At 34.1% G+C, this 105,282-nt stretch carries 94 protein-coding genes, 3 tRNA genes and 6 pseudogenes (1 of these 103 cut by a window edge); 55 read left to right on the top strand and 48 right to left on the bottom strand.

Annotated features, from left to right (window positions below; all coding sequences use genetic code 11):
- The 8 genes from ACP7AQ_RS11085 to ACP7AQ_RS11120 form a co-directional block, all read left to right on the top strand.
- Positions 1-85, top strand: the 3' portion of a protein-coding gene (locus ACP7AQ_RS11085; protein WP_426095489.1) for a hypothetical protein. 200 nt of this gene lie to the left of the window's left edge; 85 of the gene's 285 nt are visible here — the last part of the coding sequence; the start codon falls outside the window, past its left edge; the stop codon is at positions 83-85.
- A 113-nt stretch (positions 86-198) separates the two neighbouring features.
- Positions 199-438, top strand: a complete 240-nt coding sequence (locus tag ACP7AQ_RS11090) for a hypothetical protein (RefSeq protein ID WP_426095490.1) — start codon at positions 199-201, stop codon at positions 436-438.
- A 4-nt stretch (positions 439-442) separates the two neighbouring features.
- Positions 443-751 carry a cation transporting ATPase C-terminal domain-containing protein gene (locus ACP7AQ_RS11095; RefSeq protein WP_426095491.1) on the top strand — a complete coding sequence of 103 codons (309 nt, stop codon included), beginning with the start codon at positions 443-445 and terminating at the stop codon, positions 749-751.
- A 464-nt stretch (positions 752-1,215) separates the two neighbouring features.
- On the top strand, positions 1,216-1,998 hold the full coding sequence (locus tag ACP7AQ_RS11100) for an MlaE family ABC transporter permease (protein ID WP_426095492.1): 783 nt from the start codon (positions 1,216-1,218) through the stop codon (positions 1,996-1,998).
- A gap of 5 nt (positions 1,999-2,003) precedes the next feature.
- On the top strand, positions 2,004-2,756 hold the full coding sequence (locus ACP7AQ_RS11105) for an ABC transporter ATP-binding protein (protein ID WP_426092536.1): 753 nt from the start codon (positions 2,004-2,006) through the stop codon (positions 2,754-2,756).
- 7 nt (positions 2,757-2,763) lie between these two features.
- Positions 2,764-3,756 (top strand): MlaD family protein, encoded by a 993-nt coding sequence (locus tag ACP7AQ_RS11110; RefSeq protein WP_426095493.1) that lies wholly within the window; start codon positions 2,764-2,766, stop codon positions 3,754-3,756.
- A 48-nt stretch (positions 3,757-3,804) separates the two neighbouring features.
- Positions 3,805-4,842 (top strand): pesticidal protein Cry7Aa, encoded by a 1,038-nt coding sequence (locus ACP7AQ_RS11115; protein WP_426095494.1) that lies wholly within the window; start codon positions 3,805-3,807, stop codon positions 4,840-4,842.
- A gap of 11 nt (positions 4,843-4,853) precedes the next feature.
- Positions 4,854-7,070, top strand: coding sequence for a glycosyltransferase (locus ACP7AQ_RS11120; RefSeq protein ID WP_426095495.1), 2,217 nt, complete (start codon positions 4,854-4,856; stop codon positions 7,068-7,070).
- An 85-nt stretch (positions 7,071-7,155) separates the two neighbouring features.
- Here ACP7AQ_RS11120 and ACP7AQ_RS11125 read toward each other — a convergent pair whose 3' ends face one another.
- Positions 7,156-8,280 carry a cysteine desulfurase family protein gene (locus ACP7AQ_RS11125; protein WP_426095496.1) on the bottom strand — a complete coding sequence of 375 codons (1,125 nt, stop codon included), beginning with the start codon at positions 8,278-8,280 and terminating at the stop codon, positions 7,156-7,158.
- Positions 8,281-8,297: 17 nt separating this feature from the next.
- A complete protein-coding gene (locus ACP7AQ_RS11130) occupies positions 8,298-9,218 on the bottom strand; it encodes an EamA family transporter (protein WP_426095497.1) in 921 nt (306 codons plus the stop codon).
- A gap of 204 nt (positions 9,219-9,422) precedes the next feature.
- Here ACP7AQ_RS11130 and ACP7AQ_RS11135 point away from each other — a divergent pair, with 204 nt between their 5' ends.
- Entirely contained in the window at positions 9,423-10,367 is a 945-nt protein-coding gene (locus ACP7AQ_RS11135) for a hypothetical protein (RefSeq protein ID WP_426064649.1), read from the top strand.
- Between the two features lie 139 nt (positions 10,368-10,506).
- On the opposite strand, the gene ACP7AQ_RS11140 is transcribed toward ACP7AQ_RS11135, so the two are convergent.
- Positions 10,507-11,058 carry a Smr/MutS family protein gene (locus tag ACP7AQ_RS11140; protein ID WP_426095498.1) on the bottom strand — a complete coding sequence of 184 codons (552 nt, stop codon included), beginning with the start codon at positions 11,056-11,058 and terminating at the stop codon, positions 10,507-10,509.
- On the bottom strand, positions 11,051-11,233 hold the full coding sequence (locus ACP7AQ_RS11145; protein ID WP_426095499.1) for a hypothetical protein: 183 nt from the start codon (positions 11,231-11,233) through the stop codon (positions 11,051-11,053). The genes ACP7AQ_RS11140 and ACP7AQ_RS11145 overlap by 8 nt, the downstream gene beginning before the upstream one ends.
- A 101-nt stretch (positions 11,234-11,334) precedes the next feature.
- On the opposite strand from ACP7AQ_RS11145, the gene ACP7AQ_RS11150 reads away from it, so the two are divergent.
- Positions 11,335-11,613 carry a DUF2752 domain-containing protein gene (locus ACP7AQ_RS11150; protein ID WP_426095500.1) on the top strand — a complete coding sequence of 93 codons (279 nt, stop codon included), beginning with the start codon at positions 11,335-11,337 and terminating at the stop codon, positions 11,611-11,613.
- Positions 11,614-11,696: 83 nt separating this feature from the next.
- On the opposite strand, the pseudogene ACP7AQ_RS11155 reads toward ACP7AQ_RS11150, so the two are convergent.
- Positions 11,697-11,954 (bottom strand): annotated as a pseudogene (locus ACP7AQ_RS11155) (DUF1003 domain-containing protein).
- A gap of 529 nt (positions 11,955-12,483) precedes the next feature.
- Between ACP7AQ_RS11155 and cysM the strand changes: the two are divergent.
- Complete coding sequence (cysM, locus tag ACP7AQ_RS11160; RefSeq protein WP_426095501.1) at positions 12,484-13,371, top strand: cysteine synthase CysM; 888 nt, start codon at positions 12,484-12,486, stop codon at positions 13,369-13,371.
- Between the two features lie 123 nt (positions 13,372-13,494).
- Positions 13,495-14,187, top strand: a complete 693-nt coding sequence (locus ACP7AQ_RS11165; RefSeq protein ID WP_426095502.1) for an SGNH/GDSL hydrolase family protein — start codon at positions 13,495-13,497, stop codon at positions 14,185-14,187.
- A gap of 84 nt (positions 14,188-14,271) precedes the next feature.
- On the opposite strand, the gene ACP7AQ_RS11170 is transcribed toward ACP7AQ_RS11165, so the two are convergent.
- Positions 14,272-14,682, bottom strand: a complete 411-nt coding sequence (locus ACP7AQ_RS11170; protein WP_426095503.1) for an OsmC family peroxiredoxin — start codon at positions 14,680-14,682, stop codon at positions 14,272-14,274.
- 132 nt (positions 14,683-14,814) lie between these two features.
- Between ACP7AQ_RS11170 and ACP7AQ_RS11175 the strand changes: the two genes are divergently transcribed.
- Positions 14,815-19,302 carry a T9SS type B sorting domain-containing protein gene (locus tag ACP7AQ_RS11175; RefSeq protein WP_426095504.1) on the top strand — a complete coding sequence of 1,496 codons (4,488 nt, stop codon included), beginning with the start codon at positions 14,815-14,817 and terminating at the stop codon, positions 19,300-19,302.
- Between the two features lie 191 nt (positions 19,303-19,493).
- Here ACP7AQ_RS11175 and typA read toward each other — a convergent pair whose 3' ends face one another.
- Entirely contained in the window at positions 19,494-21,290 is a 1,797-nt protein-coding gene (gene typA, locus ACP7AQ_RS11180; RefSeq protein ID WP_426064638.1) for a translational GTPase TypA, read from the bottom strand.
- Positions 21,291-21,462: 172 nt separating this feature from the next.
- On the opposite strand from typA, the gene ACP7AQ_RS11185 reads away from it, so the two are divergent.
- Together ACP7AQ_RS11185 and ACP7AQ_RS11190 are read left to right on the top strand one after the other, a co-directional pair.
- Positions 21,463-23,178 carry a PAS domain-containing sensor histidine kinase gene (locus ACP7AQ_RS11185; RefSeq protein WP_426095505.1) on the top strand — a complete coding sequence of 572 codons (1,716 nt, stop codon included), beginning with the start codon at positions 21,463-21,465 and terminating at the stop codon, positions 23,176-23,178.
- Positions 23,178-23,588, top strand: coding sequence for a response regulator (locus ACP7AQ_RS11190; RefSeq protein ID WP_426092521.1), 411 nt, complete (start codon positions 23,178-23,180; stop codon positions 23,586-23,588). Before ACP7AQ_RS11185 ends, ACP7AQ_RS11190 begins: the two co-directional genes overlap by 1 nt.
- Before the next feature lie 69 nt (positions 23,589-23,657).
- Here the strand turns inward: ACP7AQ_RS11190 and rpsT are convergent, their stop codons facing one another.
- From rpsT to proS, 5 genes are all read right to left on the bottom strand, one after another.
- Positions 23,658-23,909 (bottom strand): 30S ribosomal protein S20, encoded by a 252-nt coding sequence (rpsT, locus tag ACP7AQ_RS11195; RefSeq protein ID WP_091205143.1) that lies wholly within the window; start codon positions 23,907-23,909, stop codon positions 23,658-23,660.
- A 33-nt stretch (positions 23,910-23,942) separates the two neighbouring features.
- Positions 23,943-24,014: transfer RNA gene (locus ACP7AQ_RS11200), tRNA-Glu, on the bottom strand.
- Between the two features lie 41 nt (positions 24,015-24,055).
- A tRNA-Glu gene (locus tag ACP7AQ_RS11205) sits at positions 24,056-24,127 on the bottom strand.
- Between the two features lie 47 nt (positions 24,128-24,174).
- A tRNA-Glu gene (locus tag ACP7AQ_RS11210) sits at positions 24,175-24,246 on the bottom strand.
- Between the two features lie 78 nt (positions 24,247-24,324).
- Positions 24,325-25,803 carry a proline--tRNA ligase gene (gene proS, locus ACP7AQ_RS11215; RefSeq protein WP_426095506.1) on the bottom strand — a complete coding sequence of 493 codons (1,479 nt, stop codon included), beginning with the start codon at positions 25,801-25,803 and terminating at the stop codon, positions 24,325-24,327.
- Between the two features lie 100 nt (positions 25,804-25,903).
- Between proS and ACP7AQ_RS11220 the strand changes: the two genes are divergently transcribed.
- The 5 genes from ACP7AQ_RS11220 (at position 25,904) to ACP7AQ_RS11240 (ending at position 31,527) form a co-directional block, all read left to right on the top strand.
- Positions 25,904-26,920 (top strand): hypothetical protein, encoded by a 1,017-nt coding sequence (locus ACP7AQ_RS11220; protein ID WP_426095507.1) that lies wholly within the window; start codon positions 25,904-25,906, stop codon positions 26,918-26,920.
- A 47-nt stretch (positions 26,921-26,967) separates the two neighbouring features.
- Positions 26,968-28,548, top strand: a complete 1,581-nt coding sequence (locus ACP7AQ_RS11225; RefSeq protein WP_426095508.1) for an OmpP1/FadL family transporter — start codon at positions 26,968-26,970, stop codon at positions 28,546-28,548.
- A 215-nt stretch (positions 28,549-28,763) separates the two neighbouring features.
- The gene (gene rimO / locus ACP7AQ_RS11230; protein WP_426095509.1) at positions 28,764-30,077 is read left to right on the top strand and encodes a 30S ribosomal protein S12 methylthiotransferase RimO; all 1,314 of its coding nucleotides are present in this window, start codon (positions 28,764-28,766) and stop codon (positions 30,075-30,077) included.
- Positions 30,078-30,114: 37 nt separating this feature from the next.
- Complete coding sequence (locus tag ACP7AQ_RS11235; RefSeq protein ID WP_426095510.1) at positions 30,115-30,591, top strand: hypothetical protein; 477 nt, start codon at positions 30,115-30,117, stop codon at positions 30,589-30,591.
- A gap of 33 nt (positions 30,592-30,624) precedes the next feature.
- Positions 30,625-31,527: an N-acetylmuramoyl-L-alanine amidase gene (locus ACP7AQ_RS11240; RefSeq protein WP_426095511.1), complete on the top strand. Its 903-nt coding sequence runs from the start codon at positions 30,625-30,627 to the stop codon at positions 31,525-31,527.
- A 253-nt stretch (positions 31,528-31,780) separates the two neighbouring features.
- Here the strand turns inward: ACP7AQ_RS11240 and ACP7AQ_RS11245 are convergent, their stop codons facing one another.
- Positions 31,781-31,864, bottom strand: a complete 84-nt coding sequence (locus ACP7AQ_RS11245; RefSeq protein WP_426095556.1) for a hypothetical protein — start codon at positions 31,862-31,864, stop codon at positions 31,781-31,783.
- Positions 31,865-32,226: 362 nt separating this feature from the next.
- Positions 32,227-32,361 (bottom strand): annotated as a pseudogene (locus tag ACP7AQ_RS11250) (hypothetical protein); the annotation flags it as partial.
- A 342-nt stretch (positions 32,362-32,703) separates the two neighbouring features.
- Between ACP7AQ_RS11250 and ACP7AQ_RS11255 the strand changes: the two are divergent.
- The 4 genes from ACP7AQ_RS11255 (at position 32,704) to ACP7AQ_RS11270 (ending at position 38,216) form a co-directional block, all read left to right on the top strand.
- Positions 32,704-34,095 carry an alpha/beta hydrolase family protein gene (locus ACP7AQ_RS11255; RefSeq protein ID WP_426095512.1) on the top strand — a complete coding sequence of 464 codons (1,392 nt, stop codon included), beginning with the start codon at positions 32,704-32,706 and terminating at the stop codon, positions 34,093-34,095.
- A 30-nt stretch (positions 34,096-34,125) separates the two neighbouring features.
- Positions 34,126-34,632, top strand: coding sequence for an RNA polymerase sigma factor (locus tag ACP7AQ_RS11260; RefSeq protein WP_426095513.1), 507 nt, complete (start codon positions 34,126-34,128; stop codon positions 34,630-34,632).
- Positions 34,619-35,203, top strand: a complete 585-nt coding sequence (locus ACP7AQ_RS11265; RefSeq protein ID WP_426064621.1) for a hypothetical protein — start codon at positions 34,619-34,621, stop codon at positions 35,201-35,203. The genes ACP7AQ_RS11260 and ACP7AQ_RS11265 overlap by 14 nt, the downstream gene beginning before the upstream one ends.
- 859 nt (positions 35,204-36,062) lie before the next feature.
- Positions 36,063-38,216 (top strand): PAS domain S-box protein, encoded by a 2,154-nt coding sequence (locus ACP7AQ_RS11270; RefSeq protein WP_426095514.1) that lies wholly within the window; start codon positions 36,063-36,065, stop codon positions 38,214-38,216.
- A 23-nt stretch (positions 38,217-38,239) separates the two neighbouring features.
- On the opposite strand, the gene ACP7AQ_RS11275 is transcribed toward ACP7AQ_RS11270, so the two are convergent.
- On the bottom strand, positions 38,240-38,398 hold the full coding sequence (locus tag ACP7AQ_RS11275) for a hypothetical protein (protein ID WP_426095515.1): 159 nt from the start codon (positions 38,396-38,398) through the stop codon (positions 38,240-38,242).
- 689 nt (positions 38,399-39,087) lie between these two features.
- Here ACP7AQ_RS11275 and ACP7AQ_RS11280 point away from each other — a divergent pair.
- Positions 39,088-41,916, top strand: coding sequence for a M16 family metallopeptidase (locus ACP7AQ_RS11280; RefSeq protein ID WP_426095516.1), 2,829 nt, complete (start codon positions 39,088-39,090; stop codon positions 41,914-41,916).
- Between the two features lie 190 nt (positions 41,917-42,106).
- Here ACP7AQ_RS11280 and ACP7AQ_RS11285 read toward each other — a convergent pair whose 3' ends face one another.
- The 10 genes from ACP7AQ_RS11285 to ACP7AQ_RS11330 all read right to left on the bottom strand — a co-directional run bounded on the left by ACP7AQ_RS11285 (position 42,107) and on the right by ACP7AQ_RS11330 (position 52,340).
- Positions 42,107-42,466 carry a hypothetical protein gene (locus ACP7AQ_RS11285; protein WP_426064618.1) on the bottom strand — a complete coding sequence of 120 codons (360 nt, stop codon included), beginning with the start codon at positions 42,464-42,466 and terminating at the stop codon, positions 42,107-42,109.
- Positions 42,467-42,528: 62 nt separating this feature from the next.
- A complete protein-coding gene (locus ACP7AQ_RS11290) occupies positions 42,529-43,707 on the bottom strand; it encodes an AIR synthase related protein (protein ID WP_426095517.1) in 1,179 nt (392 codons plus the stop codon).
- Positions 43,708-43,943: 236 nt separating this feature from the next.
- Positions 43,944-45,437, bottom strand: coding sequence for a carboxypeptidase regulatory-like domain-containing protein (locus tag ACP7AQ_RS11295; protein WP_426095518.1), 1,494 nt, complete (start codon positions 45,435-45,437; stop codon positions 43,944-43,946).
- A gap of 75 nt (positions 45,438-45,512) precedes the next feature.
- Positions 45,513-46,871: a CsgG/HfaB family protein gene (locus tag ACP7AQ_RS11300; RefSeq protein ID WP_426095519.1), complete on the bottom strand. Its 1,359-nt coding sequence runs from the start codon at positions 46,869-46,871 to the stop codon at positions 45,513-45,515.
- Position 46,872: 1 nt separating this feature from the next.
- On the bottom strand, positions 46,873-47,274 hold the full coding sequence (locus ACP7AQ_RS11305) for a curli assembly protein CsgF (protein WP_426095520.1): 402 nt from the start codon (positions 47,272-47,274) through the stop codon (positions 46,873-46,875).
- 16 nt (positions 47,275-47,290) lie between these two features.
- Positions 47,291-47,620, bottom strand: coding sequence for a CsgE family curli-type amyloid fiber assembly protein (locus tag ACP7AQ_RS11310; RefSeq protein WP_426095557.1), 330 nt, complete (start codon positions 47,618-47,620; stop codon positions 47,291-47,293).
- Positions 47,617-48,021 carry a hypothetical protein gene (locus tag ACP7AQ_RS11315; RefSeq protein ID WP_426064613.1) on the bottom strand — a complete coding sequence of 135 codons (405 nt, stop codon included), beginning with the start codon at positions 48,019-48,021 and terminating at the stop codon, positions 47,617-47,619. The genes ACP7AQ_RS11310 and ACP7AQ_RS11315 overlap by 4 nt, the downstream gene beginning before the upstream one ends.
- 4 nt (positions 48,022-48,025) lie before the next feature.
- Positions 48,026-48,550 carry a hypothetical protein gene (locus ACP7AQ_RS11320; RefSeq protein ID WP_426095521.1) on the bottom strand — a complete coding sequence of 175 codons (525 nt, stop codon included), beginning with the start codon at positions 48,548-48,550 and terminating at the stop codon, positions 48,026-48,028.
- Between the two features lie 68 nt (positions 48,551-48,618).
- Positions 48,619-49,509: a hypothetical protein gene (locus tag ACP7AQ_RS11325; protein WP_426095522.1), complete on the bottom strand. Its 891-nt coding sequence runs from the start codon at positions 49,507-49,509 to the stop codon at positions 48,619-48,621.
- Positions 49,510-50,150: 641 nt separating this feature from the next.
- Positions 50,151-52,340 (bottom strand): glutamine synthetase III, encoded by a 2,190-nt coding sequence (locus tag ACP7AQ_RS11330; protein WP_426092502.1) that lies wholly within the window; start codon positions 52,338-52,340, stop codon positions 50,151-50,153.
- Positions 52,341-52,629: 289 nt separating this feature from the next.
- Between ACP7AQ_RS11330 and ACP7AQ_RS11335 the strand changes: the two genes are divergently transcribed.
- The gene (locus ACP7AQ_RS11335; protein WP_426064608.1) at positions 52,630-53,577 is read left to right on the top strand and encodes a TerC family protein; all 948 of its coding nucleotides are present in this window, start codon (positions 52,630-52,632) and stop codon (positions 53,575-53,577) included.
- A gap of 81 nt (positions 53,578-53,658) precedes the next feature.
- On the opposite strand, the gene ACP7AQ_RS11340 is transcribed toward ACP7AQ_RS11335, so the two are convergent.
- On the bottom strand, positions 53,659-54,159 hold the full coding sequence (locus ACP7AQ_RS11340; protein ID WP_426064606.1) for a hypothetical protein: 501 nt from the start codon (positions 54,157-54,159) through the stop codon (positions 53,659-53,661).
- 87 nt (positions 54,160-54,246) lie between these two features.
- On the opposite strand from ACP7AQ_RS11340, the gene ACP7AQ_RS11345 reads away from it, so the two are divergent.
- On the top strand, positions 54,247-54,819 hold the full coding sequence (locus ACP7AQ_RS11345; RefSeq protein ID WP_426092501.1) for a DUF1543 domain-containing protein: 573 nt from the start codon (positions 54,247-54,249) through the stop codon (positions 54,817-54,819).
- A 98-nt stretch (positions 54,820-54,917) separates the two neighbouring features.
- Here the strand turns inward: ACP7AQ_RS11345 and ACP7AQ_RS11350 are convergent, their stop codons facing one another.
- Both ACP7AQ_RS11350 and ACP7AQ_RS11355 read right to left on the bottom strand, forming a co-directional pair.
- Complete coding sequence (locus ACP7AQ_RS11350) at positions 54,918-55,784, bottom strand: alpha/beta hydrolase (protein WP_426095523.1); 867 nt, start codon at positions 55,782-55,784, stop codon at positions 54,918-54,920.
- Between the two features lie 409 nt (positions 55,785-56,193).
- Positions 56,194-59,646, bottom strand: coding sequence for a methylmalonyl-CoA mutase family protein (locus ACP7AQ_RS11355; RefSeq protein WP_426095524.1), 3,453 nt, complete (start codon positions 59,644-59,646; stop codon positions 56,194-56,196).
- Between the two features lie 285 nt (positions 59,647-59,931).
- Between ACP7AQ_RS11355 and ACP7AQ_RS11360 the strand changes: the two genes are divergently transcribed.
- Both ACP7AQ_RS11360 and purU read left to right on the top strand, forming a co-directional pair.
- Positions 59,932-60,639 carry a DUF4197 domain-containing protein gene (locus ACP7AQ_RS11360; RefSeq protein WP_426092498.1) on the top strand — a complete coding sequence of 236 codons (708 nt, stop codon included), beginning with the start codon at positions 59,932-59,934 and terminating at the stop codon, positions 60,637-60,639.
- A 120-nt stretch (positions 60,640-60,759) separates the two neighbouring features.
- Complete coding sequence (gene purU, locus ACP7AQ_RS11365) at positions 60,760-61,614, top strand: formyltetrahydrofolate deformylase (protein WP_426095525.1); 855 nt, start codon at positions 60,760-60,762, stop codon at positions 61,612-61,614.
- A gap of 106 nt (positions 61,615-61,720) precedes the next feature.
- Here the strand turns inward: purU and ACP7AQ_RS11370 are convergent, their stop codons facing one another.
- The 6 genes and pseudogenes from ACP7AQ_RS11370 to ACP7AQ_RS11395 form a co-directional block, all read right to left on the bottom strand.
- Positions 61,721-61,855 (bottom strand): hypothetical protein, encoded by a 135-nt coding sequence (locus ACP7AQ_RS11370; RefSeq protein ID WP_426095526.1) that lies wholly within the window; start codon positions 61,853-61,855, stop codon positions 61,721-61,723.
- A 111-nt stretch (positions 61,856-61,966) separates the two neighbouring features.
- Positions 61,967-62,329, bottom strand: a pseudogene (locus ACP7AQ_RS11375) (catalase).
- Positions 62,330-62,411: 82 nt separating this feature from the next.
- Positions 62,412-62,606, bottom strand: coding sequence for a catalase (locus ACP7AQ_RS11380; RefSeq protein WP_426095527.1), 195 nt, complete (start codon positions 62,604-62,606; stop codon positions 62,412-62,414).
- A gap of 167 nt (positions 62,607-62,773) precedes the next feature.
- A pseudogene (locus ACP7AQ_RS11385) lies at positions 62,774-62,848 on the bottom strand (hypothetical protein); the annotation flags it as partial.
- Between the two features lie 238 nt (positions 62,849-63,086).
- Positions 63,087-63,383 carry a DUF721 domain-containing protein gene (locus ACP7AQ_RS11390; protein WP_073355171.1) on the bottom strand — a complete coding sequence of 99 codons (297 nt, stop codon included), beginning with the start codon at positions 63,381-63,383 and terminating at the stop codon, positions 63,087-63,089.
- Positions 63,364-63,804 (bottom strand): lipocalin family protein, encoded by a 441-nt coding sequence (locus ACP7AQ_RS11395; protein WP_426095528.1) that lies wholly within the window; start codon positions 63,802-63,804, stop codon positions 63,364-63,366. The genes ACP7AQ_RS11390 and ACP7AQ_RS11395 overlap by 20 nt, the downstream gene beginning before the upstream one ends.
- Before the next feature lie 241 nt (positions 63,805-64,045).
- On the opposite strand from ACP7AQ_RS11395, the pseudogene ACP7AQ_RS11400 reads away from it, so the two are divergent.
- Positions 64,046-65,122 (top strand): annotated as a pseudogene (locus tag ACP7AQ_RS11400) (serine hydrolase domain-containing protein).
- Between the two features lie 187 nt (positions 65,123-65,309).
- On the opposite strand, the gene ftsY reads toward ACP7AQ_RS11400, so the two are convergent.
- From ftsY to ACP7AQ_RS11450, 10 genes are all read right to left on the bottom strand, one after another.
- The gene (ftsY, locus tag ACP7AQ_RS11405; RefSeq protein WP_426095529.1) at positions 65,310-66,290 is read right to left on the bottom strand and encodes a signal recognition particle-docking protein FtsY; all 981 of its coding nucleotides are present in this window, start codon (positions 66,288-66,290) and stop codon (positions 65,310-65,312) included.
- A 127-nt stretch (positions 66,291-66,417) separates the two neighbouring features.
- A complete protein-coding gene (locus ACP7AQ_RS11410; protein ID WP_091205215.1) occupies positions 66,418-66,570 on the bottom strand; it encodes a DUF4295 domain-containing protein in 153 nt (50 codons plus the stop codon).
- Positions 66,571-66,646: 76 nt separating this feature from the next.
- Entirely contained in the window at positions 66,647-66,829 is a 183-nt protein-coding gene (gene rpmG / locus ACP7AQ_RS11415; RefSeq protein ID WP_017495179.1) for a 50S ribosomal protein L33, read from the bottom strand.
- A gap of 27 nt (positions 66,830-66,856) precedes the next feature.
- Positions 66,857-67,093, bottom strand: a complete 237-nt coding sequence (gene rpmB, locus ACP7AQ_RS11420) for a 50S ribosomal protein L28 (RefSeq protein WP_024980263.1) — start codon at positions 67,091-67,093, stop codon at positions 66,857-66,859.
- Between the two features lie 72 nt (positions 67,094-67,165).
- Entirely contained in the window at positions 67,166-68,419 is a 1,254-nt protein-coding gene (locus ACP7AQ_RS11425; protein WP_426095530.1) for a CinA family nicotinamide mononucleotide deamidase-related protein, read from the bottom strand.
- A 225-nt stretch (positions 68,420-68,644) separates the two neighbouring features.
- Positions 68,645-68,989, bottom strand: coding sequence for an Hpt domain-containing protein (locus ACP7AQ_RS11430; protein WP_426064588.1), 345 nt, complete (start codon positions 68,987-68,989; stop codon positions 68,645-68,647).
- Entirely contained in the window at positions 68,989-69,600 is a 612-nt protein-coding gene (locus tag ACP7AQ_RS11435; RefSeq protein ID WP_426064587.1) for a fumarylacetoacetate hydrolase family protein, read from the bottom strand. The genes ACP7AQ_RS11430 and ACP7AQ_RS11435 overlap by 1 nt, the downstream gene beginning before the upstream one ends.
- 44 nt (positions 69,601-69,644) lie before the next feature.
- Complete coding sequence (locus ACP7AQ_RS11440) at positions 69,645-70,421, bottom strand: exonuclease domain-containing protein (RefSeq protein WP_426064585.1); 777 nt, start codon at positions 70,419-70,421, stop codon at positions 69,645-69,647.
- Between the two features lie 145 nt (positions 70,422-70,566).
- Complete coding sequence (locus ACP7AQ_RS11445) at positions 70,567-71,865, bottom strand: dihydrolipoamide acetyltransferase family protein (RefSeq protein ID WP_426092491.1); 1,299 nt, start codon at positions 71,863-71,865, stop codon at positions 70,567-70,569.
- Between the two features lie 84 nt (positions 71,866-71,949).
- Positions 71,950-73,149: a glycosyltransferase family 2 protein gene (locus tag ACP7AQ_RS11450; protein WP_426095531.1), complete on the bottom strand. Its 1,200-nt coding sequence runs from the start codon at positions 73,147-73,149 to the stop codon at positions 71,950-71,952.
- A gap of 249 nt (positions 73,150-73,398) precedes the next feature.
- On the opposite strand from ACP7AQ_RS11450, the gene ACP7AQ_RS11455 reads away from it, so the two are divergent.
- From ACP7AQ_RS11455 to ACP7AQ_RS11480, 6 genes are all read left to right on the top strand, one after another.
- Positions 73,399-74,367 (top strand): T9SS C-terminal target domain-containing protein, encoded by a 969-nt coding sequence (locus tag ACP7AQ_RS11455; protein WP_426095532.1) that lies wholly within the window; start codon positions 73,399-73,401, stop codon positions 74,365-74,367.
- A gap of 80 nt (positions 74,368-74,447) precedes the next feature.
- A complete protein-coding gene (locus ACP7AQ_RS11460; RefSeq protein WP_426095533.1) occupies positions 74,448-76,310 on the top strand; it encodes an ABC-F family ATP-binding cassette domain-containing protein in 1,863 nt (620 codons plus the stop codon).
- A 183-nt stretch (positions 76,311-76,493) separates the two neighbouring features.
- Positions 76,494-78,065 (top strand): carboxypeptidase-like regulatory domain-containing protein, encoded by a 1,572-nt coding sequence (locus ACP7AQ_RS11465; RefSeq protein ID WP_426095534.1) that lies wholly within the window; start codon positions 76,494-76,496, stop codon positions 78,063-78,065.
- A gap of 80 nt (positions 78,066-78,145) precedes the next feature.
- A complete protein-coding gene (locus tag ACP7AQ_RS11470; protein ID WP_426095535.1) occupies positions 78,146-78,598 on the top strand; it encodes a Gmad2 immunoglobulin-like domain-containing protein in 453 nt (150 codons plus the stop codon).
- 165 nt (positions 78,599-78,763) lie between these two features.
- Positions 78,764-79,066: a nucleotidyltransferase family protein gene (locus ACP7AQ_RS11475; protein WP_426064575.1), complete on the top strand. Its 303-nt coding sequence runs from the start codon at positions 78,764-78,766 to the stop codon at positions 79,064-79,066.
- On the top strand, positions 79,056-79,397 hold the full coding sequence (locus ACP7AQ_RS11480) for a DUF86 domain-containing protein (RefSeq protein WP_426095536.1): 342 nt from the start codon (positions 79,056-79,058) through the stop codon (positions 79,395-79,397). The genes ACP7AQ_RS11475 and ACP7AQ_RS11480 overlap by 11 nt, the downstream gene beginning before the upstream one ends.
- 80 nt (positions 79,398-79,477) lie before the next feature.
- Here the strand turns inward: ACP7AQ_RS11480 and ACP7AQ_RS11485 are convergent, their stop codons facing one another.
- Positions 79,478-81,025, bottom strand: a complete 1,548-nt coding sequence (locus tag ACP7AQ_RS11485) for an SDR family NAD(P)-dependent oxidoreductase (RefSeq protein WP_426095537.1) — start codon at positions 81,023-81,025, stop codon at positions 79,478-79,480.
- A 174-nt stretch (positions 81,026-81,199) separates the two neighbouring features.
- Here ACP7AQ_RS11485 and ACP7AQ_RS11490 point away from each other — a divergent pair, with 174 nt between their 5' ends.
- Positions 81,200-82,024, top strand: a complete 825-nt coding sequence (locus ACP7AQ_RS11490; RefSeq protein ID WP_426064572.1) for an O-methyltransferase — start codon at positions 81,200-81,202, stop codon at positions 82,022-82,024.
- 58 nt (positions 82,025-82,082) lie between these two features.
- On the opposite strand, the gene ACP7AQ_RS11495 is transcribed toward ACP7AQ_RS11490, so the two are convergent.
- A complete protein-coding gene (locus ACP7AQ_RS11495; protein WP_426095538.1) occupies positions 82,083-82,763 on the bottom strand; it encodes a hypothetical protein in 681 nt (226 codons plus the stop codon).
- A 371-nt stretch (positions 82,764-83,134) separates the two neighbouring features.
- Between ACP7AQ_RS11495 and ACP7AQ_RS11500 the strand changes: the two genes are divergently transcribed.
- The 10 genes and pseudogenes from ACP7AQ_RS11500 (at position 83,135) to amrB (ending at position 96,186) form a co-directional block, all read left to right on the top strand.
- On the top strand, positions 83,135-83,821 hold the full coding sequence (locus ACP7AQ_RS11500; protein ID WP_426064570.1) for an ABC transporter ATP-binding protein: 687 nt from the start codon (positions 83,135-83,137) through the stop codon (positions 83,819-83,821).
- Between the two features lie 154 nt (positions 83,822-83,975).
- Positions 83,976-84,833 carry an ATP-grasp domain-containing protein gene (locus tag ACP7AQ_RS11505; RefSeq protein WP_426064569.1) on the top strand — a complete coding sequence of 286 codons (858 nt, stop codon included), beginning with the start codon at positions 83,976-83,978 and terminating at the stop codon, positions 84,831-84,833.
- A gap of 37 nt (positions 84,834-84,870) precedes the next feature.
- Positions 84,871-85,440, top strand: coding sequence for a cob(I)yrinic acid a,c-diamide adenosyltransferase (locus ACP7AQ_RS11510; RefSeq protein ID WP_426092480.1), 570 nt, complete (start codon positions 84,871-84,873; stop codon positions 85,438-85,440).
- Between the two features lie 175 nt (positions 85,441-85,615).
- Positions 85,616-85,837 carry a DUF2795 domain-containing protein gene (locus ACP7AQ_RS11515; RefSeq protein ID WP_007138072.1) on the top strand — a complete coding sequence of 74 codons (222 nt, stop codon included), beginning with the start codon at positions 85,616-85,618 and terminating at the stop codon, positions 85,835-85,837.
- 85 nt (positions 85,838-85,922) lie between these two features.
- Positions 85,923-89,264, top strand: coding sequence for a preprotein translocase subunit SecA (gene secA, locus ACP7AQ_RS11520; protein ID WP_426095539.1), 3,342 nt, complete (start codon positions 85,923-85,925; stop codon positions 89,262-89,264).
- Between the two features lie 521 nt (positions 89,265-89,785).
- Positions 89,786-90,445, top strand: a complete 660-nt coding sequence (locus ACP7AQ_RS11525) for an SLATT domain-containing protein (RefSeq protein WP_426095540.1) — start codon at positions 89,786-89,788, stop codon at positions 90,443-90,445.
- Positions 90,446-90,690: 245 nt separating this feature from the next.
- Positions 90,691-91,833 (top strand): annotated as a pseudogene (locus ACP7AQ_RS11530) (DUF3800 domain-containing protein).
- Between the two features lie 164 nt (positions 91,834-91,997).
- A complete protein-coding gene (locus ACP7AQ_RS11535; RefSeq protein ID WP_426095541.1) occupies positions 91,998-93,218 on the top strand; it encodes an alpha/beta hydrolase-fold protein in 1,221 nt (406 codons plus the stop codon).
- Between the two features lie 924 nt (positions 93,219-94,142).
- Positions 94,143-94,568, top strand: coding sequence for a hypothetical protein (locus ACP7AQ_RS11540; RefSeq protein WP_426095542.1), 426 nt, complete (start codon positions 94,143-94,145; stop codon positions 94,566-94,568).
- Between the two features lie 541 nt (positions 94,569-95,109).
- Entirely contained in the window at positions 95,110-96,186 is a 1,077-nt protein-coding gene (gene amrB, locus ACP7AQ_RS11545; protein WP_426095543.1) for an AmmeMemoRadiSam system protein B, read from the top strand.
- A 359-nt stretch (positions 96,187-96,545) separates the two neighbouring features.
- Here amrB and ACP7AQ_RS11550 read toward each other — a convergent pair whose 3' ends face one another.
- The gene (locus ACP7AQ_RS11550) at positions 96,546-97,352 is read right to left on the bottom strand and encodes a haloacid dehalogenase type II (RefSeq protein ID WP_426095544.1); all 807 of its coding nucleotides are present in this window, start codon (positions 97,350-97,352) and stop codon (positions 96,546-96,548) included.
- A gap of 550 nt (positions 97,353-97,902) precedes the next feature.
- On the opposite strand from ACP7AQ_RS11550, the gene ACP7AQ_RS11555 reads away from it, so the two are divergent.
- From ACP7AQ_RS11555 to ACP7AQ_RS11580, 6 genes are all read left to right on the top strand, one after another.
- Positions 97,903-98,103, top strand: a complete 201-nt coding sequence (locus tag ACP7AQ_RS11555; protein WP_066077981.1) for a DUF4177 domain-containing protein — start codon at positions 97,903-97,905, stop codon at positions 98,101-98,103.
- A gap of 528 nt (positions 98,104-98,631) precedes the next feature.
- The gene (locus ACP7AQ_RS11560) at positions 98,632-98,856 is read left to right on the top strand and encodes a hypothetical protein (protein ID WP_426095545.1); all 225 of its coding nucleotides are present in this window, start codon (positions 98,632-98,634) and stop codon (positions 98,854-98,856) included.
- A 9-nt stretch (positions 98,857-98,865) separates the two neighbouring features.
- Entirely contained in the window at positions 98,866-99,666 is an 801-nt protein-coding gene (locus ACP7AQ_RS11565; protein ID WP_426064562.1) for a DUF3667 domain-containing protein, read from the top strand.
- Positions 99,667-99,878: 212 nt separating this feature from the next.
- On the top strand, positions 99,879-100,289 hold the full coding sequence (locus ACP7AQ_RS11570; protein ID WP_426095546.1) for a hypothetical protein: 411 nt from the start codon (positions 99,879-99,881) through the stop codon (positions 100,287-100,289).
- A 144-nt stretch (positions 100,290-100,433) separates the two neighbouring features.
- Positions 100,434-100,925, top strand: coding sequence for a hypothetical protein (locus ACP7AQ_RS11575; RefSeq protein WP_426092804.1), 492 nt, complete (start codon positions 100,434-100,436; stop codon positions 100,923-100,925).
- 3 nt (positions 100,926-100,928) lie between these two features.
- Complete coding sequence (locus ACP7AQ_RS11580) at positions 100,929-101,657, top strand: hypothetical protein (RefSeq protein ID WP_426095547.1); 729 nt, start codon at positions 100,929-100,931, stop codon at positions 101,655-101,657.
- 255 nt (positions 101,658-101,912) lie between these two features.
- Here the strand turns inward: ACP7AQ_RS11580 and ACP7AQ_RS11585 are convergent, their stop codons facing one another.
- Positions 101,913-102,590 (bottom strand): TrmH family RNA methyltransferase, encoded by a 678-nt coding sequence (locus ACP7AQ_RS11585; protein ID WP_426095548.1) that lies wholly within the window; start codon positions 102,588-102,590, stop codon positions 101,913-101,915.
- A gap of 217 nt (positions 102,591-102,807) precedes the next feature.
- Between ACP7AQ_RS11585 and ACP7AQ_RS11590 the strand changes: the two genes are divergently transcribed.
- Positions 102,808-103,503, top strand: a complete 696-nt coding sequence (locus tag ACP7AQ_RS11590; protein WP_426095549.1) for an SIR2 family NAD-dependent protein deacylase — start codon at positions 102,808-102,810, stop codon at positions 103,501-103,503.
- 115 nt (positions 103,504-103,618) lie between these two features.
- Positions 103,619-104,965, top strand: coding sequence for an adenylosuccinate lyase (gene purB, locus ACP7AQ_RS11595; protein WP_426095550.1), 1,347 nt, complete (start codon positions 103,619-103,621; stop codon positions 104,963-104,965).
- Positions 104,966-105,282: the final 317 nt, after the last annotated feature.

A 105,282-nucleotide genomic window follows, 5' to 3' on the forward strand; every position in this document is an offset into this window, starting at 1 on the left:
GAACTCCCAGAGGGAAATTACGTTATTGAAGACCAAAAGAATATGGGTTACAACTGCATTTTGGTTATTAATGACTGAGCGCTAGGATCTGTATTGGCAACTGGAATTCAAACGAAACTGGGCCATATTGCCAAAATGATCCAAACGGATGAAACCACAACGCCATTATAAAATAGAATCTCCACTTTTGGCAAACGATTGTTTATCGTAATACTCATTATTTGCACAATCATATTCGTAATCTGGTGGTTGCGGGGAGCATCTGTAATAATAATAATAATGTCGATAACTTCTATTTCCCTTGCTTTTGCCGCAATTCCGGAAACATTACCAGCATTAGTACCTATTGCATTGGCTTTTGGTGCTAAGAAAATAGCGAAAAACAACGCACTTATTAGCAAATTACCAGCCTTGGAAACAATGGGTTCCGTTACTTAAATTTGTGCAGATAAGACGGGAAGGCTTGTGCTATTCATTTTGCAAAAATGCACTGGCAAACTGTGGCTTTTACAGTGCTTTATTTTATTTACTTGGGCCGTATAATGGTAATTGGTTCCGGACGGGATTCTATTTTAAAATTATTTTTTTCTCTTACAAACCAATGGTTGACGCATTACTACTTACTGTTACATTGCAGTTTATTATTATTTACATGCCTTTTTTTAATGAAATTTTTAAGACGCAACCACTCACTTTTAATGAATTACTGCGGACCTTGGCAGTATCAACCATTATTTTAGGTGCAGGGTAATTAGAAAAATGGATTTAAAACACAAAAGATAAAGACAAGCAGCAACAAAAAAAATGAAAATACCATTGATTTGTTACTTGTAATTTAGCTACAGATTATTATAAATTAAATGGATTTCTCCAATTATGATAAATAAGACTCAATAACTGATAAATATTTTCGATTCATAATCATCTAAATTGTTTTACCGGACATCAGTAAATAATAGTATTATCCGATTAAATCATGGCTTTTTTGACCTTCATTATATCAAAAATCACATCTGTATTTGTAATTTTAAAATTGAAATTATTCGCCCGGATAAAAATAACGATTGCAAAAATGTCTCTATTTTTTAAAATCGTCATTTTCCCGACAAAACCCTCAATATTATAGGCAAACAACATCCTTAATAAATATGATAATCAGATAAATAACTATATATTTGAGTGGCTAATTTCTGTTGAAAACTAATTCATTTGCTTATGAATACTATTTCTAAAATAACTGAATTATTCAAAGCTGTTTTAATCGAAATTGGCGAACTCTCCTACTTTTCAGCGCGTTTTTTTCAAGAAACTTTTAAACGTCCTACGGAGTTGAAAGAGTTTTTACGGCAGTGTTTTAATATGGGAAATCGTTCCTTGCTTCTTGTTGCCGTTACGGGATTTATTATTGGTTTGGTGTTCACGCTGCAATCGCGTCCCACACTGCAGGAATTTGGCGCCGTTTCCTGGATTCCATCTATGGTTAGCATTTCACTGATCCGAGAAATCGGTCCTATTATAACGGCTCTGATTTGTGCAGGACGCATCGGATCAGGTATTGGCGCTGAATTAGGTTCGATGCGGGTTACAGAACAAATTGACGCCATGGAAGTTTCCGGTACTAATCCGTTCAAATATTTAGTGGTGACTCGTGTACTGGCTACGACTTTTATGTTGCCCGTTTTAGTTTTTTTTGGAGATGCTATCGCAATTTTCGGTTCTTTTCTTGTGGAAAATATTAAAGGAAGAGTTTCCTTTTTATTGTATTATAACCAAGTTTTTAATGCACTGGAATTTGGTGATTTAATTCCTGCAACCATCAAAACATTCTTTTTTGGTTTTGCGATCGGAATAGTTGGCTGTTTCAAAGGATATTATTGTAAGAAAGGGACAGCCGGTGTGGGTTTAGCAGCTAATTCGGCAGTAGTTTTTACGTCGATGTTGCTGTTTATTATCGACTTTATTGCTGTTTTTGTTACCGGTATATTTTATGATATATGATGATTATGACCGCCCCGAAACCAAATCTTAACCGAATTATAGAAATCAAAGACTTGCGTAAAAGCTATGGTGACAATCATGTTTTGGATGGTTTTAATATGGTGCTGAATGAAGGCGAAAATCTGGTGATTATGGGGAAATCAGGTTCTGGAAAATCAGTGATGATTAAATGTTTAATTGGGCTGGAACAGCCAGATAGCGGCTCTATCATTGTGATGGGAAAAGACATAACGCAACTCGATCGCGAGGAACTGGACGATTTACGGACTGAGGTTGGATTTCTTTTTCAGGGAAGCGCGCTCTATGATTCGATGACGGTCAGGGAAAATCTGGAATTCCCGTTGCGACGGCACAAAAAAAAGTTTGGAGTTATCAAAGACACCACACAATTAGTGATGGAAGCTTTGGAAAACGTGGGATTAGCGCACACGATTAATTTAATGCCTGAAGAGTTATCGGGTGGAATGAAACGTCGAATTGCTTTGGCCAGAACATTGATTCTGCAACCCAAAATAATTTTGTATGATGAACCTACGACGGGATTAGATCCCATTACTGCAAAAGAAATTTTGCTGTTGATGATGTCTATCCAACAAAAATACAATACTTCGGCAATTATCATTACCCATGATGTGGATTGCGCCAGAGTAATTTCGAACCGAATGATTTTATTGGTCGATGGCATCAATTATTCCGAAGGTACTTTTGATGAATTATCCCTTTCGAAAGATCAAAAAGTTCAAGCTTTCTTTAAATAAGAATAAAATGGAAAAAACGACATCACAAAAATTGCGTCTTGGACTTTTTGTAATAATCGGGTTGTTACTGTTTATACTCGCCGTGTATTTTATTGGCGATAAGCAACAAATGTTTGGTAAAACCAATAAATTATCTGCGGTTTTCAATAATGTCAGTGGCTTACAATTAGGAAACAACGTACGCTATTCCGGAATAAATGTGGGAACGGTTCGCGGTATAGCAATGATTAACGATACGGCGATCAGAGTCGATATGCTGATTGACAAAACCATTTTTCCACACATCAGGAAAAATGCAATTGCCACAATAGGCTCTGATGGTTTGGTAGGCAATATGATTATCAATATTATTCCCGGTAAAGAAATAGCCGCCTCAATAATACCAGGAGATGAGATTCGAACATTAAACCGCATTCGCACTGATGATATGCTGAATACACTTGGTAAAACCAATAAAAATGCAGCACTTTTGACGGCAGATTTACTTAAAATCACAAAAGAAATCAATCAGGGAACGGGCACTGTGGGTTTATTGATTAAAGATTCAATGTTAGCTAAAGATCTCAAATTAACAATGCTCTATCTGAAAATTACAGGAAAAGGAAGTTCGGAATCGATGATAAAACTAAACCGACTTATCTCTTCTTTAGAAAACAAAGACAATGTAATCGGTGTTTTAAAAGATACAGCTGTTGCCAATAATCTTAAAGCAATAGTACGCAATTTGAAGCAAACAGGCATTGAAATAGATAAAATAATAAGCAAAGTAGATACTACAATTGTGAATATAAAAGATGGAAAAGGAGCGATAAATTACCTTGCAAATGACCCGAAATTAGTTCATAAAATAGATTCCACTATGACTAATATTAATGATGCGAGTTTCCGTTTAAATGAAAATTTAGAAGCCTTGAAACACAATTTTTTATTTCGTGGCTATTTTAGAAAACAGGAAAAAGCCAAATTGAAAGAACAAAAAAAGGAAGAGCAACAAAAATAACTTTGGATATTACTTTGAATTTAGATTTACATAAAAGACGATTGCAACATGGTTACAATAGAAAAACTAGGAATAATTCTAAGTCCCACCAAGCACCAATTTGAAAATAATGGCGTGCTTAATCCTGGGATTTACCAGGAAGGAAATACAATTCATATTTTATACCGAGCAGTGGAACACGGAAATTATTCAACCATAGGTTATGCCAAGATGGATGGTCCTGTAAAGGTAATTGAACGCCACGAAAAACCCCTAATTACGCGTGATTTTGAATATGAAAAACACGGTGTGGAAGATGCCCGTGTTGTCAAAATTGAAGACACCTATTATATTACTTATACCGCCTATGATGGTGTCAATGCAATGGGAGCACTTGCCACTTCTAAAGATTTAATTCATTTTGAAAAACACGGTATCATAACGCCACATGTCAATTACCAAGAATATGAAAATTTTGTAAACTGTTGTGACCGTAATAAACTCAACCCAAAATACCATAAGTATTACAATCTTTTTGCTCAAATAGGATTAGTTGCAGATGAATTCAGGTTGCTCAGGGATAAAGACGTGGTGTTGTTTCCACGGAAAATAAATGGGAAATTTATGTTATTGCATCGAATTTGGCCCGGAATTCAAATTGTAGAATTTGAGGATTTCAAGGATTTAACCGAGTCTTTTTGGAAAGAATATCTTATAAATCTGGTGGATCACATTGTACTGGATCCAAAGGATGCATTTGAAGTGAATTACATTGGCGCAGGCGGTCCGCCCATTGAAACAGAATATGGTTGGTTACTTATTTATCATGGTGTACAAGAAACTGTCCAGGGAAAGATATATCATACCAAAGCCGCTTTATTACAATTGGATAATCCGAAAATTGAAATTGCGAGATTACCATTTCCGTTGTTTTCACCTACAAAACAATGGGAAATAGAAGGTGAAGTAAGCGATGTTGTTTTTCCAACGGGACATGCGTTATTTGGAAACGACTTATACATTTATTACGGCGTGGCCGACAAAAATATTGCTGTTGCAAAAGTAGACCTGAACGAATTACTTCTCGAACTGAGAAAACAACCCTGAAAAATAACGCTATGAAAATCGAGAAAGGAATAAAAATGCTAATTGTAAGCTCGTATCCTCCAAGAGAATGTGGAATAGCAACTTTTACCAATGATATTGTCAATGCCTTGTATGTTGTTTTTGGAGATACCCTTCCCGTGGAAGTGTGCGCTTTGCAAAATAGGGATCAGGAATTCCAGTACACAGAAGAAGTTACCTATATCTTGCCCGTAGATTCTTTAGTACATTACAGGCTTGTTGCTGAAAAAATAAATGAACGTAACGATATTGGACTGGTATGCATTCAACATGAATTTGGTCTTTTTAGAGGGGAATATGGTGATCATATTCTTTCCTTTATATTAGCGCTTAACAAACCTATTGTAACCGTTTTTCATACTGTATTACCTAATCCGGATGAAAAAAGAAAAAAAGTGGTTTATGCCTTAACTGATTTATCCGATAAAGTCGTTGTTCTTACCAAAAAATCAAAGGAAATTTTGAGCGATTATTACAACTGTCCGCATTCTAAAACGGTAGTTATTCCTCACGGCAATCATACCGTGCTTTGGGAACAAAAAAAGGTGCTGAAAAAAAAATATAGTTTTAAAGACAAAGTGGTATTATCAACCTTTGGATTAATTAGTGAAAATAAAGGAATTGAAACCGTATTGCATGCATTACCGGAAATTGTGACTCAACATCCTGAAGTTATTTATTTAATTATAGGAAAAACACATCCTGAAGTTTTAAAAACAGAAGGAGAAAAATATCGAAATTTACTTACTTCTATTGTAAAGGAACTCGATCTGGAAAACAATGTGATTTTCATTAATGAATATCTTCAATTAGAACAGTTATTGGAATTTTTAACTTTATCCGAAATTTATTTATTTTGCTCAAAAGACCCAAATCAAGCGGTAAGTGGAACCTTTGCGTATGCCATGAGTAGTGGTTGCGCTGTGATTTCCACTCCTATACCACATGCGGTCGAATCGCTAGGCAATGGTAATGGTATCCTGTTAAAAAATTTCGATAATCCAAAAGAATTTGAAAAAGCAATACGCTATCTTATTGAAAATAAAGAGCAACGAATAGCATTGGGAAAAAATGCTTTTTCTATGGCTCGTGCAACAAATTGGGAGAATATTGCGATACAATACCGCCTTTTGTTTGACCAATTAACAAACAGAGAAGATGATTTAAAATTCAATTTTCCAACTATAAAATTAGACCACATAAAAAAAATGACTACCAATTTTGGAATTCTTCAGTTTTCAAAATTCAGCCAGCCTGATCCTAAATCAGGCTATACATTAGACGATAATGCCAGAGCATTAATCAATATGGTCATGTATAACAAAGCTTACCCCAATAATGAGAATTTAAAATTAGCAAATATTTATTTGAACTTTATTGAAGGTATACAACAACATGACGGCTGGTTTTATAATTACAAAGACTTTAACAATCAGCTAACAAAGCAAAACGGAGAAGTAAATCTGGAAGATGCCAATGGAAGAGCGTTATGGAGTCTGGGAACTGTGATTTCTAACAGACAAAACTTACCGCTGGACATGATCTGTCGAGCGGTAAAATGCTGGGACAAAGCGATAAAAAAGATTGATAATTTTAAATCTCCCAGAGCCATAGCCTATGCTTTAAAGGGACTTTACCTCTATCATGAAACGTACAAAGACAGCGAAATCAAAAATCACATTACGAAACTTGCCGATAAACTTTTACATCATTATAAAATTAATTCAGCTGAGAATTGGTGCTGGTATGAAGATTACATGACCTACGCTAATAATGTGCTGCCCGAAGCCATGATGTATAGTTATTTAATCACCAAAAATCCAAAATATAAAAAAATTGCACTCATCACATTCGACTTTTTGCTTTCTCATTATTTCATGAAAGGACAACTGAAAGTAATTTCGAACAGAGGCTGGTTTAAAAAACAAAACGAAAGAATATTCTATGGCGAACAACCAATTGAAGTGGCAACGACGATAATTGCATTGGATTTATTTTATGAAATTACGCAAAATAATAAATATAAAGAACAATTAAAACTCGCTTTTATCTGGTTTTTAGGAAATAATCATTTGAAACAAATCATGTACAATCCGGCAAACGGCGCTTCTTACGATGGATTAGAAGACAAACACATCAATATTAATCAAGGAGCAGAATCGAGCTTATGCTTTTTTAAAGCGCGCTTAATTATGGAAAAATACACCTGAAGAGTTTTCCAAAAATTAATTAATACCCAAAACGAAGCGAATGAGAACCTAAATACCACTAAAGATCTGCTGTACCGCAGAATTTTTATATGGTTTTTAGTGCAACAATAAGTGCATCAATATCTTCTTTTGTATTGAAATGACTAAATGAAATTCGTAAACTAGGTTTCTTTAAATCTTCATTCGAAAGCATTTCGGCTAAAACATGCGAAGGTTTGATACTTCCGGATTGGCAAGCGCTTCCGCGGGAAACTGCAATTCCTTTCATATCCAAATGAAATAAAATCATTGCTGTTTTATCCGCTGAAAAAGGCAATAAAACATTCAAAACCGTATAAAATCCATCAATATTTCCATTGATTTCAAAAGCTGGAAATTCAAGTTTAAGTTGGGTAATTAAATAATTTCTTAATTCAAAAATATGAGTTCGTTCCGTTTCTAAATTGCTGTACGACAATTCCAATGCTTTTGCCATTCCGGCAATTTGATGCAAAGCCTCAGTTCCGGCCCTAAGTCCTTTTTCTTGTTCACCTCCAAAAAATAGCGGTTGCAACCCCGAATTTTTTCGAATAAAAGCAAAACCAACTCCTTTTGGTCCGTGAAATTTATGAGCACTGGCGACGATAAAATCAACCGAAAATTTCTGTAAATCGAGTACTGTTTTTCCAACAGACTGCACCGTATCCGAATGAAATAATGCGCTGTGCTCTTGGCAAATGCGGCTTATTCGTTCCAAATCCAGAACGGTTCCTATTTCGTTATTCACATGCATCAAACTAACTAATGTCTTCTTTTCCTGCGAAAGTAATTCCACCAAATCTGTGATGTCAATTTGCCCATTCGATTTTATTGCAACATAATCTACCTGAATACCATACTCTTTTTCTAATGCTAAAGCCGTATACAAAACCGCATGATGCTCGATTTTACTGGTAATTATTCGTTTTACTTTCAAATCTTTAACGGCAGAACGAAGAATCCAATTGTTGGCTTCCGTACCGCAAGAAGTAAAAATAATTTCCTGAGCCGTAGCATTCAAATTTTTGGCGATTGCTTTTCTGGATAGCTCCAAGATATTTTTTGCGGTACGTCCTAAACTATGTGTTGACGAGGGATTTCCGTAATCCTCCATTAAAACTTTGGTCATTTCCTGAATTACTTCGGGGCGAATCGCAGTGGTGGAGGCGTTATCGAGATATACTTTTTTCATTTTTTAAAATTATAAAATTATTTTAAACCCTCGATTTCTGTTTGAATCATTTTCGATTTTCTGGAAAAGAGTATTCTTTCATTAAAAACAACTATCGATACCAAAATTAGAAAATAGGAAAACAATTGAAGGAAACTTACTTGCTCTTTGTAATAAAATATGGCCAGTAAAAAATTAATAATAGGGTTAATATAAATCATAATTCCTACCGCAGAAGAGTTGATCCCTTTTAACGCATAAAGATTTAAAAACAATGGAATAATGGTGAAAAACACCACAATCAAAAACATACAGCTATAAAATAAAGGCTCCATAGGAATTGCTCCACTGTATTTTGGATAAAACGGAAGCAGTACAACTGCTGTAAAAATCAACTGAATCGTCAGCCCCAAAAATTTATCTAAATCGTTGTTTTTTCGTTGGCTCACTAAATAGAACGCATATGTCGCCGCGGTAATAAGGCTGTAGAATATATCCTGAAAATGGTTGAATGATAATAATATACAACTAAAAAAACTGATTGAAACAGCGACCCACTGCCATTTACTGAGCGTTTCTTTCAACATAAAAAAGGCAAAAACAGTCGTTACAATTGGACAAATCAAGTAGGCTAGTGATGCCGCATTGACACTGACATGGTTCATCACATATATGTAAACAAACCAGTTTGAGGAGAGAAATACGCCACCGCCAAGTGTCAATAAAACAACATTTCTCTTCTGTTTAAAAGAGATGTTTTTGAAATGATTCCAATTTTGTCGCATTACTTTTCTGCGGAAAACAACATTGATTAATACCATCGTAATCACGCTAAAAAATACCCGATAAAACAAAATATCCAAAGAAGGATAATTATGCAAGGGTTTTAAAGCAAAACTAAAAAAACCCCATATAAAAAAAGCTATGAAAGCAGCCGAATAATATTTGTTAAGTTTCATGAACAGTATTAAATTGGTGCAAAGATAACGAATCCAATTGGCTTTGAATGACAGCAATCCTCACAATAGCACCAACCAATATTTGATATTTACAGTGTAATTATTCGAATATAAAACTTAAAACCCTGTTAAATAATCTATTTTTAAACGGTAATGTAATTGGAACAAATTAAAAATTCTATTTTTGTTATAAATATTATAAAAATGAAAAGAGTCCTTAGCTTGTTGGTTTTTGTCCTGTTCTTAAATGGTTGTGATGATGGCGATTTAATTCAAGAAGACATCAATTTCGAAGATGTTATTGCACAAAAATGTCCCACAAATAGCATTATTTATAAACTAAAAGACAGTGAAGCACTTATTTTTGAAGCAACCGGAATTACTTTCCCAACGGAAACCACTTCACAAGAATTTACTATCAGTGATTCCAATCGCGTTCTTTATCGTTTTTATAATGGTCTAGTAAGCAATTTGACAATCTGCGAATCAATACCGCCAGCAACTCCCATCGTCACGGATCAATGGACCGCTACAGGCGGACAAATAGTGATAAATACAACTGCTGTAAAAACTACAAATCAAACAGATAACAGAACCACAATTACAGGATACAACCATAATATCACCTTTAAAAACATCACCTTTGACAAAGGGAATGGCACTCAAGTATATGAGACATTCGCTTTTGGAGACTATTTGACTGCGGCAACGCCTCTGCCTTTCGCATTCAATAAGACTCTTGAACAATGCAGCGCTTCGAAGCAATTATATGATTACAATAGTAGCGAAGCACTAATTCTTGATGTTGATTCTGCTTTAATTGTTAATGAAGCAACACCGCTAAATGCTCCACGAACCGGATTGATAAGTGAAACAAAAAACAAACTTACCTACCGATTATTCTCTGGTTTAGTAACTGGCGCTTATTTTTGTAATGCTACTTTTCCGGCAACACCCGTAGTGACTGAAGAATGGATTGGAGTGGCTGGAGTTGCTAATACAAGCGGTATAGTCGAAGTAACTACCACTGTTTTTGGTAACGGCTTCAAACACACCGTTGTCCTTAAAAAAGTAAAAATGAAGAAAGGAAACAGCGATTTTATTTTGGGCGATAATTACATCTACGGTGAATTATTAACTACGAATTAATGCTGAATTCAATCAAAATTCAACGCTAAAAAAAGCTGCTTTTACGGCAAAAAAGATCCCGATTTTAAATGAATTTTAATTAGAAAATTCATTTAAAATCGGGATTCTTTTTTTCTATTTTTAATGTAAACAATACTACCTACATGGCACTTTGTTTAATAAAAACTTCAGTGGCTCCTTGCCCATATTTTTGATAGTTGCCTTCTTGAAAAGCAATGTTATCATAACGCCCTAAAAGGAAATCCAACTCTGCTTTTAAAATTCCTTCACCAACTCCGTGGATAAAAACAATCTTAGGAATGCGATTCCGAATGGCAAATTCTATGTGGCGTTTTGCTGTTTCAGTCTGCAAAGTCAAAATATCATAATTAGACATTCCGTGTTTATTTGGAACTAGTTTTTCAATGTGTAAATCAAACTCCGGAGCTGAAATCTCATGTTTTGATTTCTTTTCTTTAATAAAACTTCTTGGTTTTGCGATCTCTTTTTCTTTTGAAACTTCACTTACATTTATTCTTCTTATAGAATCCATTAAATTACTGGAATCGTTTACTTTAATCAATTCATTGACAAAAAATGTCATCGTAAATCCATCCTCTGTCTCTATCGTTACCTGCTGCTCTTTTACTGATAATACTACCCCGTTCATCGCTTCATCCAGCACTGAAACCTTATCTCCCTTGTTAAACATTTTCGTCTTCTTTATCTTGATTCTTACTTGGCGTTTTGGCACTCAATTGCATCATTCCCATCATGAAAATTACAATGGCGATTACCATTACATACACATTTTTTTCGGCACTTACCTGCTCATATAAAGCAACAATAATGGCGATAATCATTATAGGAATTATAAACTTTTTCATCTTTTAAAATATAATATTCCAAAAGTAATGAATTTAAAATTGCTTCATTTAATATTGAAAAAGTTTCTTATTTTTTCGTAGAATTGTAAAAAGAAAAACCATTGGATTTAGAAAAATACATGATGCCGTGTTTGAGCAAAACTCTTTTTGGAGTGGAGTGTTTAGGCTGTGGTTTTCAGAGAGGATTTTTGCTGCTTTTGCAAGGCGATTTCGTAGGTGCTTTTAAGATGTATCCGGCCATTTTTACTACGTTGTTATTTTTAGGAATTCTAGGTCTGAATCTTATCGACAAAAATAGGAGTTACAAAAAAATCATCATTACCTCCGCAATCCTCAATGGTGTTTTTATGATTGCGGGTTATTATTTTAAGCACTATTAACACATTATTTTTTTTTGACTTTAAAACAAAAAAAGCAATTTACTCCTGGTCAAAATATCATTCATCATTTCGATTTGCACTTTCTAAATTTCTATTAATTCCTCTTTTTGACGCATAATCGAATAATCCAGTTTTTCATGAAGTATTTGGATCTCAAGATCTGATTTTAGATTTAGTATATAATCTTTTTTGGGTCTGCCGCGGTCTTTTACTTCCTGTAGATTTTGACTCTTCATAATTACCGTAGTTTATAGTGCGGCAAGACACGACAAAATTAGATTCAATAAAATAAACGGATAGTTATCAAAACACTTGTTCATCGGCATATAAATTTTGTCCAATATCCATCACAAAATAAATACACCAAAGAAAATGATACATTTCCAGCTTCTGCCAAAAGCATTTCCTTTATCCGCAACTGAAAATTACTTTTTTAGAAATATCACTTATAAAAGTCGAAGTGCTTTTCAAAGATTCTTATTTAATAGCGAATTTAAAAAAACGGTGGTATCTAAACTAAATAATGATTTGAGGACATTGAAAATAAATAAGTATGAAAAAATTCTTAAGTTCCAAAAATTACAAAACAGTCTTAAACACTGTATTCATGAATAATTTATTTAACAAAATTGTCTCAATAAATTCGATAGCTCTTATTCTATCGAAGTAATATTCCGAAATAGTTCAATATCTTTGTGGTTCGTTTTAAAACCCATGAAAATTTCACCGAAATACAAAAACATTCTTTTCTATTGTTGTTGTAGTTGTTTTTAAAATTAGCGCTTTATAAATAGTTTTTACCAATAAATACGTATTGTAATTTAAGGAATAATCAGATTACTACAATTCAAACACAAGACATTAAACAGCATGAAACCACAAAAAATATTAGATTTAATAGGAAATACACCTTTAGTCGAATCTACCCATTTGATACAAAATAAAAACGTAAAACTTTTACTGAAACTGGAAGGAAATAATCCCGGAGGAAGCTTGAAAGATCGTGCGGCGTACAACATGATAAAATCGGCATTGGAAAGAGGAGATATTAAAAAAGGCGACAAACTTATTGAAGCGACGAGCGGTAACACCGGAATTGCTTTGGCGATGATTGCGCAATTATTTAAAATCGAAATCGAATTGATTTTGCCTGAAGATTCCACCATAGAACGTATGCAAACCATGCGTGCTTATGGCGCAACCGTAATTTTGACACCCGCAGCAACCGGAATAATTGGCTCCAGAGATTATGCCGATAAAAAAGTAGCCGAAGGCGGTTACATCATGCTTAATCAGTTTGCAAACGACGACAACTGGAAAGCGCATTATAAAACGACAGGTCCCGAAATATGGAATGATACGCAAGGAACCGTTACCCATTTCGTTGCGGCAATGGGAACAACAGGAACGATTATAGGAACGTCAACGTATTTAAAAGAGATGAATCCTATGATTCAAATTGTAGGTGCGCAACCCAGCGACGGGTCCCAAATTCCGGGAATCAGAAAATGGCCTCAGGAATATTTACCTAAAATATTTGATGCAAAGAAAGTAGATACGATCATAGAAGTTTCGGAGCAGGAAGCACGTGCCATGACTAAACGTTTGGCACTTGAAGAAGGAGTTTTTGCAGGAATGAGCAGTGGTGGTTCCGTAGCAGTTGCCGTAAAAATAGCTGAGAAATTAGAATCTGGAGTCATTGTAGCTATCATTTGTGACCGAGGCGATAGGTATTTATCTTCCGACTTGTTTGATTAAATTATACTAAAAACTAAATCGCAACCTTCCTTTTCTGTATCTTTCGAATATAAATGGAAGGTTGTTTGGTTTTAATTCGTTAGTACAAAATTTCCTTTTTGTGCATTTTAAATTCGTTTACAAATGAAAAACATCAAATTAATTTACAGCATATTATTTTTATCAATCATTATGGCAGGAAAAGTACACGCGCAGGATTGGCCGAACTTAAATAAATATCAAAATGAAAATGCGAATTTGAAACCGGTAGCACAAGGAGACAAAAGAATAGTATTTACAGGCGATTCCATAACCGAATTTTGGAGTGTATTAAATCCTGAATATTTCGCCGGAAAACCATACGTTAATCGCGGCATCAGCGGCCAAACCTCTCCACAAATACTTATTCGTTTTAGAGCCGATGTTATAGCATTAAAACCCGCTACGGTAGTTATTTTGGCCGGAATAAATGACATTGCCGGCAATACTGGTCCTTCAACATTAGAGATGATAGCAAATAATATTTTCTCGATGGCCGAATTGGCAAAAGCAAACCAGATAAAAGTGATTCTGTGTTCTGTATTGCCAGCTTACGATTTCTCTTGGAAACCCAATCAAAATCCTGCTGAAAAAGTGGTGGCACTAAATAAAATGATAAAAAAATACGCTGACGCTAATAATATTCTATATGTTGATTACTTTTCGGCTATGGCAGATGAACGGAACGGATTAAAAACTGCTTATTCCGAAGACGGTGTACATCCCAACAAAGTAGGTTATCAGATTATGGCTGCGCTTGCTGAAAAAGCAATCACGAAAGTTTTAGCAAGGAAATGAAGAAATAAATAGAAAACTATTTTTATCAAAAACAAAAAGGCTCGATTTAAATAAAATCGAGCCTTTTGTTATGTAAATTGTCGTTTATGCTAAAATAGCTGTACTTGAAATCGCTGCATTCAACACTTTAGAAACTGGACAGTTTTTCTCAGCTTTTGTCACTAATTGTTGAAAAGCATCCTCTGCTATTTCCTTTACTTTTGCTTGAACCGTTAAGTGTGACGTTACAATTGCTCCGTCCACAAAATCAATATCGCATTTGGTTTCAATACTTTCAATTTCAAAACCTTCTTCGCTTATGTAAGCCGAAAGTTGCATCGTAAAACAGCCTGCGTGCGCCGCTGCAATCAATTCTTCCGGATTTGTTCCTACTCCTTCTTCAAAACGGGATTTGAACGAATATTGTGTGTCGTTTAATGTGGTAGTTTGCGTGGTTAGTTTCCCAGCTCCTTCTTTTAGTGAACCTTTCCAGACTGCTGTTGCATTTCTTTTCATATTTTTCTGTTTTCTGTTGACTCAAATTTACTTCTTTTATTAAAAAATACTTTTAAACAAATGATAATTTAACTAAAATTTAAAGGTCATTTTTCATTAAAAAGATAATATAAATTTCGCTATTTTTAACACATGAAAAAAACTTTACTTATTTTATGTATTTTTTTATCAATAAGTTGCTTTGCTCAATTTAGCAAAACACATTACATACCGCCATTGACCTGTGCTACAAATTTAGCAGGGGATCATTATTTATATATTTCTACACCAAGCAGCACAAATGTAAATTTTAAAATTATTGCAAATGGAGCAACTATTGTTACGGATGTTGTAAAAAATAACACACCTTATATTTATTTTATAGGACAAGGTCAAGACACACAATTGTTTACTCCAAAGAGTAGTATTGGCATTGTAACAAATAAAGGATTTATAGTTGAAGCTGAAGATTTAATTTATGTAAGTGTTCGTGTTAATGCAGGCCTCAGTCAAACAGGTACTTATGTTCATGCGGGAGGACTGGTGTCAAAAGGGAACAGTGCATTAGGTAAAAATTTCAGGTTAGGTGCAATGTTAAATCCACTTTTCGATACTAGTGTATTGAACTTTGCATCGATTTTAGCTACAGAAAATGGTACAAAAGTCACGATCTCGAATATTGAAATCGGAACTAGACTTTCTAATGGCACCTCTATTACTGGACCAATAGAAGTTATTTTAAACAAAAATGAAAGTTATGTTATAGCACTTGAAAACTACAACAATTCTGTTTCCAATAGTTCTAAAATGATTGGTGCTTTAGTGGAATCAGACAAACCAGTAGTGGTTAATTCAGGTTCCTTTGGAGGGAGCAATAGCACATTGCTTAATCTTCAAGGCTTTCCTGCAGGAAGAGACGTTGGATTTGACCAAATTGTCCCTTTTGAAAAAACAGGAAAAGAATATATTTTTGTAAAAGGGCTTGGTGCGGGACTGAATATGGAGTTAGAACGTGTTTTGTTGATTGCAAATAAACCACTTACCACTATATATTTGAATGACAATACCACACCTTTTATAACGTTAAATAATCCCGGTGATTATGTGGCTATTGATGGAAACCAATTTGTTAATGGGAATCTTTATGTAAAATCATCAGAAAATATATTTGCGTATCAAAGTATTGCGGGAAGTAATTCTCCCGCCAATCAAAATTTATTTTTTGTTCCACCTTTAAATTGTAGTACACCCAGCATTGTGGATAATATTCCATCCATTGAATCGATTGGCAATGTATTATATAATGGCGGATTGAATATTGTTACTGAAACAGGTGCTACAGTAACCATAAATAACAACCCGATCAATAGCGTTGCTGTTCCAGTAACAGGAAATACGAATTATGTGAGATATACCCTTTTTAATTTGGCAGGAAATATTACAGTTAAATCTACGAGGCAAGTGTATGTTTCTTACTTTGGTACAAATGGCGCTGCAACTTATGGGGGCTATTATTCCGGATTTGACACTAAACCAGAAATTGTTACAGATAAAATTGCTGTAGCGAACTCCGCGTGTATACCCAATGTTATTTTGAAAATTAGTACTTTATCTTCGTATGATACTTTTCAGTGGTATTTCAATGATAATCTAATTAACGACGCAAATTCAAATTCATATAAACCCACACAACCGGGATATTACCAAGTAAAAGGAAGTATTACAAATTGCCCTAATACCGACCCTATATTTTCAGATAAAATTCCGGTTAGCGCTTGCCCATTAGATTCAGACAATGACGGTACCAATAACAACATTGACGTCGACTTGGACAATGATGGAATCATAAATAATTCTGAAGCCAATATTTCGCTGCTAAGCCAGTCGAATACCACCTTAAGCCCAGATTATAATGCTACCATTACGGGAAGCGGAACGATTATCGGAAAACCATTATATGGATTTGTATCTGCAGTTCCAGCTGGAATAATAAATTCTGTATCATATACCTTAAATCTAATAAAAACAGAAAGTATTAGCATTAATTATATATCGCAGGATAATCCAAACCAAACTACTAATATTTCTGAATATTTAAATGCTGAAGGTGATTTTGTATTAAAAGTTCCTGCCGATAAAACAATTACTTTGACAGATCCGCAAAATCAGTTACTAGTGGATACTAACTATGACGGAATTTTTGAAAGCGGTGTAACAGAATATTCATCTTTCGAAATCCGTTTCAGACTAAAAAGCACCACTCCATTAGCTCCTGGCTTAGGAAGCTTTCAATTTTCATCTTATCTCACTAATTCAGTTACTCTGTCTCATACTAATCTTTCTGACGCAACAGTAAACAAAGCTATTTTCATGATTAATCGTACACAAACTTTTGATTCGGATTTAGACACAATTCCAGATATATTGGATATTGACAGTGATAATGACGGAATTCCTGATACCATTGAAGCACAAGGCAAAGGCTTTAAAGTTTTTTCTGGAATTGATGCCAATAAAAATGGTCTGGATAACGCTTTTGAACCTGGATTAATCCGAATTAACACTGACGATGATGTTTTTAATCCTTTTCCAGTTGTGTATGATATATTAGACTTAGACAGTGACAATGACGGAATTTTTGATTTAACTGAATCTGGCGGTATGGTTATCGATGCTAATAACGATGGAATTATTGATGGCTCAACTGCTGCTTTTGGTACGAATGGTTTATTTGACGGACTTGAAACGAGTCTAGATAGCGGCAAACTAAAGTATACCATTTCTGACACCGATTTGGATGGCACTTTAAATTACATCGATTTGGATAGTGATAATGATCTCTGTTTTGATGTTATTGAAGCCGGTTTTAGTGACCCCGATGCTAATGGATTATTAGGCAATAACCCCATAATGGTAGATACTAAAGGGAGAGTTACAAGCGGTGTAGGCTACATGATCCCAAATAACAATTACGTAATTGCTGCGCCAATAGTAATCTCCGCTCAACCTCAGGCAAGTCCAACCTGTGAGTTAGAAAATACCACAATCACAGTCCTTGATAATGGTGGAAATACGTATCAGTGGCAATTGTCAACTGACGGAACAACTTGGAATAATATTCTGAATAATGCAAAATATCAGAATGCAACAACAAAAACTTTAACATTGATAAAAGTTACCAATGCAATGAATGGTTATAAATACAGAGTGAAACTGGATAAAATTGGAAATTCATGTGGCTTGATTTCTTCCGAAACTACTTTGACAATTTATACTTTACCGGTAGTCAATGCTGTCACAATTGTACAATGTGATGATGACACAGATGGTTTCTCTGATTTTAATTTAACCGTGAAAAATGACGCGATTTCTTCTAATGCACCGTCGGAAACATTCACTTATTACACCTCCCTTGCCGGAGCTGAAAATACAGATTCCACTAAATTAATTACCAATTCATTAGCTTTTAGAAATAAAGTTTCAGGAAGCATGCCAGTTTGGGCAAGAGTAGAAAATAATAATGGCTGCATCAGTGTCGCTCAAATAACATTGGTGGTATCTACTACCCAAATTCCAGCTTCATTCACTCGGTCGTTTTCTACGTGCGACGACTTGGGAGTAGCAAATAATGATACGGATGGCATCGCAACCTTCGATTTTAGTAGTGTAGCCACTGATATTTTAGCTACTCTTCCACCGTCAAATTCTTCTTATTCGATTAAATTTTATAAAAATGAAGCTGATGCTTTATCCGAAAATTATGAGATAACAAATACTTCAAATTACAGAAATGAAGGCTATCCAAATCAACAAAAAATTTGGGTTCGAGTAGAAAGCACTGCTAATAATGCCTGTTACGGTTTGAGTCCAAGAGTTACGTTAATCGTCAATCCAAAACCAAATATTGATACAAATGAAGATTTGAAAGAAAATAAATTAGTTTGCTCTAATCTTCCTACTTTTTTTGTAAAACTCGATGCTGGCATTCAAGACGGTTCACCAACCACCGATTATACCTACATATGGTCAAGGGATAATAACATTCTGCCGAATCAGACAAGTTATACTTTGGATGTAAATCAAGAGGGGAATTATGCTGTAGAAGTCAGAACACTTGCCGGCTGCAGCAGAATAAGAAACATAAAAGTAACCGCTTCAGATGTTGCGAAAATTACAAATATTGCTATCACAGATTTGTCCGAAACCAATACGGTGACAGTTACGGTAAGTGGACAAGGAGAGTATGAATACAGTATTGATGCACCGTTTGGACCTTTTCAAGATTCTAATTTCTTTGATAATATAGCTGCTGGAATACATGAAGTATACATCAATGATAAAAATGGTTGTGGAACAGTGAGCCAAAAAATAGCCTTAATTGGCGTACCTAAATTTTTCACTCCAAATGGAGACGGCCAAAATGATTATTGGAATGTAAAAGGAGTAAATGCTAATTTTAATGCAAATTCTACTATCTATATTTATGACCGGTACGGCAAGTTGCTAAAACAAATTACGGCCAGCAGTCAAGGTTGGGACGGTACGTTTACCGGACAGCCTTTACCCTCTGATGATTATTGGTACGCCATAAAATTAGATGACGGAAGAGAAGCTAAAGGCCATTTTAGTTTGAAGAGATAACAGAATAAAAAAAAATATCTCATAAATTAACCTTCTGAGCATGTTTTTTCCAATAAATTCTGATATTCACCAACATTAATAAAATATCTCTAACGCTTATTTGAGTCAAGAACAGCAAAATGCGAAATTAGAAACCATAAAAAAAGCCATTCGAATCAACGAATGGCTTTTAAGCTTTATAAAAAATAAAATTAGATTTTAAATCTTTTTCTATCGGTTTCTGTCAGATATATTTTTCTCAAACGAATAGATTTTGGAGTTACCTCAACATATTCATCTTTTTGAATGTACTCTAACGCTTCCTCAAGAGAGAAAATAACCGGAGGAATAATTCTAGCTTTATCATCATTTCCAGAAGAACGAACATTTGATTGTTTTTTTTCTTTCGTCACGTTCACGCACATATCATCGCTACGGGAGTTTTCTCCAATTACTTGACCTTCGTAAATTTCATCATTAGGATTAACGAAGAATCTACCACGATCTTGCAACTTATCGATAGAATAAGGAATCGCTTTTCCTTTTTCCATAGAAATCAATGAACCTTTGTTACGTCCAGAAATTTCTCCTTTGTAAGGCTCATATCCTATAAAACGGTGTGCCATAATTGCCTCACCAGCAGTAGCAGTAAGCAATAGGTTACGCAATCCGATAATTCCACGTGATGGAATATTGAACTTTATAATCATACGCTCACCTTTAGTTTCCATACTCAACATTTCTCCTTTACGGAAAGAAACAAACTCCACCGCTCTTCCTGAAAGATTTTCTGGTAAGTCAATTGTTAATTCCTCAATTGGCTCACATTTTTTACCATCAATTTCTTTAATAATAACTTGTGGTTGACCAATTTGCAATTCATATCCTTCTCTTCTCATTGTTTCAATAAGAACTGACAAGTGAAGTACTCCACGACCAAAAACCATAAACTTATCTGCTGAATCAGTTTCACCCAATTTCATCGCTAAGTTTTTTTCCAATTCCTTATTCAACCTGTCTCTAATATGACGGGAAGTTACAAATTTACCTTCTTTTCCAAAGAAAGGAGAGTCATTGATGGTAAACAACATACTCATTGTTGGCTCATCAATAGTAATTGTTTGTAAGGCTTCCGGATTTTCAAAATCAGCGATTGTATCACCAATTTCAAAACCTTCAACTCCGATAATTGCGCATATATCTCCAGCAATTACTTCTTGAACTTTTTTACGACCAAGTCCTTCAAAAGTGTGTAATTCTTTAATACGTGATTTCATTATAACACCATCTCTTTTGCACAAAGATATTGGCATTCCTTCTCTTAACACACCTCTTTCTAAACGACCAATGGCGATACGACCAGTAAATGCTGAAAAGTCTAATGAAGTGATCAACATTTGAGGAGTTCCTTCAGATACTTTAGGAGCTGGTACATTAGCAATAACCATGTCTAATAACGCTTCCACATTATCAGTTACGTTTTCCCAATGATCAGACATCCAATTATTTTTAGCCGAACCGTAAACTGTTGGAAAATCCAACTGCCACTCTTCTGCTCCTAACTCAAACATTAAGTCAAAAACTTTTTCATGAACTTCTTCAGGCGTACAGTTTTCTTTATCAACTTTATTAATAACAACGCATGGTTTTAAACCAAGGTCTAACGCTTTTTGTAATACAAAACGTGTTTGTGGCATAGGTCCTTCAAAAGCATCTACTAGTAGACAAACGCCATCAGCCATGTTCAAAACACGCTCTACCTCACCACCAAAATCGGCGTGACCAGGAGTATCGATAATGTTGATTTTTGTTCCTTTGTATACTACAGAAACATTTTTAGAAGTAATAGTAATACCTCTTTCACGCTCTAAGTCGTTGTTATCAAGGATTAAGTCACCTGTGTTTTCGTTGTCACGAAATAACTGACAGTGATACATAATTTTATCAACCAAAGTTGTTTTACCGTGATCGACGTGGGCAATAATTGCAATGTTTCTAATAGATTCCATCTGTGATTTTTAATGGGTGCAAAGGTACACTTTATTTTGATATAAAAAATAATTATACAATAGTTTACATATTGTTAACCTATTAGACACAAAAACAGAACTTAAAAAAACCTTGAAAAATAAGTTCCCATTGATGTTTAATAATTCGGCAATAATTATTTATATTTGAGTAATGAAAAGCAAAACCAATCAAGTAATCATCATCTACATTCTTATCTCAATCTTTGTAGCTGTTGTTAGTCATAAATTACTACTACAATATATTTCCAATGAAAAACTTCCGCTTTACACCTTTACTACAGACCTATTATTTATACTCTTCACCGGAATAATTTTCAAACTTGTCCTCTCGAAAAACGACAATCGAAACATAGCCACATTTGAAAAAATTAAAAAGTCGAATACCGAAATTAAGGAGTCAAATGAAAAATACGATATCGTAGCAAAAGCAACCAGTGATACGATTTGGGACTGGAAAATACAGGACGACAACTTTTCTTGGAACAAAGGAATCGAAAATGTTTTTGGCTACAAACCAGAAGAAGTTGGCAATAATTCAACATGGTGGTTTAATAAAATTCACCCCGAAGACAGCATCAAAATGTCTATCAAACTGTATTCCTTTATTGAACAAAAAACCGAAAAATGGCAGGATCAATACCGCTTCAGATGTTCTGACAATTCTTATAAATATGTTTTAGACAGAGGTTTTTTATTGAAAGATGAAAACGGAAAAGCAATCAGAATGATTGGGGCGATACAAGACATCACCAAACAAAAAGAGGAAGAACAAAGACTTAAATTATTAGAGACCGTTATTACTCAATCTAAAGATTCTATAATCATTACCGAGGCCGATTCTTTTGATGCAAAAATCCCCAACATTATTTATGTTAACCCCGCTTTTTCAATCATGTCAGGATACGAATCTGATGAAATCATTGGAAAATCTCCCGATCTTTTCAACAGCCCAAACTCTAATGTTAATGCGCTTGAAAAGCTTTTAAAAGCAATTAAAAATAAAGAAGAATGCTTAATAGAAACAATCAGCTACACTAAAAATAAAGATGAATACTGGGTACGCCTTTCTATGATCCCTATTTACAATTCTGACAACGAGCTTTCCCACTGGATTTCCATTCAAAGAGATATCACTGAAGAAAAAAAGCAAGAAAAGGAAAAAGAACAGCTTATAAGAGAACTGACACAGAACAATAAAGACTTAAAGCAGTTCTCCTACATTACTTCGCACAACCTAAGAGCTCCATTATCAAATTTAACGGGACTACTAAACTTAATTGAAGATATTCCTATTGAAAACCAAGAATTGAAGGAAATTTTAAGCGGTTTTAATAAATCTACTCATTTATTAAACCACACCATCAACGATCTTGTTAAAGTAATCATTATAAAAGATAATCCTTCCATCAAAAAAGAAGCGGTGTTGATAAAAGAAATATTTGAAAATGTTTTTAGTCAACTTAATTTCCAAATTGAATTGTACAGACCAATCATTAAACTCGATTTTGAAAAAGTTTCAATAATAAATATCAATAAAGCTTACTTAGAAAGCATAGTATTAAACCTTTTAACGAATTCCATCAAATACAAATCGGAAAATAGAAAACTAAAAATAACTATTACCACTGACCAAATTGATGATACTGTTGTTTTAACTTTTAAAGACAATGGGATAGGAATCGACTTAGTTCGAAATAAAGATAAAGTTTTTGGGCTTTACCAACGTTTTCACAATTACCCAGACAGCAAAGGACTGGGATTGTATTTAGTAAAATCACAGGTCGAAACTATGGATGGAACTATCGATATAGAAAGTGAAGTTAACCAAGGGACTACTTTTACATTAACATTTAAAAACAAACAATAATGTTAGATCAAATTTTATGCGTTGATGATGATCCCATAACACTTATGCTTTGCAAAAAAGTAATTACTAAATCTTCATTTTCCAATGAAATTATCACATCACAAAATGGCGAAGAAGCGCTTAGTTACTTCAATACGATAAAAAACACCAACAATAAAAACAAGCCAATCCCACATCCACAATTAATTTTTTTGGATTTAAACATGCCTGTAATGGGGGGTTGGGAGTTTCTGGATCATTTTAATAGCCAAGAATTTTCAGAATTCAGCACTATAAAAGTGGTTGTTCTTTCTTCTACAATTGATCCTGAGGACTTGGAAAAATCGAAACAATATCCAATGGTAATTGACTTTTTATCAAAACCCATCAGTCAGTCCATGCTCGAATATTTAAAGAATAAATTAAAATAAAAAAAATATAACACATAAAAAAAGCTCTCGTAAATGAGAGCTTTTTCTATATATTAAACATTGTATTGATTACAATTTAGCAACAAGTTTCGTTAATTTAGATTTTAAATTAGAAGCTTTATTATCATGAATGATATTCTTCTTAGCTAATTTATCAATCATAGAAATTACACTTGATAATTTAGATGTAGCATCAATTTTATCAGTTGCTATTCTTAATGCTTTTATGGCATTACGAGTAGTTTTGTGTTGGTATCTGTTTAATACTCTTCTCTTTTCGTTACTTCTGATTCTCTTTAGAGCTGATTTATGATTTGCCATTTTATTGCTTTTTTATCTTTTACTATTTTTTTGTAGTCCGTAAGGGAATCGAACCCCTGTTACCAAGACGAAATCTTAGCGTCCTAACCCCTAGACGAACGGACCATTATCCCCTAAGTTTTTATCAATCAAAATATTGAAATTTGTAGCCCGTAGCGGAATCGAACCGCTCTTACATGGATGAAAACCATGCGTCCTAACCGATAGACGAACGGGCCAAACTTCCTTCTAAGTTCAGGAATACTTTAACATGCAATAAAAATAGTAGCCCGTAGCGGAATCGAACCGCTCTTACATGGATGAAAACCATGCGTCCTAACCGATAGACGAACGGGCCCTGCTTCTCTAATGCGGATGCAAAAATACAACTATTTTTGAAACGTACAATAGTAGATGCAAAAAAAATTATTTTTTTTTAATACGCCTTCGCAAACAACACTCTTCCAATTGAACTTTCCCCTGTAAAGACACAGCTTCCCGTCTCTTCTACTCTATCCAAAGGAATGCATCTGATAGTAGCTTTAGTCAGGTCTTTAATCTTCTCTTCAGTAGCTGCAGTTCCATCCCAATGTGCTGATACAAAACCCCCTTTAGTGTCTAAAACTTCTTTAAACTCTTCAAAACTATTTACTTCAGTGATGTGCGTATTTCTGTAATTTAATGCCTTTTCGAACAATTCTTTTTGAATTTGCTCTAACAAATCACTGATATAATTCGTAATTCCATCTTTAGAAACCACTTCTTTTGTCAACGTATCTCTTCTTGCCACCTCGAAAGTTCCATTTTCTAAATCTTTTGGACCTACCGCAATTCTAACAGGAACACCTTTTAATTCCCATTCTGCAAATTTAAAACCTGGTTTTTGAGTTGTTCTATTGTCGTATTTCACAGAAATATTCAATTTCTTAAATGCTTTTACCAAAACCTCTACTTCGGCCGTAATGGCTTCTAGTTGTTCGTCTGTTTTATATATAGGAACAACTACTACTTGAATCGGCGCCAAATTAGGGGGCAATACCAATCCCTGATCATCTGAATGCGTCATTACCAGAGCGCCCATCAAACGAGTTGAAACACCCCAAGATGTTCCCCATACATATTCTTGCTTCCCTTCGGCATTGGCAAATTTCACATCAAACGCTTTCGCAAAATTCTGACCTAAGAAATGTGAAGTTCCCGCTTGCAATGCTTTACCATCTTGCATCAAAGCTTCGATACAATAGGTTTCCTCCGCTCCCGCAAACCGTTCGGTTTCTGTTTTTATTCCTTTGATAACTGGAATTGCCATGAAATTCTGAGCAAAATCAGCATATACATTCATCATTTTTTCTGATTCTTCAACAGCCTCCATTTTAGTTGCATGAGCGGTATGTCCTTCTTGCCACAAAAACTCTGCTGTTCGCAAGAACAATCGTGTTCTCATTTCCCAGCGTACCACATTTGCCCATTGATTAATCAACAAAGGCAAATCTCTATACGATTGCACCCAACCTTTGTACGTTGACCAGATAATGGCCTCACTTGTAGGACGAACGATTAATTCCTCTTCTAATTTTGCATTTGGATCCACCATTAATTTCCCCGGTCTGTCAGGATCATTTTTTAATCTATAATGAGTAACGATTGCACATTCTTTTGCAAACCCTTCCGCATTTTTTTCTTCGGCTTCAAACATGCTTTTTGGAACAAATAAAGGAAAATAAGCATTTTGATGCCCGGTTTCTTTAAACATTCGATCCAACTCCGCTTGCATTTTTTCCCATATCGCATATCCATACGGTTTAATAACCATACAACCTCTGACTCCTGAATTTTCGGCTAAATCGGCTTTGACAACCAACTCGTTATACCATTTTGAATAATCTTCCGCTCTTGTAGTTAAGTTCTTACTCATATTGAATAGTTTGGCACAAATTTTGCATTATTGATTTAAAATAAATAGTTCAGCAAAACTAACTATTTTTGTAGTGTACAACAATAAAAACTCCACATATATGAAAACAAGTACTCTTTCTTTCCAAAATACATCAATTTACTATATTGTTGGATTTTTGAGCGTCTTATTGGCATCTTGTGGCTCTTACCAAAACAGTTCTTACTATGATTCTGACGGAATTTATGGTAATACCGCAAATAGAGCCATTGTGACTGAGACGCAAAATGCGCCAAACAATGATTATAAGGATTACTTTGGGTCATTACAAAACACCAATCAACCTGTTGAAATCTTTACAGATGTTGATAATTATAATGATTACAGTTTAGAGAATGATACGTTACAAAACAATAATCCCAATTATCCCGGTTGGGGCAGTAATCCTCAAACTGTAAATGTCAATATTTACGATACCGGATGGGCAATGAATAATTGGTACGGAAATAACTGGGGATGGAATGGCGGATACGGTTGGGGTATGAACAATTGGTATGGAAACAATTGGGGTTGGAACGGTGGTTTTGGCTGGGGTATGAACGTTGGTTTTGGTTGGAATAACTGGGGATGGAATAATTTCTACGGAAACAATTGGGGTTGGAATAACTGGTATGATAACAACTGGGGATACTCAAATTACAACAATAACAGCGCTTACTCTCACAATCCAGGTCGTAGAGGATCTTCGTACGCAAATTCAGTAAACAGTAATCGAAATTCTGGAAATTACAACAGAACACAAAGTACTACAATCAATAGAAGAGCTGTAAACTCAGACTACAGAGGAAATAACGCTACTGATTTTGGAAGAGGTTCTTCCGGTCGATTGAATAGAACAAGTCCGACTTTTTCTAGAAACCAAGTACAATCACAAAATAACTCTAATTACAATCCAGGAAGAAGAGGCAATACTACTAATGCTCGGAACGAAAGTAATGCTCCTTCCAGATCATACACGCCTGCTGCAAGAAATGATAACAATTCGAGATCGTATACTCCAAGCTCTAATAGTAGTTCCAGATCAAGTAATTCTGGCGGTGGCGGAAGATCATCTGGTGGTCGAGGCGGTAGAGGATAATTTAATTTCTTTCCTTTTATAGTGTAAAATTAAAAAATTTGAAATACATGAAAATATATATATTCGTACTAGCATTGGGCTTGACTGCAAGTATTGCACAATCACAAGAAATCTCGGATGCGATGCGTTATTCGCAGGACAATTTGAACGGAACTGCTCGGTTTAGAGCTATGAGTGGTGCTTTTGGCGCACTTGGCGGCGATTTATCTTCTATAAATGTTAATCCTGCGGGTTTCGCAATTTTTTCAAATAACCAAATGGGGATTACGCTGAGTAATAACGACACTAAAAACAACTCGAATTACTTTGGTAATACAACATCCGAGAAAACAAATTCTTTTGATTTGAATCAAGCTGGAGCTGTTTTTGTGTTTAACAACAGAGGTACCAACAGCAATTGGAAAAAAGTTTCATTAGGTGTCAACTATGAAAATACCAATAATTTTGACAATGGATTATATTCTGCAGGAACCAATCCAAACAATTCGATAGCTAATTATTTTTTGAGTTATGCCAATAACGGGAATAATGGAACGCCAGTTCCGCAACAGTTTGTAAATAGAGAATCGGGAGAATCCATATCTGATTTATACTCTTTTTTAGGAAGAAATTTGCCCAACAGCCAATTTCCTAGGTTAAGCGGTTTTGATGCCCAACAAGCATTTTTGGGTTACCAAGCCTTTGTCATAAATGCAGTTGATGAAAATAACGAAAACTCACCTTTTTCATCAAATGTTCCGAACGGAGGCAATTATTATCAAGAAAATTCGGTTTACAGCACAGGCTATAACGGAAAATTAGCTTTCAACGCAGCCACTTCCTTTAAAGATAAATTATACATAGGATTAAACTTAAATTCCCATTTTACAGATTATCAAAGATCATCCGGTTTTTACGAAGACAACAACAATCCGTTGGATTCCAATTACAAAGTAAAACGAATACAATTTAACAATGATTTAAAAACTTACGGAACAGGTTTCTCGTTTCAAGCAGGAGTCATAGCAAAATTGACGAATGAGGTGCGTCTGGGATTGGCGTATGAATCTTCAACTTGGTACACCCTGACTGATGAGTTATCACAAAGTCTTGTTGCTGTCAGCAGCAATTCGGGTGGAGAATTACCATCCGATGTTGTAGACCCTCAAATCATTAATGTTTACGAAGCTTACAAATTACAAACCCCAAGCAAGGTAACCGGAAGTTTCGCTTATATTTTTGGAAAAACAGGATTAATTAGTATCGATTATGCAATGAAAGATTACAGCAACACTAAATTCAAACCGAAAAATGATGCGTATTTTAATGGATTAAATAGCGATATGGATTCGATGCTGGACACTACAGGCGAATTAAGAATAGGTGCCGAATATAAAATTGAGGCTTTGAGTTTAAGAGCAGGATATCGTTATGAGCAAAGTCCTTACAAAAATGCCGTAACTATAGGCGATTTGACTGGTTATTCAGCAGGTTTAGGATACAGTTTTGGTTCAACCAAAGTAGATTTAGCCTATTCGTATGCAAAAAGAAATTTTCAACAAGGATTTTTCAACCAAGGATTTACTGACGGAGCAAACATAGATGCCATTAATAACAATGTGTCGTTGTCGCTTTTGTTTGAATTGTAATCACATCAAAAAATAAAATTTAGAATCCGTTTCGTGATTATGAAACGGATTTTTTTTAACCCTGATGGAAGTGAAAATCCTCCCGATTTTTTCGGGAGATTATAGCGTACAGCAGGAATAGCGTCATAAAAATCTGAAAAGGAACTGAAATAAGTTCAATTTGAATAAAAAATTGTAATTTTGCAAAATTCCCAAATTATCGGGATTCTAATGTTATGAGAACTAAGTCTTTAAAAAAGAATAAAATAAACGTAATCACTCTTGGGTGTTCGAAAAATGTGTATGACAGTGAAGTGCTTATGGGTCAGCTACGCGCTAACGGAAAAGACGTTACACATGAAGCGCCAGAAGCCGAAGAGGGAAATATTATTGTAATAAATACTTGTGGATTTATTGATAATGCCAAAGCTGAATCGGTGAATATGATTTTGGAATATGCGGACAAGAAAGAGCGAGGACTGGTTGATAAAGTGTTTGTTACCGGATGTTTGTCAGAACGTTACCGTCCAGATTTAGAAAAAGAAATACCAAATGTTGACCAGTTTTTTGGAACTACTGAATTACCACAATTACTGAAAGCTTTAGGAGCTGATTATAAGCATGAATTATTGGGAGAACGATTGACTACAACTCCAAAAAATTATGCGTATTTAAAAATTTCTGAAGGTTGTGACAGACCGTGCAGCTTTTGTGCGATTCCGTTAATGCGAGGAAAAAACGTTTCGCAAACTATTGAAAAATTAGTAAAAGAAGCTGAAGGTTTAGCCAAAAATGGCGTAAAAGAATTAATCTTGATTGCTCAAGATTTGACCTATTACGGTTTAGATCTTTATAAAAAGAGAGCACTTGGAGAATTACTGGAAGAATTAGTAAAAGTAGAAGGAATCGAGTGGATTCGTTTGCATTACGCTTTCCCTACCGGTTTCCCAATGGAAGTATTAGAAATCATGAAACGTGAACCAAAGATTTGCAATTATATTGATATTCCGTTGCAACATATTGCTGATTCAGTATTAAAATCTATGCGACGTGGAACAACTCAGGAGAAAACAACAAAACTATTAAAAGATTTCAGGGCAGCTGTTCCCGAAATGGCGATTCGTACCACTTTGATTGTAGGATATCCAGGAGAAACGCAAGAAGATTTCAACATATTGAAAGATTTTGTCCAACAAATGAAATTTGACCGAATGGGTTGTTTTGCTTATTCTCATGAAGAAAATACCCATGCTTATTTACTGGAAGATGACGTTCCGGATACTGTAAAACAAGAACGTGCTAATGAAATTATGGAATTACAATCTCAAATTTCTTGGGATTTAAACCAAGAAAAAGTAGGACAAACATTCAGATGTATTATTGATCGAAAAGAAGGTGCCCATTTTGTTGGTCGAACTGAATTTGACAGTCCTGATGTAGATAATGAAGTTCTTATTGATGCCTCTAAACACTACGTAAAAACAGGTGAATTTGTGATGATAAAAATCACCGAGGCAACAGAATTTGATTTATACGGAGAACCAGCATAACTGCAGATAATTTTTAAATTCATTCAAAAACGCTAATATGAAACCTATTCAATCCATTGTTATTATTGCATTTGTACTGTTCTTTTCCGATGCTGTTTCGGCACAATACGGAAATGGAGGATATGGAAACTCTTACGGGAATGGCTACGGAAGTAATCGCAGAATGAATAGCGGAATGGACCAAACTAGAGCTCAGGAAAAACCTAAAGAAATTCCTGCTGAAGTAACTGTTGGAAAAATCATGGAGCGAATAAAACCAGAACTTATTCTTGATGCACTTCAGGAAATTGCAATCTCTAATATTCTGGTGGAGAGCATAAAAACACAAGGCATGCTTATAAAAGCAGAAGTTAGTCAAGTGGACAAAATAAAAAACATTCAAGCTCTTTCAGAAACTACTGATAGGAAAATAATGGAATTATTGAACAAAGACCAAAAGGCAAAATATATTGCTATGAATGAAGAAGCAAAAAATCCTAAAAAATCGAAATCTAAAAAGAAAGCAAAACAATAATTTTTTTGATAAACACAAAAATTAATTCCCAATATGAGAAAAATTTTTTACTATTTAATTTTTGCTGTTGCCATCACTTCTTGCGCGCCAAATCGTTTTAAAAAGAGCGAAAAAATATACGATACTAAATTAAAAACATTAAAAAAAACCATATCCAATAAGGATTCGCAACCTTTACCTGAGATTCCTCATGTGTCGATGAATATTGACACTTTATACACCAAGCAATTGCATACGTATAAGGATACAATTTTCAAAATGGGCTCAACACCTCTCGAAAATGGTATTAACACCGAATGGGTAGGAACAGTAAATTTTAACTTACGCAAACCTAATTTAATTGTTATTCACCATACTGCACAGGATTCATTGCTACAAACTATCAAAACGTTTACAACAATAGAAACTCAGGTTAGTTCCCACTATGTCATTTCAGATGATGGAAAAGTAGTTCAAATGCTGAACGATTACTTACGTGCCTGGCATGCCGGAAATGGTTCATGGGGAAAAAACACCGATATAAATTCAAATTCAATAGGCATCGAACTGGATAATAACGGTTTAGAGGTTTTTTCTGAATTACAGATTAATAGTTTACTGGCTCTTTTGACTAAATTAAAAAAAGAGTACAACATTCCGACGCAAAATATCATAGGTCATGCGGATATTGCACCAACAAGAAAAAAAGATCCAAGTGCATTATTTCCTTGGAAAATATTAGCCGAAAAAGGTTTCGGAGTTTGGCCTGATGAATTTTTAGAAACAGCACCAATTGATTTCAATGCAGAACAAGGATTGCGAATCATAGGATACGACACTAAAAATCTGACTGCAGCAATTATGGCTTTCAAACTTCATTTCATTCAGAACGAAGTGAATGGTCTATTGGACGAAAAAACGATAAATACGATTTATTCTATTTATAAAAAGCAATAATCTATTGTATTCTTACCTAATAAAAACGGTTTTTTGATTCTTTCAAAAAACCGTTTTCTATTTATAATCAGCTCTTTTCTTTCCATTTAATTTCTTAATGCTTACTAATTTTATAATTTTAAAATAAAAAAGCTTCTAAAATAAACTGCCTCCAAAAGTTTGGACAAATTTATATTTAATTTTAATAATAGTAAACTCGATATTGAATCGGGCAGATTTTGTCTAAATTTGACTTAATTCTTTCACCATTGCACTAGTTTATACATTGTTTGATTTCCCGCTTTAGTTCATCTAAACTTGCAAATTTATGTATGTTGATTAATTCTGATTTTAGTATTCCAAAAAAGTTTTTTTATGATAGCATTATCGAAACAATTTTCTTTTCTGGACATACTTTGTTTAATTCCTTTTTCTTTTGACTAGTATCGTTATAGTTTCATATGGCATTTCCAGCCTTGGTCTATTGTAAGCTCAAATTAGTGTGTTAGGTGTCTTTTTAAATGTTTTTTCGAGAATCACAACTACTTGATTAAAAACAGGCCGTTCGGTAAGTTTATAACTAATTATTTCTTGATTAAATAAGGCAACAATAGCCCATAACTACAGTTTCTTTCGAGAGATATTAAATTTGGTTTTATCGGTTGCCCATTTTTGATTTGGAGCTTTCACTTTAAAATTCCTCTTTTAAAAGGTCTAAAGCTATTTTACCTTGTTCACTTTGTAAAATTTGTATTTTTTTACTCTAATTAAACTTTTTAGCAGTAATAGTTTCATTAATCTTGAAGCGGTTTTATGATTGAAACTTATTCCTCTATGGTTCATTTCATCTGTTGTCCTCCTGTAACCTTAGCGACCTTTATGTTTGTAATAAATGCGTTTTATCAACTCTTTGATCATTTGATAATTATCAATAAAGCAAATCAAGATTGCAATACAAATAAAACATTAACAGGAAAGACAAATGTCAACATGCGTTTTGAATAAAAGCTAGTTCAGTGTTAAATTGAACATTTATGCTTCTAATTCCGCTTCTTCGGTAAGCCCCAAAACTTGCAGGCTATTGTACTTTAAATAAAAAAAATGCTTTATACTGTGATTTTTCTAACGTTTGCTACACTAATAGAATAGTGACTTCACAATCAAGGCAATTGTTTAATATAAATTAAATTTAGAAAAATGAAAAAAATTATCATCCCTTTAATTTTGTTTTTTTTTATTGTTTCTCATGCTCAAGACCTTTCAGGTAAATGGAGCGGTATTATTGAAAGTGGAAAAAGTGAACCCGTTGTTTTCAATTTCACTATTGAAAAAAGTGGCGAAAATTACTCAACAACAATAGACATTCCTGCTCTAAGAGCTGCAAATCTAAAACCAAAGAAAACTGTTTTTTCAAATGAAAAATTAGTTGTCGATGGGTCGAATTTGGGTTTTAAATACCAAGGCACCTTCAAAAAAGATTTGCAACAAATAGATGGAATTTTTACTGAAGGTTTAAATGCTTTGCCATTGGTTCTAAAAAAAGTACAAATTGAAACTCACAATGCTTTTAAAAGACCTCAAGAACCAGTAAAACCATATCCATATAAAGAAGAAGAAATAACATTCCGCAATAACGAAGCAAATATAACTTTATCAGGAACACTTACACTTCCTGACAGAACTGGGGAATATCCAATTGCTATATTAATTAGCGGTAGTGGACCACAAGATCGGGATGAAACTTTTTATGAACACAAGCCGTTTCTTGTGCTTTCGGATTACCTGACGAGACATGGAATTGGGATGTTCCGTTATGATGACAGAGGTGTGGGAAAATCTACCGGCGACCATAGTGCTGCAACATCAAAAGATTTGGCTACCGATGTCTTGAGTGCTATTAAATATTTAAAATCGAGGAAATTTAGCAAGCAAATTGGACTGATTGGCCACAGCGAAGGGGCTATTATTGCACCAATGGTTGCCAATCTCAATAAAAATGTTTCCTTTATAGTTATGCTTGGAGGAACAGGAATCTCTGGAAGTGAAGTTTCACTCTATCTTTCAAAAAAAACAAGAGGTTTTCCTGTGCAGGATGAAGCTTTGTATGAGTCCGCAATCAAAAAAGCTATTCAAATAGCCGCTACAGATAAAGAATTAGTTGACATCAAAAAAGATTTAAAAATACACTATCATGAAGCTATAGTTCCCATGTTGAAACCAATAATTAATTCTGCCGCAAAAATTGAAGAAATTATTGCCAACCTAATCGAAATAAGAACCTCTCCTTGGAACAGATACTTTTATAATTATAATCCTGCAAATGAGCTCGAAAAAGTAACTTGTCCTGTCCTTGCTTTAAATGGCAGTAAAGACATGCAGGTTCAGCCAAAAATTAATCAAGAGGGAATTACAAAGGCTTTAAATAAAGGACGTAATAAAGATTTTTCAATCTTTGAAATTCCAAATCTCAATCATTTATTTCAAGAATGTGAATCCGGTGAAATGAACGAATACAGTTCTATAACGCAAACGATAGCACCATTTGTGCTAAAGCAAATTTCCGATTGGATATTGGTTCATAGTAAGTAATTTTGATAGTAACTATTTTATTAAATCTTAATGGATAAAAAAGAAAAATTTACAACTGCCATAAAAGCTAATCAAGGTACAATCTACAAAATTGCATCAATTTACACCGACACGATTGATGATAGAAAGGATTTATTACAGGAAATCATTTATAACCTTTGGAAATCATTTGACAGTTTCAATCAAAAATCAAGTTTTAACACTTGGATGTATAGAGTTGCTATGAATGTTGCCATTTATAATTTAAAAACTGCAAAAAGAAAAATAACCACTGTTCCAATAGCGGATCAATATTTAGATGTAAATGAGGATGAAAACAACCATTTTGAAGAAAAAGTAACCCTGTTGAAACAACATCTCGATAATCTTAATTTACTGGATAAAGGAATTGTAATGCTATATTTAGAAAACAAAAGCTACCAGGAAATTGCCGAAATTACAGGGCTGTCTGAAAGCAATGTGGGAACAAAAATGGCACGTATTAAAGAAAAGTTGAAAAAACAAATAAATAACAAAACTGATTATGGAACTAGATGATTTAAAAAACTCTTGGAGTGAAGTATCCGGCCAGGAAAAAATAGATATAAAAATGATTGACCAAATAACAACATTTAAATACAAATCAAATTTTAAAAAAATTATTTATCCTGAAATAATCGGCATTCTGATTTGCATTCTTGGCGTTATTTACATTGGGTTACATTTTGATAAATTAAATACCAATTTATTGAAAGGAACGGGCATTCTAACCATTGTTCTTTTACTACTAATCCCAGTAATTAGTTTAATCAGTCTTCTGCAATTCAATAATGGCGTTGATACAAATAAAACATATTCAGAAACATTAAAAGATTTTGCAACCCAAAAAATTCGATTTTATACACTTCATAAAATAAGTACCACGTTATCTTATTTATTATTAGTAGGTATTATTATTTTACTTTCTAAACTTTTTGGAGAAACTGACATTTCTAAAAGCAAGTATTTTTGGATTTTTTCTTTTTCATTTGGTTATATATTTTTATTATTCTATTCGAAATGGGTTTCAAAAAAATACAAGAACACATTACAACAAGCAGAATTTTTGTTAAAAGAATTAGATCATTAAACAAAAACAATAGCTTACAACAGTCAGAGTTTCGTTGCTTGAGCAGCACGAACAATGAATTAAAATCATTGAACACCAAAATAAATTTACCTCTAGTGAAGTAAACTCGTGTTGAATGTGTCCGGTTATAAGTCCACTTATACAATAAGGTTACTTAAAGTTTTGAGAGGGATTTTCAAGAGGATTTTTTATCTTATTTTTATGAGCTTTGTAATTGGTATTTTCGTGTTTTATTTTATAAATCTGCAAATGACTTTTCCCCAGAAAGAATTTTAATTGTAGTTTAAATCAAATGTATTTACAGTCGGCGAAACAAAAAAATTGGTTTGCGGATTTTTAGACGAATTGACTCCAATTTTCACTCATTTGTAGCCAATATTAATTTTAATTTAGAGCACAATCCTAACGTTTACAAATCGATTACTTAAACTTTCGTTGTACAAATCTGTTACTTTACCTCTACTTAATTATTGAATGTAACACAAAATTGGCTTCCGGGCTACTTCATATTATTGTTACTTATCTATACCAAGCATGTCATTTTGCTTTCCTTCTTTTTTGCAGTAATGATTTACATTCCTATTGTTTTTATCAATCAGCGAATTAAAAATGTCAACAAAATATTTCAGGATTTGATAAAGAATGTGTTTCAGAATTTTCATTTAAGACTGATGAGAATTACAACTAAAAAATATTAAGGACAACTTTTTATTACTTTCCATTGGTGCGAAAAGCCATAACAAATCTTTCAAAACCACTTAATAATTCAATTTAATTAACTAACTTTCATACACTTAATCCGAATATCTCTATTTTAAATATTGCGATTACTACTATTTAATTTTTATACCGTACAAATATGAAAATTTCATTAGAAAAAAAAATAATCATTGGATTTATCCTCAACTTGTTGGTTGTTTTTGCAATAGCTTGGGTTTTTATTTTAAGGATTGACAAACAAAGAAACCAAGCTTTGGATAATTCCCTGAATTGGTTAGAAATTGCATTGATAATTCTCTCCCTTATTTTGCTGACCGTTGTTTATTTTATAATTCGGTCCCAACTTCGGGCCAAAAATATTTCTCAAAATTTACTTTTGGAAAATAAACACTTGCTGCAATCAGTTATTGATACTACTTCGAGTCCAATATTCATCAAAAAAATAAATGGAGAATATCTTTTGATTAACAAACAATTTGAATCTTTATTTAAAATTTCATATGAAGAAGTAATAGGCAAAACAGACCATGACTTTTTGCCTGCAACAACAGCTGATACCTATCGCAACACCGACTTTGAGGTACTAAAAGCATCTAGAGAATTGAAAACAGAGGAAATTATTGAACAATGGGACGGGAAACATACATACATCGCTGTTAAATTTCCTTTGTACGATTCTGCTAAACGGATTTATGCTATTGGTGGGATTTTTACGGATATTTCCGAAAGAAAAAAATTAGAAGAATCATCTAAAGCCGCTGATACATTCTTTATGATGTCAGTAGACATGATGATTATTTCCTCTATGGATAAATTTATAAAAGTAAATCCGGCCGTCAGTAAAATTTTAGGCTACACCGAAGAAGAATTATTGAGCAAAAACTTCTTAGAATTTACGCACCCGGATGATATCAAAATCACTAAAAAAGAAGTGCTAAAGTTGCAGACCGGCGCCTCATCAATTAAATTTGAAAACCGGTATATTTGTAAAGACGGATCTTTCAAATGGCTGGTTTGGTCCGTATTCCCAGATTTAAAAAATGGCTTATTGTATGCCGTAGCCAGCGATATAACGGACAAAAAAGAAATTGAAAACGCGTTAAATGTCGCAAATACCTTTTTTTACATGTCATTTGATATGTTTGTCGTAATTAAAGATCAGAATTTTGTAAAAGTTAATCCTGCTTTCTCTAGAATTCTTGGATATGAACAACATGAAATAATTAACAAATCGTTTTTGAGTTTCATACATCCTGACGATGCTGTGATTTTCATGGATGGTATCACAAAACTAAGAATCAATGATTCTGTTGTCACGCATAGAGTTCGGGAACGCCTGAAAGATGGTTCTTATAAATGGTTGGACTGGACGAGTACGATCGATCTTCAAACCGGAATTATATATGCGGTTGTGCGCGATGTATCTGATTTGATTAAAAATGAAGAATCTTTAAAAATATCAAATATGTTTTTTAATATGGCTTTTGATATTTTAACAGTGGCCAAAGATGAACATTTTATTAAAATCAATCCCGCTTTTACCAAAACACTTGGCTACAATCAAGAAGACATGAATCAAATGAAATTCATAGATTTAATTCATCCGGATGACAAACAAACTGCCGCCGAAATACTACAAAAACATTTGAAAGGAGAATCCGTTATCAATTTCAGAACCAGGTTTCTTTGTAAAGACGGTTCTTATAAATGGATTGATTGGAATAGTAATATTGACCTTCAACATAGTGTGTTTTATTCTGTTGGACGTAATGTAACGGAGCTTGTCGAATTAGAAGACAAACAACAAAATGCCATTGATGATCTCTACGAAAATGAAGAGAAATTACGGCTAATAGTTGAAAATATCAGTGAAGGAATTATTGTGGCAAATGCCGATAAAAAAATAATCATGGCCAATAATATGGCCAATGAGATTTTTGGAATTGAAGAAGACGATAAGATATCTACTAATTTAAGCAATCACTTCGAGCTCTATTTCCCTGATGAAAAGACCATTTTCCCTTCGCAAAACTTACCTATGGAACGCGCACTAAGCGGGGAAGCGACTTCTGATGTTGAAATTATTCTTTGGAATCCAATAGCTCAGGAAAAGAAAAGAGTGCTGATAAGCGGCAGGCCATTAGTGGATCAAAAAGACAATGTGGTCGCAGCAGTTGTAACTATAAAAGACATCAGCAAATACAAACAAATGGAAAAAGATTTGAAAGAATCCCAATCAAAATATCGACAGTTAATCGGATTCAGAAAAGGAAATGCTGATACGATGATTTAAAAATGACGCGGAATCCAATATCACTAGTTTTGCATTACAATTTGCTTTCCAGATTCTTTGATCCCATCAAAAGATTCGTTTCTTAAAATACTTTGTATAGTGTTTTCACGGCGTTCATCACTTTCTAAAGTTGGCACTTGATTGCGCATCACTCCTTCTTTTTTGCAACCTATACTTCCCATTGCGGCAATTCTTTGTTTGTTATTAAAATCCAATATAAATTCAACAAGTCACATTGCTAAAGTTTTCAAGGCAAATTGAAACAATAAAAATTTACAATGCTTATTTAATCATGCTCCACGAAACTGCTTTCCATACCAATTGTAGTCTAATTACCATTTTTGAAATTGAATATTAATATCATAAAAACGAGTGCTTCCCGCCTATTTTCCTGAATTTTTATCGAAAACTACAAAGGGAAATTCTTTTCGGTTTTCTCTGGATTTTAAAGCAATTTAAATGTGTTTTCTCCAGATTTTCTCTACAATTGGTATACTCCAAATAATATTCCCAAGTCTCCGGATCATTGATGGAAATTTCCAATAAATTTTTGAAATCTGGCACCGTAAAGAGCTTTAAAACATTTTCACTCTCCAAAACTATAGAATGAAAAAAGTTAAAATCCATGTTTGTATTTAACTTAAAGTTGAATATTAAGGACAACCAAATATAAATTATAAAGAATGGTTTTAATTTTTTTTTGCTGTTACATTTCTAATTTTCCAAATATGTTGCGATGCGGATAATCAGCTAAAAGCCAAAATCCAACTTAACAGCTGCTCATGCTTTATTATTTTATTTTTTCTTACTTTTAGTGTCTAAAGCAAAATATTCTTTGCTGTAAAAATAACGTTCAACCTAAATTAAAAAAATGAAACCAATCCAGTTATTAATGTCTTTTTTGGTGCTTTTTAGTACTTTTTCATCTCATGCCCAAAATCAAAAATCAAAAGAGTTCAAAGTAGCATTTGAAAAATTCACTTTAGAAAATGGATTGCAAGTCATTCTGCATATTGACCGCTCAGATCCTGTGGTTGCAGTTGCTTTGACCAGCCATGTAGGTTCTGCCAGAGAAAAAGCGGGTCGCACCGGATTTGCGCATTTATTTGAGCATTTACTTTTCTTGGAATCGGAAAACTTAGGAAAAGGAGGTTTGGATAAAATGAGCGCACGTATTGGTGGTGAAGGTGCTAATGGTTCGACCAGCAGAGATCGCACTAATTATTTTCAAACTGTTCCAAAAGATGCTTTAGAAAAAATGATTTGGGCCGAAGCCGATAAACTAGGTTATTTCATCAATACGGTAACAGAACCGGTTTTAGCCAAAGAAAAACAGGTCGTTAAAAATGAAAAAAGACAAAGTTATGACAACAGACCTTACGGACATAATTTTTCAGTAATCTCTAAAAACTTATACCCGGCAACGCATCCTTACAATTGGGACGTTATTGGTTCTTTGGAAGATTTACAAAATGCGACACTTGAAGATGTAAAAAGTTTTTACAATCTCTGGTATGTGCCAAATAATGTTACGCTATCTATTGCCGGAGATTTTGATGTTAAACAAACGAAAGCTTGGGTCGAAAAATATTTTGGAGAAATAAAACGTGGTGAAGCAATTCCTAAAATGGAAAAGCAGTCGGTAACATTGTCCGAAACTAAAAAACTGTATTATGAAGATAATTTTGCCAAGTTACCGCAACTCACACTGACATGGCCTTCCGTTTATGAATACCATCCGGACAGTTATGCATTGGAAGTTTTGGCAAGTTATCTTTCAAAAGGTAAAAAAGCTCCTTTGTACAAAACTTTAGTTGAAGATAAAAAATTAACAGATGCCGCTGATGTTTTCCAATACAATTCAGAAATAGCGGGTCAGTATATGTTGAGCGTAACGGCATTTGAAAAAACAAATTTGAATGACGTAATGAAAGGCGTGAACGAAGCTTTTAAAAACTTTGAAACTGAAGGAATTTCTCAACAGGATTTAAATCGAATTAAAGCCGGCCAAGAAACGGCTTTTTACACGAATTTATCTAGTGTATCAGGAAAAGGATTCCAACTGGCGCAATATGAAATTTTTGCAGGAACTCCGGATTACATCAACCAAGATGTTAAAAATATTCTTGCGGTAACCACCGAAGATGTGATGCTTGTGTATAAAAAATACATCAAAGGAAAGCATTTTGTTGCCACTAGTTTTGTTCCAAAAGGAAAGGTAAATTTAATTTTGGATGGTTCAACATTAGCAGCGGTTGTCGAAGAAAAAATCATTGAAGGTAAAGAAGATTCCTTTGACGCCAGTATTGCTGCAACTTATGAAAAAACACCTTCTAAATTTGACCGAAGCAAAGAACCAGCTTATGGACAAAGTCCTGATGTAAAATTACCATCGGTATGGAAAAATAAGTTATCATCGGGGATAAATGTTTTAGGAATCGAAAACCATGAAGTACCGCTTGTTCAATTTCAACTGCAAATAAAAGGCGGAATGTTGCTTGAAAATACGGATAAAATAGGCGTTTCGAATATGTTAGCGGAACAGATGACAAAAGGAACCAAAAACAAAACTCCGGAACAACTGGAATATGCTATCGAAAGTCTGGGCGCAACCATTAAAGCGTATGCAACTGATGAATCCATTTTTATTTCAGGAAATACCTTAGCTAAGAATTACAATGCAACTATGGCATTAGTTCAGGAAATAATTTTACAACCGCGCTGGGATAATAAAGAATTTGAATTGATTAAACAAAGTACTTTAAGCCAAATTTTACAACAAAAAGCAGATCCAAATAGTATTGCCAGAAATGAATTCAAAAAATTAATTTATGGCGAAGAATCAATTTTATCCAACAACCGCATCGGTACCGAAAACTCTGTAAACAATATTACAATTGATGATTTAAAAAATTATTACACTAAAAACACAGCTCCATCAGTTACTAATTTTCAAATTGTTGGTGCTGTTTCAAAAACGGATGTTATCAATTCATTAGCGACTTTAGATAAAAACTGGGAGGTTAAAGATATTACGTTTCCTAAAAAGATAACTGCAAATACAGTAGGTTCCTCAAAAATTTATTTTTATAATGTTCCGGGTGCAAAACAATCTGTAATTAGAATAGGATATCCTGCACTTGCAGCCACTGATGCTGATTTTTATCCTGTTCAAATCATGAATTACCGTTTAGGTGGTGGTGGTTTTGCCTCACAATTGACTCAACAATTGCGTGAAGGAAAAGGATATACGTATGGCATCAATTCTTCGTTTAATGGTTCTGTCAACAAAGGTCCATTTACAGTTTCGAGCGGTGTACGTTCCAATGTTACCTTTGAATCCGTTAGTTTGATCAAAGAAATACTTTCACAATATGGTAAAAACTTTACCGAGAATGATCTTGAGGTGACTAAAGGATATCTAATTAAAAGTAATGCCCGAGCATTTGAGACCCTGTCTTCTAAACTGCAAATGCTCTATGAAATTAGCAACTACAATTACGCTGATGATTATGCCAAACAACAGGAAAAAATTGTAAAAAACAGCACTATTGAAGCCATAAAAAAGCTTTCAGAAAAGTATTTGAATGCTGATAAAATGATTTATTTAGTGGTGGGCGATGCTGAAACGCAGTTGATAAAACTAGAGCAAATTGGTTTTGGATCACCAATTCTTCTGAATAAACCAAAGGTAAAATAAGCTGATTTTAAACTAATTTGGGTTACACATTACTGATTGTCTTAGCCCAGATCGAAGTGAAAATCCCTACCGCAAAAAAAATAATTTTTCTTGTCCTGAAAGAGCGACCAACGGAAGCTCCTTTCAGGATTTAGAAAAATATTTTATTTAAGGGAGGATTGTAACGGAGCGCTGGATTAGCTCCTCAATTTTATTCATTCATTTCGTCATGACGCTCCGGAACTTGCGGATCGTACAGCGGGCATTTGAATTCTGCCATTATATTCACTAAAGTATCCATTGTTTTGCCTTCAGTGCCATAACAATCAATTTTTATACTTTGGGGCGTCGTTCTGATGTGAAAAGCACCTGCACCATTTTTATTTTTCCAACTACTATCGTCCACTTTATCCCATTTTGAAAATACAGAAGCGATTCTATTTAAGATAACTGTAACAGGTAACTCTTCCAGTCCTTCAATTTCAGCTTGCTCCTCTGTAATAGTTTCATAAACTAAGTGATGGTTGAGATAAATTCCCTCAAGATATTTCCAAAAAACCAATTCGTACATAGCTAAAAAATTAAAAGATTAAAGAATTGAAAGATTGAAAATTGAAGTTAAATTGAAGCTTTTTAATATATAAAAGTTCCGTATTCACTGGTTATAGTCAGTTTTTTTGAAGTAGCAGCTTCTACTCTACCTACTATTTGTGCATCGACATTGAATGATTTTGAAATCGCAATAATATCTTCGGCAACTGCTTCCGGCACATAAATTTCCATACGGTGACCACAATTAAACACTTGGTACATTTCTTTCCAATCCGTTTTAGATTGCGCTTGAATCAACTGAAATAATGGTGGAACAGAAAATAAATTGTCTTTTATAATGTGTAAATTTTCTACGAAGTGTAAAATTTTAGTTTGCGCTCCTCCACTGCAATGCACCATTCCGTGAATTTCATTGGAAGAATATTGATCTAAAATTTTCTTGATGATTGGTGCATAGGTTCTGGTTGGGGACAGCACTAATTGTCCGGCATCGATTGGTGAATTTTCAATGGCGTCCGTCAATTTTACTTGTCCGGAATAGATTAATTCTTCAGGAACTAAAGCATCGAAACTCTCCGGATATTTGGTTGCCAAATATTTCCCGAAAACATCGTGACGCGCTGATGTTAATCCGTTACTTCCCATTCCGCCATTATAGCTTTTCTCGTAAGTGGCCTGACCAAAAGAAGCCAATCCTACAATTACGTCACCCGCTTTAATATTTGCATTATCAATAACTTTAGAACGTTTCATTCGAGCTGTAACTGTTGAATCTACAATTATCGTTCGAACTATATCGCCTACATCTGCCGTTTCTCCTCCAGTTGAATGTATGGTTACACCAAAAGACTCCAGTTCTTTGATTAATTCTTCAGTTCCGTTGATAATTGCTGAAATTACTTCGGCAGGGATTAGGTTTTTATTTCTTCCAATGGTAGACGAAAGCAAAATATTATCCGTTGCACCCACGCACAATAAATCGTCAATATTCATGATTAAAGCATCTTGAGCAATACCTTTCCAAACGGAAATATCTCCTGTTTCTTTCCAATACATATACGCCAAAGAGGATTTAGTTCCGGCTCCGTCCGCATGCATGATCAAACAGTATTCTTCGTTTTGCGTTAAATAATCAGGGACAATTTTGCAGAAAGCTTGTGGAAATAACCCTTTATCAATGTTTTTTATGGCATTATGAACATCTTCTTTGGATGCCGAAACACCGCGAAGTGCATATCTTTTTGAAGTATCTGAACTCATGTAATATAGTTGTGAAGCCAGCTTTTAAGCAGGTAGTTGTGCGGCAAAGGTAATTATTTTTTTTTGGGTTTTGCCTATCGTGTTATAATAAGTGTTTCTTGATAAAATCATCTTGCAAAATTTATTTATACCTTAAGTTTAGCATCTTAGAGAAAAATCTTTTAAAAAAATCTTTCAAAAAAAATGTCCACCTGATACAGATAGACATTTTTATTATATTTCAATGGCACAATAAATTACTCCCAGTCAGGCATGTATGCATCAGAAAATAATATTACTCTGGATGCACCTAAATTATTTATCGCAGGGGTAAATCGAACAATATTTTTTACAGACAGACCATCATTAGAAGTATTGACAATAATTATCTCGGCTTCATTTGGAGAATATCGAGCATCTAGATCTAAAGTCCCTACCTGCTTATCAATACCTACCTCAGAAGTGACACTAGCACTAAAAACATGTTGAAAAACCCTAGTATCTAATTGTCTATAGTTTGCATCTTCAAATCCGGAAATATCTCTTGAAAAAATTATTTTTTGGCCTGTTACCGAAAAATTCAATCCCCCAATTGCGCCGGTAAATCCAGATATTACCTGATTTATAATGACACCCGAAGTGTTAATAACAAATATTTCTGCGTTATAACCATTAGCATTATTAACCTTCAATGCTATTTTTGTATTATCAAAACTCCAATCACATTCTGAAATAAACTTACCATCTGCAGTTTGATATATTTTAGTCAATCCGCTGCCATCACTATTTATCCTGTATAATTTATCAAAATAGGGATAAATTATCTGGCTACCTGAAGTATTCCAAGAAAAATTAATAAATTCACTATTAAATCCTGCAATAGGAATCGAATTTGTAACTTTAAAAACTCCTGAACCATCTTCATTCATGGTATAAATATGATTTTGAGCCCCACTAGCCCTTATAAATGCAATCTTATTAGATTGCTTATTTTTTCTGGGTCTCCAACTGTTCATATTTGAACTTGTTAATTGTATTATATTCCCCCCATCATTGCCTGAGTAAATAACATTATTGTCGTTTACTTTTTTTACAAATGTAAAACGAGCGTTTGGAAATGAAGTTGTCGTAAAAGAGCGTACCTCACTCAAAACAGGTACATTTACCCCATCAGATACAGAAACCTGCCAATAATATTTACTACTGTAGGTAAGGTTTTTTAAAATAAAACTTGGTTTAGTTATTTTTGAATAAACTACAATGTCACTACTACTATCCTTTCGTAAAGTAATTTCATAAGTGAGACTATCTTTTTCAGGGTCAGAAGCAGTCCAAATTAAATTTAATTCCAAATTTTGATTCTGGGCATTATCTTTTGGAGTAACTAATATTGGAGCTGTTGGAGGTTTATTATTAGTCGTCGACAATTTAAGTTCGAATACAATATTTGTTGCGTTATTTATATTAACAGTTGCAGGTTCAAATTTTGTGACATAACCCTCTTTTTGAGCTTCAAAGGAATATTGTCCAATTTTCACTCCCGAAATAGAAAATTTTCCTTCTTTATCTGTAAAAACTATGCTTGAACTTGGATTTGAAAATACCTTTACATTTGCTAAAGGCAAAAACGTTACTGAACTTACAACTTTTCCTTCAACGGTCCCATAGTCTTCTCCGGTAATCTTTTCCTCACTACAAGAAAAAAGCATTACTAAAAGTACCAAACTAGATTTTAGATAAATATTTTTCATTATTACAGAATTAAGATTTTTTGAAATAATCATTTTTTAAAAGCGTTTTACTATTATCTTGATTTTTTATATTTTCTATCTTTTTTGTAAAAAATAGTAGGTCATCCCTAAGCCAAAACGATAATAGTAATCATCCCTTACTCCTCTTTGTAAATAGTCAATATTATCACTAAAATTTAAGTTATGCTCACCATATAATTTTATCCCAATTTTGTCTGAAATCATATATTCCAATCCTAAACCATACTGAACTTTAATATGCGCATTATCATAGATCCTATTTGAACCAAAACCTCCACCAGCAAATATAAAGGGACTCAATTTGTCTTTTGGCAATATGATAAGCTCCCCATTGAGATCGAATGTTACATAACCGACATCTAAACGATTTTTATTTGCAAGATTTATAACATTAGTTGATGCACTGAGATTAAAATTTGGCGTAATAAAATATTTTACTGCCCCTCGTACCATTGGTCGTAATAATGGACTTCCGTAATCGCCATCCATCAATGTAGCTCCGCTTGTAATCTCTATGGCTAACTTGGATCTTCTTTCTTGAAGGTGTCTTCCGTAAATTGCGGCTACATCTGCTTCCTGATTTTCCTCATTATATTTCAACATTACAGCATCGATTTCAGGTTTAGGAGCATCTGTTTCCCAAATATTGTCTTTAATACCTTCTAAAACAAGCGAAGAAACCGCTTTCTCAATCGCCTCTGTTACTGCCATTTGGATCGGTTCGTTAGTTGTATAACCTGTTTCTACTTCCAAAAGTCTTTTAAAATTTACATATTTAAAGAGACTTTGATCAATTGCTTGAGAAAGTATAGTTTTAGAAACATAAACTGATTTCATTATTTTTCCATTTGAAGTAGAAATCATGCGTAGGTAAACGGTTACTCTGTCTTGTCTATATTTTACGGAGCCACCAGTACCAAAATATCTTGCACCAAATCCTCCTGTAATTATATTAGAATCATAAGAAATAATCCCACCTTCAAGCAATACGCCAGCGTACAGCAAAGGCGTTATTTGAATTTCGTTAGGATCTGTTTTTTTTGAATATTCCTGCCTGGTGGAGCGTATCAGATTTCTTTCTTGAAGTAAATTTCCAATATTTTCACGCTCAATGGGTATAAACCACTTTGAATCTTCAAGTGCTTTAATTAATATTGAAGTTGCCCCTTGAGTAACAGCAGTGCTAAAGTTACTTCCGTTTTCAGAAGCTTTATATTGACCTGTTTGATCTCTAAATTTATAGAGCCCAACCACAATTTGTTCTTTTGGTTTTGGGAGTGATTTTAATAAAGAACTGGCTGGAGTACTTTCTCCAATAACTGCTTTTTCAACACCTGTTGGCTGATTGTAATAAGCACCACAACTTAAGAATAAAAAAACAAGTAGGATCGCTGAGTAGGTTTGTAATCGCATATTACTGATTTGGGATGATTACTTGAGTTCGCTCGCCTGTTTTTGTATCTAAAATATCGACTGTCAGCCCTCCAGATGACGGGTAGACCTCAACTGCCAAACTACCAAAAGTATAGGTCCCTACAGTTATGCCATTTGTCCCAAATTGTTGTCTAAAAAGAGAACTAGATAGTTGGCTCAATAATTGTGCGTTCAAATTCGCGGTAAACCGTTCCAACTCTGTTTGCTGAGTTTGAGAAGAAGAAGCTTCCCTAAATTTATTTTGAGATTCCGCAGAACTTGCCAGCCATTGGTAATTAAATGTATCACCTCCAAAAGCAGGGTTTTTTGGTTTATAAACTAAATCTTGAGCGTTCACTGACAATGCCAGTAAAATGATTGTTACTGAAAATAGAAATTTCATAAGATAAAAAATAAGGTTAATATTGAGTGAAATATTTGCTTTGCTTTTCTACATTTTTTAAATACAGATAAGTTGCATAAATAGATTGTTGAGCCATTTCATTCAGATACTCTTCATCTGGTTTAGCTAAAAATTCATACACTACTTCATTATCAATGCTGATAATTATTTTCGTGTTTCTGGCGAAACTAAATTCTTCGTTTAACGTAACTATTTTTCCTGCATTGATTTTATAATCGTTATATAAGTAATAATACAAATCATAAAAATCTTTACCAACTTTAGTTTTTGTATCATCGGTTACAATACCGATTAATTCAAATCCATCGGATGGAAGAACTATTATTTCATCTTTTTTTTTTTGTCACCAACTACTACCCTATCTTTTCCTATTAATTCTTTATTTTCATTATAAAAGAGTAATAAAATTATAATCTCATCCCCACTCCCTATATTAGCTTGAGTGGTAGATAAATTTTTATTTTCACTTCTATTAAGAGTAAAAAATCCCTCTTGTTTATTATTGGATTGGTTTCCACTCTCATTGTTGTTTTTTATAACTGATAATTGATAAGACAAACTTTGAACTATATCAGATAAATTTTCCGCAGTACCAGTTATTTTTATATTTCCTTCAACTTCTTCAATTTCGATTTTTGCCTTAACAATTGTATTAGTTATCTGAGAATAAGACAAAAATGGAATTATTAGCAAAAACAAAAATTTATATTGAAAGGAAATATTCATGTCTTTATTTATTTATTATAATTACAGAAGCACCATTGCCAGATTGTATTATTTTCATATTTTTTGATAGGGAATTTGTACCATAATTTTGAATATTTTGATTATTTCCCTTTTGAATAATTTCCATATTTATATCGTAATTAACATATAATGAAAAATCTTTGACATAATTACTTTGCCCTTCTTGCACAATTTTTTGAACAATTGAATTGGCATTTTTATCCATAAAAATTTCATTATCACTACCGTTTTGCACTAAAGCTACATTGATGTCTTTCGCCTTTAGATTTGCATTTATGTAATTGAAAGATCCTATTTGTTGAATCATCACATCTCTTTGCATCTTTTTATATCCCAATAAATCTTCTTGATTTTTTATCGTGTTAGAAACTAAATGCAAATTTTCCTTAGAAAATAAAAGAAATGAACTTTTTTGACTGTAATCATTATCGATCGCTGTTCCTTGTGCAAAAGACACAGATGCAAAAGAAACGCACATTATAACAACATTTGAAAATGAGGATTTCATCTTTTTTTTTTTAAAATTTAAAAAAACAGGATAGCTTTTTTTAAGCTATCCTGTCCTTCATATTTGTATTAATTGCTTTGAATAACAGTTGATGTATGATTGTTGCCTTGTTGAGATACAGAACTATTATTTCCTGTTCCAATAACTGAAGTAGATTGAGTTGTAAATGACTTATGACCAGTTCCTTCTTGCAGAATATTTTCTAAATTTCTGTATCCTGTTTGAGTAGACATGGCATAATTATCATCTCCATATTGATAATGGTTAGACACATTTCTTGCTGAAGCACTTGTCGAGCGACCATTGCTATCTTGATTTTGAATAGATCTATTTCTCATTCCTCCTTGACTTGCATATGCTTCATTAAAATTCCCTTTTTGGGTTTGCATAGCATCGTTTTTTCCATGAGGTGCCACGGGTATTGCAGAAGTAAGTGAAGTCATAAGTGGAAAAACTGACATAGTTGGAATAGGCGCATTACCAGAAGTACCTTGATCAATAGTAGCTTTGTTTTTGTTACCTGTTTGAGTTTGAGTAGCAGTATCATCACCGACTAATGATGATAAAGGCACTACAATTTCATCTTGATAAATTATCGCATCGTTCTCGTTTCCAACTTGTAATTGAGTAGCATTGTTATCCCAATTATTTTGCGAAATAAACGCATTGTTATCAATCCCTGCTTGATCAACATCAGCTGTGTTACTTGCAGATCTGTTTGGGGATCCTATTGAACCCGGTTTTACCCCTTGATAAACATCAGATTCGTTACTTTGAATTGTTTGTTTAATTTTTGATTTTTGATTTGTTCCCATTTGGTGAACAAATGCATCTTGGGATAATCCAGATTGAGCGACAACACTTCCATTTGCTCCAGCAACTGGACCGGCACCTGTCTGAGCGAATGCTACTGATCCTACAAATAGCATCGCGGAGATGCTTAAAACTACTTTTTTCATAATAAATATATTTAATTGGTTATTAATACAAATTATCATGTAGGTTTTAAAAAAACAATTGGGCAATTACTTTTTTAGGTAATAAATAACAAGATATAATGTATTAAATTATCTCTTGTTGAACTATCACATTTCAAAGATAGAAAAGATTTATAATAAAATAATACGGCATATATACTTGTTTTTCAATTAATTATTGTTTTTCGATGAAAGGTAAATCTATATCGATGAACGGCTAAAATACCTTATTAATAATTAAGAAAAATACTCCCAAATATAAAATAGAAAAAACCACTATTAAAACACCAATACATATCTAACTAAATGACAGTCAATTAAAAAATATAGTTTTGTAAATTAATTTTCTAATTGCTATTCGAATTGTGAAAAACTTCAATTCATATAAGTATGTAATAAATGCAGTTAAAATTTTTGACACAACCTCCATTTTTTTAGTAGTTTCAACTATATACTAGATAATTTTTCACAAGAAGTGTTTTTTGAATAGGAAAGAATACCAAGTGAACGATTATTAGCGCTAAATAATTTCCAAAACAATAAAACTGTCAACCTCAAAGTGTAACCACAAAAAAATGCCTATCCAAAATGGGTAGGCATTCTTATTAAAATGATGCTTGTTATTACTTAGTAAATAACAACTCTCTGTATTTAGTTAAAGTCCAGATTTCATTGTCTACCAACAATTCTAATTTGTCACAGTGATTTCTGATGATTTCAAAATATGGTTTTACTTTATTACAATAAGCTTCTGCCGTTTCCTGAGCGTCGGTCAAGTTATTTGCAATCTTTCTCTCATTTGTCATTTCCTCAACTTTAGAATTGATTCCTTCGATATGACCTGATATTTCTTTAATCAAAACGATTTGCTCTTTTGCTATAGTTTCAAAATCATCTCCAAAAATATCTTTCAATCCTTTTACATTTGCAATTAAAGTATTTTGGTAACGGATTGCTGTTGGTATTACGTGATTTTTTGAAATATCACCTAGAACTCTACCTTCGATTTGAATTTTCTTGGTATACTCTTCTAATTCAATTTCGTATCGTGCTTCAACCTCAATATGGTTCATGATATTCAATTCAGAAAACAGATCCAAAGATTGTTTAGAAACCCTTGCTTTTAATGCTTCAGGAGTTGTTTTGAAATTACTCAAGCCTCTTTTCTTGGCCTCAATTTCCCATTCTTCGCTATATCCGTCTCCTTCAAAAAGAATTTTTTTAGATTGTTTGATGTATTCTCTTAAAACATTGAAGATTGCATCGTCTTTCTTCATGTCTTTTGAATCAATCAAAGCATCAACCTCCACTTTAAAGTCTCTTAATTGTTTCGCCACAATTGCATTCAAAGTCGTCATTGCATTAGAACAATTAGCCGTAGAACCTACTGCTCTAAATTCAAATTTATTTCCTGTAAAAGCAAATGGGGAAGTTCTGTTTCTATCCGTATTATCCAAAAGGACATCTGGAATTTTCCCTACCACGTTTAATTTTAAATCGGTTTTTTCTTCTGGAGATAATTTCCCTGTAGTTACGCCTTCTAACTCCGCTAAAACTTTAGTCAATTGTCCACCAATGAACACTGATATAATTGCTGGTGGCGCTTCATTTGCACCTAATCTATGATCATTACTTGCAGAAGCTATCGCTGCTCTTAATAATGATTCATTATCATTTACCGCTTTGATCGTATTAATAAAGAAAGTCAAAAACTGTAAATTACTCATTGGCGTTTTGCTTGGGCTCAACAAGTTTACACCAGTATCAGTAGCTAATGACCAGTTATTGTGTTTCCCTGAACCATTCACTCCTTTGAAAGGTTTTTCATGAAACAACACTTTCAATTCATGACGTTCAGCCACTTTTTGCATCACGTCCATCAACAAACAGTTATGATCTACTGCCAAGTTTGTTTCTTCAAAAATAGGTGCCAACTCAAACTGGTTTGGCGCTACTTCATTATGACGTGTTTTTACAGGAATACCTAACAACATACATTCTTGCTCTAAATCTCTCATGTACGTTAGAGCACGTGTTGGAATTGATCCAAAATAATGGTCATCTAATTGCTGTCCTTTTGCAGAAGTATGTCCTAGTAAAGTTCTTCCTGTCATAATAAGATCAGGACGAGAATTTGCTAACGCTCTGTCTACTAAGAAATATTCTTGTTCCCATCCAAGGGTTGCAGTAACTTTTTTTACATTTTTATCAAAATATTTACATACTTCGGTAGCTGCTTCGTCCATAACCGTTAAAGCACGCAATAAAGGTGTTTTATAATCTAGAGCTTCTCCCGTGTACGAAATAAAAACGGTAGGTATACATAATGTAGTTCCAAAAATAAATGCTGGAGATGTAGGATCCCAGGCGGTATATCCTCTTGCTTCAAAGGTGTTTCTAATTCCACCATTCGGGAAACTAGAAGCATCAGGTTCTTGTTGTACTAATTGCGCTCCACCAAATTTCTCTACCGCATCGCTACCATCATAAGATGTCTCAAAAAAAGCATCATGTTTCTCAGCAGTCGTTCCTGTAAGTGGTTGAAACCAATGTGTATAATGAGTAACTCCCTTAGCCAAGGCCCACTCTTTCATACCCATAGCGATATAATCTGCTAATTTTCTGTCTATTTTAGTTCCATGCTGTACTGCATCGCGCACGCCTTTAAAAGCATCTGAAGTTAAATATTGCTTCATTGCTTTGTCATTAAAGACATTTGCACCAAAAATAGTTGATTTCCTATCAGATTCTTCAAATTTAACTGGCTTTCTAGTCGATGCTTCTCTCAAAGCTTGAAAACGTAATGTTGACATAAAAATTGATTTTAATTAATTAGACCCCTATTATTTTGATGCAAATATAAATTAATTATTACTTTTATAAAATTTTACCTCTAATTTTTATGGGCTAATTCCCAAAATTTATCAAATTCATAAAAAAAAGTATCAAAAATCAGAACTTGGTAATTTTAATGGATCATATTTTTTTAGTAATAAATCCTAAAAAAAACCAAAAGAACATCAGTTATCCATTTTTCCTTGAAATATCTATTAAGTTAAAAAATCAAAAAGTATCTTTACGCAAAATATAAATACCAACTTTATGATTGTCTGGATTTCTTTTTTAACCGCGGTTTTAATTTTTTTAGCCCTTGATTTAGGAGTTTTTAATAAAACGCCACATATTATAAGTTCCAAAGAAGCAGGAAAATGGACGGCAATATGGGTCGTATTATCATTTATGTTCTCCGGAGTAGTTTATTGGCTCTACACTACAGATTATCTTGCTAATCCAGATAATCTGAAACCTACAACGGCCGCAATAAAATTCATCACTGGTTACTTGATTGAATTATCATTAAGTATTGACAACATATTTGTGATTGCAATCATCTTTGCTGCTTTTAAAATTCCACAGAAATACCAACATCGTGTATTGTTTTGGGGAATATTAGGTGCCATAATCTTCAGAGGATTAATGATATTCTTTGGGGTTATGCTAATCAATAAGTTTTCTTGGACGACCTACGTTTTTGGTGCTTTCCTGATCTATACTGCGATGAAAATGTTATTTAGTGGCGAGGATGAGCAGTTCCAACCTAAAAAATCATTCGTATATAAAACACTCAAAAAAATAATGCCAATTTCTAATCATATCGATGAGGAGCATTTTTTTGTAAAAAGAAGACATATCACTGCTGCAACGCCACTGTTTGTTGCATTAGTAGTAATTGAAGTTATGGATGTAGTATTTGCTATTGACAGCGTTCCCGCAATCTTAGCCATCACAAACGATCCTTTTTTAGTTTTTAGTTCTAATATATTTGCCATTTTAGGATTGCGATCCATGTATTTCTTCCTCGCTAATATGTTAGCTAAATTCAGTTATTTAGAATACAGTTTAATTGCAATTCTAAGTTTTGTGGGCCTTAAGATGTTACTTCATGATTTCATTGAAATTCCGGAATGGGGATCATTAGCATTTATAGCAATTGCCCTTATTTTAGGAATTGTTGTTTCGTTACGAAAAAGCAGTAAAGAATTCGTCTAAAACTCAAGAAACTACACCATAAAAAAAAGGGAAATCATATTGCGATTTCCCTTTTCTGTTTTAATATCAAACAATCAATTATTACAAATTCACTTTCTTAATTGCACTGTTATTAACATTTAACGCTGACATTACAGAATCAATATTGTTCTTATTTACCGTTTTAGCAAAACTACCTGGTATGATTACGATTCTAAAAGTTTGATTTTGTGTCCAACTCGACGGTACAGTATTAAGACTAAAATTAGCCGAAAGAAAGATATTTACGTTAAATCTAGAATAATCAAAATTGAAATCTAACTCACCACCATCATTAAAATAATACGTTTGAGGCATTAGCTTCCATATATCTTGTCCATTTACCGTATCATACAAATGATATACTAAAACAGAATCAGAGGAATAAATTGGTGGATCAAATACGACCAACCTACTGTAATTATTATTATAATTAAATGAAGTAGTAACTTCAAACACTTCAGTTCTTGGTCCATTATCAACATCATCATATACTTCGGTTACTTCACAACTTTGTAGTGCCATCATCCCGATGAAAACTAAAAATAAGGTAATTTTTTTCATTCTTTATCGTTTTTATAATTTATCTCAAAAAACTCTATCCACTAATTGTGCCAAACTTTATTTTATAAAATAATGTACTTTTGAATTATGGAAAAAGAATTTAAATTATACATGATAATGCTAGGCTGTATTCCAGAAGGACGGTTTACAGAACAGCATGATATTTTTTTTGGAATTGGCACATCCTTAAAAGAATTGATTCCGCAAATAAATCTTTTTTGGCCAGAAGCTAAAGGTAAAATTCACATCGATGCCTGGCGAGAAGTTTCTGTAGTTGATGACTTCTCTATTGAAATTGTTCCAAAAAATACTGAAACGCAAGTTACACCAGAACAATTATTCTTCATCAATTTAGGAGGTTACAAAGAAAATGAATTTGAAGAGTACCATTATAAAATAATCACAGTTGCTGGTAGTTTAGCATTGGCATCAAAAAAATCAAAAAAAACTGCATTTTATAAACATTGTGGTTTCAAAGACGCACCTTCACATATTGACGATCAATATGGAATTGATGTAGACGATATTTATAATGTTGCAGACATGCTGCCATCGCAATTCAAAGCTTTATATTCGTTAAAAATCACCAAGTCTGAAATTCAATTAGAACAAAATACGCTGCATATAGGATATTTAAAATTGAAAAAAATTAAAGATTAAATTAATCACTATTTGAAATTTTTTCAATTGATTACAACAGGAAGGCCTTTCAATATTATCATATGAAAAGCCTTTTAAATTTTTAAAGAATACAAAGTCTATTTCACCGCTGCAGCATTATTTTTTAAAATTTTACTAAAAAACAGCACATGAGCGGGTAAAGCATTTTCCCAATACTCCCAAGTATGCGCACCTGAACGTTCTGTATAATCATGAGAAACTTTATTGTAAACAAGTCTTCTGTGTAATTCGCGATTGGATTCAATCAAGAAATCATCCACACCACAATCAATAATCAATTCTAGTTTGTTACTTTTTATTTTGTCCACCATATTCAAAACGGCATTCGAGGCATATACTTCCTGGGGCGCACCTTCAATTCCAAAAACTGGCTCCATCAATTTAGTAACTCTTTCCTTAGATTCTGGATTGATCATGCTGCCCATATCTACTGCTCCGCTCATACTTCCTGCGGCACAAAAAAGTTCCGGGTGTTTTGTCGAAAGATACAATGCCCCGTGACCTCCCATAGAAAGTCCCGTAATTACACGTCCTTTTCTATCATTTATTGTTCGATAGGTATTATCTATTTTCTGAATTACTTCTTTTGTAATGTAAGTTTCAAACTGACTGCCTTTATTCACGGGACTATCCAGATAAAAACTGAATGTTTCTCCTTCCGGCATTACGATTATGATATTATACTGATCGGCTAAATTATATAGTAAATTCTTATCCGGAGTTTTAGACAGCCAATCATTAAAATGACCATAAGCACCATGCAATAGATAAAGAACTGGGTAATTCATTTTGCTTTTAGCATAAGAACTTGGTAAAACAACCGCAGCTTTATATGTTTTATTCATTACCACACTAGGAATTTGCAACGTATCGGCTTTTGCTGCATAAGAAACTACAACATGACCAAGAAGAAAAAATAAGAATACAATTTGAAGTTTTTTCATACTATTCGGTTTTAAGGTAAAATGTAAATATACTACTTTAACTCGTTGGGTGTAAATAATGAAAATTTCAATTAATCTTAACTAAAAAAATTGAACCACGTAGAAACATAGAAAAAAAGAGTTGGACAGCCCAATTTTTGGCTTCACCTAGCTATAATTTTCTCCAAAAAAATGAAAAGCCTCTCATAATTTTAAAATCTATGTTTCTATGTCGTTAAAAAATTAAACGCATTGAATTACACCCAACAGCTACTTTAAAATAAATATAATAAAGTCGCAATAATTACATGAACAAAAAAAGACCTCTCATTACTGTAAGGTCTTTTAAAAAAAAAAATTAGATCACGCCCGCTTGAAAGCGGGATAATCGATTCACACACTTTCTGCTATCCAAAAAGTGGTTCTCCGTTTACATATTACGTCTATATTGGCCACCAACCTCAAATAAAGCAGAAGTAATTTGTCCTAAAGAACAAACCTTAGTTGCTTCCATTAGGTGTTCAAATAAGTTTTCATTTTTAATGGCTGCTTCCTGAAGCGTATTTAAATGCTCATTCACTAAATCCTGATTGGACTGGTGTAAAAGATTCAACATATCAATTTGGTATTGTTTTTCTTCTTCGGTGGCACGAATTACTTCTGCTGGAATCACCGTTGGAGAACCTTTAGAACTCAAAAATGTATTTACCCCAATAATTGGAAATTCACCCGTATGTTTCAAAGTCTCGTAATACAAACTTTCTTCCTGAATTTTAGAACGTTGGTACATCGTTTCCATCGCGCCAAGAACGCCGCCACGTTCTGTAAGTCGGTCGAATTCCTGTAAAACCGCAGCTTCCACTAAATCAGTTAGCTCTTCAATAATGAAAGCACCTTGAATTGGGTTTTCGTTTTTGGCCAATCCTAATTCTTTATTAATAATCAACTGAATTGCCATCGCACGACGTACAGATTCTTCCGTAGGCGTTGTGATTGCTTCGTCATACGCATTGGTATGCAAAGAATTACAGTTATCATAAATCGCATACAACGCTTGTAATGTGGTACGAATATCATTAAAATCAATTTCTTGTGCGTGAAGTGAACGTCCCGAAGTTTGAATATGGTATTTCAACATTTGCGCACGTTCGTTAGCTCCGTATTTATTTTTCATGGCTTTCGCCCAAATTTTACGTGCCACACGACCGATAACCGCATATTCCGGATCAACACCATTCGAAAAGAAGAATGATAAGTTGGGTCCAAAATCATTGATGTTCATTCCACGACTCAAATAATATTCCACATAGGTGAAACCATTTGAAAGTGTGAAAGCCAATTGCGTGATAGGATTTGCTCCAGCTTCAGCAATATGATATCCTGAAATAGAAACCGAATAAAAGTTTCTAACATTCTTAGTAATGAAATATTCCTGCACGTCACCCATTAATCGAAGTGCAAATTCAGTAGAAAAAATACAAGTGTTTTGTGCCTGATCTTCTTTCAAAATATCAGCCTGAACAGTTCCACGGACTTGAGATAACGTTCTTGCTTTAATTTCGTTATACACCTCCAACGGTAAAACCTGATCTCCGGTTACGCCCAAAAGCATCAACCCTAAACCGTTATTTCCTTCTGGTAAATCACCTTGGTAATGTGGTCTTTCAATTCCTTTTGCTGCATATATTTTGTTGATTTCTAGCTCAACTTCTTTTTCAAGACTATTTTCTTTGATGTAAAACTCACATTGTTGGTCAATCGCAGCATTCATGAAAAAGCCTAATAACATCGGCGCCGGTCCATTAATAGTCATACTCACCGAAGTCATGGCATGAACCAAATCAAAACCAGAATATAATTTTTTGGCATCGTCCAAACAGCAAATAGAAACTCCGGCATTACCTATTTTTCCATAAATATCAGGACGTACGTGTGGGTCGTTTCCGTATAAAGTCACGCTGTCAAAAGCCGTTGACAATCGTTTTGCCGGCAATCCCGCGCTTACATAATGAAAACGTTTGTTGGTTCTTTCCGGTCCGCCTTCTCCCGCAAACATACGAGAAGGATCTTCTCCTTCGCGTTTGAAAGGATACAATCCTGCCGTAAAAGGAAATTCTCCAGGAACATTTTCCTGCAAACACCAACGTAAAATATCACCCCAAGCTTTGTACTTTGGTAACGCGATTTTCGGAATTTGGGAATGTGAAAGTGACTCCGTATGAGTAGCCATTTTTATTTCCCTGTCACGAACTTTAAAGGTATAAACTGGATTCTTGTACTTGTTTACTTTCTCATCCCAAGTCAAAATGATTTCCCAATTGTGAGGATCCAAATCCATTTTTACTTTATCGAATTGATTTAGTAAAAGGTTCAAAAAGATTTTGTCCTCAGCCGCACCAACTTTTACAGATTCTAAAACCGTCGGCAAAACCGAATCGTCATTAATTCCTGCTTTGTTTATTTCAGGAATTTTCTTGGCAACCGTTTCAATCGTTTTGTAAATCCCATATAATTTTTGAGCCACTTGTTCCTGACTAACTGCCGTATCATCGTATTTACGGTTGCTTTCAGCAATTTCAGACAAGTAACGTGTTCTGTGTGGTGGAATAACAAAAATCTTCTCGCTCATTTCACGAGTGATTTGGAACGTTGATTTCAAATCAGAATTCGTTTTTTCATGAACTTTGTCCATAATCGCTTTGTACAACGTATTCATTCCCGGATCATTAAACTGCGAGGCAATGGTCCCAAAAACGGGAAGAGTATCTAAATTAGCATCCCAAAGATTATGGTTTCGTTGGTATTGTTTTTTCACGTCTCTCAATGCATCAAGAGAACCACGTTTGTCAAATTTGTTTATTGCTACCAAGTCTGCAAAATCAAGCATGTCGATTTTTTCCAATTGCGTTGCAGCACCAAATTCAGGTGTCATTACATATAAGGACACATCGGAATGGTCCATAATTTCCGTATCCGATTGCCCGATTCCCGAAGTCTCCAGAATTATAATGTCATAATTTGCTGCTTTTATTACTTGAATTGCATCAGCAACATATTTAGACAAAGCCAGATTCGATTGGCGTGTAGCCAACGAACGCATGTAAACACGGGGATTATTGATAGCATTCATTCGGATTCTATCGCCTAGAAGAGCTCCACCCGTTTTACGTTTGGATGGATCAACCGATATTAATCCGATAGTTTTTTCTGGGAAATCAATTAGAAAACGACGCACTAATTCATCTACCAAAGAAGATTTTCCTGCTCCGCCCGTTCCTGTAATTCCAAGAACTGGAGTTTTACAATCGATATTCTTTTTTTGTATGGCCTCCAATGTATTGGCAGCAACATCCGGAAAATTTTCTGCTGACGAGATGATTCTGGCAATTGCTTTTGGATTCTTTTCGTCTAAATGATTGATTTCATCAGTCAGTTTATCTCCAACCGGATAATCAGATTTTTGTACCAAATCGTTAATCATTCCCTGCAAGCCCATCGCACGTCCGTCATCCGGAGCATAAATTCTCGTAATTCCGTACGCTTGCAATTCGGCTATTTCAGAAGGCAGAATTACGCCTCCACCACCACCAAATATCTTGATTTGCCCTGCTCCTTTTTCTTGAAGCAAGTCATACATATATTTAAAATATTCGTTATGTCCTCCTTGGTAAGAAGTTATTGCAATTGCATTGGCGTCTTCTTGGATAGCTGTGTTGACAACTTCTTCAACACTGCGGTCGTGACCTAAATGGATCACCTCCACACCTGTTGACTGAATAATTCTTCGCATGATGTTAATTGCTGCATCGTGACCATCAAAAAGGGCCGCAGCGGTTACAATTCTTACTTTATTAATAGGGATATACGGTTTTACGAGTTCCATTTTATGAATATGATAATTTAAGTCGGCAATTTACGATTTTATTTTAAAAATTATTTGTCGTTGCTGCTTGTTGTTAATAAATAAGGTCGAATTTTGTTATTTAGCCCCGATTGAAGCGGCATCCCTCGCTTTTTCAGCGAGGATACAGCGGAAAGCGGGACCAATTACGATTAATAAAACCAAAATTTGTGCTCTTAAAGAATAGTTGGCTTTGTTTTTGAATAAACAGTATTTTTACAAATGCCAAATGGCAAACACAGAAAGTAAACTAATAAAATAATTACGATGAAGAAAATTTTAATTTTAGCGGTAGCAATTTCGCTTTCGAGTTGTGCCGAAATGCAACAAGTTTTGAATCAATTCCCCCAAACACAAGGAATTGGTGGTGTTGATATTGCTGGTGGTTTAAAAGAAGCCCTTAACAATGGGATTTCGAAACAAGTCACCAAATTGACTACCACCGATGGTTTTTACAGAAATGAAGCCGTGAAAATTTTATTGCCGGAAGAATTGAGAAAAGTAGACGCGGGTTTGAGAAGAATTGGATTGAGCTCTCTGGCTGATGAAGGTTTGAAAGTATTGAATCGTGCTGCTGAAGATGCGGTGAAGGAAGCGACTCCAATATTTGTAGACGCCGTAAGAAACATGACTTTTATGGATGCCAGATCCATTTTGATGGGAAATGAAAGTTCGGCCACCAATTATTTACAAAACAGCACTTCGACTGCTTTGTACGGAAAATTTAATCCCGTGATTAAAAATTCGTTCACTAAAGTAGGTGCCGATAAAGTTTGGACCAACATTATTACAAAATACAACAGCATTCCTTTAGTGAATAAAGTGAATCCTGACTTGACGGATTATGTGACCAATCAAGCATTGAATGGTGTTTTTAAGATGGTTGCCGTTGAGGAGAAAAACATTAGAACCAATATAGTGTCAAGAACATCTGTTTTATTGCAGAAAGTTTTTGCAATGCAGGACAACAAATAGATTGAAATTTGGTTGTTTTCATAACATAAAACAGCCAAATCAAACTTTTTTACAAAACAAATACGTTTAATTTTGAAAAACGCTACTTATTACTAAGAACTAAGCTGAAAAAGACGTCTTATGCAGAAAATTACTATCCTAATTCATTGCGAAGATCAAAAAGCAATTATTGCCTCCGTTACAAATTATATTTCCGTTATTGATGGAAATATTACGTATTTAGATCAACATGTTGATGCCGATGAAAATGTATTTTTCATGCGCTTAGAATGTGAATTCAGCGCCAAAAATTGGAATATTGAAGCTATTAAAACTGATTTTCAAGATAAGTTAGCTTCTCCTTTCAATATGTCGTGGGAAATGTATACTCAAGAAGAAAAACCAAAAATGGCTTTGTTTGTTTCCAAATACGAGCATTGTCTGTATGACATTTTAGGACGCTACAGTGCTGGTGAACTGCCTCTTGAAATTCCTTTGATCATCGGCAACCATGAAGATTTAAGATCAGTGGCGGAACGTTTTTCAATTCCGTTTCATTATGTTCCTTTCACTAAAGAGATAAAAGCCGAAGGGGAACAAAAACAGCTGGATTTACTGAAGCAGTATAATGTTGACTTCATTGTTTTGGCACGCTACATGCAAATTATAACGCCCAATTTGATTGCGCAATACAAGAATCAAATTATCAATATTCATCATTCTTTTCTTCCGGCATTTCCCGGAGCAAAACCCTATCATTCAGCTTTTAAACGCGGTGTAAAAATCATTGGTGCCACCAGTCATTATGTAACCGAAGGATTGGATGAAGGTCCGATTATCGAGCAAGATATTGCCCGAGTTTCACACAGTCATTCTATAGAAGATTTTATTATGAAAGGGCGCGATCTGGAACGCATGGTTTTAGCACGGGCTATAAAACTACATGCTGAGAGAAAAACAATGGTTTATAATAACAAAACGGTGGTATTTTTATAAATCCTCTCCCTTGCCGAAACTTTATGACTCTCCAAAGGAGAGAGTGACTAAAACTAAAAAAATGCTCAGTTTGCTGCGCATTTTTTATTTAAATTCGACAACATTTTTATCTTTCTAGCAAGTCAACATCAACGTCTAATACGGTAGCTATACGAACACCAAAACGTCTGTCTACTCGATACCAATGACTCAATTGACAGTTTACTTTTTTGTCTTTTTTAAAACCATCAATGCCAGACATGTGAGCAATACTATTGTGTATCGTATTTTGTTGTTAATCCGGAGTCATGATTTTAAATAAATTTCCACGTTGCGTTCAATGATCATTCTCTCCTTCGCAATTTCTGTCGTACTAACCCGCAAAATCACTAAAAATTTCCATTGGCGGTTCTTTATATGCGAGGTCAATTTCCATAGCATCAAAACTTTTTGGAAAATAATTCGGATTACTGCCGCCATTCTCATCCACTCTCATTTGTCGATCCAGCTGGTAATTATGGCTCGCAACTGGACAACGATTTACCGCAATTTGCTCATAATTAGTTGCCAAACGATGGCGTTGCGAATCAGGATATTACAACAATTTACCCTGCAACATTTTATGATGTGAGTTTCCACTTCCGTCAACCACCTGCGCCATTGCAAATGCAACGTGCTCAATATCCTCAAAATAATAGGGTGGATTTTGATTTAACTCTAAAAAACCAACGTTAATCTAATGAAAATCGTCTTGAGGCCACATTATCGTTGCATCAAATGGATTTAAATAATAGTTTGGGAATTCGTCCGTTCTTCGGTCAGGATTTGAATCTGCAAGTTTCCTTTTGGAAAATTTCTCGCCACAATATTCTCAAAAAAAAATCGCGCTGTACTAAATTCATATTATGCGATTTCATTTTGGCCGTTTCTTCAATGATAAAATTCCTAATTCCTTTTGCGCTAATAAAATGAAATTTAGAGTAAGTTCGATTATCCACTGCATTAATTATCATAAAAGTATTAACCTACAAGCCGTTCATGTCACTGTATCCATAAGGTGTTCTTATGTCCTAAATTGAAATTAACACCCGACGCTAACTCTCCTGATTTAACAACCAGCAATCTCACAGTATCGTTAACGATTTTATACTAGTATGCGGATCTTGTTTTTAGTTATAAATTAAATCGCAAAATTTTTAAGATTTTTGACAAAGAAAACCCGTATACTATTGCCTACGCAATCCCAATTGCCATCTTCTGTGTAAAACTATATGGCGAAATCCCATAAACCTCTTTTCGTTTCCGGTAAATCTCTTTTGCGTCACAGCAGAAATACTTCACCAAAAATTTAAATAATTTTCACAAATTAAACATTTAATAATATTTTAAACCTGCTTCGTTATTTATGCTAAGTAATAAATTATACTGGCAGTATCTTTTTTACTTACTAATGAACACTGAACACCAAAAACTAAAAACGGAACACTTATACACTATCTCAAAACCACATCTTTCACCACATCACGTCTTAATTCCTCATTAATCATAGCGACAATTTTGGACTTTCCGTGGCTTAATTCTTCCCTTAAAACAGACGAGGTTAACTCGACATACAAAGTACTTCCTTTCAAAACTACATTATTAGTATAACTATTGACACCATTGCCCATTAGGTTTTTCCAGGCGTCTTTGACATCAATTTGATCCATTCCGGGTTGCAGTTTATTGACTTGAATAATTTGTTTCAAAACATCCCCTATCGTACTCTGATTATTTAATCGTTTTGCCATCGCCCAGTAAATTTATCGGTGTTGCTTTTTTGTAATGATACTCTATTTTTTCCTTATTCAACAGCACTAATTCTTCCGCTGACAAAGCAATCAATTCTTCACTCCATTTCATGTACGGTGTCGAATAATCCAAGAATACTTTTCCACCATCAAATCGCACCGTTACGTTTTCATAAGCATCATTCACTAAAAAAGTCCCGTCCAATTGCGGCATTACTTTCTTCCGAATCCCTTTATTTTTATTTATTTCAAAATAATCATATACTTCATTCATCTTGTATTCCTTATCCTTTATGGAATCAAAAACAACCTTTTCAACCTCCCAATATCCGTTTATTTTTGAAATGTCTTCTGGTTTTATCTTTTGCTGACAAGCCACAAAAAGAAATGCTATCAAAAGAATGCTGTAAGTTTTGTTCATATAATTATTATTTTTTAGGAGCTGTTTCCTGCTTTCCGCTTCAATCTTTGTATCCGCAAAAAAAGCGGCTAAAAAGGATTTCCGCTTCAATCAGGGCTAGATAATTTGAGGAAACAACAACTTTATTTTATACTACAAAGTTACTCTTATTAAATTCAAAGAAAACAAAATTAGCAGAAACACATTAAACTATTTTCTATATTTTTGGTCTTAACCAAATTAGAAATAAATCAGTAGCAAGATGTCAAAAATAATCTACAGTTTCCTCATCGTACTATTTTGTAGTGGCTGCAGTTCCGATACTGCTGAACCAAATACAACCCCAACACCTACAGAAACGCTCTATTTCCCGCCTTTGACAAGCACAACTTGGGAAACAAAATCAATAGCGAGTTTAGGTTGGAAACAAATTGCCGTGAAACCGTTATTGGATTATTTAGAACTAAAAAATTCAAAATCTTTCATCATTCTTGTCAACGGTAGAATCGTAATGGAACAGTATTTCAACGGTCATGATGCGAATGCTTTTTGGCATTGGGCAAGCGCCGGAAAAACGCTGACATCAACTGTAACAGGAATTGCACAACAAGAAAACCTCATCAACATCAATACTAAAGTTTCGCAATACATAGGAACCGGTTGGACCAGCTTGCCTTTAGCAAAAGAGAACTTGATTACAAATAAACATTTACTCACTATGACTTCCGGATTAGATGACAGTACGGATGATGTAGATCCAGCAAACCTAAAATATAAAGCGGAAGCAGGAACACGTTGGGCGTATTATAATGTATATGTAAAATTACAGGATGTGATTGCTTTAGCCAGCGGTCAAACTTGGAATACCTATTTCAATACTAAATTAAAAGATAAAATAGGAATGGACGGCGCATGGTTTCAATTAGGTAATAATTCCGTTTATGGAAGTAATACTCGATCCATGGCACGCTTTGGCTTGTTAATCTGAAACAAAGGAAAATGGGAAAGCAATAGGATATTGAATGAAAATTTTATCAATGAAGCTACCAACACTTCACAACCTATAAATCTGGGATACGGCTATTTATGGTGGCTAAATGGAAAAACAAGTTATTATTTACCGCAAAGCCAACTGCAATTCAATGGCAGTTTAATACCAACAGCTCCAGCAGATATGTTTATGGCACTGGGGAAATACGATCAAAAAATCTATATTATTCCAAGCAAAAAAATGGTCGTTATCAGAATGGGAGATGTTGCAAATCCAAATAATCCAACTTTTGCTTTATCCGATTTTGATGAAATTTTGTGGCAAAAAATTAGTGCTTTATACCAATAAACTTACTTAGTTTTCAAACGTTTCATAAAACCTAAAACAAAGAAAATCAAACCAATTATTAGTAAAAAATAATAGAAACCAACACTTTTGTCTCGAATAAGGTTGGCCAAAATAAAAGAAACAATACTTATAAAGTAAAAATAAATTGGGTTACTATTTTTGACAGAAGAAAAATTCATTCCTATTATTATTTAAAAAAACTATCTACAAACTCGTATTTATTGAAAACCTGAAGATCCTCAATTCCTTCTCCTACACCAATATACTTTACAGGAATTTGAAACTGATCCGAAATTCCAATTACAACGCCACCTTTCGCGGTTCCGTCTAATTTAGTAACTGCTAAACAAGTAACTTCTGTCGCAGCTGTAAATTGTTTTGCTTGTTCAAAAGCATTCTGACCGGTTGATCCATCCAAAACTAATAATACATCATGTGGCGCATCACCAACAATTTTTTGCATCACTCGTTTTACTTTGGTCAATTCGTTCATTAAATTAATTTTATTGTGTAAACGTCCCGCAGTATCGATAATTACGATATCCGCATTTTGTGCCACTGCTGATTGTAAGGTATCAAAAGCTACCGAAGCCGGATCACTTCCCATATCTTGACGAACAATTGGAACGCCTACTCGATCCGCCCAAATCTGCAATTGATCGATGGCAGCGGCCCGAAAAGTATCGGCAGCACCAAGAACCACATTATAACCTGCTTTTTTAAATTGATAGGCTAATTTACCAATGGTAGTTGTTTTTCCAACACCATTAACACCAACTACCATTAAAACATAAGGCTTAGTCTGAAGGGGAATTACAAATTCCGTTGCTTCGCCAGAATTGGTTTCGGATAACAAAGCCGCAATCTCTTCCCTAAGAATTTGATTAAGTTCTTCTATACCAAGATATTTATCCGAAGCAACGCGACTTTCAATTCTAGTGATTATTTTCAATGTAGTATTTACGCCAACATCTGAGGCCACAAGGATTTCCTCTAAATTATCTAAGACTTCATCATCTACTTTTGACTTTCCGGCAACCGCTTTAGTTAACTTCGAAAAGAAATTTGTTTTTGATTTTTCAAGACCTTTGTCTAATGTTTGCTTCGCCTGTTCGCTTAGGCTCGGGTCTTTTTTCTCTGATGAAAATATTCTTTTGAAAAAACTCATTGTATAAATAGTATTAGGAATGAAGCATTTAAGTCCAAAGAACTTATATACTTTCTGCCAGTAAATATAGAAAATAAAAAAGCTACTTTCGAATGAAAGTAGCTTTTCTATATAATATGAATGTTGATTATTTCTTTTTCAAGAATTCATCCACTGATTCAGGAGTCATAATAGATTCTACGAATGTATATGCACCTGTTTTTGGAGATTTCACCATTTTGATGGCTTTAGATAATCTCTTAGAAGATGTTTGTAACGATGCTACGGTTTTCTTTGCCATGATTCAAATGTTATTTAAATTTAAATAAAATCTTCAAATGCTGATCATTTGAGACTTTTATTAAAATCTCTAATTATTACTTAATTTCTTTGTGAACAGTTACACGTTTCAAGATTGGATTAAATTTTTTAATCTCTAATCTGTCCGGAGTATTCTTTTTGTTCTTCGTTGTTATGTATCTTGAAGTTCCTGCAACACCTGAAGTCTTGTGCTCAGTACATTCTAAAATTACCTGGATTCTATTACCTTTCTTTGCCATCTTGCTATTTTTTTATTTTGGAAGAGATTATTTGATAAATCCTTCTGACTGTGCTTTTTTCAAAACCGCAGCGATTCCATTTTTATTAATTGTTTTTATCGTAGATGCAGCTACTCTTAGAGTAATCCATCTATCTTCTTCTGGAAGATAAAAACGCTTTTTAACTAAGTTTACAGAAAATTTTCTCTTAGTTTTGTTCATAGCGTGAGAAACGTTATTTCCTACCATCGCTCTTTTACCTGTAAGGTCACAAACTCTTGACATTATACTTATCTTTTATCGTTATTCAAAATCAGGGTGCAAAGAAAAGAAAAATAAACCTATTAACCAACAATATTATCGTACATTTTTTAAAATTTCTTTCTGTAAAAGTTCCAAACTTTTATTTACCGCTCTATCTATCACTTTTTCACGGGGTTGACCAAAATTAAATTCTTCAACAATTATTTCATTTGGAGTAGCCAATGCAATAAAAACTGTTCCAATTTCTGCATTTGATTCCCCTTTTGACGGTCCGGCATTTCCTGTTGTCGCAATTGCATAATCTGTTTTCATCATCGTTTTCACATTCAAAGCCATCGCTGAAACTACTTCTCGGCTCACGACAGAATATTCTGTTATCAAGCTTTCAGGAATACCCAAAACATCAATTTTTACCTCTGTTGCATAGGAAATCACACTTCCTTTAAAATATTTTGAAGAACCTGAAACTGATGTTAAAACTTCCGCAATCTTACCTCCCGTACAACTTTCTGCAGTAGAAATAGTTTTGTTTTGTTTTCCCAGCAACCTTCCTACAACCACTTCAATAGTTTCATCTTCATCAAAACCCACAATGATATCATGTATGATTGCATCCAGTAATTTTACATTTTCTTCAATCGAAGCTTCTAGTTTTTCTTTATCGATGCCTCGCGCGGAAAGCCTTAAACGAACTCTCCCTGGTGCGGGCAAGTAAGCCAATTTAATGAATTCAGGTAGGTTATTTTCCCAAAGCTCTATACGTTCCGCCACCAAACTTTCGCCCTGTCCGTATGTGAGAATTGTTTTATGGATAATATAAGGACGTTTGTATTCCCGAATTACTTTTGGGATGATTTCATTTTCTACTAAATATTTCATTTCATAAGGAACTCCAGGAAGCGAAATAAAAACGGTATTTTCCTTTTTCATCCACATTCCTGGCGCGGTACCCACCTGATTGTGAAGAACTGTACATTTAGACGGAACCAATGCCTGATCTCTATTGATTTGCGATGCTGTTCTGTTCATCACACGCTCAATAAGCTCAATTACATGATTTTCGACCGCTTTATCAATGATTAATTCGTCTTCAAAATAATCACAGAAAGTTTTCTTAGTCACATCATCTTTTGTTGGTCCTAAACCGCCCGTAATAATCACTAAATCTACTTTGTTTTGAAGCGAGGCAAACGTATCTAAAATGTGCTTTTTATCATCACTTATCGAAATCATTTCGTTGATTTCAACTCCAATTTTGTCTAATGATTTGGCTATAAAACCAGAATTCGTATCGACAATTTGACCTATTAAAATTTCGTCACCAATAGTAACTATGGTTGCTTTCATTTTTTTGGAATATTTTTTTTGTGAGATTGCAATCTAAAAAAAAGAATTGCGTAAATTACTACATTCCGGTTTTTTTAGCGTGAGGGATAAAAGTGAAAATCCTCCCGATTTTTATTCGGGAGATTACTTCATTTAACAATTATTTTCATAGGAGTTCATTGAACTTCATTTGCAACGGATAATCAGACCACGCTGTAACCATATTCATAGCGTGGTTGAGCAAGATTACAAATTAAAGTCTTTTTTAATTTCTTTGATAGCGTCGTTGACTTGATTTTTTACGCTCTTAAAAGTTTCTTTTATATCTTTCTTTTTACCTTCGGCTTTGGTCCAGGCTTCGACTTGAAGGATCTCTTCAAAAGCCACGTTTAAGCCCATCAAATCTAAGGTTGGTTTTATCTTGTGCGCAAAAGCATAAGCATGGTTGTAGTCTTTCTTTTTAATTCCCTCTTTTATTTGTTGTAAATCATCCGGAACTTCGGTAACAAATAAAGTCAAAATTTCATTTACAAATTCAGGATCGTTGTCTGAAAGTGCGTACACTTTTGACAGGTTGTAATTTATAGCCATTATTTTACTTGTATTCTAAATAGTTGTTGTCCTTCTAAAAATCCCTCTAAAACGTCATCTGGCTTAACAGCAGCGACTCCTTCCGGGGTTCCTGTAAAAATAATATCGCCAATTTTTAACGTAAAAAACTGAGAAACATATGAAATCAGTTCGTCAATTTTCCACAGCATAAAACTAGAATTGCTTATTTGTACTGTCTTATTATTGTTGGTTAATTCAAAAGTAATATTTTCTAATGAACTAAATTGATTTTTTGGCAAAAATTCACCTAGGACCGCAGAGCCGTCAAAGGCTTTTGCTTTTTCCCAAGGCAACCCTTTTGCTTTTAATTTATCCTGTAAATCGCGAGCGGTAAAATCAATTCCCACACTGATTTCGTCATAATATTTATGAGCAAATTTAGGTTCGATGTATTTTCCCACTTTACTTATCTTGACAATAATTTCAATTTCATGGTGTACATCTTCCGAAAATTCCGGAATTACAAATGGGTGTTGTTTCAATAAAACCGCCGAATCCGGCTTCATGAAAACTACTGGTTCCGTTGGTCTTTCGTTATGCAATTCCTCTATGTGATTGGTATAATTTCTACCGATGCAGATTATTTTCATTTCTTTTTAATTAAAAAAAATTTAATGATTGAAGGATTCAAAAATTAGCTTAATTTATTATTTAATTTTCGAAGTTTGATTGCCGTTAAAACTTTTTTGGTGTACAAAGGAAAATCAGCATTTTGTATCCAACTGAAATAACCGGGTTCTGTTTCCAAAATTTTATCCACTTTTACTCCTTTATGTTTTCCAAAAGTGAAGATTTCTTGATTGTCTTTGTCAAAAGCTATCATTCCAGCGAAATCAGCGATTTTCTTTCTTGTTGTAAACTCGGATAATGCTTTCATGTCATTTTCCAGTTCCGGATAACGATCCAATTGTGCTTTCAAAATTTCGTAAGTGGCCATGGTATCCGCTTCTGCTGAATGTGCATTTTCAAGCGTTTTTCCACAATAAAACTTGTGTGCTGCGCCCAATGTTCGTTCTTCCATTTTATGAAAAACAGTCTGAACATCAACTGAAACTCTGTTTTTCATGTCAAAATCTACTCCGGCACGTAACATTTCCTCTGCCAATAACGGAATATCAAAACGATCCGAATTAAATCCAGCTAAATCACTGTCTTTAATCATGTTATAAACTTGCGCCGCCAATTCATTGAAAGTAGGCTCATTCGCTACTTTTTCATCGGTGATTCCATGAACCGCTGTTGTTTGCGGCGGAATTGGAATCGTTGGATTTACCAACCATGTTTTGCTTTCTTTGTTTCCATTTGGAAAAACTTTGAATATTGAGATTTCTACAATTCTATCTTTTCCGATGTCAATTCCTGTGGTTTCAAGGTCGAAAAAGCAAATTGGTTTATTGAGTTTAAGTTCCATTTTTAAATTTTGTGTGGCTACAAATATAGAAATTTGGGTTTAATTTTATTTAAAGTTCAACGTTTAAAGTTGCAAAAAACCTCAAAAAAAGAAAACCCGATTGATTTTTGAAAATCAATCGGGTTTTTATAGTAATTATAAACTTTTAAACATCTCTGTTAACATCAAAAGCTTCTAAGTATTCCGCTACTCTTTTCACAAAACTACCTCCTAAAGCTCCATCGACCACTCTATGATCATAGCTGTGCGATAAGAACATTTTCTGGCGAATCCCGATAAAATCTCCTTCAGGGGTTTCAATTACTGCCGGCATTTTACGAATTGCTCCAAGGGCTAAAATACCCACTTGCGGCTGATTCAAAATTGGCGTACCAAAAACACTTCCAAAAGTTCCCACATTGGTAACCGTATAAGTTCCGCCTTGAGTATCGTCCGGTTTTAGTTTTCCAGCTTTTGCACGACCTCCTAAATCGTTTACCGCTTTGGCCATTCCAACCAAATTCAGCTGATCGGCATTTTTAATAACAGGAACAATTAAGTTTCCGTTTGGTAACGAAGCCGCCATTCCTAGATTAATATTTTTCTTCTTGATAATGTAATCACCATCCACAGAAATATTCATTCCAGGATAATCTTTCAGCGCTTTCGCAACTGCTTCCATGAAAATTGGCGTATAGGTCAACTTCTCCCCTTCTCTTTTTTCGAACGCATTTTTATTTTTCTCTCTCCATTTCACAATATTCGTCACATCGACTTCGATAAACGACTGAACGTGAGCTGAAGTTTGTACCGAAGCGATCATGTAACCCGCAATAAGCTTGCGCATTCTGTCCATTTCTATAATTTCATCACCACCACTTACAGATACCGGAGCTGCTTTTTGAGCGACTGGAGCTGCAATTGGTTTTTGAACTGCAACGGGAGCCGAAACTACAGGTTGGCTCGTTCTATTTTTCACGTAATCTAAAATATCATTTTTAGTAACTCTTCCCTCTTTTCCTGTTCCAGAAATTGCTGCTAATTCTGCAACAGAAACCCCTTCTTCTTTGGCAATGTTTTTCACTAATGGCGATAAGAATTTTTCAGAATCAGAGAAATCTACCGGCGCTGCAACACTTTCTTTGCCGTCATCCACTGTTTTTGTCACTTCAGCAATAACGTCGGGAGCAACCGCTTCTTTTACAATAGATACTAATTCTCCACCTTCAATTTCAATAATTGCGATAGTCTGACCCACTTGAACCAAATCGTCTTTTCCGAACAATTGTTCTACCAAAATTCCCGAAACTTCGCTTGGCACTTCACTGTCCACTTTATCAGTAGCAATTTCAAGTACGGCTTCGTCAGCTTCAATTCTGTCTCCAACTTCTTTTAACCAGTTTGTAATAGTTGCTTCTGCAACGCTTTCTCCCATTTTTGGAAGTTTTAATTCAAATCTTGCCATATTGTTAACCTAAAAGGTGATATTGATTTTCAGTTTGCGAAATTACTAAATATTTCAAATATAAATTACATTAAATGCAATTTTTTACTCTATTTCTATAATCTCACCTCGCTCGTTACTATTGTTACTTCCTATTAAAAAATTAGCGTTTTTTGGTATAATTTTAAAGGTAAATCCTTTATTCCTTGAATATTCGAAAATTTCTATACACTTTTTGAAGGTTATATATTCGTTGTCCAAAATAACTTCTGCACCTACTTTGCTTTTAACAAAAGACGAAATTACCATTTTTTCTGTTTTTAAATCATGAAACTGGACTTTATTTTGTAAAACCCAACGCAGTTTTTCTACTAATTTTTCGTTCGCCGAATACAACAGATATGATTTTGGATTTGTTTTCATTCCGAAGTTTTGGAAAAGTTTTCCTTGAAACATCTTTACAAAAGAGAAAAATACAATTCCCGTTTTCATGAAAATCGAGAAAAACACCGATCCCGTCCCAAAACTTCGGGATCGAGAATTAAAATGCTTTTTGTAAAAGAAGTTCATCGCTTCTTGGAAACGCTTCATGTACGTTTCATCCCTAACGGTACTTTCTCCTTTAAAGTGGATTACGGTCGTTTCATGAAAATAATAGTTTGACTTTCCTTTTTGCAAAATTCGATATGACAAATCAATATCGTCAGAATACATAAAACAGTCTTCATCAAATCCGGCCACGTCAAGATACAAATCTCTTTTCAAAAACATAAAAGCACCCACGAGGATGGCTATTTTTCCTGTTTGGTTTTCATTTAAATGTTGTGCATAATATTTACCGAATATTCCTGACTTTGTAAATAATTTATACAAACCCGTGATTTTAGTAAAAGCAACCCAAGGAGTAGGAACGCCACGTTTGCTTTCGGGCAGAAAATTTCCGGCTCCATCAATAAGTTTACAACCCACAATTCCTAAATCCGATTGTTTTTGGGCGAAAGCCAATACTTTCGTAAAGGTATCTTCAGCGACAACAGTATCCGGATTGAGAATGCAAATATATTCGCCTTTAGCATGCGCTACACCAATATTATTTCCTTTCGGAAAACCTAGATTTTCTTTGTTTTGAATGAGTTTTACATTTGGAAAACGCTTTTCCATCATCGCACAACTATCATCGGAAGAATAATTATCGATTACAATAATTTCACCGTCAATGGTTTCTAAAGCACTTTGCACGCTTAAGACACATAGTTCGAGAAAATACCGAACGTTGTAATTGAGGATGATGACGGATAGTTGCATTTTTCAAAGATATATTTTACGATGCAAAGACAAAGGTTCAAAGTTTAAAAAACACAAAAAAAATATTTCTCCCTAACCCCGACTGAAGTGAAAATTTTTAAAAAGAATTAACAAAGATTGCAACGAAAAGTGGAAACAATAACTGCAAATAAAACCAATCCCAATTCTTCGGGACGATCAAATCTTCTTTTATTCCTTAGAATCCATTACTTTTGGTGAATAGTAACGAATCTGAAATATTTTAATGCATTGAAAAAGATATTCTACTTATTATTCCTGATTTCTATTATTTCCATACAGGCTCAAATTTCGGGCTGCACGGATCCAATTTCCAAAAATTTTAATCCAGCTGCCAGCGTTAATGATGGAAGTTGTGACTATGCTTCGGCAAGAATTAAACCAATATATGCGGTAAAATTAAATGCCATTCTCAAAGAAACTTCCAGTTTGACACAAAGTGATTCTCTTTTTTGGACCAATATCGATGACACTAACACGGCTCTTTATGCAATTAACATAAAAGGTGTTATTAAAAATAAAATTGAATTAAAAAACGTAACCAATACCGACTGGGAAGAAATTACGCAGGACGCAAACTACTTTTACATTGGCGATTTTGGGAATAATGCCTCCGGAAACAGAAAGGATCTTCATATATTACGAGTTGAAAAACATTCGCTTTTGCAGAACAATCAGAAAATCGACACGCTTTCGTTTTCATATTCCAATCAAATAGATTTTACCAAAACCAAATCCAATACAACCAATTTTGATTGCGAAGCTTTTATTGTTTCAGGTGACAGTATTTACTTGTTTTCCAAAGAATGGAAAGAAAAAAGAACTAGTGTTTATGTGATTCCAAAGCTTCCCGGTCAACATATTGCACAACTAAAAGAATCCTATAATGTAAAAGGATTAATTACCGCAGCAACCTATGTAGCTGAAAAAAAGCTGCTGGTGCTTACCGGCTACAGCAAGTCTTTATCGCCTTTTATCTATTTGTTTTACGATTACAATGAGTCCGGTTTTTTTTCCGGAAACAAAAGAAAAATAAAAATTGCACTTCCGTTTCATCAGATGGAAGGGATCAGCACGCTAGATGGATTTAATTACTTTTTAACCAATGAAAATTTCGCCAGAAAACGAATCATTAATGTCCCGCAGCAGTTACATCAATTTGATTTAAGTGCTTTTTTAGCCAATTATCTACAACAATAATTGTTAATGAAAACTTAGATTCAACTAAACTATTGGCAAATCGGTATTTAATAGCTTACTTTTGCAAAAAATTTAGCCCTGTGAATTACCTTTCTGTAGAAAATATCTCGAAATCTTTTGGTGAACGTACGCTGTTTAAAGACATCTCGTTTGGAATTAACAAAGATCAAAAAATTGCTTTCATAGCCAAAAATGGTTCTGGAAAAACGACTATAATGAGTATTATTAATGGTCTTGAAGAATCAGATACCGGACAAGTTGTTTTAAGAAAAGGCATAAAAATGGCCTTCCTTTCGCAAAATAACAATTTGCAGGAAGAATTGACGATTGAAGAAAGTATTTTCGCATCGGATAATGAGACTTTGAAAGTGATTGAAGCGTACGAAAAAGCATTAGAAAATCCAGAAGATGAAGAAGCTTACCAAAAAGCTTTTGACGGAATGGATCAGCACAACGCCTGGGATTTTGAAACGCAGTACAAGCAAATTTTGTTCAAACTAAAGTTGGAAAATTTCAAACTGAAAGTAAAAAATCTTTCGGGTGGACAGAAAAAAAGATTGTCACTGGCTATCATTTTGATCAATCGTCCTGACTTATTAATTTTGGATGAACCTACGAATCACTTGGATTTAGAGATGATTGAATGGTTGGAAAGTTATTTTACCAAAGAAAATATTACGTTGTTTATGGTGACGCACGACCGTTTCTTTCTGGAGCGTGTTTGTAATGAAATCATCGAATTGGACAACGGAAAATTATACCAATACAAAGGAAACTACTCCTATTATCTAGAGAAAAAAGAGGAACGCATTGCCTCCGAAAACTCGAGTGTGGATAAAGCGCAGAATCTTTTTGTGAAAGAACTGGAATGGATGCGCCGCCAGCCAAAAGCGAGAACAACCAAGTCAAAATCGCGTCAAGATGATTTTTATGACATTAAGGAAAAAGCACAAAGTCGCCGTCGTGAAAATAAAGTAGAATTGGAAATCAACATGGAACGCATGGGAAGCAAGATTATCGAGCTTCACAAAATTTCCAAAAAATTCAAGGATCATGTGATTATGGATAATTTCAGTTTTGATTTTCAACGTGGCGAACGCATCGGAATCATTGGAAAAAACGGAACCGGAAAATCGACTTTTTTAAATTTATTGACTGGAACTATTCCGCTTGATGGTGGAAAAGTGGTGATTGGTGAAACAATAAAAGTGGGGTACTACACACAAAGTGGAATCAACCCGAAACCCGGTCAGCGTGTGATTGATGTGATTAAGGAATATGGAGAATTTATTCCGTTGATGAAAGGGAAATTAATTTCGGCTTCGCAATTGTTAGAGCGTTTCTTATTTGATGCTAAAAAACAATATGATTTTGTCGATAGATTGAGCGGTGGAGAATTGAAACGTTTGTACTTGTGTACAGTTTTGATCCAGAATCCAAACTTCTTGATTCTGGATGAGCCTACGAATGATTTAGATATTGTGACGCTGAATGTTTTGGAAAGCTTCCTTTTGGATTTTCCGGGTTGTCTTTTAGTGGTTTCTCACGACCGCTATTTTATGGATAAAATTGTGGATCACTTATTCATTTTTAGAGGTGATGGTGTAGTGGAAAATTTTCCCGGCAACTATTCTGATTTCAGAGCCTACGAAGACAGTACCGATGTAGCTCAAAAAGAGGAAAACAAAGCCGAAAAGAAAGACTGGAAACAAAACAATCCAACTGGAAACCTGACGTTCAATGAGCAAAAAGAATTCCAGAAAACCGAGAAAGAAATCAAGGATTTAGAGCTTCAGAAAATAGCTATCGAACAATTATTTTCGGAAGGGAAAATTGCCGCAAGCGATATTGAGAAAAAAGGAAATGAATTGCAAAACCTAATCCAAAAGATGGAACTTAAAGAAGAGCGTTGGTTTGAATTAAGTGCCAAAATGGAAGGATAAAAAACTTATAATTGTATTCAATTATTGTAAAAACCCCATCCCAATTTACGTAATCGTAGCTTGTGGTGGGGTTTTTCGCATGAATATATTAACAGAAAATTAGCACAATTACACTACTTGAGTATTGAAATAACATATACATTTGACTATCAATTTCAATCATCAAACTCATAATCAACTCAAATGAAAGTAAAATCTACAAACATACCCATTAAAAAAAAATCTAAATTCATACCATACCTGCTCTTGTTGAGTACGATTTTATTTTTTCATTATTCTTGGTCACAAAATATTTCAGTAAAAATAATTGATGCAACTACTAAAGAGCCCATACCCTGCGCCACCATCAACATTGATAAAAAAGAACATTTGATCTCAAATGCCGAAGGTTTTTTTAACCTTGCTGAAACTGCAATTCAAGACGAAAATACACTAACCATTACCTATCTAGGCTACAAAAATCTTGAAGTTAAGGTAAGTCAATTATCAAAACTAGATTACATTATAGCACTCACTCCTACTATTTTTGAATTGGATGATGTACCAGTAAATGGTGAAAAACCTAATCCTTACGTTATCATGGCTGCGGTAAAGGCTAATCTTTCTATAAATTATAGCAATACCGATAATCCTACTAAAGACATGTTATTTGTGAGAAAATCAAATGCTACGTCTCCTAAAGAAGTTGTAGTTGATGTTAATCAGTCGACAGGTTTTTCAAAACAAGCGCTTAAGCAAGTCAATAGTGATGTTCAAAATTTTACCAATGCCTTGATTAAATCACCTCCTAAAGAGTACAAGGACATGTTGTGTAATTTGTATACTCATACCGTAAAAAAAGATAATAAATCATTTGAATCGCATAAAATTAACGTTCTAAAAGCAACTGTTCTCAAAAATGAAGGAAGTGCAACCTCATCAGAAGAGTTGAAAGAAATTGGTATAAAAACAATGTTAAAGCACTTAGATTCTACAAAGTATTACCGCATTAAAAGTGGACTCATCGGTTCTCGAGATACCATTTCTTTAAGAAAAGATTTCAATAAAAAGAAAACAAAATCTAAAACAGCAGATAAAAGCACTCTGTTAATATCCACCAAATACAATTTAACAGAATTCATACAAAAAAATAATTTAATCAATTCTTCCGAGCATGATTTTATAAACAATCCAGATTTGTACCGCTACAAATTTGAAGGAACTACTTTTACTGAGGATAACGATTATGCATTTGTACTTTCATTTTCACCAAAAAAAAGCAGAGCAAAATATACCGGTAAACTCTTTATCAATGAGTCTGATTATGCCGTTCTTAGAGCTGAATTCCAACTTGATGAAGGAGAAAAGCTAAACAATGTTAATTTAAAATGGCTCTTAGGCATTAAAGTAGCCCAAAATAACAACAAAGGAATTTTAATGTACCGAAAAAAATCAGACGAAAAGAACTATTACCTGCACTACGCCTCTGAAGAATTAGGTCAATATTTTTATGTAAACCGTCCTTTGAAATTTATTGAAATCACAAAAGAAGACAAAGATATTCTATCATTAGACATAAAATTTGAAGGAAACTCTACGACTAAAACCGAATTTTTAAATCTATCACATTCCCTTGTAACAGATACTGATGTTACGAAAGTTGTTGAAAATGAATTCAAACTGGTAGCCATAAAATCATACGATCCTAAAATATGGAAAGGATACCATGCTATTGAACCAGTAGCAGAATTAAAACGTTTTAAAGCTAAAGAATAATTCCTCTGCCCAATGTTTCTATACCAAATCTTCTTAAAACTAATTATTTAATTAAAAAAAAACATTATTCAATATAATTTATGAGATGGGCAATTTTAGTATCGACACTTTTTTTATTCGCATGCAATAACAAGGAAACTCAAGGCACCACAACTGCTAAGGATACCATAATGGAAATTCCTGAAACCACTACAGTAATAAAGGCTAAAAAGCCAGAAATTCTTTTGCCTAAGCAATATTCTAATGTACGCTTCAAAGAGGTAACTGTGGAACGGATAGACGAAAACAAATTCCGAGTACGCGGACAAGGACAAATATTTGAGGCAAGCTTCAACTGGATTATTGAAGACGGACACGACGAGTTAGAGACGGGATTTCAGACGACTGATGCGGGAGCTCCCGAGTGGGGCAACTTTGATTTTACAATTGCTGTTCAGAAAAAACGAGAGAATTCTAAATTGACGCTGGTTTTGTTTGAATCAAGTGCTAAAGATGGTAGCCGTCAACATGAATTGCCGATTGCTCTTTTTTAAGTTGAGTTAGCGAAATACACAATATTTCTTGATTATGCTGCGCAAATGTCTCTGACTTTGCGCTCACAACATTGAACCATATAATAAATCAAATAGGAATTCACCTTTACAACAATTCCCGTAAATGAATTATTTTGCGTATTTTTGAATTAAACTATCTACACCATGAATCCAATAGAAAGCCATAACGCTGATATAACAAAATTATGCAAAACGCATAATGTTAAGTCATTGTATGCATTTGGTTCTGTTTTAACTGAAAAATTCAATCCGGATAGTGACATTGACTTAATCGTTGAATTTCAACCGCTAGATGTCTTAGATTATGCAGATAATTATTATGATTTGAAATTTTCATTAGAGACAATATTAAAAAGAGAAATTGATTTGCTTGAAGAAAAAGCAATAAAAAATCCTTATTTTAGAAAAACCATAAATCAAAATAAACAACTGATTTATGGACAATAATATTAAAACTTGGCTTTATGATATTTTAAGTTCCATTAATGAAATTGAAAGTTATTTTATTGACAGATCTAAAGAATTTAAAGTCTTTGAAAATGACATAAGAACAAAAAGAGCTGTCGAAAGGAATATTGAAATCATTGGTGAAGCAATGAACCGAATTTTAAAAGAAGATAGTGAAATAATTATTTCGAACTCCCGAAAAATAGTAGATGTTAGAAATAGAATAATTCACGGTTATGATTCGGTTTCGGATGACGTGATTTGGGGAATTGTAATCCTCCATTTACCCATTCTACAAAAAGAGGTCGAAAAAATGCTTCGAGAATGGTAAACAATGCTGACATTAACACATAAAAAAACCACAACAAATTTAATTCTGTTGTGGTTTTTCGTTTTATAAACTTATCGCTTTTACCAAGGAATCGGATTGTAATCTTTCAAAAACTTCCCGCACCAATGTTTTCCTGTATTGATACCATCAAACAACGGATCCATCACTCGTGCTGCTCCATCCACAATATCTAATGGCGGTTGAAAATCCTCTTCTTCCTGTTTTCTTTTGGCCAATTCTGCGGGATCTTCGTCGGTTACCCAACCGGTATCGACCGCATTCATAAAAATCCCATCTTTTGCCAAAGTTCCCGAAGAAGTGTGCGTCAGCATATTCAACGCTGCTTTTGCCATATTGGTATGCGGATGACGGTCTTCCTTGAAAAAGCGATGAAACTTCCCTTCCATTGCCGATACATTGATGATGTGTTTTTTTCCAGTATTGTCTTTCTTCATTACTTCCGAAAGGCGGTTACATAATACAAAAGGCGCTACCGAATTCACGAGCTGGACTTCGATCATTTCTGTGGTTTCTATTTGTCCCAAACGTAAACGCCAGCTGTTGGTTTTTCTCAAATCCACTTGTTGCAAATCGGCATCGAGTTCTCCTTCCGGGAAAACTTCGTTTGCCACCAAAGCATTATCAAATGAATACGGAATCTGCGATAATTTGGCGGAAGCCCGCAACCCAATTCCGGGTTCTGGTCCGTGCCAAGTCACGGGCATATTTTGATTGGAGGAAGCTCCTGAAGTCAATACTTTTAATTCATCCAGACAATTGGTATGATCTAGTAATAATTCTTGCGCATGTTGCGGCAGAGAAGCAATGGAACGATCCTCGTTTTCCATTAAATGCGCATAAAATCCGGCGGGACGCCGCACGGTTTGCGCTGCATTATTGATCAGAATATCCAAACGCTCGTATTTTTGTTCAATAAAATTGCAAAAAATCTCCACACTGGGAATGTGTCGCAAATCCAATCCGTGAATTTTCAAGCGATGTCCCCAATCGATAAAATCAGCTTCTTTAGAAAAACGCAAAGCGGAATCCACGGGAAAACGGGTTGTTGCAATAACTGTGGCTCCACCACGCAACAACATCAACGTAATGTGGTACCCAATTTTCAGACGAGAGCCTGTAATAACGGCTACTTGTCCGTTTACATCTGCGGTTTGAAAACGTTTGGCATAATTTAAATCACCACAATCCATACACATCGTATCGTAAAAATGGTGCATTTTAGTAAACTCCGTTTTACACACGTAACAGTTTCGTGGCGTTTCCAGTTCCAATTGTTCTTTGTTTACAAGATCATTGTAAGCCAAAAGTTTTGGCGCCATAAAAACGCTTGCTTCACGGGCATACCGAATTCCAGTTTCCTTTCGGGCGGTTCGGTCCCGCTTTTCCATTTTGCGTTTGGCAGCCACTTTTCCGTCTTTTTTTCTTCGGGAAAGCTCGTCACGATCGGGCCTGGAAAACATTCCCGCCGCTTTGATTAAAGCGGTGCGTTGTTCTTTTGGGATATCAAATATTTGGTCGGTATCGGTATTCAATTGTGCCAAAATAGCGATGCAACGGTCGATTTCTTCTAAGCTTATGGCACTTTTATGTTCTATCTGTTCAATCATTATTGTAAAAAATGGGTCTTATTCTTTTGCAAATTCAAGGGCGCAAATATAGACTTTTTAAAGTCGTAAAGTTCTAAACTTATAAACTTGCAAATCCAAGCATTAAGATGTTGTTTCGTTTTTGACTTTCGACTATTATCTTACTATCTTCGCGCCTACTTTGCAGCTATTTTTATGTTATTCCAAATAAAATCGTATTTACAATTCCTTTGGCACTCAAAAAATGAGCATGCTGTACATTCTCCGTTCGTCTTTAATTTATTGACGAAATGTTTCTATGACAAAAAGACAAAACCGGAATATGCTGTTTTAAAAAAGTACCGAAACTCGCTTTTAGCAAACAACAATACGATTGAAGTCACTGATTTTGGGGCGGGTTCGAAAGTTTTCAAATCGAATATTAGAGTTATTTCCAAGATTGCCAAAACAGCAGGAATTTCTTCGAAGCGAGCCGAATTATTATTCAAAATCACCAATTATTTTCAGCCTTCAACTATTTTAGAAATTGGAACTTCATTAGGATTGGCTACTTCGGCGCTTTCTTTTGCGTCCCGAAGCGTTGTAAGAAAAGCAACAATAATCACTTTAGAAGGTTGTCCAGAAACTGCAAAAATTGCTCAATTACAATTCCAAAAATTCAATTGCAACAATGTAGAATCTATTGTAACTACGTTTAATTCTTATTTAGAGAAACGAAATTCATCACCAGAAACTACAACTGAACACTTCAAACTAAACACTGAACACTTTTCCTTAATTTATTTCGACGGAAATCACTCCAAGAAAGCGACTTTAGATTATTTCGAAGAATTACTTCCGACAATTACAAACGAAACTGTTTGGATATTCGATGACATTCATTGGTCGTCACAAATGGAAGAGGCGTGGGAAATCATAAAAAAACATCCCAAAGTGACGGTAACTATTGATACGTTTCAGTGGGGACTAGTGTTTTTTAGAAGAGAACAACCTAAGGAACATTTTATAATAAGAATTTAACGTAAAAAAAATGACAGCCATTGCTGACTGTCATTTTTAATATTGAATTTATTATTCGCTATTCTTTAGCTCTTTTCATTTCTCCTGATTTAGCTCCCATTCTGTTCAATGTATACATTGGGCCGAATTTTGCTTTCAAACCAGCAATTTTTCTATTATCTTCAGAAGAAAGTCCTTCTTTTTCAACAGTATTTTTTCTGCTATCCAATGCTTCATACATTACTTTAATTTCATCCCAGTCTTCACGAGAATATCTGTCTTTATTATCCTCAGCAGTATGTACAAATTGCTGGTAAACATTATGAATATTCGTTGCATTTACCCAATTAAAATTCATATCCTCACCCATTTTTCCTTCACCAAACAATGCATTTCGTAGTTGTTGTTTTGGGTTAGGTGCCGCCGCTGCTACAGCTACTTCAGCCTCCGCTTTTTGAACTTCATATTTGGCTCTCAAAGCTTCATATTTGGCTCTACTTGCGTCAAGACGTGCTTGCGCCTCCACATTATCTTTCATGTTTGCGATAGCTGCTTCAGCTTCTCCGCTTCTTATTAAGTAAGCAGCTTCTATTCCTTCCCAATTGCTTTTAGCGTCTTCAGCAGTAACATTACCTAATGAATCTACATACATTACATACGTGTCCACTTTTTTCTCTGCTTGTTCCGCTTTTTCATCTTTGCAAGATGCAAATCCAATAGCGATTACCGCTAATCCTAAAACTACTTTTGTATTTTTCATAATATCGGTTTGATTAATTATTATTAAACAAATGTAAGTAACGTTGTGTTATATTCAACAGATACCCAATAATTATGTAAGTTATTTAATTAATTGTGAAATAAAAATTATAAAAGTGTGAATTCTATAAATTTAGATTAAAATTATATAAAATATCAAACCCAAATTTTATGTAAACGTGAACTTAAAAAGACCACTACCACGGCAGCAGGTCAAAAAAAATAAAAGTAAAGTCTGAAATTTCAGCAGTTAGAATGTGTAACAAATTTTAAAAAACAACTACTTATTAATAATTCAAAAGTTTTTGTACTTTTAAAATCTAATTTAATAGCAGCCTACGCGCAGTAGGAGGTCAAAAATCATATATTCTAATGGCAAACCCGCTAATCAAAATAACCAATATCAAACGAGATTTTGTACTTGGAAATGAAATCGTTTATGTTCTAAAAGGCATTGATTTAGAAATAAATAAAGGCGAATATGTTGCATTAATGGGACCTTCAGGATCTGGAAAATCAACTTTAATGAATTTATTAGGCTGTTTAGACACGCCAACTTCCGGGACTTATATTCTGAACGGAAAGGACGTCAGCCAGATGAAAGATGATGAGTTAGCTGAAATTCGAAACAAAGAAATCGGATTCGTTTTCCAGACTTTCAACCTTTTACCCCGAACAACCGCCTTAGACAACGTGGCTTTACCGATGATTTACGCCGGTTATTCTAAATCAGAAAGAAACAAACGCGCCACTGAAGTTCTTGAACAGGTAAATCTTGCCGACAGAATGGACCACCAGCCCAATCAACTGTCAGGAGGACAACGCCAGCGTGTAGCCATTGCCCGCGCTTTGGTCAACAAACCCTCTATCATCCTTGCCGATGAACCAACCGGAAATCTGGACAGCAAAACATCGCTCGAAATCATGAAACTTTTTGGAGACATCCACGCCAATGGCAACACCGTGATTCTGGTAACACACGAGGAGGAAATTGCTGAATATGCTCACAGAGTCATTCGTTTGCGTGACGGACTTATTGAAAGCGATACAACCAAATAGTTTTTTTTCGGGAGCTTTTTCCGGCTATCCGCTCTATCTCTTTCTTGCCATTCTTCCTTCGTCTGAATGTCAAGAAAGAGGATGCCGCTTTTATCCGGGCTAGGAAATCCCAAACACGATACCATTTAATTTTCCAAATAACACCTACTCAAAAATGAAAATCGCTATACTAACCTGCGAAAAACTTCCAGATTTAAATCCCGAAGATCGAAAAATAATTCCGGCTTTAGCCAAACATAATATAGAAGCCACCGCCGCTATTTGGGATGACAAAACCATCAATTGGAATGATTTTGATTATTTAATTTTTCGCAATACTTGGGACTATTTCGAAAAAGAAACCGAGTTTAAAATTTGGCTTGACCAAATAGCGCAACTGGAAATAAAAACGCTGAACCCAATTAAAATAATCACGCAAAACATTCATAAGTTCTATTTGCGTGAAATGGAACAGCAAGGAATCACCATTTTGCCTACCGTTTTCATTGACAAGACAGAACATCTCAATCTTGTTGAACTGATTCCTCCACACTGGAAAAAAGCCGTAATAAAACCGGCATTTTCGGCAGGATCTTATCTTACCGAAGTTTTCGAAATTTCCGAAATTCAAGCCATTAGCGAGAAATACAAAACTATTGCGGCTGACAAAGAATTGCTTTTGCAGGAATTCATGCCGGAAATTCAAACATTGGGTGAAACTTCTTTTATCTTTTTCAATAAAAAATTCTCTCACGCGGTAAATAAAAAACCCGTTGAAGGCGATTTTAGAGTACAATCCCTCTTTGGAGGAAAATATACTTTGGTTCAACCTAATAAGGAAGTGATTGAAAAAGCACAAAAAATTGTTGATTCGTTACCAAAGGATCTACTGTATGCAAGAGTTGACGGAATCCTTATTGAAAACGAACTCTATTTAATGGAAATTGAATGCATAGAACCCGATTTATATTTTGATCTAAGTGAAAATTCACTGGAACGATTTGTTGCGGCAATAATAAAATTAATAGCCTAAATTTGTTTTTTTTTAAAATCAAATAAACCTTCGATGGATGAAAGTATATACAAAAACTGGAGATAAAGGAACAACAGCACTCTTTGGAGGAACCAGAGTTCCAAAAGACCATGCCCGAATAGAAAGTTACGGAACCGTTGACGAATTAAATTCTCATATTGGTTTGATTCGCGATCAAGAAATGAATGCGCATTACAAAGAAATTCTTATTGAAATTCAGGATCGTTTATTTACTGTTGGTGCTATTTTAGCAACGCCTGCGGAAAAAGTAGTAATGAAAAATGGGGAACTTCGTTTGAAAAACCTGGGAATTATCGAATCTGATATTGAATTATTAGAAAATGAAATTGATGCTATGGAAGAAGCATTACCTCCAATGACTCATTTTGTACTTCCTGGCGGACACACTACCGTGTCATATTGTCATATTGCACGCTGTGTTTGTCGAAGAGCAGAGCGTTTAGCGGTCCATTTAAGCCACAATGAACCCGTTGCTGAAATCGCAATCAAGTACTTAAACCGACTTTCTGACTACCTTTTTGTGTTGGCACGAAAGTTGTCTCATGACTTGAAAGCTGCCGAAGTTCAATGGATTCCGAGGAAGTAGTTGGGAGTTTAAAGTTGTAAGTTTGCAGTTTAAAGCTGAACAATAATTCTGAAGCGTCGGGACCAAACATTGAATACTAATTAAAACGTTCTTAACTTTAACTAAAAATAAATCATTTTTTACTTGTATTTTTCAGTAAAAAATTTATTTTTGCACAAAACTAAATCGACAACAGATGTATTGGACATTAGAATTAGCATCCTATCTTAGTGATGCACCGTGGCCTGCTAACAAAGACGAACTTATTGACTACGCTATTAGAGCAGGGGCTCCATTAGAGGTAGTAGAAAACCTTCAATCTATCGAGGATGAAGGCGAAATATATGAATCAATGGAAGAAATATGGCCAGATTATCCTACGGACGAAGATTATCTTTGGAATGAGGATGAATATTAAAAGGTAAACCAATAAAAAAGTCTCAAAAGAGGCTTTTTTTTGGTTTAAATTTACAGAATTACACAATTAGAAATAAAAACATATCATGAGTTTTATAAATAGTATTATTAAAGTCTTTGTTGGGGATAAATCTCAAAAAGATGTCAAAGCCTTACAACCTTATCTCAACAAAATAAAAACTTTCGAAGAACCTCTAAAAACATTATCACATGATGAACTTAGAGAGAGAACGATCTTTTTTAAAGACAAAATAAAACAAGCTCGTTCGGAAAAAGACACGAAAATTGAAGCTCTGAAACAAGAAGTTGAAAACATTGTAGATATTGATAAAAGAGAAGATATCTACGTAGCTATTGACGCACTTGAAAAAGAAGCCTACGATATTTCGGAAAAAACATTGATGGAAATTCTTCCTGAAGCTTTTGCAGTGGTAAAAGAAACAGCAAGACGTTTCAAAGACAACACGCAAATAGTGGTGATGGCAACTCCAAAAGACCGTGAACTTTCAGCAACAAAAAGCTACATTACCTTAGATGGTGACACTTCTATTTGGGCAAATTCATGGAGTGCTGCAGGGAAAGAAATTACTTGGGACATGATTCATTATGATGTTCAATTGATTGGCGGAATGGTTTTGCATGAGGGAAAAGTTGCTGAAATGCAAACAGGTGAAGGAAAAACATTAGTGGCAACTTTACCGCTTTACTTGAATGCATTGACTGGAAACGGTGTGCATTTAGTAACCGTAAATGATTATTTGGCAAAAAGAGATAGCACCTGGAAAGCGCCATTATTCGAATTCCATGGTATGTCTGTAGAGTGTATTGACAATTACCAACCAAGTTCAGAAGGAAGAAAAAAAGCTTACGACGCTGATATCACATACGGAACCAATAATGAATTTGGTTTTGACTATTTAAGAGATAACATGGCACATTCGCCAGAGGATCTAGTGCAACGAAAACACAATTTCGCGATTGTCGATGAGGTCGATTCAGTTTTAATTGATGATGCCAGAACTCCATTAATTATTTCAGGTCCGGTTCCGCAAGGAGATCGTCACGAATTCATGGAAATGAAACCGAAAATTGAAAACTTAGTAAGCATACAGAGACAGTTGGCAAACGGTTTTTTATCTGAAGCAAAAAAGTTAATCAAGGAGGCGAAAACTAAAGAAGGTGGAGTTCAATTACTTAGAGCTTACAGAGCGTTGCCAAAAAATAAAGCATTGATCAAGTTTTTGAGTGAAGAAGGAATTAAACAATTGCTTCAAAAAACTGAAAATCAATACATGCAGGATAACAAAAGAGAAATGCACAAGATTGATGAGGCATTGTATTTTGTTATAGAAGAAAAAAACAATCAAGTTGAATTGACAGATAACGGAATTCAATACCTTTCTGGAGATACTGATGCTGACTTTTTTGTACTTCCGGACATTGGAACTGAAATTGCCGCTATCGAAAAGAAAAAATTAGATAAAGACACGGAAGCCGAAGAAAAAGAAAAATTGTTTCAGGATTTCGGTGTAAAAAGCGAACGTATTCACACTTTGACACAACTTTTGAAAGCCTACGCTTTATTCGAAAAAGATGTAGAATATGTAATCATGGATAATAAAATCATGATTGTTGATGAACAAACCGGTCGTATCATGGATGGTCGTCGTTATTCTGACGGATTGCACCAAGCGATTGAAGCCAAAGAAAATGTAAAAATCGAAGCAGCTACTCAAACATTTGCAACCGTTACGTTACAGAATTACTTCAGAATGTACAACAAACTGGGAGGAATGACTGGAACTGCAGTAACTGAAGCGGGTGAGTTGTGGCAAATATATAAATTAGACGTTGTAGAAATTCCTACGAACAGAGGAATGGCAAGAAAAGACAAAGAGGATTTTATTTATAAAACGACTCGTGAAAAATTTAATGCCGTTATTGAAGACGTAACCGAATTATCTAAAGCAGGAAGACCGGTTTTAATTGGTACGACTTCTGTAGAGATTTCAGAATTATTAAGCCGAATGTTGAAAATGCGTGGTGTTGCACACAACGTATTAAATGCAAAAATGCACAAACAAGAAGCGCAAATTGTTGAAGAAGCCGGAAAACCAGGAGTGGTAACTATTGCAACGAACATGGCGGGTCGTGGTACCGATATTAAATTATCTGCCGAAGTAAAAGCCGCTGGTGGATTAGCAATTGTAGGAACAGAGCGTCATGATTCACGCCGTGTTGACCGTCAGCTACGTGGTCGTGCAGGACGTCAAGGTGATCCTGGAAGTTCTCAGTTTTACGTTTCTCTTGAAGATAACCTAATGCGTTTGTTTGGTTCTGAAAGAGTCGCTAAAGTAATGGACCGAATGGGATTACAGGAAGGTGAAGTGATTCAACATTCGATGATGACAAAATCGATTGAACGTGCTCAGAAAAAAGTAGAAGAAAACAACTTTGGCGTTCGTAAACGTTTATTGGAATACGATGATGTTATGAATGCACAACGTGAAGTAGTTTACAAACGTCGTCGTCATGCTTTGTTTGGAGAGCGATTGAAATTGGATATTGCCAACATGCTTTATGATACCTGCGAACTAATCATTGATGATAATAAAGCAACTAATAATTTCAAAAACTTTGAATTTGAATTGATTCGTTATTTCTCAATCACGTCACCGGTTACCGAAAGTGAGTTCACTAAGTTGAGCGAAATGGAGTTAACAGGAAAAGTGTATAAAGCAACATTAGAATATTATACAGAGAAAACGGAAAGAAGTGCAAGAGAAGCTTTCCCAATCATAAAAAGCGTTTACGAAGATAAAAACAACCAATTTGAGCGCATCGTTGTTCCGTTTACGGATGGAATAAAATCGTTGAATGTGGTTACTGATTTGAAAATAGCTTATGACACAAAAGGTGCGCAACTAGTGGCTGATTTCGAGAAAAACATCACTCTGGCAATTGTAGATGAAGCTTGGAAAAAACACTTGCGTAAAATGGACGAATTAAAACAATCGGTTCAACTTGCAGTTCACGAACAAAAGGATCCGTTGCTAATTTACAAACTGGAAGCCTTCAATTTGTTCAGAGCCATGATTGACAATGTCAACAAAGAGGTAATTTCATTCTTGTTCAAAGGAGATTTACCGGCTCAGGAAAACCAACAAATTCAAGAAGCGAAAGAAGTTGCTCCGGTAGAAGATTACACTACTTCGAAAGATGAAATCATCAGTAGTGAAGCTTCAAATCGTGAAGCTGGTCAAACGCAACAACGACAAGTTACCGAAACTATCGTGAGAGATATGCCAAAAATCAATCGCAATGACAACGTAACGATTCAAAACGTGGCTAACGGACAAACGCAGGAAATGAAATATAAAAAAGCCGAGAGCTTAATCGCTTCTGGACAATGGGTTATTGTAAACTAATAATCGTTTCGATACCTTAAATTAAATTCCCCAATTACGAAAGTAGTTGGGGAATTTTTTTTTATCCTGAATTTTTATCCTGAATTTATTTCAGGATCTATCTATTTATTTCAGGATCTTTTTCAGGATTTATCCTGAATTTATTTCAGGAGCAACTCCCGCCTTACGCTGCAAGCTATTTGGTTTCAAACCCTTTTTCTAGCCGTTGTCAGGAGCTTCCTTTGGTCGCTCTGCCACCACCAGAAAAAAGCAGTTTTCAACCGGCATAGGCTTTCCACTGCCGTCGGGGCTAGGGATTTTGTGATAAATAAGTCCGTTAACTGTTTCCCGTGATAATCCTACATGGAAAGAATATATGTTTGAAAATAAATGAATTACTGTTTTTTTATAAGTATTTTCAGCGATTTATTTATATATTTGAAAATAAATAAAATTTGATGTAAAGCAGACCTACTATCCTATTTTTAGGTGATAAGTCTGACATAAATACTAGTTAGACAACATATTACAAAAAACAAAAAATGACTAAAGAAAGTAAATCAACTTTTGTAAAAGAAAAAGGAAAAGAACACCTGGATAAAGATTTTCTCGAAGAACTAAAACATAAAATTTGGTCAACTAAAGGCACTAGATTTTATGCAGACACGAGAAATAAAACAACAGCTAAATACTCGAATTTAGGTTTAACAATTTTATCAGCTTATTTAATCATATTCGGTTTCTTATCAGTTTATAATTTATATAATGCAAAAGAATATAACCCAAATTTGATTGCATTTGCTATAACAGCAATTTCAATATTTCTACTTATTTTTTCGGTTTTTGAAAACACGCAAAATTATTTAGTAAAAGCTAAAGCCTCCCACGATTGCGCACTAGACCTAGCTGATTTGTACAATGAATTACAGAATTATAAATCTTATGAAACTGAAGCAACAGAAAAAGAAAAAATGCAATTTTGTTTTAGACTTCAAGAAAAATATCAAATAATCTTACGTAAATACGAAAATCATGAACCGATTGATAATAAAAAATTTCGTTTAAGTTATCCAGATTATTATAAAGTAAAATGGAATGAAAGTATCATAGTTCCATTTGAATATTTTGTTATGACAAAACTAATTTATATATCACTAATGGTAGCACCGGGAATTATAATAATCCGATTAATAAGTAAATAGAAAATACGTTTCCTAACAGCTACAACATCAGATTTGAGCAATAGAATTAATGGAAAGTTGGTTTTGTATTTGGGATAATTTGCTTCGCCTGTTCGCTATCGATCGAGCGGCAAATCCGAAAACAGGGTCTAATTTTAGTCCCAAACCCGCTGTAGTAGCGGGGACGATGTGTGCAACGCGTAACTACGCTCGAAAATACACACATAAAGAGCGCGCTTGTTATACCTAATTTTAAAAAAACAAAAATGCAACAGAACATCACTGCATTTGCAGACGAATTTGGAAATAATTCTTTTGATTTTGAAAATCAAGGGACACATTTTATAGTTGCGACAATAATTTGCAAAAATGAGAATTTAGAAAAACTAAGAAATGATATTGATTCGATTAGAAAACAACACGGGTTTCAAACAGGCAAAATGAAATCAAGTGGTGTTGCACAAAATCATTAAAGGAGAAAAAGAATTTTAGTTGACATTGCAAAACTAGACATAACAATTTACGCAGTAATAGTAGACAAAACCAAACTGGACGGAAAAGGATTTGCAATAAAAAAATCATTTTATAAATATCTTAATAATTTGGTTTATAAAGAACTTTATAGAACATATCCAAAACTCGAACTTTATGTTGATGAGCACGGTGGAAATGATTTTATGCGAGAATTCAAGAAGTATGTTGAGAAGAATCATGAAATGAATTTATTTTCGGGTGCAGAATTCAATATTCAAAATAGTAAACAAAGCTATTTTATTCAGATTGCTGATTTTATTGCTGGTACTTTAGGCTATATTTTTGATGAAAATAAAAAATCAGAGCATAGTTCAGATTTCCAAGAATTGCTTCGACCAAAAATCGCAAGTTTAAATTTCTTCCCAAATGATTATTCTTTTAAAGAACTTGAAGATACAAACCTTGACGAAAATTTTGATCCAAATATTGCTTCAGTTTGTCATCAAAGGATAAAAACTTTCTTAGCTACCGAAAAAGGAACTGATCAACAAAAAGTCGACCAAATAAACTTTTTAAAATTACTTTTACTTTTTCAAAGAGCCAACATTAAAAATAGATATATCTCAACAAAGGAAATTTTCAGTCATCTTAATCAAAGTAGACACGAAATTTTAAAACAAGAATATTTTAGAAGTAAAGTTGTTGGGAATCTAAGAGATAGTGGGATTATAATCGCTTCTGGAAGAGATGGTTACAAAATACCTGTAAGTTCAAGAGATTTAGATAGTTTTATTAATCTTGGAAAAAGAATTGTTTTGCCAATGCTCAATAGAATAACGGAAGCAAGAGAAGCTATTAAACTTGCAACTGGAAATGAATTAGATATTTTAGACAAAGAAGTTTTTGAAGAATTGAAAAAGCTAATAGACAAATAAAAAAAGATTTATAACCGCCATTTTGAGCTTGCTGAAACTTAGTGGAATTCCCGTTTCGCATCACGTTTTCGTTAAGCTGAAAATTGAGTGGTTACGAACTTCCAACCATCTCAAAGCGGCCAAACGTTAGCGTCTTTTTAACCGCCAACAAACCATAAAAAATTATGAGAAACATTATTTACATTCTTCTTTTTCTTCCTCTATTTATTTTCGGGCAAGCTTCCAACCAAAACGATAACAAAATCTCTATCGGAACTATGGAGACCATTCAATCTACCATATTAAATGAGAAAAGAGACATATTGGTTTATACACCTACTTCAGGAGGTGTTGACAGTAAAACCAGTTATCCGGTGATTTATCTCTTAGATGGCTACTCATTTTTCCATTCGACAACTGGTATGGTACAATATTTAAGTGCCATTGGTAAGATGCCGGAAATGATTGTAGTAGCTATAGTTAATACCGATCGAGTTAGGGATTTAACACCTACCCATAGCACGTCATGGTCGAATGGAGAACAAGATAAGGCTCATTTTAAAAATTCAGGAGGTGGTGAAAAATTCATCTCATTTATCGAAAAAGAATTAATCCCTTATATTGATTCTCACTATAAAACTGAACCCTACCGCATGTTTGCTGGTCATTCTTTGGGAGGATTAATGGTGATAAATACCCTTATTAATAATCCCAAATTATTCAATTCTTATGTAGCAATTGACCCCACTGTCTGGTGGGATAATAAAACCATCATGAAACAAGCTGCGATTGTTTTGGAACAAAAAGAATATACAGGGAAGAAACTATTCTTTGCGTCAGCAAATACTATGAATAAGGAAATGGATACTATCAGAGTGGCAAAGGATACGGCAAATAGCAATTTACATGTGAGGCATAATCTTCAATTCCGCGAAATACTCAATAAAAGTAAAAGTAATAAGCTGGACTGGAAGTGGAAGTATTATACTGATGATAATCATCCATCTGTACCACTTATTGCTGAATATGATGCTTTGCGTTACTTTTTTAAAAATTATCAATTACCCAAGGAACTGGACGATCTTTCGATAAATGCAGAGTATATTCAAAATCATTATCAAAATATTTCTGAAATGGTAGGTTATTCTGTGCTACCACCACAAAGCACTATCAATTTTTTAGGATATAATAATCTGTCAGGCAAACTTTATGACAAAGCATACAGCTTTTTCAAGATGAATCTCGATAATTACCCCGCAAGTTCAAACGTCTATGATTCTATGGGGGATTTTTATGTTGAAAAGGATGATAGAAAAAAAGCAATAGAATCATTTGAAAAAGCATTGTCTTTGAAAGAAGTGTCCGAAACCAGAAAGAAATTAGAGAAGCTACAAGCGAAAAAATAAAACAGCCGGCTTACCGCCGTTTGGCAGTATGACGGGTTTAGACTTAATTTAAAGATGGTTTTGCACTTGTAAAAGTAATCATTAACCGAAAGTATAGGCATTTTTAATATGCCACATCGCCAAGTGGCCAAACGATAGCGGTCAGGCTGACATACAACAAAAATAAAAACAGCAAATCATAATACATGCAAAGACAAAATTTGACAAAGATAAAAGCCTTTATTGCAGGCGTTGTGACATTTTTAATTTTCAGCTTCCTTTTTTGGGAGCATTTTTTATGGTGGTGTCACGAGTCATCATATGCTACATCAACAAGACCTTCCTTAAATCTCAAATTGGTGGAGTGGTATACTATTGCCTATTCTTACTTGGTTTCTTTTGAGTAGGATTGAAAAGAGACTTGATAAAAAAATTTCACAAACACAACAGACGAATAACTCTATTAGCAAGGTTTTTTGGCTTTTTATAACAGGGTTAGTGTTTGGAATTTTGCTTTCAATTTCTTTTATAAATGAGTATAAACCGTTCTCAGACAATGTTCTTTATATTATAATTGTACTCAGCTTTATTATCCCTGTATATTACTCGGAATTTATCTTAGGGTTTATTCTTGGTATGACTTACACCTTTGGAGCAATAATTCCAACAGTATTTATACTAATAATAGCCGCAATTGGTCTGGTCGCCTACAGATTTATCAGACCAATTGTTTTGAGTCTGACAACTAGACTTGGAAATAGTTTTAATAAAAGCCCGAACCGATAACATCAGTTTGGCAATATGGTGGCTGAAGTGCTTCTATGAAACATTTGGACTAAAAAACCGATTGCGCGGATTTGCAATCCGTGCCAACAGCGATAAGCATTTTATCAAAAGAAATAATAAGATATAATTGTTTCGACCGCTACAATAATAAAGATAGAAATGACACAGATATTCAACATAAAAAATGGACAAATTTCCTTTGAAACCGATAAAGTTAGTATTTCGGACAATTTAAAGAAACATAATCTTATTACATTAATTAGTGCAGGTATTTGGACAATCTTTGGAGTTATTTCGGTTTTGAGATATTTCAAAACTAGCGACCAGTTCTTACTCTGGACAGGTTTATTTATTGGAATAGGTCATTTCGTATTTTTTATCCTAAGTTTATTTCGATCAAATCAGAATGAAATTTTATTTAATGATATAAAATCAATAAAAGTCAAACAACGATTTGGAAATAGATTTTTAGATATAAAACTAAAAAATAATAAACTCAGAAGAGTTATCGGTCTAGAGAATTTAACAGAAATTGAAGATTATATTAGATTAAATATTGAGAGCAAGATAAACCACGCCATTTAACAACTAATGTCTCACTCCAAATACAACACAAACAATAATAGTATCATAACGCAACCAAATCCCCTTTTTACTATCTTTATAAAATAATTCTGCTATGAAAAAAAATAGTATTTCTCCTGCTGGTTTCATTTCCATTCGTTTACTGTCGGCCAACTACAGATAACGGTGACTTTGTGCGTCAAGAATACTAACCGGTCATTGTTACTCGGAGCGCCCTCGAAACCTCCATTGCTTTTCAAAACGCGCAACCTATTATTAGATCGGGAAAAACTATATCAAGGACGATTTAACGTTTATCAACGATGTCAATAAATGTTTTCATGTTTATGATTACTCGGATCCGATAACGCAAATTAGCAATCCGTGCACACAACAGCATGCAAAAACACCCTTGAAATTTTAGCAATTTATGAGAAAGACACAAAGTACCATTTCTCATATCTTAAACCAAACAGAAACCTAAAAACAAAAATGGATCTAAAAATTGCGACCGCTATCAGATAGCGTTTTTTAGCGTAAATTGCTTGAAATAAAATTTTATATGCGATTACTACTTATTTTTATCTGTTTGTGTTGTTTCAGTTGTAAAATTGAAAAAAATGTAAAAAATGCAGTACCAAGCCTAGCACTAGAAAATAGAGTTAGGCCTGTGCATGATACGATTGGTTTTACAAAATACAATTGGCAATTAGATTCTATTTATAACCGTTTAGGTATTAAGGATTCTAAAAATAATATGCATTGGAAAGCAGCTATAAGTCCGCATGACGATTATAAATACGCTGGACGTTTGTATTACGAATCGCTTAAAGGAATTAATGCCAACACGATTATTTTGATTGGTGTTGCACATCGCGCTCGAAACTTTAAGCTTCAAGACAAAATCATCTTTGGAGATTTCACACATTGGCAATCGCCTTATGGTGATTTAAAAGTGTCTGATTTAAATTCTGAAATTATGGCGCAACTGCCAAAATCTTCCTACCTAGTTCATAACGATATGCAAGAATTAGAACATTCATTAGAAGCTATAGTACCTTTTTTACATCGCAAAAATAAGAACCTACAAATTATTCCAATATTGGTGCCTTATATCAATTACGAAACAATTGATAGCATTAGCGATGCTCTTTCTGATGTTGTATCAAAAATTTTAAATGAAAAGCATCTTAAATATGGAAAGGATGTCGCAGTTGTCATTTCTAACGATGCTGTGCATTATGGTACTGAAAATTGGAATGGCGATTTAGCCCCTTTTGGAGTTGATGATGAAGGTACTAAAAAAGCTAGAGCTTTAGATATGGAGATTATTGACAAGTGTTTAATAAACGAAATTAGTACTGAAAAAGTAAAAACATTTACAGAATACACCGTACAAAATACTGATTACAAAGAATATAAATGGGTTTGGTGTGGTCGTTATTCTGTCCCTTTTGGAGTGAGTTTTGCAAATAAATTAAATCAGGCATTATACAACAAACCTTTGACAGGGACTTTTTTAGGTTACGCATCAAGTGTAGATCATGACCTTATAAAAGTAGAAGATTTAGGTATGGGAACTACAGCTATAGCCACTCAAAAACACTGGGTCGGATATGCAAGTATAAAATACGAATAGAGATGTAATTCTGGAGGGTGAAGACATAAATTAATAAGAATACGAACTGTGTAAAAAAAATATTCCCGACCGCACGAATTTTCAATCCGTGTTACCAATAAGCACATTATCAAAATAAAACTCTAAGTGACTGCTTCGCTCCTCGCTATGACGTAGCAAATCGTTACAATTAATTTGAGCGTTTTTTACACTACCTTGAGTTTTCCTCAAAATGCTGTTCCTCCATCCTTTTGATACCTTTTATGGAATTTTTGGCCCAAGCCAATCTTTTTACCAAAATTTTATTTTCGGATAAATGCCACTTAGTAGTTGATTCCGCAATCGGTTCGTTAATTTTTCAATGATTCGAATTTCAGGGATTATATTAAAATTAGCTTTTGAGCAACTAATAAAATATTCTCTTCATTAATTTCAGGCAAATTTGCAAGAGGAAACAATTGCTGTCCGGGGCGGCTGACAAAAGCCGTTTGCCAACCCGCCCAATTTGCACCAGCAACATCCCAACCATGGGCAGCTATCAACATACATTCATTCGGTTTTAATCCCATTTTTTTGGCAGCCCAATTATAAGTATCTGTATGTGGCTTGAATTTACCTACATCTTCAATACTTAACACATCATCAAATAGATCATGAATCCCTGCATATTTAAGTTGCGTTTCTACCGCTTTATTGGATGAGTTGGTGAAGGCAACCAATTTAAAACCTTCTTTTTTTAATAGTAAGAGTGCTTCTTTCACTTCTGGATGTGCAGGCAATGATAAAATTGCGGCAACAGCATCTTTAGCTTGTTTATCCGTTATCGCAATTCCATTTTTGTGGGCAACCATTATAAGTGCAGCGGCTCCAATTGTTCCGAAATCATAATATTGGTTTGCAACTGTGGTAACCAATGAATACTGAAGCATTGTAGTGAACCATAACGACATCAATTCAGGATGATCACCAAGCGCTGCGCCAATACTTTTTTTCATCATATTAAGATCGAGCAAAGTTTCATTTACATCAAAAAACAAAACGTTAGGTCTCTTAAAATAACCAACGCTATATTCCTCACTATTGTCTTTTTCCTCTTTTACAATTAAACTAGGCGCACGAACTCCTTCCCCTCCAACTGGCAATGTGGTATTTATTAAATCTTGGTTGCTATTTTTAAATTCTTTCATTGTTTTTCTTTTTAAATCATGCGTTAAATAAAGTGTACGACAAAGTATCTTGTTTTTCGGAAACAGTACAAGTTACATGATATTTTTTAAAATAAAGAACATAAGCGTAACATTATTTAGAAGAACTATTTTACGTTTTCAGCAAAGTATCGATCTTCAATTCGGTAGTATCCGATAACGAGGGTTTGCAATCCGTGCTCACAATAATAAGCACTTAATCAAAAGAAAATACTAAATGTGATCGCTTCGTTCCTCGCAATGGTCAAGAAGTGCTCAGTTATTATTTTTTAGCAACGATAACAGATAAGTAATCCTTTTAATTCTTGCATAGCGATAAATAAAATCTACATTTTGAAAATTTCAAATAGGAATTATATAATATAATATAATTGATTATCGTAACGGGCACGGATTGCAAATCCGCACTGTCGGATCGTATATCTTGTTTGATTTATTCATGAAAAATAAGAAAAAATAACTTTTTTTGTAATCAAAACCAGTTATATTTACACGGAATGTTAAAACACTATTTAATTATTAAAAAATTATTATGAAAGAATACAAAGTAGAAAGTTTAATTTATTACTCTAAATTGACTTTAGATTCAAAGCACATTGCAAATGACTCAAAAAAAGAAATTCAGGAAAAATTAGATGAATATGCCGCAAAAGGATATAGGTTCACTACATCAACATCAACAAATTTTGGTGCCGCAATTTATATTCATTTGTATTTTGAAAAAGATATTTAATCAAAATCAGATAGCAATACTCTTACATAATCAAAAAATCCAGACTTAAAAATAAACCATTTCATTGTATGCTTACTTTGAAATGGTTTTTTTATATCCAAGTATTCGTTGTCTATATTTTAAACTGTCCGCTCTTCCAAGCACTTTTGTTTAGCAGCAACAAACCAATGTTTTTACTCTATGCCGCTAGTTTATAAAATAGGATTCTTTGTTCATCAAACAACACAGTCTTACAGCTTATTTACAATGAATAGACTTAAAATACTAAGGGAATCGAAATTCTAATATTAACATTTAAGCCATTTTAATTTAGAAGATAGACTTTTGCCATTTTACCAAAAAAACTACAATATCTATAGAAATTTAACATACAATAAAAGTCAAAAACACTAGTTTTATAAACTTATTCATATAAATTTATATATTAGCACTGATTTTTAAAAACGACTAATAAAATGTATAAATTTTATCCTACTATTTTTTGTGAAAATAATTAACTTAAACCATAAAAAAAACACTTTATTACAAATGAATAATTCTGATTTGATAAAAAGAAAAAATGCAATAAAAGAAGTAATTATTAGTTTTGGCATTCTATTTATTATCGCCTTAGTAACAATGTTGAGTCTTTGTGCTACAACACCATTTAATCCTGTTTTATTCGTCCCTTGCTTAGTAATATCTATTGCTTTACTTCCAATTTTTGTGATATATAATTACATAAATAATGAAACTAAAGGCAGAAATATTTAATTTAAAGATATGGAAATGTCCTGCTCAAACTGTAACCAAATTATTAGCGCTCACTTTTGTGAAAACTGTGGCCAAAAAAAATACAAACGTATTGACAAAAAATATATTTGGGACGAGATTCAATATACTTTTTTACACACAAATAAAGGATTTCTTTATTCCGTAAAAAAAATAATTCTTAATCCTGGAAAAACTGCTAAAAAATTTATTGACGGTAATCGTGTAAACCATTACAAACCTATTTTACTTTTGTTTGTTTTAAGCGGTATTTCAGCATTTATTACCTTCAAAGTAATGGGATTCAATGAAATTGCAGCAAATGCGTATGCTGATGAAAATTTAAGCAAATCGTTTATGAGTAGCTATATGTCAATTCTATCTAGTTACTCTGCTTTTTTTATGCTTTTAACAGTACCTTTTTATGCTTTTTTTACCAAGATAGCATTCCTAAAATGGGGACACAATTATTATGAACATATTCTAATTAATACCTATTTAATGTGCTTTTATACTTTAGCAAATATAATAGTCATTTATCCAATATTGTATTTTTTTAAAAATGACGGTTCCTTTATTTTAAAATCTTCCAGTGTAACTTTATTGTTTGTACCTGTAATTTTAATTTGGATGTGCCGCAACTTGTATCCAGAAAAATCACTTAAATCTATACTAAGTCGAGTAGCATTGGTTATTTTACTGTTATTAATAAGTCTGGTATTATTATTAATTTTTGCTATTCTCATTGGATTTATTTATGCTATGGTTGCAAACCCAGAATCATTAAAACAAATGGCTCAGCCCAAATCTTAACACCAATCTACATTTTTTAGATATAATTTTAGGCAGAAAATCCCGATCCTCAATCTATAATAAAAAACACATAAGTTTTTCCTAAATGCTGCGCAAATGTCTCTGACTTTACGCAGCATTTAGGACTTGATAATATGTTAAAACGTTACAAAATAGCTGACTTTCATTAATCCACCATAATAGTGGAGCGTTAACAACAACAACCGAAAAAAATGAAAAAAATACACTTCAATCACTTAACATTTAAAAACTGGACATCACTTTTAATGATAATCTCATTGGTTCTTATTCTTATTGGTAGTTTTGAAATTATTGACTTTGAATATAAAAGAACGAATAAAATTTTGGCTTCAATTGGCTTTTTTACCCAAGCACTATATTTTAGTAAAATGTTTTGGTATAAAAATTATGTTGAATGGAATAAACTGGGAATGAATATTAAAATAAATAGAATAATCAGCAAGTCTATAAAATTTGACAATGTTAAAAAATTAGAAGTAGACAATTATAATTTTAAAATAATTCAGAAATGCGGACGTGAAAAAATATTCGAAATCCATAACATTGATAGTAATGATTTGGAAAAACTACTAAAAATAATTAAACAAAATAGTGAAATTTAAAATGCGGAGTTCTCTATAAATTGAAAGATAAAATAAATTACGGTTGCTAACGGCTAAAATTTTATTGTAAGCGCAACACAAACAATAACAGTGTCATAGCGCAACTAAATACTCTTTTTACTATCTTTATAAAAAGATTTTCAAATGAAAAAAATAGTACTTCTCCTGCTGGTTTCATTTCTACTTGTTTCTTGTTGGCCAACTACAGATAATGGTGAATTTCCACAACAAGAATACAAACCTGTGATTATAGCCCGTGCCGCTTTGGAAAGCTCCATTGACTTTCAAAATTCGCAACCCATTATCAAAGCTGGAAAAATTTATATCAAGGACGATTTAATGTTTATCAATGATGTGAATAAAGGTTTTCACGTTTATGATTACACCGATCCCAATAAACCTATACGATTGCATTTTATAAAAGCTCCCGGTGCTACAGACCTAGCCATCAAAGGCATTACCTTGTATATCAATCAAGCAGTAGATCTGGTCACTGCCACTTTCAATCCTGCCACTAAAAAATTTACTGTTACCAACAGAAATAGATATGTGTTTCCGCAAAAGCAAGCTCCAAACGGCTCAAATGCCTACACGAAAGAAAATGAAATAATAATCGATTGGACTTTAATCAAGTAACACATGAAAAAAATTATATCCTTTGTATTACTAATATTTATAATCGGCTGCTCTGATAGTGATAGCGCGCAAAACGGCGACATAGGGCAAGGCGGTTCACTCGCTGTTTTTGCTATAAAAGGCAATTATTTATACGGTGTAGACCAAATGAAATTGAATGTATTCTCGTTAATCGATACCGAAAAGCCCGTAAAAGTAAATGAAATTCCGATAGGTTTTAATATTGAAACATTATTTTCATTTGGGGATAATTTATTTATTGGATCTAGAAATGGAATGTTTATCTATTCGATCACAAATCCTGAAAACCCAACGAAATTGTCAAGCGTACAACATTTCACTGCTTGTGATCCAGTCATCGCTAATAGTACGCACTCCTACGTAACATTAAACTCAAACACAACCTGCGGCAACAACACTAACGTCTTGCAAGTCTATGACACAAAAGATCTTACGAAACCAAAATTAATTCATAGCAGAACACTCTCTCAACCTAAAGGCATCAGTTTTTACACCGCTGATTATTTACTGGTTTGTGATGATGTTATCAAAATATTTAACATTCAAAATCCTGCTGAACCTGTTTTGGTGCATGCCATTGACAAAAATTGTTTTGATTTAATTGTACGGGAGAATACCTTATTTGCCATTGGGAACAACGGAGTATATCGCTATAAAATGAACCCAAATAATATAAAAGACATACTATTAGAGAGTGAAACAAAGTTTTAATGCTCATTTTTTGAACTTGTAGGTATGTAAATCTAAAAAAAGATACCAACGAGGTTTTGGAAACCATGCAGGATTTTGAACTTCAATGTAAATCAATACTTTAATAACTAAACACGATTTTTCGGATTTGAACACGAGTGAAGTGAACTGACAAACTGATCCGTATCTACAACAATATGCAATTAATCAAAAGAAAATAGTAATTGTAATTGCTTTGTTTCTGGAGATGACTCAGCAAACGATAAAAATTTAGTTTTAGCGTTCGTTTAACAATCTTGGGGTTTCCTCAAAATACCGTGCTTCAATTCTTTTAATGTCTTTTATGGAATTTTTGGCCCAAGCCAAACGCTTTTCTAAAATTTCGTTTTCAGATAAATGCCAATTAATTTCGGAGTTGCGCAATCGATTCGTCAGGTTTTGAATGATGATTGCCGCCGAAACCGAGATATTTAAACTCTCAGTAAAACCTACCATCGGAATTTTAAGAAAACCATCGGCACGTTGCAATATTTCTTCGGACAGTCCATCTCTTTCAGTTCCAAAAAATAAAGCGCTGGGTTTCGTAATATCAAAATCTTTCATCAAACAATCATTCTCGTGAGGCGTGGTTGCAATGATTTGGTAACCTTTACTTTTTAACGTATCCACACAATTTGTAATGCTGTCGAACGTATTAATGTCAACCCATTTTTGGGCACCCATCGCAATTTCCTTATCGATACTTTTTCCGTAACGCTGCTCGATAACGTTCAATTCCTGAATTCCAAAAATCTCGCAACTTCGCATTACTGCGCTCGTATTGTGCATTTGAAAAATATCTTCAACAGCAATCGTAAAATGCTTGGTTCTGTTTTCCAATACTTTCAAGAATTTTTCTTTGCGATTATCAGTCAGGATATTTTCAAGAAAAGCGAGGTAATCGATGTCAACCATTAGAATATTTATTTTTGCAAAAATAGTAAAAAAGACTAGCTTTATACCTTCAAAAGTAGATTCTGATTGCTGCTTTTAGGATTGTTTAATAAAAGCAGAATTAGGAATGTTTACGGAATTCGCGTGAGGGATAGAGGCGGTATCCTTTTTGGGCTTTTTAGCCAAAAAGATAAAGCCGAAAGCCCGACCCTTGTGGTCACGCCCAAATTGATATAAAATGAAAAAGAAATTAGTGGTTCTGACAGGAGCAGGAATTAGTGCCGAAAGTGGCATCAAAACCTTTCGCGATAGTGATGGGCTTTGGGAAGGCCATAATGTCAATGATGTAGCAACTCCAGAAGGCTGGCATAAAAACCCTGCTTTGGTACTGGATTTTTACAATCATAGACGAAAACAACTCAAAGAAGTGCAACCCAATTTAGGGCATATAATTTTGGCTGAATTAGAAAATGAATTCGATGTTTTCATTATCACACAAAATGTAGATGATTTACACGAACGCGCCGGAAGCACTAATGTGCTGCATTTACACGGCGAATTATTGAAAGTAAGAAGTACCAAAAACCCAGAATACATTTTAGATTGGCACAACGATTTGAATTTTGGCGATTTCGATGAAAATAAAAATCAATTGAGACCGCATATCGTTTGGTTTGGAGAGGAAGTTCCAGCCCTTGAAGAAGCATTAACACTTACTCAAAGTGCGGATTATTTTGCGGTAATTGGGACGTCGTTGCAAGTATATCCTGCTGCGGGACTAATCGATTTCACAAGCAGAAAAACGCCCATTTTTTATATTGATCCAAAACCTGTAAAAATCCCGAACCTTCGAAATCCATTGGAAGTAATTCCTATGCGTGCCACGGAAGGAGTTGCTTTTATGAAAGAAAAATTACTCAATCAAATGCGATGACAACATCAATTGCAATGGCAAAAAATCAATTACAATTGTAATAAAAATCTAAACTTATAACCCATAATTTATAACTTATAACTATTTTTGTGCCTTTCGAACAAACAACTAAACAATGACTACTTTAAACGAATTGAATGCTATATCGCCAATCGACGGAAGATATAGAAACAAGACTATTTCGCTGGCTCCATTTTTCTCTGAAGAAGCCTTAATCAAATACCGCGTATTAGTTGAAATTGAATATTTCATTGCTTTGTGCGAAGTACCTTTGCCACAACTAAAAAACGTAAACCCAGATTTATTTGAAAGTTTGCGCAACATTTATAAAAACTTCTCTACCGAAGATGCACTTTGGATCAAAGAAACAGAAAAAGTAACCAACCACGATGTAAAAGCGGTGGAATACTTTATCAAAGATGCTTTTGAAAAATTAGGCTTATCCCAATATAAAGAGTTTATTCACTTTGGATTGACTTCACAAGATATTAATAACACCGCGATTCCGCTTTCTACAAAAGAAGCTTTCGAAAAAGTATACATGCCTTCTTTAATTACTTTAACATCAAAATTGAAAGATTTAAGTGTTGAATGGCGCGATATTCCAATGCTCGCCCGCACGCATGGACAGCCGGCTTCTCCAACGCGCTTGGGTAAAGAAATTGGTGTTTTTGTAGAACGTTTAGAAGAGCAAATGCGTTTGTTGTTTAATATTCCTTTTGCAGCTAAATTTGGCGGAGCAACCGGAAATTATAACGCGCATCATGTAGCATATCCACAAATTGACTGGAGAAAATTTGGAGCGAAATTTGTGGAGGACAACCTTGGTTTACACCACTCCTTCCCGACTACACAAATTGAACATTACGATCATTTTGCTGCATTTTTTGATGCTTTGAAAAGAATAAATACCATCATCATTGATTTAGACCGAGATATTTGGACGTACGTTTCAATGGAATATTTTAAACAAAAAATTAAAGCGGGAGAAATTGGTTCTTCGGCGATGCCACATAAAGTTAATCCTATTGATTTTGAAAATTCAGAAGGAAATTTAGGAATTGCTAATGCAATTTTTGAACATTTATCGGCTAAATTACCATTGTCCAGGTTACAACGCGATTTGACTGATAGTACTGTTTTAAGAAATATAGGTGTACCAATGGGACACACGCTAATTGCTTTTGAAGCTACTTTGAAAGGATTGAACAAATTGTTATTAAACGAACCTAAATTCCACGAAGATTTAGAGAAAAACTGGGCTGTTGTTGCGGAAGCGATTCAAACAATTTTGCGTCGTGAAGGATATCCTAATCCTTACGAAGCATTGAAAGGATTGACCAGAACCAATGAAGCGATTGATAAAAAAGCAATTCACGGCTTTATCGCAACCTTAGATGTTTCGGATGAAATTAAAGCGGAATTAATGCATATTACTCCAAGTAATTTCTTGGGAATATAAGCTCATCTTGGGACAGTGAGAAACAAAAAACTATTAAAGACTTTTTTCGAAAATTAAGCTCGAAAAGACAAATTATAAATCTGATTTGATTAATAATCCCTTTTTACAGCATTTCTGCTGACCAAAATAGTTAAAATCAAATCCCGTCAAAATAAAATTATTGATTTTATTTTGACGGGATTTGGTTTTTTTTCATTTTGTCTTGTCCTGAATAACCGATACAGATTATTAGATAAAAATATTTAATTAAACACTTGCAAAAACGTTTTTGCAAGTGTTTTTTGTTTTATATGTCCTCATTTTAATTTGACTTTGTA

The organism is Flavobacterium sp. DSR2-3-3, from assembly GCF_049896585.1.
GTDB lineage: Bacteria > Bacteroidota > Bacteroidia > Flavobacteriales > Flavobacteriaceae > Flavobacterium.

What these genes read in the sequence shown, in the direction of transcription:
- ACP7AQ_RS11100 (WP_426095492.1), top strand. Translation starts at nt 1,216, where the DNA reads ATGAATACTATTTCTAAAATAACTGAATTATTCAAAGCTGTTTTAATC.
- ACP7AQ_RS11105 (WP_426092536.1), top strand. Translation starts at nt 2,004, where the DNA reads ATGACCGCCCCGAAACCAAATCTTAACCGAATTATAGAAATCAAAGAC.
- ACP7AQ_RS11110 (WP_426095493.1), top strand. Translation starts at nt 2,764, where the DNA reads ATGGAAAAAACGACATCACAAAAATTGCGTCTTGGACTTTTTGTAATA.
- ACP7AQ_RS11115 (WP_426095494.1), top strand. Translation starts at nt 3,805, where the DNA reads ATGGTTACAATAGAAAAACTAGGAATAATTCTAAGTCCCACCAAGCAC.
- ACP7AQ_RS11120 (WP_426095495.1), top strand. Translation starts at nt 4,854, where the DNA reads ATGAAAATCGAGAAAGGAATAAAAATGCTAATTGTAAGCTCGTATCCT.
- ACP7AQ_RS11125 (WP_426095496.1), bottom strand. Translation starts at nt 8,280, where the DNA reads ATGAAAAAAGTATATCTCGATAACGCCTCCACCACTGCGATTCGCCCC.
- ACP7AQ_RS11130 (WP_426095497.1), bottom strand. Translation starts at nt 9,218, where the DNA reads ATGAAACTTAACAAATATTATTCGGCTGCTTTCATAGCTTTTTTTATA.
- ACP7AQ_RS11135 (WP_426064649.1), top strand. Translation starts at nt 9,423, where the DNA reads ATGAAAAGAGTCCTTAGCTTGTTGGTTTTTGTCCTGTTCTTAAATGGT.
- ACP7AQ_RS11140 (WP_426095498.1), bottom strand. Translation starts at nt 11,058, where the DNA reads ATGTTTAACAAGGGAGATAAGGTTTCAGTGCTGGATGAAGCGATGAAC.
- ACP7AQ_RS11145 (WP_426095499.1), bottom strand. Translation starts at nt 11,233, where the DNA reads ATGAAAAAGTTTATAATTCCTATAATGATTATCGCCATTATTGTTGCT.
- cysM (WP_426095501.1), top strand. Translation starts at nt 12,484, where the DNA reads ATGAAACCACAAAAAATATTAGATTTAATAGGAAATACACCTTTAGTC.
- ACP7AQ_RS11165 (WP_426095502.1), top strand. Translation starts at nt 13,495, where the DNA reads ATGAAAAACATCAAATTAATTTACAGCATATTATTTTTATCAATCATT.
- ACP7AQ_RS11170 (WP_426095503.1), bottom strand. Translation starts at nt 14,682, where the DNA reads ATGAAAAGAAATGCAACAGCAGTCTGGAAAGGTTCACTAAAAGAAGGA.
- ACP7AQ_RS11175 (WP_426095504.1), top strand. Translation starts at nt 14,815, where the DNA reads ATGAAAAAAACTTTACTTATTTTATGTATTTTTTTATCAATAAGTTGC.
- typA (WP_426064638.1), bottom strand. Translation starts at nt 21,290, where the DNA reads ATGGAATCTATTAGAAACATTGCAATTATTGCCCACGTCGATCACGGT.
- ACP7AQ_RS11185 (WP_426095505.1), top strand. Translation starts at nt 21,463, where the DNA reads ATGAAAAGCAAAACCAATCAAGTAATCATCATCTACATTCTTATCTCA.
- ACP7AQ_RS11190 (WP_426092521.1), top strand. Translation starts at nt 23,178, where the DNA reads ATGTTAGATCAAATTTTATGCGTTGATGATGATCCCATAACACTTATG.
- rpsT (WP_091205143.1), bottom strand. Translation starts at nt 23,909, where the DNA reads ATGGCAAATCATAAATCAGCTCTAAAGAGAATCAGAAGTAACGAAAAG.
- proS (WP_426095506.1), bottom strand. Translation starts at nt 25,803, where the DNA reads ATGAGTAAGAACTTAACTACAAGAGCGGAAGATTATTCAAAATGGTAT.
- ACP7AQ_RS11220 (WP_426095507.1), top strand. Translation starts at nt 25,904, where the DNA reads ATGAAAACAAGTACTCTTTCTTTCCAAAATACATCAATTTACTATATT.
- ACP7AQ_RS11225 (WP_426095508.1), top strand. Translation starts at nt 26,968, where the DNA reads ATGAAAATATATATATTCGTACTAGCATTGGGCTTGACTGCAAGTATT.
- rimO (WP_426095509.1), top strand. Translation starts at nt 28,764, where the DNA reads ATGAGAACTAAGTCTTTAAAAAAGAATAAAATAAACGTAATCACTCTT.
- ACP7AQ_RS11235 (WP_426095510.1), top strand. Translation starts at nt 30,115, where the DNA reads ATGAAACCTATTCAATCCATTGTTATTATTGCATTTGTACTGTTCTTT.
- ACP7AQ_RS11240 (WP_426095511.1), top strand. Translation starts at nt 30,625, where the DNA reads ATGAGAAAAATTTTTTACTATTTAATTTTTGCTGTTGCCATCACTTCT.
- ACP7AQ_RS11255 (WP_426095512.1), top strand. Translation starts at nt 32,704, where the DNA reads ATGAAAAAAATTATCATCCCTTTAATTTTGTTTTTTTTTATTGTTTCT.
- ACP7AQ_RS11260 (WP_426095513.1), top strand. Translation starts at nt 34,126, where the DNA reads ATGGATAAAAAAGAAAAATTTACAACTGCCATAAAAGCTAATCAAGGT.
- ACP7AQ_RS11265 (WP_426064621.1), top strand. Translation starts at nt 34,619, where the DNA reads ATGGAACTAGATGATTTAAAAAACTCTTGGAGTGAAGTATCCGGCCAG.
- ACP7AQ_RS11270 (WP_426095514.1), top strand. Translation starts at nt 36,063, where the DNA reads ATGAAAATTTCATTAGAAAAAAAAATAATCATTGGATTTATCCTCAAC.
- ACP7AQ_RS11275 (WP_426095515.1), bottom strand. Translation starts at nt 38,398, where the DNA reads ATGGGAAGTATAGGTTGCAAAAAAGAAGGAGTGATGCGCAATCAAGTG.
- ACP7AQ_RS11280 (WP_426095516.1), top strand. Translation starts at nt 39,088, where the DNA reads ATGAAACCAATCCAGTTATTAATGTCTTTTTTGGTGCTTTTTAGTACT.
- ACP7AQ_RS11285 (WP_426064618.1), bottom strand. Translation starts at nt 42,466, where the DNA reads ATGTACGAATTGGTTTTTTGGAAATATCTTGAGGGAATTTATCTCAAC.
- ACP7AQ_RS11290 (WP_426095517.1), bottom strand. Translation starts at nt 43,707, where the DNA reads ATGAGTTCAGATACTTCAAAAAGATATGCACTTCGCGGTGTTTCGGCA.
- ACP7AQ_RS11295 (WP_426095518.1), bottom strand. Translation starts at nt 45,437, where the DNA reads ATGAAAAATATTTATCTAAAATCTAGTTTGGTACTTTTAGTAATGCTT.
- ACP7AQ_RS11300 (WP_426095519.1), bottom strand. Translation starts at nt 46,871, where the DNA reads ATGCGATTACAAACCTACTCAGCGATCCTACTTGTTTTTTTATTCTTA.
- ACP7AQ_RS11305 (WP_426095520.1), bottom strand. Translation starts at nt 47,274, where the DNA reads ATGAAATTTCTATTTTCAGTAACAATCATTTTACTGGCATTGTCAGTG.
- ACP7AQ_RS11315 (WP_426064613.1), bottom strand. Translation starts at nt 48,021, where the DNA reads ATGAATATTTCCTTTCAATATAAATTTTTGTTTTTGCTAATAATTCCA.
- ACP7AQ_RS11320 (WP_426095521.1), bottom strand. Translation starts at nt 48,550, where the DNA reads ATGAAATCCTCATTTTCAAATGTTGTTATAATGTGCGTTTCTTTTGCA.
- ACP7AQ_RS11325 (WP_426095522.1), bottom strand. Translation starts at nt 49,509, where the DNA reads ATGAAAAAAGTAGTTTTAAGCATCTCCGCGATGCTATTTGTAGGATCA.
- ACP7AQ_RS11330 (WP_426092502.1), bottom strand. Translation starts at nt 52,340, where the DNA reads ATGTCAACATTACGTTTTCAAGCTTTGAGAGAAGCATCGACTAGAAAG.
- ACP7AQ_RS11335 (WP_426064608.1), top strand. Translation starts at nt 52,630, where the DNA reads ATGATTGTCTGGATTTCTTTTTTAACCGCGGTTTTAATTTTTTTAGCC.
- ACP7AQ_RS11340 (WP_426064606.1), bottom strand. Translation starts at nt 54,159, where the DNA reads ATGAAAAAAATTACCTTATTTTTAGTTTTCATCGGGATGATGGCACTA.
- ACP7AQ_RS11345 (WP_426092501.1), top strand. Translation starts at nt 54,247, where the DNA reads ATGGAAAAAGAATTTAAATTATACATGATAATGCTAGGCTGTATTCCA.
- ACP7AQ_RS11350 (WP_426095523.1), bottom strand. Translation starts at nt 55,784, where the DNA reads ATGAAAAAACTTCAAATTGTATTCTTATTTTTTCTTCTTGGTCATGTT.
- ACP7AQ_RS11355 (WP_426095524.1), bottom strand. Translation starts at nt 59,646, where the DNA reads ATGGAACTCGTAAAACCGTATATCCCTATTAATAAAGTAAGAATTGTA.
- ACP7AQ_RS11360 (WP_426092498.1), top strand. Translation starts at nt 59,932, where the DNA reads ATGAAGAAAATTTTAATTTTAGCGGTAGCAATTTCGCTTTCGAGTTGT.
- purU (WP_426095525.1), top strand. Translation starts at nt 60,760, where the DNA reads ATGCAGAAAATTACTATCCTAATTCATTGCGAAGATCAAAAAGCAATT.
- ACP7AQ_RS11370 (WP_426095526.1), bottom strand. Translation starts at nt 61,855, where the DNA reads ATGTCTGGCATTGATGGTTTTAAAAAAGACAAAAAAGTAAACTGTCAA.
- ACP7AQ_RS11380 (WP_426095527.1), bottom strand. Translation starts at nt 62,606, where the DNA reads ATGATAATTAATGCAGTGGATAATCGAACTTACTCTAAATTTCATTTT.
- ACP7AQ_RS11390 (WP_073355171.1), bottom strand. Translation starts at nt 63,383, where the DNA reads ATGGCAAAACGATTAAATAATCAGAGTACGATAGGGGATGTTTTGAAA.
- ACP7AQ_RS11395 (WP_426095528.1), bottom strand. Translation starts at nt 63,804, where the DNA reads ATGAACAAAACTTACAGCATTCTTTTGATAGCATTTCTTTTTGTGGCT.
- ftsY (WP_426095529.1), bottom strand. Translation starts at nt 66,290, where the DNA reads ATGAGTTTTTTCAAAAGAATATTTTCATCAGAGAAAAAAGACCCGAGC.
- ACP7AQ_RS11410 (WP_091205215.1), bottom strand. Translation starts at nt 66,570, where the DNA reads ATGGCAAAGAAAACCGTAGCATCGTTACAAACATCTTCTAAGAGATTA.
- rpmG (WP_017495179.1), bottom strand. Translation starts at nt 66,829, where the DNA reads ATGGCAAAGAAAGGTAATAGAATCCAGGTAATTTTAGAATGTACTGAG.
- rpmB (WP_024980263.1), bottom strand. Translation starts at nt 67,093, where the DNA reads ATGTCAAGAGTTTGTGACCTTACAGGTAAAAGAGCGATGGTAGGAAAT.
- ACP7AQ_RS11425 (WP_426095530.1), bottom strand. Translation starts at nt 68,419, where the DNA reads ATGAAAGCAACCATAGTTACTATTGGTGACGAAATTTTAATAGGTCAA.
- ACP7AQ_RS11430 (WP_426064588.1), bottom strand. Translation starts at nt 68,989, where the DNA reads ATGGCTATAAATTACAACCTGTCAAAAGTGTACGCACTTTCAGACAAC.
- ACP7AQ_RS11435 (WP_426064587.1), bottom strand. Translation starts at nt 69,600, where the DNA reads ATGAAAATAATCTGCATCGGTAGAAATTATACCAATCACATAGAGGAA.
- ACP7AQ_RS11440 (WP_426064585.1), bottom strand. Translation starts at nt 70,421, where the DNA reads ATGGAACTTAAACTCAATAAACCAATTTGCTTTTTCGACCTTGAAACC.
- ACP7AQ_RS11445 (WP_426092491.1), bottom strand. Translation starts at nt 71,865, where the DNA reads ATGGCAAGATTTGAATTAAAACTTCCAAAAATGGGAGAAAGCGTTGCA.
- ACP7AQ_RS11450 (WP_426095531.1), bottom strand. Translation starts at nt 73,149, where the DNA reads ATGCAACTATCCGTCATCATCCTCAATTACAACGTTCGGTATTTTCTC.
- ACP7AQ_RS11465 (WP_426095534.1), top strand. Translation starts at nt 76,494, where the DNA reads ATGAAAGTAAAATCTACAAACATACCCATTAAAAAAAAATCTAAATTC.
- ACP7AQ_RS11470 (WP_426095535.1), top strand. Translation starts at nt 78,146, where the DNA reads ATGAGATGGGCAATTTTAGTATCGACACTTTTTTTATTCGCATGCAAT.
- ACP7AQ_RS11475 (WP_426064575.1), top strand. Translation starts at nt 78,764, where the DNA reads ATGAATCCAATAGAAAGCCATAACGCTGATATAACAAAATTATGCAAA.
- ACP7AQ_RS11480 (WP_426095536.1), top strand. Translation starts at nt 79,056, where the DNA reads ATGGACAATAATATTAAAACTTGGCTTTATGATATTTTAAGTTCCATT.
- ACP7AQ_RS11485 (WP_426095537.1), bottom strand. Translation starts at nt 81,025, where the DNA reads ATGATTGAACAGATAGAACATAAAAGTGCCATAAGCTTAGAAGAAATC.
- ACP7AQ_RS11490 (WP_426064572.1), top strand. Translation starts at nt 81,200, where the DNA reads ATGTTATTCCAAATAAAATCGTATTTACAATTCCTTTGGCACTCAAAA.
- ACP7AQ_RS11495 (WP_426095538.1), bottom strand. Translation starts at nt 82,763, where the DNA reads ATGAAAAATACAAAAGTAGTTTTAGGATTAGCGGTAATCGCTATTGGA.
- ACP7AQ_RS11500 (WP_426064570.1), top strand. Translation starts at nt 83,135, where the DNA reads ATGGCAAACCCGCTAATCAAAATAACCAATATCAAACGAGATTTTGTA.
- ACP7AQ_RS11505 (WP_426064569.1), top strand. Translation starts at nt 83,976, where the DNA reads ATGAAAATCGCTATACTAACCTGCGAAAAACTTCCAGATTTAAATCCC.
- ACP7AQ_RS11510 (WP_426092480.1), top strand. Translation starts at nt 84,871, where the DNA reads ATGAAAGTATATACAAAAACTGGAGATAAAGGAACAACAGCACTCTTT.
- ACP7AQ_RS11515 (WP_007138072.1), top strand. Translation starts at nt 85,616, where the DNA reads ATGTATTGGACATTAGAATTAGCATCCTATCTTAGTGATGCACCGTGG.
- secA (WP_426095539.1), top strand. Translation starts at nt 85,923, where the DNA reads ATGAGTTTTATAAATAGTATTATTAAAGTCTTTGTTGGGGATAAATCT.
- ACP7AQ_RS11525 (WP_426095540.1), top strand. Translation starts at nt 89,786, where the DNA reads ATGACTAAAGAAAGTAAATCAACTTTTGTAAAAGAAAAAGGAAAAGAA.
- ACP7AQ_RS11535 (WP_426095541.1), top strand. Translation starts at nt 91,998, where the DNA reads ATGAGAAACATTATTTACATTCTTCTTTTTCTTCCTCTATTTATTTTC.
- ACP7AQ_RS11540 (WP_426095542.1), top strand. Translation starts at nt 94,143, where the DNA reads ATGACACAGATATTCAACATAAAAAATGGACAAATTTCCTTTGAAACC.
- amrB (WP_426095543.1), top strand. Translation starts at nt 95,110, where the DNA reads ATGCGATTACTACTTATTTTTATCTGTTTGTGTTGTTTCAGTTGTAAA.
- ACP7AQ_RS11550 (WP_426095544.1), bottom strand. Translation starts at nt 97,352, where the DNA reads ATGAAAGAATTTAAAAATAGCAACCAAGATTTAATAAATACCACATTG.
- ACP7AQ_RS11555 (WP_066077981.1), top strand. Translation starts at nt 97,903, where the DNA reads ATGAAAGAATACAAAGTAGAAAGTTTAATTTATTACTCTAAATTGACT.
- ACP7AQ_RS11560 (WP_426095545.1), top strand. Translation starts at nt 98,632, where the DNA reads ATGAATAATTCTGATTTGATAAAAAGAAAAAATGCAATAAAAGAAGTA.
- ACP7AQ_RS11565 (WP_426064562.1), top strand. Translation starts at nt 98,866, where the DNA reads ATGGAAATGTCCTGCTCAAACTGTAACCAAATTATTAGCGCTCACTTT.
- ACP7AQ_RS11570 (WP_426095546.1), top strand. Translation starts at nt 99,879, where the DNA reads ATGAAAAAAATACACTTCAATCACTTAACATTTAAAAACTGGACATCA.
- ACP7AQ_RS11575 (WP_426092804.1), top strand. Translation starts at nt 100,434, where the DNA reads ATGAAAAAAATAGTACTTCTCCTGCTGGTTTCATTTCTACTTGTTTCT.
- ACP7AQ_RS11580 (WP_426095547.1), top strand. Translation starts at nt 100,929, where the DNA reads ATGAAAAAAATTATATCCTTTGTATTACTAATATTTATAATCGGCTGC.
- ACP7AQ_RS11585 (WP_426095548.1), bottom strand. Translation starts at nt 102,590, where the DNA reads ATGGTTGACATCGATTACCTCGCTTTTCTTGAAAATATCCTGACTGAT.
- ACP7AQ_RS11590 (WP_426095549.1), top strand. Translation starts at nt 102,808, where the DNA reads ATGAAAAAGAAATTAGTGGTTCTGACAGGAGCAGGAATTAGTGCCGAA.
- purB (WP_426095550.1), top strand. Translation starts at nt 103,619, where the DNA reads ATGACTACTTTAAACGAATTGAATGCTATATCGCCAATCGACGGAAGA.